Raw genomic sequence first — 112,484 nt, 5'->3', positions numbered from 1 at the left:
TATCCGCCATGAAGACCGTCGCCGCCGCCCTCGCCGCCCTGACCCTGGCCGCCGCCGCCCCGGCCCTCGCCGCCGACCCGTCCAGCTTGACCCTGACCTTCGAGACCGGCGCGTCGACCGGTGCCGTTATGGTCGCCCTGTATGACAGCGAGGCGGCCTGGTCGGACGGAGCTCCGGTGCGCAGGGCCCGCCTGGACGTCGCCGCCGGACAGCAGACCGCGACGTTCGAGGGCCTGCCCGCCGGCGATTACGGCATGAAGGCGTTTCATGACGTCAACGGCGACGGCACGATGAACACCAACCCGTTCGGCATGCCGCTCGAACCCTATGCCTTCTCCAACAATGCGGTCGGCAACATGGGACCGGCGCGCTGGGACCAGGCCAAGGTCACCGTTTCGGGCACCGTCACCCAGAGCATTGTCATTCGCTAGGCGGCCGATCGCTCGCCGCGCGGCGACTCACTGCTTGAGGCCGCGCCGAAACCCCTTCCGTCAGGAGAACCACCTCATGCACACGTCCCGCCGCAACTTCCTCATGGGTGCCGCCGCCCTGTCCGCCGCCGTGATCACACCCGAGACCGTCCGGGCGATGGCGGCCCAGGAGGCCGCCGCTGACTGGGCCCTGGCCACTGCTGACCTTGAGGCCGACGTCGCGCCCCGGGCCATGCGGCTGATCCATGGTCGCGCCCCGGCGGATCTGACCGGGACCCTGTTCCGCAACGGTCCGGCCAAATTCCGTCGGCCTGGCGGCTCGGCGACCCACTGGTTCGACGGCGATGGCCTGATGCGCGCCTTCCGCATCAACGATGGGCAGGTGACGCTTGACGCCCGTTTCGCCGATACGCCCAAGCGACGGCACGAGAGCGCCATCGGTGCCGTTGTCACGGCAGGCTTCGGCACCGCCGGCGACGACCGTGCGCGGGTCGGCTCGATCGAGGATGCCAATGCCGCCAACACCGCGGTCATGCTGGCCGGCGACGAAGTCTGGGCTCTGTGGGAGGGCGGGGCACCGCTGGCCATGGCGGCGTCGGACCTGTCGACCAAGCGGTTTGTCACCCTGCGCGACGACCTCAAGGGCATGCCGTTCCAGGCGCACCCCCGCTATGACCCTGACGGCACGATCTGGAACATCGGCCTGAACGGGGACAAGGCGGTGGTCTGGCACCTCAACGCCGACCGCAGCCTGAACACGGCGGACATCATCGACCTGCCGCGCGCCAGCTATATGCATGACTTCACTGCCACGGCTCGCCACCTGATCCTGGTGCTGCAGCCCTGGGTCTTCGATCACAGCGGCATGCCCTATGCCTCGCAGTTCGCCTGGAAGCCGGAGATGGGCACCCAGGTGCTGGTCATCGACAAGGCCGACCTGTCACGCCGCCGGATCTATGAGCTGCCGACCTTCAGCTATTTCCATCTGGGCGACGCCTGGGAAGACGCTTCGGGGACGATCCGATTCGACGTCGCCGCCGGCAAGGATGTGGCCTTCGCCATCGACGGGGCCCGGGTGATGGTTGAACAGCGCGGGACCGTCCCGGGTGAGCCGGCCGTTCTGGCCCTGATCACCCTGCGGACTGATGGCGGTGCCGACATGGTTTCGTCGGGTGTGACCGCCGAATTTCCCCGAAGCGACCCCCGGCGTGCGGGTCAGTCGCGTCGTCTGACCGCCCACGTCGCCGGTGAGACCGCCGACCGACCGCTGGCCACCGGTCTGGCCGTTCACGACTGGGAGACGGGGCGTTCGGACGCCTTCGACTTCGGCGACCGGGTCGTCGCCGAGGAGGCGGTGTACGTGCCCAAACCCGGGCGATCGGGCGAAGCTGAAGCTTGGTTGATCGCGCCGTCGATCAATCTGGCCGAGGGGGTGACCGAACTGCACGCCTTTGACGCCGCGCACGTGGCGGACGGCCCGGTCGCCAGCTGGCGGGCGGACGTGGCCCTGCCGGCCGGGTTCCACGGGATCTGGGCTGGATGAGCCTAATACCAGCCGGCCTGGCGCAGCCCGGGGGCGTAGCGGCGGCTGACCGGGGCGGTCAGGTCGCCGTCCAGGGTCAACAGGGCCCGGCCGTCGCCGCGGCTGACGTCGCGCACCGCGTCGCGCGCCACCCACCAGCTGCGGTGGGTGCGGGCCCCCTCAAGGCCTTCCAGCTCGGCCAGGGCATCCGACAGCCGCATCAGGATCAGGTCGGAGCCGCGATCGGTATGGACGCGCAGATAGTGGTCCTCGGCCTGGACCGCGATCAGGGTGGCCCCGCGCAGGCGGGGTGGCAGCCGGTCGGGAAAGCGGGCCGGAGGGGCACCGGGGGGGGCGGCGTGGGTGGCGAGCGGCCGGGCCCGGTCGAGGAAGACGTTGAGCAAGGTCATGGTCGCGGTCACCACGGCCACCGGCAGCAGGAATTCGGGCAACAGGTCCAGGCCGTAGAGGCCCTGGCCGAACGCCGGACCGGTCAGGGCCCAGACCACCACCGTCAGCGGTGCGGCGATGGCGACGGTCAGAACCACGGCCGTGAGCCAGGGCTGTCGTTCGGCGTCCAGCAGCCGGGCGATCCAGACCGAGCACAGATGGCCCCATATGCCGCCACCGATCATCAGCGGGATCCAGTAGGCGAGGCGATTCAGTATCGGGTTCTGACCGAGATTGAAGGCCCCACTGATGGCGAGGAAGGCCCCGGCTACCACGGCCACGACCAGCATCCGGATGACGGACGGGCGTTCGGGGGGAGGCTCGGTTCGGCTCATCTGTTTTTCCCGGGGCACGGTCTCGCCTTGAAACCATGAATCGGCACGCCGCAGAAGCGGCGGCAGGCCCGGATCAGCCGGGCGGGGAGTCCGGGCGCGCGCCGCAGACGGCGCGGAACCCGGCCGCGGCGAAGCGCACCATATAGTCGCAGGCACTTTCCAGATCGCCGGAGCGGCACAGGCCGCCCGACAGCCGGTCCAGCCGCCCGGTCTCGCCCAGCGTCAGCGTCAGCGCGCCCGACAGGTTGTGATAGGCCCAGTAGAGGTCGACTTCGGGTGCATCCGGAACGATCTGCTTGATCAGTTCGATCAGTCGCCGCGCCGCCGGATCGAAATAGCGCGTCATGATCTCGCCGCCGAAGGCCGGGTTGGCATTGGTCTGGGCCACCAGCGCGGAATAGTGTTTCCAGCCCGGCCCGCCCTTCAGCGACCAGGCGAACGGCGGGCGCAGGAAGGCTTCAAACAGTCCTTCGAAGGTCATGCCGTCCGGTCCCGCCTCCTGCGCATAGCGATTGATGGCATCGACCCGTTCACTGTTCCAGATTTCGGCGCGGCGCAGGAAGACCGCGTCGAACAGGGCGCGTTTGGCCCCGAAATAATAATGGACCAGGGCGGTGTCGACGCCGGCCTCGCGCGCCACTTCGCGGATAGTGACGCCATAGAAGCCGTGTTTCGAAAACAGGTCCTCGGCCGCATCAAGGATCGACTCGCGCGCCACGCCGGCACCGGCGGACCGGGCCTTGGACGGGCGTCCGCGGCGTGCGGGGGCACCCGCGGCACGGGCGGCCGGGACCTCGGGCGCGGCTTCGGAAACGGGTTCGGGGGCGTTGGGCCTGATCATGGCGACAAGCTAGGCCGCCGGGCGGGTCCTGTGCAACGGCGCCACAGGCTGCCGATTTGGCGCGGGGGAACCGTCACTGTGTTTGACAGGGCGGGGAAACTGGATAGGTTCCGTGAAAATCATTGAACGCTGAATAAAAGCGTCAACGGGCTGGAACACAACAATTGGGGTACCAAATGAACAGATACGTAAAAACCGCCTTGCTGGCGGGTGCCGCGCTGAGCGCACTGTCCACCGCGGCCATGGCCCAGGACACCGGCGCGATGGCGACCGGACCGCAGGCGTCGATGATCGATGACGTCATCGTCACCGCCCGTCGCCGCGACGAGCAGCTGAAGGACGTCCCGGTCGCCGTCACCGCCCTGGGGGCCGAGCGCCTTGAGGAAACCGGTGCTTCCGACATCACGGCCCTGCAGCAGCAGACCCCGAACGCCACGGTTCAGGCCGCGCGCGGTTCCAACTCGACCCTGATCTCCTTCGTCCGTGGCGTCGGCCAGCAGGATCCGCTGTGGGGCTTCGAGCCCGGCGTCGGCCTCTATATCGACGACGTCTATGTGGCCCGCCCCCAGGGCGCGGTTCTGGACATCTTCGACATCCAGCGCATCGAGGTCCTGCGTGGACCCCAGGGCTCGCTCTACGGTCGCAACACCATCGGCGGCGCGATCAAATATGTGACCTCGCGCCTGTCGATCGAGCCGGAAGCCACTGTGCGCGGCACCTACGGCAGCTACAACCAGATGGACTTCCTGGCGTCCGCCAGCATTCCGGTCAGTGACAACCTTCGCATCGGCGGCGCGTTCGCCAGCTATAACCGCGACGGCTATGGCCAGAACCTCAACACCGGTGCCGAGTCCTACGACAAGGACGTTCTCGCCGCCCGTGTGAGCGCCGAGTTCCAGCCCAACGACAACAGCTTCTTCCGTCTGGCCTATGATCGGACCGTGGACAAATCCAACCCGCGTCACGGTCACCGTGAAGTGGCCGGCACCGGTGTCGGTGCGGGCGTCACGCCCAACGTCTATGACACCTATGCCGGTGTCGGCGACAATAACTCGGTCATTACCGAGGGTGTGTCCCTGACCGGCGAATTCTATCTCAATGACAATCTGACGTTCAAATCGATCAGCGCCTATCGCAGCGGCGAAACCGACACGGTCATCGATTTCGACAACACCCCGGCCCCGACGCTGGATATCCCGGCGGTCTACGGCGACCATCAGTTCACGCAGGAGTTCCAGCTCCAGTTCGAGGGTGACCGCGTCCAGGGCGTGGTCGGTGCCTACTATCTGAACGCCAAGGCCTCGGGTGCCTTCGACACCATCCTCGGTAATTTCGGCTTTGTCATCGGTACCGGCGGCTTCGTCGAGACCGAAAGCTTCTCGCTGTATTCCGACGTCAACGGGGACCTGACCGACCGACTGCATTTGTCGATCGGCCTGCGCTACACCCAGGACAGCAAGACCGGCGACGTGTTCCGCGCCAACTATCTGGGGGCTACCCGCAGCCCGCTGCTGGGTGGCACCGCACGCGCCCCGTTCCAGGTGCGCACCGACTATACCAACAGCCGGGACTTCACGGACATCTCGCCGCGTTTCGCCCTGTCGTATGATTTCAGCGACCGGATCACCGGCTACGCCTCGTTCTCGACCGGCTTCAAGTCGGGCGGCTTCGACATGCGCGGCGACGCCAACGTGACGCCGAACACCGTTAACGGCTATGAGCCCGAGACGGTCGACGCCTATGAGATCGGGCTGAAGGGCTCGGCCTTCAATCGCCGCCTGTCGTTCAGTTCGGCCCTCTTCTACAACGAGTACCAGGACCAGCAGGTCACCACCCAGGTGCCGGCCGGTACGCCGCTCGGGTCCGCCATCGCCAGCTTTGTCGACAACGTCGGCTCCTCGACCATCTCGGGTGCCGAGTTCGAGGGCACGCTGCATATCCTCGACTCGTTGACGGCAAATTTCGCCGTCGGTTACCTGAACGCCGAGTTTGACGAGTTCCAGCGCTTCAACCTGGGCACCGGCCTGTACGAGAACATCGCCGATCAGGTGGTGCTGCAGAACGCGCCGAAATACACGGGCTATTTCGGCCTGACCTGGCGCGGCCAGATGGCCGGAGGGGCGCTCGCCATCACCCCGTCCATCAGCTACCGCGACGACTACAGCCAGTTCGAGTTCCCGAACCCGATCCTCGACCAGGAGGCCTATTCGCTGGTCGACCTGTCGGTGGTCTGGACCGCCCCGAACGACAAGCTGACGGTCGGCGTGTACGGCAAGAACCTGACCGACGAAGAATACCGCATCGGGGGCTACAACTTCCCGGGTGCGGCGGTCTTCAACGACTCGGTCATCGGCTACTACGGCCCGCCGCGGACCGTCTCGGCCATGCTGCAGGTCAAGTTCTGATCCGCACAGACGCCTGAAGCCTGACCCCCAGGGGTCGAAAGGGGCGGCGGTTCTCCGGGGCCGCCGCCCTTTTTCTTTTGCAGGCGCGGATCGCGCCGCTACGGTCCTGCCGGGGATCACGTTGAGGGGAATGCAATGAGCCAGTCCGATATCGGCACCACGCCGCCGAAGGTCTCGCGCTATCGCTATCTGGTGCTGACCCTGCTGGTCATCGTCTACACCTTCAACTTCCTCGACCGGCAGATCCTCGGCATCCTCAAGGATTCGATCCAGGTCGAACTGGACCTGACCGACACCCAGGTCGGGGTGATGGGCGGCATCGCCTTCGCCGCCCTCTATTCGCTGCTGGGGATTCCGATCGCCTGGCTGGCCGACCGCACCAGCCGCTCGTGGATCATGACCTCGGCCCTGACCGTGTGGAGCGGGTTCACCGTCGCCTGCGGCTACGCCGGTTCCTTCTGGGGCCTGTTCGCCATGCGTATGGGTGTCGGTGTCGGTGAGGCCGGCGGTGTGGCCCCGGCCTATTCGCTGATTTCGGATTATTTCCCGCCCAAGCAGCGCGCCCGCGCCCTCGCCGTGTTCTCGTTCGGCATTCCTCTGGGCATGGCCATGGGCATCCTGCTCGGCGGCCTGATCGCCGCCAACATCAACTGGCGCACGGCCTTCATCGTCGTCGGCATTGCCGGCCTGATCCTGGCCCCGATCTTCAAACTGGTGGTCAAGGATCCGGAACGCGGCGGTCTCGATCGGGCCGCCGGCGTGCCGCGCCCCGCCGTTGCCCCCAAGGCCCCCGCTTTCAGTGTGGTGCTGAAGACCGTTCTGCCCAAGCCGACCTTCTGGCTGCTGGCTTTCGGCGCGGCCTCGTCCTCGGTGTGCGGCTATGGCGTGGCTTTCTGGCTGCCGACCTTCTTCCAGCGCAGCCTCAATCTGACCCTGACCGAGACCTCGCTCTACTACAGCGCCATCACCCTGGTCGGCGGGGTCATCGGTATCGGTCTCGGGGGCTTTCTGGCCGACAAGTTCGGCGGCAAGTCGAAGCGGGCCTATCCGCTGGTGCCGGCCATCGCCTTCGTCATCGCCCTGCCCTTCTTCTACCTGTCGCTGAACGCGCCCAGTCTGGCGCTGGCCTTTCCGTTGTTCCTGATCCCGACGGCCCTGAACCTGGCCTGGTTGGGCCCGATCGTCACAGCGGTGCAGCACATCGCCCCGGCCTCGATGCGCTCGACGGCGTCGGCCCTGTTCCTGCTGATCAACAATCTGGTCGGTATCGCCCTGGGCACCTATTATTTCGGCTTCGTCTCCGATCTGCTGAAGCCGCAGTTCGGCGATGAATCGATCCGCTGGGCCATCTATTCAGGCGGGGCCTTCTATGTGGTGGCCGCCACCCTGCTGTTCCTGGCCTCGCGTTCAATCAAGCGCGACTGGGTCGACTAGAGCGAAATCGGTCTGGACGCGATCGCGTCCAGACTCAGATTTCGCTCCAGAACTATGCTGGAGCCTGATTCACGGCATCGGCGGAATCGCGCAGCGATTCCTCCTCAACCGATCAGGCTCTAGGGAGAAGGTTGCACCTGCGAAGGCTGGCTGCCTATAAGCGCAGCACTTCCTCCCCAGCGTTTCGGCGGTGCCTCCCATGAATATCCACGAATACCAGGCCAAGCAGGTCCTCAAGGGCTTCGGGGCCCCCGTCGCCGCAGGCGTGGCCGTCACCTCCGTCGACCAGGTCGAGGCCGCGGCGCGGTCGCTGCCCGGGCCGCTGTATGTGGTGAAGTCGCAGATCCACGCCGGTGGACGCGGCAAGGGCAAGTTCAAGGAACTGGGCCCCGACGCCAAGGGCGGCGTGCGCCTGGCCTTTTCGGTCGAGGAGGCCGTGTCCCACGCGAAGGAGATGCTGGGCAACACCCTGGTTACCGCCCAGACCGGCGACGCCGGCAAACAGGTCAACCGCCTCTATATCGAGGACGGGGCCGACATCGACCGCGAACTGTATTGCTCGCTGCTGGTCGATCGCCAGTACGGCCGCATCGCCTTCGTCGTCTCGACCGAGGGCGGCATGGACATCGAGGCCGTCGCCCATGATACGCCCGACAAGATCCAGACCATCGTCATCGACCCGGCCACCGGCGTCACCAACGCGGATGTCGCCAAGCTGAACACCGCCCTGGCCCTGACCGGCGACGCGGCCGCCGACGGCAAGACCCTGTTCCCGATCCTCTACAAGGCCTTCGTCGACACCGACATGGCCATGCTGGAGATCAATCCGCTGATCGTGATGAAGGACGGCCACCTGCGGGTGCTGGACGCCAAGGTCAGCTTCGACGGCAACGCCCTGTTCCGCCACCCCGACATCGTCGCCCTGCGCGACGAGAGCGAGGAAGACGCCAAGGAGATCGAGGCCTCCAAGCATGACCTGGCCTATGTGGCGCTCGACGGCGACATCGGCTGCATGGTCAACGGGGCCGGTCTGGCCATGGCGACGATGGACATCATCAAGCTGTACGGGAAAGAGCCCGCCAATTTCCTCGACGTCGGCGGCGGGGCCAACAAGGAGAAGGTCACCGCGGCCTTCAAGATCATCACCGCCGATCCCAACGTGAAGGGCATCCTCGTCAACATCTTCGGCGGCATCATGAAATGTGACGTCATCGCGGAGGGCGTGGTCGCGGCGGTCAAGGAAGTGGGCCTGAAGGTGCCGCTGGTCGTGCGCCTCGAAGGCACCAATGTCGCCCAGGGCAAGAAGATCCTCAACGAGTCCGGCCTGGCCATCACTGCGGCCGACGACCTCGACGACGCCGCCCAGAAGATCGTCGCGGCGGTCGGCTGAACGCCGTCTCCGTCTCCGCCCTGCTGACTGACCTATTCAGAGATCGATAGACCCATGTCCATCCTCGTCGACAAAAACACCAAGATCATCGTCCAGGGCCTGACCGGCAAGACCGGCGGCTTCCACACCGAACAGGCGCTGGCCTATCACGGCACCCAGATGCTGGGCGGCGTGCACCCGACCAAGGGTGGCCAGACCTGGGCCGGCTCGCACGGAGAGACCCTGCCGATCTACGCCACGGTCGCCGAGGCGAAAGCGGCCACCGGGGCCGACGCCTCGGTCATATATGTGCCGCCGTCGGGGGCCGCCGCCGCCATCATCGAGGCCATCGAGGCCGAGATCCCCTTCATCACCTGCATCACCGAGGGCATCCCGGTGCTGGACATGGTGCGGGTCAAGCGCCGCCTCGAGGGCTCGAAGTCGCGCCTGCTGGGTCCCAACTGCCCCGGCATCATGACGCCGGACGAGTGCAAGATCGGCATCATGCCCGGCTCCATCTTCAAGAAGGGCAATGTCGGCATCGTCTCGCGCTCGGGCACATTGACCTATGAGGCGGTGTTCCAGACGACGAACGAGGGTCTGGGCCAGACCACGGCGGTCGGCATCGGTGGCGACCCGGTCAAGGGCACAGAGTTCATCGATGTGCTGGAACTGTTCCTGGCCGACCCCGAGACCACCTCGATCGTCATGATCGGTGAAATCGGTGGCGGGGCCGAGGAAGAGGCCGCGCAATTCCTGATCGATGAGGCCAGGAAGGGCCGCAAGAAGCCGATGGTCGGTTTCATCGCCGGCGTCACCGCGCCCAAGGGCCGGACCATGGGCCACGCCGGGGCCGTCGTTGCGGGCGGCAAGGGTGATGCAGAATCCAAGATCGCCGCCATGCAGCAGGCCGGGATCACCGTCTCGCCGTCGCCCGCGCGTCTGGGCACGACCCTGGTCGAGGTGCTCAAGGGCTAGAATCGGAAGCGTCCCGCTCGCCGCGCGGGCGCTTTTTTCTGTCGTCCGGGGCAAAATTCGCCTTTTCGCCCCGCTTCGGTCATGACCCATGAGGAAACACCGCCTATATGACAGGCGGCCCCTTCACGCAGACGTGTGCGTGAGGGCGAAAAGGATGACGGAAAAAAATGGCGGACGATGCCGGTCGGCTGAATCAGGTCTTTGCCGAGACCAGCTTTCTGTACGGGTCGAACGCCGCCTTCATTGAGGATCTGCACGCGCAGTGGGCCAATGATCCCGCGTCTGTATCGGGCGAATGGCGCGCCTTTTTCGACCAGCTGCGTGACAGCGCCGCAACGGTAAAGGCCGCGGCCGGTGCCGGGGCCTGGGGTCGCGACCGCGCGACCGAAGCGACCGAGGAGACCGGCGTGTTCGACGGGCGCTGGCCGACGCCGCGCCCCGTACCGGGCAAGGCGGCCGCTGCCGGGAAACCCGCCGCCGCGCCTGCCGCCACCGCCGACGAGATCCGCGCCGCCGCGCATGATTCGATCCGCGTGCTGATGCTGATCCGCAGCTATCGGGTGCGCGGCCATCTGCACGCCCGGCTGGACCCGCTGGGAATCGAACAGCCGATCGACAATCCCGAGCTGACCCCCGAATTCTACGGCTTCAGCGAGGCCGACCTCGACCGACCGATCTATCTGGACGGCGTGCTGGGACTGGAAACGGCCACCATCCGCGAGGTCATGGAGATTCTGGACCGCACCTACTGCGGCACCATCGGCATCCAGTATATGCATATCGCCGAACCGGAGGAGAAGTCCTGGCTGCAGGCGCGCATCGAGGGGCCGGACAAGTTCGAGCAGAACGCCTTCACCCGCGAGGGCAAGCTGGCGATCCTGAACAAGCTGATCGAGGCCGAGGGTTTCGAGCGCTTCCTGCACAAACGCTTCCCCGGCACCAAGCGTTTCGGCCTTGACGGCGGCGAGGCCATGGTTCCGGCCATGGAGCAGATCATCAAGCGCGGCGGGGCCCTGGGTGTCGACGAAATGGTGTTCGGCATGGCCCACCGTGGCCGCCTGAACATGCTCGCGGCCGTGATGGCCAAGCCCTACAGGGCCATCTTCCACGAGTTCCAGGGCGGCTCCAGCGTGCCCAGCGACATTGAGGGCTCGGGCGACGTCAAATACCATATGGGTGCCAGTTCGAACCGCGAGTTCGACGGCAATCACGTCCACCTGTCGCTGACCGCCAACCCGTCGCACCTGGAGATCGTCAACCCGGTGGTGCTGGGCAAGGCCCGCGCCAAACAGGCGTTCGACATCCGCGCCGCCAACGCCGGCAAGCCCGAGGCCGAATGGGCGCTGGACCGCTCCAAGGTCATGCCTGTGCTGATCCACGGTGACGCCGCCTTCGCCGGTCAGGGCGTGGTGGCCGAATGCTTCGCCCTGATGGGACTGAAGGGTTACCGCACCGGCGGGACCATGCATTTCGTGGTCAACAACCAGATCGGCTTTACCACCAGCCCGCGCAACAGCCGCAGTTCGCCCTATCCGTCGGACGTGGCCCTGATGGTTCAGGCCCCGATTTTCCACGTCAACGGCGATGATCCGGAATCCGTGGTCTTCGCCGCCAAGGTGGCGACCGAATTCCGCCAGAAATTCCACAAGGATGTGGTGGTGGACATGTTCTGCTACCGCCGCTTCGGCCACAACGAGGGCGACGATCCGACCTTCACCCAGCCGCTGATGTACGCCAAGATCAAGGCCCAGCCTTCGACGCGGGAAATCTACTCCAGGCGTCTGGTCGCCGAAGGGGTGATCGACGAGGCCGGGGTCGACGCCGCCATCGCCGAGTTCGACGCATTCCTCGACGCCCAGTTCGAAGCCGGCAAGACGTTCGAGGCCGACAAGGCCGACTGGATGGACGGCCAGTGGCAGGGCATCGGCCTGCCCGAGGGTGATGAGCGTCGCGGCAAGACCGATGTGCCGCTCGAGACCCTGATCGACCTCGGTACCCGCCTGACCACGGTCCCCAACCGGATCGACATCCACAAGACGCTGAAGCGGGTCATGGACGGTCGCCGCGAGGCCATCACCACCGGCGAGAACATCGACTGGTCCACGGCCGAGAGCCTGGCCTTCGCCACCCTGCTGGACGAGGGCTTCCCGGTCCGCCTGTCGGGCCAGGATTCGGTGCGCGGCACCTTTAGCCAGCGCCATTCGGGGGTCATCGACCAGACCACCGAGGAACGCTACATCCCGCTCAACAATCTGGGCGAGGGCCAGGCCGAGTTCGAGGGCATTGATTCCGCCCTGTCGGAGGAGGCGGTGCTGGGATTCGAATACGGCTATGCCGTCACCGACCCCAACACCATGGTGATGTGGGAGGCCCAGTTCGGCGACTTCGTCAACGGGGCCCAGGTTCTGATCGACCAGTTCATCTCGTCCGGCGAGCGCAAATGGCTGCGCATGTGCGGCCTGACCATGCTGTTGCCGCACGGCTACGAAGGTCAGGGCCCGGAACACTCCTCCGCCCGTCTGGAGCGCTTCCTGCAGCAGTGCGCCGAGGACAATATGCAGGTCGCCAACTGCACCACCCCGGCCAACTATTTCCACATCCTGCGCCGGCAGATGCACCGGCATTTCCGCAAGCCGCTGATCCTGATGACGCCCAAGAGCCTGCTGCGCCACAAGAAGGCGGTCTCGACCCTGGCTGACATGGCCGAGGGCAGCTCGTTCCACCGGGTGCTGCACGACGACGCCGAGCGCCGTCCTGACGTGGCCGGCATTACCCTCAAGGCGGACAAGGACATCCGCCGCGTCGTGCTGTGCTCGGGCAAGGTCTATTACGACCTGCTGGAGTCGCGCGAGGTGCGGGCCAAGGCTGGTGAACCGGTCGACGACGTCTATCTGATGCGGCTGGAGCAGTTCTATCCGTGGCCGCTGAAGTCGCTGATGACGGAACTGGTGCGCTTCCCCAAGGCCGAGCTGGTCTGGTGCCAGGAAGAGCCCAAGAACATGGGCGGCTGGACCTTTGTCGATCCGTGGCTTGAACTGACGCTGGAGAAGCTCGACCTTGCGTCGACGCGCGCCCGTTACGTCGGTCGTCCGGCCTCCGCCTCCACGGCGTCGGGTCTGATGAGCCGGCACCTGAAAGAACTCGAAACCTTCCTGAACGACGCCTTCGCCGCCTGATCGCGACGGACCAAGACAAGAAATCTGGATACCTCATGGCCGACATTCTGACCCCCGCCCTCGGTGAATCCGTTGCCGAGGCCACCATCGCCAAATGGAGCAAGAAGGCCGGCGATGCCGTCAAGAAGGACGAGATGCTGGTCGAGCTCGAGACCGACAAGGTCTCGCTCGAGGTCGTGTCGCCCGCCGATGGTGTTCTGGCCGAGATCAAGGCCGCCGAGGGGGACACCGTCGTCCCCGGCACCGTGCTGGGCGTGGTGACCGAGGGGGCGTCTGCCGCAGCCCCCGCCGCCGAGGCCCCGAAAGCCGCCGCCCCCAAGGCGGAAGCCAAGGCCGCCGCGCCTGCGGCCCCTGCCCCGGCCGCCGCGCCCGCCGCTGCCCCGGCCGCCGCGCCCGCCGCTGCCCCGGCCGCGTCCGGGTCCGTGACCATCGCCGTGCCGACCATGGGCGAGAGCGTCGCCGAGGGCTCGATCGGTACCTGGCATCGCAAGAGCGGTGATGCGGTCAAGAAGGACGAGCTGCTGGTCGAGATCGAGACCGACAAGGTCGCCGTCGAGATCGTGGCCCCCGCCGACGGCGTGCTGGAGATCGTCGAGGCCGAAGGGGCCACGGTCACTCCGGGTCAGGCCATCGGCCGGATCTCGGGTTCCGGTGCCGGTGCCGCGTCGGCCCCCGCCGCTGCTGCCGCCACCCCGTCCGCCAAGGCCGGTGCCAGCGACATTCCGCTGTCGCCGTCGGTGCAGCGCATCGTCGCCGAGAACAACCTCGATCCCAAGGCCATCCAGGGCTCGGGCAAGGACGGTCGCATCCTCAAGGGGGATGCCCTCGAGGCCGCCGCCACCCCGACTCCGGCTCCCGCCGCTGCGGCTCCGCCGCAGGCCTCTGTCGCCGCCTCGGCCCCGCGCGCCGACCAGCCGCGCGAGAACCGGGTCAAGATGACCCGGCTGCGCCAGACCATCGCCCGCCGCCTCAAGGAATCGCAGAACACCGCCGCTCAGCTGACCACCTTCAACGAGGTCGACATGACCGCGGTCATGGCCCTGCGCAGCCAGTACAAGGAGGCGTTCGAGAAGCGCCACGGCGTCAAGCTGGGCTTCATGAGCTTCTTCACCAAGGCCATCGTCGCGGCCCTGCAGGAGATGCCGGCGGTCAATGCCGAGATCGACGGCACTGACATCGTCTACAAGAACCACTATGACATCGGCGTCGCCGTCGGCACCGAAAAGGGTCTGGTCGTGCCCGTGCTGCGCGATGCCGATCAACTGTCGCTGGCGGGCATCGAGAAGGGCATCGCCGCCCTGGGCAAGGCCGCCCGCGACGGCGACCTGACCCTGGACCAGCTGCAGGGCGGCACCTTCACCATCACCAACGGCGGCACCTATGGCTCGCTGATGTCGACGCCGATCCTGAATGCGCCGCAGTCGGGCATCCTGGGTATGCACAACATCGTCCAGCGCCCGATGGCCATCAACGGCGAGGTTGTGATCCGGCCGATGATGTACCTGGCGCTCAGCTACGATCACCGCATCGTCGACGGCAAGGACGCGGTGACCTTCCTCGTACGGGTCAAGGATCTGCTGGAAGACCCGGCACGCGCGCTGCTGGACCTGTAGGGGCGGGGCGATGATCGAGATCGCCCGTTTCGCTGACGTCTATGAGGCCGAGATCGCCGCGGCCCGTCTGCGGGCGGATGGATTCACGCCGACGCTGGGCGGTGCCGAACACGCCAAGGCGGACCCGCTGATCCTGCAGGCGCTGGGGTGGATCCGGCTGTCCGTACCGGACAAGGAGGCCATCCTGGCGAAGGCGCGGCTGGCGGTACTGCGCAGCGGATCCGAGGCGATCGCGGTGGACGCAGAGGCCGGATCTAACGAGACCCCCGACCGCACCCTGCCGGCCAGGCTGACGCTCGGCGCGGCCGTGTTGGCGTTGGTGGCGCTGCTGGCCGGTCGCTAGGGTTTGAGCTCGCCCAGCACCTCATCGGTGTCCTGACCCAGGGCCGGGGGCGGGCGGTCATAGATGACCGGCGTCTTTGACATCCGGATCGGCGAGGCCACGGTGCGGACCGGGCCGTCGAGGTCGGCGCGGGCCTGTTCGACCACCAGACCGCGATGCACCGCCTGGGGCTCGGCGAAGACCTGATCGACGGTATTGACCGGGCCGCAGGGCACGCCGCCCGTCTCGAGCGCCGCCATCAGGTCCGCCATGCTCAGGGCCGCGGTCAGGGCCGAGACCTCGGCCGACAGGACGGCGCGGTGTTCGATGCGCAGGGCGTTGGTCAGGAAGCGCGGGTCGGCCCCCAGTTCCGGAGCGCCCAGGGCCTTGCCGAGGGCGCGGAACTGGCCGTCATTGCCGACGGCGATCACCACCATGCCGTCGGTGCAGGGAAACGGCTGGTAGGGGGCCAGGTTGGGGTGGGCGTTGCCCATCCGGGTCGGGACCTTGCCCGAGACGAAGAAATTGGTCGCCTGATTGGCCAGCATCGCCGCCTGGACGTCGAACAGGGCGATGTCGATGTGCTGGCCTTCGCCGGTCGCCCGGGCGTGCAGCAGGGCGGCGAGGATGGCGTTGGAGGCGTACAGGCCGGTGAACAGGTCGGCCACGGCGACCCCGACCTTCATCGGCTCGGCCCCCGGTGCGCCGTCGGCCTGGCCGGTGACACTCATCAGTCCGCCCATGGCCTGGATCATATAGTCATAGCCGGCGCGGTGGGCGTCGGGCCCGTCCTGGCCGAAGCCGGTGATCGAGCAATAGACCAGCCGGGGATTGAGCGCCGTCAGGGCCGCGTGGTCGAGGCCGTATTTCTTCAGGCCGCCGGTCTTGAAATTCTCGACCACCACGTCGCAGGTTTTTGCCAGTTCGCGGATCGTGGCGGCCCCCTCGGGCGTGGCGATGTCGACGGTGACCGACTTCTTGCCGCGGTTGGTGCACAGGAAATAGGCCGCGTCGCCCGGCGTGCCGTCGGCCTTCGTCGTGAAGGGCGGACCCCAGGCGCGGGTGTCGTCGCCGACGCCGGGCCGTTCGATCTTGATCACCTCGGCCCCAAGATCGGCCAGGGTCTGGGTCGCCCACGGCCCGGCCAGTACCCGCGAAAGATCGAGCACACGCACACCGGACAGGGGGCCTGGGGTCTGGGTCATGGCAATCGTCGGTCCCGCTGCCTGGGTCCGCGCGCCCAGGCCCCATCGCATAACGCGGCCGGGTCGGCGCGCCAATCCCGCAGGGGCGGCGGCGGGCCCATCACCCTGTCGACCGGACAGGAAAAAGGGCGGCGGACCGAAGTCCGCCGCCCCCTTCAGTGTGTCGTTCCGAATGGATCAGAACGGACGGTAGTTGACGCTCAGGAAGAAGCGGCGACCGAACAGATCGAAATTGTCGGCCGAGGTGCCGCCCAGCCAGCGAGCCGGCTCGGCGTCGAACGCGTTCACGACGCCGGCGCGGAGGGTGACATTGTCACGAGCCTGCCAGCGGACCGAGAAGTCGTGCTGCGAGAAGTCGCCGGTCTGGCTGTAACGAAGGTCCTCATAGCGATCGAGGTTGGCGGTCAGGTTGTTGAGGTCGTCGATCTCCTGACTCGCTTGCCAGTCCCACTTCCACGTGAAGGCCAGGTCGGGCGTCGGCGACCAGTTGACCGTCGACAGGAAGCGAACGCGCGGCATGCCGACGGTGTCCGCGAAGATGCTGGCATCGGTCGGATCGGCGATGTTGACGTAGTCGTTCTGCTCGATCAGCCAGTTACCCCGGAGAGCGTGGCTGAACTTGCCCCAGTCCATGCCGAACCATGACGGCAGGTCGAAGCCGTAGCTCGCCGTGAAGTCGACACCCTTGGCCGTCAACGACGCATAGTTGCGCGAAGACTGGATGAAGCTGGTGACCAGGAAGTTTGACGTGCTTCGCGTCTGGGTCAGGCAGATCGGGGTATTGACCTGATCGCCGCTGACGCACTGGTTGGCGGCTGTCTGGGCCGAAACCGAGGCGATCGCGTCGTTGATCTCGATGTCATAGTAATCGAGGATGATCGCCAGGTTGGGCAGCAGATAGTCCGGTGTCCAGACAGCCCCGAAGGTGAAGCTCTCCGAGGTTTCCGGCTTCAGGAGGGGATTGCCCCCGGCCAGGCCGGATACCGAGCCGCTGCCGTAGTTGGGCAGGTAGGAGTTGGGGTCCGCCGTAGTGTTGAACACCAGGTTGGGGAGGCCGGCGGCGACGGCCAATGTTCCGCAGTTGGCGATGCGATTGGTACGGATCTGCGGATCGGCCAGGTTGTTGATGACTGTGGCGCTGCAGGGATCGCTGAAGCCGTTGGCGAAGGTCTGTCCCAGCGGATCGTTGGTTTCACCGAGGTTCGGCACGCGGATGGCGGTGGCAGTGCTGGCGCGGAACATCAGCTGATCCACCGGACGCCACTGGGCCAGGACGCTGTAGGTGTCCTGCTTGCCGACGTGCGAATAGTCAGAGTGACGATACGCCCCGCTGATTTCCGCCGAACGACCGAGCCAGCTGTCGACGAACAGCGGAACGCGCAGTTCGGCGAAAATGTCGTTGGTGTCGTAGCTGGCCTCAGCGAAGTCGCCGCCGCCGTTCAGGAACAGGAAACGCCCGGCGGTGTCGGCGTCACGGCCCACGCCGCTGGTGATTTCCTTGCGGTACTCATAACCGATCGAGGCCCCGATCGGACCGGCACCCCAGAAGTCCCACAGATCGCCGGAGGCGAAGGTCAGGAAGTCGTGCTGCTTGTTCTGGTCGGTGACCGTGATGGCCGCCGACAGATAGTCCAGGGCCTCGGGGCTGAAGCCACCGGCACCGAAGACGCGGATCGGCACGCATTTGTTGATGACGTCGCCCTGGCGCGAATAGGTGGTGGTGACGCCGCTGGCGGTAACGTTCGCATTCGGCACAGCCGTGCCTTGGGCTTGCAGCAGCTGGACCCGGCAAACGATTTCGCCGGCCCGGCCGTTGACCACGCCCAGGGTGTCGACGACGGCGTCGGCGGCAGCCTGGTAGCGGACGACGTCGACCGCCTGTTCGCGGTTCGAGTTGTTCATCTCGCCGTAGGTGTAGGCCGCTTCCCAGTTGACATCACGGAAGAAGCCGATGTCGCCGGCTTCACCCCGGGCACCGATGACGTAGCGCTGCAGGTCGCGATTGTTCAGCTGGTTGCGGACTGGACCGTACAGCTTGTGCTGGGCACGGGGGTCGGCGACGTTGCTGGTGATCACGCCGGCCGAGTTGTAGATGTCGCGACGGTTGGCCAGGATGGCGTCACGGACGTTGGCCGGCAGATAGGCGTTGTCCACGCCGATCTCGAACGCGGTGGTGCCGGTGATGGCCCCGACCGATCCGGGCGTGAAGGCTTTGATGTTCATGTCTTGGAACACGCGCTGGCCGGCGTCGTAGGTTTCTTCCTCGACGTATTTGACTTCACCGAACAGGTTGATGGAGTCGGTCAGGTCGTAGTTGAAGCCCGATTGGAAGCGCCAGTTGGTCGATTCCGGCAGGCGGCTGGACTGGCCCTGCTCGGTGTTCTGAACCTGGCCGAGGCCGCCGTTGCTGGCGTTGCGCGTGAAGCCTGCACCCTGGCGGATCGGGCCGAACACGACGGCCTGCGATGCACCGGTGTCGGTGTACAGGAAGCCGTTGTCGAGACGGTTGGCCGGGGCCAGCGAGAAGCAGTTGGACGAGAAGGTGGTCGCCGAGCAGGTGCCGAACGGGACGTCCGGGTCGCTGGCCGGGCTCGGCTGGACGCCGGTGGACAGGATGGTCACGCCACCGAAATTGGTGCCGCGGATGTAGGTGCGGACGTCACGCAGCAGGATCAGGTCCGGCACGCCGTCGTTGGGCGCGCTGGACGGATCGACGTCGTTGCTGATCAGGCCCCACGACTCACGGCGCCAGTCGACGTCGCTGTCCAGCACTTCGTCGTTGCGCTGGTATTCGCCGGACACATAGTAGTTCAGGCGACCGTCGAGCAGGTTCTGGCCCCACAGCACCGACAGGCGCTCGCCGAGTTGACCGTCCTGGTTGATCTCGGCCACCGAGGCGTCGATTTCCAGACCGTCGAAATCGGTCTTCAGGATGAAGTTGACCACGCCCGAAACGGCGTCGGCACCGTAAACGGCGGCGGCACCACCGGTGATGATCTCGGTGCTGGCGACCAGCAGGCGCGGGATGGTGTCGACGTCAACCGACAGGGTGCCGGGGCTGGAGCCGACATGGCGACGACCGTCGACCAGGGTCAGGGTGCGCACCGAACCGAGGGCGCGCAGGCTGAGCAGCGACAGGCCGCCGTCGTTCAGGTTCGAACCGGTGGTGTCTTCCGGCACAACCGAGGTCGACAGGGCCGGGATGTCGGCGAGGAAGTCGATGACGTTGACTTCACCCGACTGGAGGACTTCCTCCTGGCTGATCTGGATCAGCGGAGTCGGCGAATTGGTCGGGTCGCGGCGGATACGCGATCCGGTGATGATGACGTCATCTATGCTATCCGGGCTGGCGCTCTGGGCCATGACCATTGTCGGCGCAGCGCCGATGAAGGCGGCGGCGGACAGGCCTGCGAGCAACGAACTGCTCAGCAACAGTGATTTTGTATTTCTCATCTTCCCCTCGGCGACGCCCAATGCGTCCGTTCGCAAAATCCTATGCGAACGACGCCTAATAAGATTTACGGGCCGGATCGCAACAATCTTGCTGAATAGTTTAGCCCCATCCACCATTTTGACAGAATTGTGCAGCATTTTCGCCACTGCCGGACTCATCATGTCCGGAGGTTTTTCCGTGAAACAGGTGAAGTGTTCCGTGAAACGCTCGATTACAATTCGCTATACTGCGAGCGTGACGCAAAACTACTTAAAAGGGACATCCCTCGCCGACGTCATGTCGCCGATTGCACCGTCCGGGTTGACGTCGGGTAAGGCTGTCGTTGATATCGTGACGCTTTGGTATTTCAGATGGCGCTGGTGTGGCGTCGGGACGGGACCCGGCAGCGAGGTCCGAATCCCGAAGGTCGCTGAAACCTGAGGTGGCGTGGTTCGGAGCCCGGCTATGTTTCCAAAAGTTTCATCGACCCGGCCGGGCGCGCCGCGAGGCGCGGCCCCTACCCGACTCCGCCGTTTTGGCCTAAACCGCCGCCCTATCCCCGGAGGGAGCCGTCACCAGGGCGTGGCGGACCGTCAGACCCCTCTCGTTTCGTTCAGGAAGGCACCCGATATGGCCGATGGCTCCACCGCTTCGCACAAGACCTTTCGCTGGGATGATCCGCTGGACCTGTCCGGGCGGCTGACCGACGACGAGCGGATGATCCAGGACGCGGCGCGGTCCTATGCCCGCGAGAAATTGCTGCCGCGCGTGGTCGAGGCCTTCCGCGACGAGACCTTCGACCGGGCCATCATGAGCGAGATGGGCCAGATGGGCTTTCTCGGGGCCATGCTGCCGGAACAGTACGGTGGATCCAGCGTCAGTCATGTCGCCTATGGCCTGATCGCGCGCGAGATCGAGGCGGTCGACAGCGGCTATCGCTCGGCCATGAGCGTGCAGTCGTCGCTGGCCATGTATCCGATCTACGCTTTCGGCTCGGAAGAACAGAAGGTGCGCTTCCTGCCGAAGATGGCCGCCGGAGAGATGATCGGCTGTTTCGGCCTGACCGAGGCGGACGGTGGCTCCGACCCGGCCGCGATGAAGACGAAGGCGGTCAAGGTCGATGGCGGCTATCGCCTGAACGGCTCCAAATACTGGATCACCAACAGCCCGATCAGCGACCTGGCCATCGTCTGGGCCAAGCTGGATGACGTGATCCGCGGCTTCATCGTCGAGCGCGGCATGGACGGTTTCACCACCGACAAGATCGGCGACAAGCTGAGCCTGCGCGCCTCGATCACCGGCGACATCGGCCTCAATGACGTGCTGGTGCCGGAAGAGAATCTGCTGCCGGATGCCAAGGGTTTGCGCGGCCCGTTCAGCTGCCTGAACAAGGCCCGCTACGGCATCGCCTGGGGCGCGATGGGCGCCGCCGAAGCCTGTTTCCACCTGACCCGCGACTATGTCGGCGAGCGCATGCTGTTCGGTCGACCGCTGTCGTCGCGCCAGCTGGTGCAGAAGAAGCTGGCCGATATGCAGACCGACATCTTTCTCGGCTTCGAGGGGGCGCTGGCGCTCGGACGGTTGCTGGACCAGGGAGCGTGGGTGCCCGAAGCCATCTCGATGATGAAGCGCAACAACTGCGGCAAGGCCCTGGATATCGCCCGCGTCGCCCGCGACATGCACGGCGGGGCCGGCATCACCGGCGAGATGCATGTGATGCGCCACGCCATGAACCTGGAGACGGTCAACACCTATGAGGGGGCCCATGACGTTCATGCCCTGATCCTGGGTCGGGCCATCACCGGCGAGAGCGCCTTCTAGCGCCGTTCAGGGACACGGGCCCGCAACTGGGGCATCGTCACGGCGCGTATCCCGCGCTAGGGTCGGGTCGATCACAGGGGGCGATGATGCAGCGTGTCAAATTCCGGGATGAGAGTCGGTCGGGGCTGACGGTGTCCACCGGCCGGGCCGTGGTTCTTGCGGCTGTCCTGGGGCTGCTGGCCGGTCTGCCGGCCCAGGCCCAGACCGCCTACCAGCCCGCGCCCGCCCAGGCCCGGGCGGCGACGATCACTCCCATCCCCTTCGACACGCGCCGCGGTGTGTTCAGCTTTGCCTCGGAGCTGGAGCGCTCCCTGCCGGCCGTGGTCCAGGTCACCACCCAGGGCCGGTCCGAAGGACCGCGTTCGGACGACAACGAGCCCCAGCCGATGGCGACCGGGTCCGGTGTCATCCTCGACGCCGCCGCGGGCATCATCGTCACCAACAACCATGTGGTCGAAGGCGGCAACAAATTCACCGTCGATCTGCTGGACGGCCGGCTGGTCGACGCCACCCTGATCGGGACCGACAAGGCCACCGACCTGGCTGTGCTGCGCATCGAGCTGAGCGGCCTGACCCAGGTCGCGGTGGCCGATTCCGACGCCCTGCGCAGCGGCGACCTGGCCTTTGCCGTCGGCTATCCGCTGGGTCTCGACCAGACCCTGACCATGGGTGTGATCTCGGGGCTCGGACGCTCGGGCATGGGCGACGCGGTCGAGGACTATATCCAGACCGACGCTGCGGTGAATTCCGGCAATTCCGGCGGTCCGCTGCTGGACAGCCTGGGCCGGTTGATCGGCATCAACACCTCGATCCTGTCGGGCGGTGGCGGCGGCAATGACGGCATCGCCTTTGCCGTTCCCAGCCGCATCATGCTGCATGTGGTCGGCCAGCTGCGCGAGTTCGGCGAGGTTCGTCGCGGCAGCACCGGGGCTATCTTCGGCTCGCTCAATGCCGAGCGGGCCCGGACCCTGGGGCTGAATATCGTGCGCGGAGCCGTCGTCGACGATGTCGCCCCCGGCTCTCCGGCGGAAGCCGCGGGGCTGCAGCGCAACGACATCATTACCCGGATCCAGAACCGCCCGGTCGCCAACGCCGGATCGGTCCGGGCCACGATCGGCATCGCTGCGCCCGGCGCGCAGCTGCCGCTGGTCTACCTGCGCGCCGGGCGTGAGCTCACGACGTCGCTGCAGGTCCAGGTGGCCGGTCCCGATCCGGTCATGCTCGGCACCACCGAGGTTCAGGCCTATGGGGCCAGCTTCCGCAATCTGAAGCCGGCCGACGGCGTGACCCAGGACGGTGTGCTGGTCACGGCGGTCGAGGGGGGCTCGACGGCGGCCATGCAGCAACTTCGGGCCGGCGATGTGGTCACGGCGGTGAACGCTATGGCGGTGGGCGATATCCGGTCCCTGGCCGCGGCGCTGTCGGCCGTGACGAACGGGCTGAACCTGACGGTGCTGCGCGACGGACGAACCGAGACGGTCGCCCTGATCGGCTGAGTCCCAGCCTGGAGTCCGGACAGCAAAACGCCCGCTCTGCCGGAGGGGGGGAGGGTGGCTGAGCGGGCGTCTCGCTTTAGGAAGCATCGGCCCGTCGAAGCCCTTGATGGAGAAATCCAGGGGGGCTGGGGGGGCTGTTCAGGATCCGGGACCACTCCGAACTCCGACAGGCCGATGAAACATGTTTCGCCGCCCAAACAGGCGCGCGCTGGACCGAAAGGGGGCGATTTCGTGTCGGGTGCGAATTTGTCACCGAAAGCGGTGCAGTTAGGTGGTCCCGGGCTGGTGTTTCCGGCCCGGCCACCTAATCTGGTGGGCGATGAACGATGAGTCCGCCAGTGGCGGCAGCCGGGCCTCCGGCACCGCCCCCGTCTTCTTCGACCGGCCCGAGCTGGACCTGATCCTGCGGGTCTATGGCCGGATGGTCGCCGCCGGCGAGTGGCGCGACTATGCGATGGTCGGCCATGGCGACGTGGCCGAGTTCGCCGCCTTCCGTCGCTCGGGCGACGCCCCCGCCTGCCGCATTGAGAAACGCCCGGCCCTGCGCCTGAAACAGGGTCAGTGGGCCGTGATCGGCGAGGGCGGTCTGGTGCTGAAGCGCGGGCGTGACCTGGCCCAGGTGCTGCGCGTCTTCGACAGCCGCCGCTTCGCCGTCGTCAAATAGAAAAAGGGCCCCGGCGTTTCCACCGGGACCTCGTTTCATCTGTCGCTCTGCATCGAGCTAGTTGCGGCTGCCGCCCATGAACATCAGCAGGAACTGGAACAGGTTGACGAAATTGATGAACAGGCTGAGGGCCCCGTAGCCGGTGGCCACACCCATCGCCGCTTCGTTCCCGCCCAGCTGGTAGTAGGTCATCTTCAGGCGCTGGGTGTCATAGGCGATCAGGCCCGAGAAGATCAGCACGCCCAGCCCGGAGATGACCAGGGCCATCACGCCGGACTGCAGGAACATGTTGACCACCATGGCGATGACCAGACCGATCACGCCCATGATCAGGAAGGTGCCCATGCCGGACATGTCCTTCTTGGTCGTGTAGCCGAACAGGCTGAGCCCGCCAAAGGCCGCCGCGGTGACGAAGAAGGTCGTGGCGATCGAGGTGCCCGTATAGATCAGGAACAGCACACCCATGCCCGCGCCGATGGTGGAGACCACGGCCCAGTACAGCAGGTTCACCCCGCCGGCGGTCGGGTTCTTCATGAAGAACATCGACCCGAACAGCATCACCAGCGGCGAGAACTGCACGATCATGCCCAGCATGGTCAGGCCGATGCGGCCGTCAGCGGCCCGCTGGAACAGGAGGGCCTGCACCTCGGGCACATTACCGGTGATGTAGGCCAGCACCCCGGCCACCACGAGGCCGAGCGCCAGCTTGTTGTAGACGCCCAGCATGAAGCTGCGCAGGCCGGTGTCGATGGCCATGTCGGCCGTTGCGGGTGCGGCTCTCGAAAAACCGCCTCTGAAATCGCTCATCGCGAACCGTCTCCAAATCGGGGCCGGGTCAAACCTCCGGCGTTGGCAGGAATATCGGCATCGTGACCCTCAGATGCAAGAGATTCCGGGCTTCCGACCGCGACGGATGATCGCTACCAAAGGCGAATGATCCGTCTGTTCGCCGCCCTGCCGATCCCGTTCGATGTCGCCGAGACCCTGGCGCGGCGACAGGCCGGCCTGCCCGGCGCGCGCTGGCGGCCGGTCGAGGCCCTGCATGTGACCCTGGCCTTCTATGGTGACATCGATGAACGGCGGGCTGACGATCTGGTCGCCGAACTGGGCCGGGCGGCCAGCGGCGGGCCGTTCGAGATCACCCTGAAGGGGGTCGGGGCCTTCGGCGAGGTGCATCGTCGCCAGACCCTGTGGGCCGGGGTCGAACCGAGCGAACGGCTGACCGCACTGGCCGGTCGCTGCCGCGCGGCGGCCCAGCGCGCCGGTATCACGATGGAGCACCGCGCCTACCGGCCGCACGTCACCCTGGCCTATCTGAAGCCGCACGCCGACCCGGCGCGGATCGCGGCCTGGATGGCGGATCATAATCTGCTGCATTCGCCGCCGATCCGCATCGACCGCTTTGGCCTGTGGTCCAGCGTCCTGTCGGACAGCGGCAGCCACTACACCCTCGAACAGGAGTTTCCGCTGTGACCAGCTCTGCCCCCGGCCCGACCCTCGAAACCACCCGGCTGATCCTGCGCCCGACGGCCGAGGCCGACTTCGAGCGCTGGTGCGACTTCATGGCCGACGAGGACACGGCGCGCTTCATCGGCGGCGTCCAGGCCCCGTCCCAGGTGTGGCGGTCGATGATGGCCATGGCCGGGGCCTGGACCCTGACCGGCGTGGCGATGTTCTCGGTGATCGAGAAGTCCAGCGGTCGCTGGATCGGCCGCATCGGTCCGTGGCAGCCGCACGGCTGGCCCGGCACCGAGGTCGGCTGGAGCCTGCACCGCGATGCCGCTGGTCACGGTTATGCGCTGGAGGCCGCCGCCGCGGCCGTGGACTATGCCTTCGACCATCTGGGCTGGAGCGATGTGATCCACTGTATCGCCCCGGACAACGGGCCCTCGATCCGTCTGGCCGAGCGGTTGGGATCGCGCAATCGCGGGCCGGGCCAGCTGCCGGCCCCGTTCGAGGAGGCCGCGATCGACCTGTGGGGCCAGACCCGCGACGAATGGCGCGACAACCGTCGGCGCATCCTCGCTAAGGGCTGAGGCAACCGAAAGCCGGTCCCGGCCGTATCTGTCGGGACCCAAGCCCCAGGAGCCCCGCATGTCCTCAACCCGTGCCACGACCTTCGCCCTTGTGATGCCCGCCGTGGCGGCCGCGCTGGCCCTGACCGCCGGCCCGGCCGCGGCCCAGTCGCGCGACGTCGATCTGGACCGGTTCGACGGCCGCTGGTTCGAGATCGCCCGCAATCCCAACGACGTGCAGAAGGACTGCCGCCGGGCCCAGATCGATTTTACGGCCCAGTCGCGCGCCGATCGCTATGGTCTGCTGGTCACCTGCACCCGCCGCGCCGACGGCGGGGTCGAGACCCTGCGCGCCAATGCCCGGGTGACCGACACGGCCACCAATGCCAAATTCCGTTTCACCCTGACCGGCCTGCTCAGCTTCGGCGGCCTGGCGGGACAGAACTACTGGGTCTGGGACCATGCGCCCGACTACAGCTGGGTGATCATGGGCCTGCCCGACAAGTCGGGCTGGTGGATCTGGAACCGCAGTCAGTCCCCCTCCGAGGCGAGCCGCAACCGGATCGTGGCGCGCGCCGCGGCCCTCGGCTTCAACACGGCCAATGCGGTGCATACCGGTCGCTGAGGCGCACCCTTGCCCCGTGAACGCAAGGCGAACATAGTGGGTTGATGGCCGCCGCCCTGCTTGAAATCGACCTCGTCTTCAGCCGCCCCGAGACCACCCTGGCGGTGACGCGCGGGGCGGCGCGGCTGTTGCGCCACATGGGCTATGCGCCGCTGCTGGAGGTCGGCCTGCCCAATGGGCGGCGTGCTGACGTCATGGCCCTGGGCCGGCGCGGCGACATCATCATCTGTGAGGTCAAGTCGGGGCTGGACGACTATCGCGTTGACCGTAAATGGGGCGAATACGGCCCGTTCTGCGACGCCTTCTTCTTCGCCGTGACGCCTGAGTTTCCCGAGGGCGTCCTGCCGGATGAACCCGGCCTGATCGTTGCCGACGGCTTCGGCGGGGCGGTGGTACGTGAGGCCCCGTCGAGTCCCCTGGCCCCGGCCCGCCGCAAGGCCCTGACCATCGCTTTCGCCCGGCTGGGGGCGCTGCGGACGTTGCGGGAAGAGGCTGCCCTCCAGTCAGCGGGCCTCAAGTAGCGCGAAGCGCGATAGGCCTCATGAAGAGCAAGCTGAACGCGTCAGCGTTCAGCGCGGTGCCCGCTTCGCCAAAATCCGCTGCAGGGTCCGGCGGTGCATGCCGAGGCGGCGGGCGGTCTCCGAGACATTGTGTTCGCACAGTTCATAAACGCGCTGGATATGCTCCCAGCGCACCCGGTCGGCGCTCATCGGATTGTCCGGCGGTTCGGCCGTCTCGCCGGCGGCCATCAGGGCCTTGACCACATCGTCGGCGTCGGCGGGCTTCTGCAGATAGTCGACGGCCCCGGCCTTGACCGCGGCCACGGCCGTGGCGATGGCCCCGTAGCCGGTCAGCATGACGATGCGGGCGTCCTCGCGCTGTTCGCGGATGGCCTCGACGATCTTCAATCCGTTGCCGTCGTCCAGCCGCATGTCCAGCACCGCGAAGGCCGGGACCGAGCTTCGCAGCGCCTCGCGAGCCTCGGCCACCGAGGCGGCGGTGGTGACGATGAAGCCGCGGCTCTCCAGCGCCCGGCCCATCCGGGTCCGCAGGGCCTGGTCGTCATCCAGCAACAACAACGTCTTGTCGGGGGCGGCGGCGATCCGGGCTTCGAGGTTGGGCATCAGTGTTCTCCTAGGATCAACTTGGGCGTGGCGCGCCTGTGGTCAAGGTGTCGCGTGAACCGGCCGGCATTTCCAGCGCCGGGCGCGGCCAGCGAATGGTGACCCTGGCCCCCTTGGGCTGACCCTTTTCGCCGTCACCGGTGCCGACGGTGACCGTGCCGCCCGTCCGCTCCAGCAGAGTCCGGGCGATGAAAAAGCCCAGGCCCATGCCGCCCTGGCTGGGTGAGATTTCGGGGGCCGGCACGACCTTCTTGCCCTTGCGGCCCTTGCGACCCGGCAGGGCCGGGCGGGCGGCGGCGGCGATCTGGGCGGCCAGGGCCTGGCGCGCCTTGCCCTGGGGGCGGCTGGTCACATAGGGCTCGCCCAGACGTGGCAGGATCTCGCCGGCAAAGCCAGGGCCGTCGTCGACCACCTCGATGGTGATCGTGTCCACCTCGACCCGGGCCTGGACCCGTACCCGGTGGTTGGCGAAATCGGCGGCGTTCTCGACCAGGGCCGACAGGCCGTGAATGACCTCGGGCATGCGCTGGACCTGGGGCGCGGGTTCGCCCGGCAGGGTTTGCACCGCGACGGTGAAGGCCAGATCAAAGCCGCGGTGGGGCTCGACCACCTCTTCCAGCAGGGCGTCCAGCCCGACGTCGGCATACAGGGCATCGCCCGCCTCGGGCTGTTGCGACAACTTCGTCAGAATGCCGCGGCAGCGCTCGGCCTGTTGCACGATCAGGGCCGCATCCTCGGCCGCGTCCCCGTCGGGGGGCGAGGCCCGCAGCAGTTCACGCGCCACCACCTGGATGGTGGCCAGCGGCGTACCCAGTTCATGCGCCGCCGCCGCCGCCAGCCCGCCGAGCGCGGCCAGTCGCTGTTCGCGCTGCAGCACATCCTGGGTCGTGGCCAGGGCCAGTTCCAGCTTCTCGGCCTCGGTGGCGACCCGCCAGGCATAGGTGGCGGTGAAGACCACGCCGGTGATCAGGGCCAGGGCGGTGCCGAGACGATAGAGGGGCGGCAGGCTCAGCTCGGTCCCGGCCTCCCACGGCAGGGGCAGGGCCCAGAAGAACAGGCCGATCGTCGCCAGCAGCACCAGCAGGCCCAGCAAAATGGCCTGGCGCGCCGGCAGGGAGGCGGCTGAGACCGTCACCGGGGCCACCAGCAGCAGGCAGAACGGGTTCTCCAGCCCGCCGGTCAGGGCCAGCAGGGCGGTCAGCTGCAGAATGTCGAAGCCCAGATGGGCGGCGGTGGCGCTGCCGTCGCTGAAGCGGCCGTCGGTCGGCTTCAGCCGGGACGTGGCCCACAGGTTCATGGCCACGCTGGCCCCGATCACCGCCAGGCACGGCCACAGGGGCAGGTCGAAATGCAGGAAGGCGGTGGCCACCAGAATGGTGGCGCTCTGGCCCGCGATGGCCAGCCAGCGCAGGATGACCAGGGTCCGCAGCGACAGGCCACGGCTGCGCCGCGACAGGTTGCGCCAGCCGGCGAAACGGCTGGTCGCGTGCGACGATGCAGGGTCTTGGGTCGAGCTCACCCCTCTTCTATAGACGGACCGAACCCGAAGTGGGTGAATTCCCTAGGAGTCCGGATGCCCCGTCGTTCTGTCCTGCTGTTCGGTGGCCTCGTCCTCGTCGCCGCCGTCGTGCTGGCTATCACCACCATGGTCGTGGTCAGTGGCCGCGACAGCGCCGCCTCGGGCAGCCAGCCCGTGACCTCGACCGGTCAGCCCAGCGTCGGCGGCCCGTTCACCCTGGTCGACCAGAACGGCCGTTCTGTCGACCAGACGATGCTGGACGGCAAATGGACCCTGGTCTTTTTCGGCTTCACCTGGTGCCCGGACTACTGCCCCACCACCCTGGCGGCGCTGAACGCGACCAAGGCACAACTGGGCGACCGGGCCGACAATCTGCAGATCGTCTTCATCAGCGTCGATCCGGCGCGCGATACCCCGGCGGTGCTGAAGGACTATCTGTCCAGCGACGGCTTTCCCGAGGGCGTTATCGGCCTGACCGGCAGCCCAGCCCAGATCCGGGCGGCGGCCGACGCCTACCGCGCCTATTACCAGAAGGCCGGTGAGGGTGAGGGCTATACGATGGACCACTCCCTGACCGTCTATCTGATGGGCCCCGACGGCAAATTCCGCAGTGCCCTGGCCGGCGACCTCAGCCCCGAGCGATCGGCCGAGGTCATCCGGCGGGCGATGGACCGGGGCTAGCCCTGGTCGCTCAGCTGCCGCGGGTCAGGGCGATCTGAAGCTCGAGCCGCTTCAGCTCGCGCATCACCCGGTTGGCCTGGATGGCGGGCAGCAGCGCGGTCTTCAGCACGGTGGCCACCAGCACCAGCACGGCGGCGGGCAGGCCCCAGTGCAGGGCCGACAGGGTGTCGTCGGCCTGGAAAAAGCGCCAGCCGGCCCACGCTCCCGCCACGAACATCACGGTCTGGGTCACCATCAGCACGGCATTGACCCAGCCCATGCTGCCGCCGAAGATGCCGAGCGCCTGGTTGAAATAGCCGGGCTCGCGCGCGGTCTCGCGGAACAGGGTCTGATTCTCGCCCTCGAGGGCCTCGTCGATCATCCGGTCGATATCCTGCATCACAGGTCTCCTTCCAGTGCCGCGCGCAGTTTGCGTCGGGCATGCATGAGGCGGGTCTTTACCGTGCCCGCCGGCACGTTCAGGGCGATCGCCGTCTCGGCGATGCTCAGATCCTCAAGGTGGAACAGGGCGACAGCGGCGCGCTGTTCCGGGGGCAGGGCCGCCAGGGCCCGGGACAGGGCCGGGGTGGCGACGGTGTCGCTGCCGTCGCCCGCCCCGGTGTCCGGAACGGTCTCGACGGTCACGGCCGCGACCAGGGCCCGCCCGCGCTGTCGCTGGCCGATCCGTCGGGCACAGCGGCGTGACACGATCTGATAGGCCCAGGCGGCGAAGGCCTGCTCGTCGCGCAACCGGCCCAGACTGCGCACGATCTCGATCCAGCCGTCCTGGGCCGCCTCGCGGGCCAGTTCGACGTCGCCGGTCAGTCGCCAGGCATGGGCCAGCAACTGCCCCTGCCAGCGCCGGGCCAGCAGGCCGAAGGCCTTGCGGTCGCCGGTGCGTGCGGCCGCCACCAGATAGTCGTCAAACAGCTGTGCCCTGGTCCGGATCATCGTCCCGGTGTCCCTCCGTTGCCATAGAGGTGCCCTCATCCCGCCGGCCGGTTCAATGGGATCCGCTCCTTCGTGCCGGGGCTCCGGGGATCACGCGAAATTTGATAACCCTTTTGCAGCGCCATGCGTTGTATGGTGCAGTGCCGCATGCGTCGCGGAGTCGACCCCAGGATTTCATGCTCTATTCCCTCCACGAGCTCGCCTATCACTCGGCCTCACCGTTCCGGATCGGGGCCCAGATGGCCCGGCAGTTCTGGAATTCGCCGCTCAACCCGGCTTCGGACACAGCTGTCGGCCGTACCGCCTTCGCTTCGGCCGAGCTGTTCGAGGGCCTGACGCGCCGCTACGGCAAGCCGGCCTGGGGGCTGGAGACCATCACGATCGACGACCACAAGGTCCGCACCACCGAACAGGTGGTCTGGTCGTCGCCCTGGTGCCGGCTGGTTCGGTTCGCCCGCCACATCGGTGACGTCAAACGGGCCGGCAAGCCCGCCGCCGCCCCGGCGGTGCTGATTGTCGCCCCGCTGTCCGGCCACTATGCCACCCTGTTGCGCGGCACGGTCGAGGGCTTCCTGCAGGACCACGACGTCTATGTGACCGACTGGGTGAATGCGCGGCAGGTGCCGATGCTGGAAGGCCGGTTCGACTTCTTCGACTACATCGACCACGTCCGCGAGATGCTGGCTGTGATCGGCCCGCGTGCCCACGTCGTTGGCGTCTGCCAGCCCGGACCGCCGGTGCTGGCCGCCTGCGCCATGATGGCCGAGGACAATGACCCCAACCGGCCCGCCTCAATGACCTTCATGGGCTCGCCGATCGACGCCCGCCTGTCGCCGACGGTGACCAACCAACTGGCCGAGGCCAAGCCCTTCGCCTGGTTCAAGTCGAACATGGTCCACACCGTGCCCTGGCCCTATCCGGGCTTTGGCCGGCGCGTCTATCCGGGCTTCGTCCAGCTGTTCAGCTTCATGTCGATGAACGAGGACAAGCACGTCGACGCCCACCGCCAGTATTTCTCACATCTGGTCAACGGCGACGGCGACGAGACCACCCGGCACGAGGAATTCTACGACGAATACCTGTCGGTGCTGGACCTGACCGAGGAATTCTATCTCCAGACCATCGACATCGTCTTCCAGCAGCATCTGCTGCCGCGTGGCCTGCTGGAGCATCGCGGCCGCAAGGTCGACCTGACCAAGATCACCGATATCGGCCTGATGACGGTCGAGGGCGAGAAGGACGACATCTCCGGCGTCGGCCAGACGCAGGCGGCGCATGGCCTGACCCCGAATATCGCCGACGATCGCCGTGTCCTCTATGTTCAACCGGACGTCGGCCACTATGGTGTGTTCAACGGTCGCCGCTTCCGGGACGAGATCTATCCCCGGGTGCGCGACTTCATCAGCGCCAACGAGACCCTCTGTGCAGTACCGGAACGGGCAAAGACTGCCGCTTGACGGCGAGGGCCTGGCGCTGCGCCTGTCGGTCAATTCCCGTGCCCGGCGCATCTCGATCCGCATCGACGCGCGGGCCGGGGAAGCCGTGGCCGTGGCTCCCAGCGAGCGTCGTCTGGCCGATGCCGTGGCCTTTGCCCGCACCCGCAACGACTGGATCCTCGAACGGCTGACCGCCCGTCCCGCCGGCCTGCCGCTGCAGCCGGGCGGCACGGTGTCCCTGTCGGGGAATCAGATGCGGCTGGTGGCCGGGGGCGGGGCCGGGGCGGCCCGCCTGTCGACCGACGCGACCGGCCCGATCATCATCTCCGGCGGTGAGGGCGAGGCCTTTTCCCGCCGCGTCCAGAACCTGCTGAAGCGTGAGGCCCGCAAGGCCCTGATCGCCCGCACTGACATCCATCTGCGCGCCCTGGGTCAGAAGCCGGTCCAGGTCTCGATCGCGGACGGCCGCTCGCGCTGGGGCTCATGCAGCCCGCACAACCGCACCATCCGCTATTCCTGGCGCGTGGTGATGGCCCCGCCGGCGGTGCTCGACTATCTGGCGGCCCATGAGGTGGCCCATCTGGTCCACGCCAACCACAGCCCGGCCTATTGGGCGGTGGTGCATGACCTGATCGGCGACCCGTCACCGCACCGGCGCTGGCTGCGCGACCATGGCGCGACCCTGCACGCGGTCGGCCGTTAAGGCTGGGCCTCGGCCTGTTTCGGATACTGAGTGCCCCAGTCGCGCAGAGCTTCCATCACCGTGCGTAGACGCCGGCCCTTGTCGGTCAGGCTGTATTCGACCCGCGGCGGCACCACGGCGAAGACCTCGCGATGCACGATGCCGTCGGTTTCCAGTTCACGCAGCTGTTTGGTCAGGCTGCGCTGGGTCACGCCGCCCAGCCGCCGCGCCAGTTCGTTGAAGCGCAGGGTCCCGTCCAGCAGGTGATACAGGATCAGCCCCTTCCACTTGCCGGAGATCTGCTCCAGTGCCGCCTCGACCGGGCAGCCGTCGCTGCAGTCATAGCGTTCGAAGCGCGTGCCGGTCGTATCCAGGTTAGTGGTATCCATTGCGTACCTATAGGCAGGAATGGTGCGTACTTGCGCCAATCACCCTGTCCGGACATATGCCTGTGCTGACACGGGCTGTCAAAGGTGTGGCAGCCCCTGAACCGAGGAGTCCTTCAATGGCCAAGACGATCCTGATCACCGGCGCGACCGACGGCATCGGCCTGGAGACGGCCCGGCTGCTGGCGGCGGCCGGTCACACCGTCCTGCTGCACGGCCGCAGCGCGACCAAGCTGGCCACCGTTGAGGCGACCCTCGCCGCCCTGCCGGGTGCCGGACGGGTCGAGAGCTTTCTCGCCGACCTGGCGCGTCTCGACGAGGTTGACGCCCTGGCCGACGCCGTGACCGCACGGCACCCGCGACTGGATGTGCTGATCAACAATGCCGGTGTGTTCAGGACGCCGGACCCGCTGACGGCGGACGGGATGGACGTGCGCTTCGTGGTCAACACCCTGGCCCCGTACCGACTGACGCAACGGCTGCTGCGGTTGCTGGGTCCCGACGGACGGATCGTCAACCTGTCGTCGGCGGCCCAGGCCCCCGTCGATATCGCGGCCCTGACCGGCGGGGCGACGCTGGATCCCGGGGCTGCCTATGCCCAGAGCAAGCTGGCCCTGACCATGTGGACGCAGCATCTGGCCCAGTCCCTCGGAGCGGATGGTCCGGTCGTCGTCGCCGTCAATCCTGGCTCGCTGCTGGCCAGCAAGATGGTGCGCGAGGGCTATGGCATCCCCGGCAAGGATATCGGCATCGGTGCCGACATTCTGGTGAGGGCGGCTCTGAGCGACGAATTCGCCACCGCCTCCGGCCAGTATTTCGACAATGACTCCGGTCGCTTCGCCGACCCCCATCGTGACGCGCTGGACCCGCTCAAGGTCGCGGCCGTCGTCGGCGCGATCGAGACCTGTCTCACCGCCGCCCGCTCCAATTCCTGATCTCCTGGCGACAGCGCCGACCCAAACTTCAGACAAGGACACCACCATGAAAGCCGTCGGCTACAGAAGCCCCGGTCCGCTCGACCGCGATGACGCCCTGATCGATTTCGAGATGGAGACCCCGGTCCCGACCGGTCACGATCTTCTGGTCCGCATCCAGGCCGTCTCGGTCAATCCGGTCGACTACAAAGTCCGCATCGGCCGCCCGGCCGAGGGCGACACCCCGGCGGTGCTGGGCTGGGACGCGGTCGGCGAGGTCGTCGCGGTGGGTGACCAGGCCACCACCTTCAAGCCGGGCGACGTGGTCTGGTACGCCGGCGCCATCAACCGCCCCGGCACCAATGCCGAATTCCATCTGGTCGACGAGCGTATCGTCGGGCGCAAACCGGCCTCTGTGTCGGCCGCCGCGGCCGCCGCCCTGCCGCTGACCAGCCTGACCGCCCACGAGATGCTGTTCGACCGCCTGCGCGTGACCGAGCCGGTTCCCGGCGCGACCCCGGCCATCCTGATCATCGGCGGCTCCGGCGGCGTCGGTTCGATCGCCATCCAGCTGCTGCGGGCCCTGACCGACCTGACCGTGATCGCCACCGCCTCGCGACCCGAGACCCAGGCCTGGGTGCGCGAGCTGGGGGCCCATCATGTGATCGACCACAGCCAGCCCCTGCCGCCGCAGATCGAGACCCTGGGCATCGGTCAGCCGGGCTTCGTCTTCTCGACCAATCGCACCGACTTTTACGTCGGCCAGATTACGGAGCTAATTGCGCCGCAGGGCCGGTTCGGCCTGATCGACGATCCCGAGAGCTTCGACATCATGCCGTTCAAGGCCAAGTCGCTGTCGGTGCACTGGGAGCTGATGTTCACCCGCTCGCTGTTCAACACGGTGGATATCGGCCGTCAGGGCGAGATTCTGAATGCGGTCGCCGACCTGGTCGACGCCGGCGAGATCCGCTCGACCGCGACCGAGACCCTGGGGACGATCAACGCCGCCAATCTGAAACGGGCTCATGCCGCACTCGAAACCGGCAAGGCGCGCGGCAAGCTGGTGCTGGAAGGCTTCTGATCCGACCGGGGCCGGTCGACCCCTAGAAGAACAGCGGCTCGGCCTTGCGTTCCGGTGGCGGGGTCGGTTCGGGGCGTTGGGCCGGGGGCTCGTCGCGACGCTGGGCCGGCTGGGGCGCGGTCGGGCGCACCACCGGCTGGGTCGGGGCCGGACGCGCCGGGGCCTCGATCGGTGCCGGTGTTTCGGCGGTCATCGGCAGGTCGTCGCCGAACAGGTCACCGACCGAACTGATCAGGTCCTGCACCGGATTGGTCGCCTGCCAGCCTTCAGGCATCGGCGGACCGTTGGGGATGGGCATCACGTTCAGGCGCGGCAGGGCCGCCTCCATAAAGCCTTTCCAGATGGCAGCCGGAGCCGCGCCGCCGGTGACGCCGCGCATCGGGGTGGCGTCGTCCTTGCCGACCCAGACGGCGGTGACGAAGCCGCCGGTGTAGCCGACGAACCACGCGTCCTTGTAGTCCGAGGTGGTGCCGGTCTTGCCGGCGATGTCCTGTCCGGCGATGGCGGCCGAGCGACCGGTGCCGCCGGTGACCACGCCGCGCAGCATCTGGTTCATATAGTAGAGCGGCGGATTGTTGATCACCTGCAGGGCCCGACCCTCGCGGGCCGCGCGCTGATAGATGACCCGACCCTGGGGGGTGCGAATGCGGCTGATGCCATAGGCGGTGGCGCGCTGGCCGCCGTTGGCGAAGGCGTCGAACGCCTGGGCCATTTCGATCGGCGAGACCTCGACCGCGCCCAGCGCCATGGCCGGTTCCAGGCCGATCCGGGTGGTGATGCCCAGCCGGTGGGCGACCCGGGCCACATTGTCCCGGCCGATCTGGTCGGCGATGCCCGCAGCGATCGTATTGGTCGACTGGGCCACGGCGTTGGCCACCGTCGTCTCGCCGATGAATCGGCCGGAATAGTTGCGAGGCGACCAATTGCCGATGCGCACGGCTTCGTCGACGACGCGGGACTCGGGCGTGTAGCCGGCCTCCATCGCCGCCAGATAGACAAACGGCTTCCATGCCGAACCGGCCTGACGACGGGCGTCGACGGCCCGGTTAAACTGGCTGTCGGCATAGGAGGCCCCGCCGATCATGGCCCGAACCCGGCCGTCACCGTCGAGGGCGACGAGCGCGGCCTGCTCGACTCCGCGCGAGGCGTCGCGGTTGAGGATGCGTCGCACATTGCGTTCGGCCGCGGTCTGCAGCGTCAGGTCCAGCGTGGTTTCGACGATCATGTCCTCGGTCGGTTCACCGACCAGGCCGCGGATTTGTTTGTCGAGCCAGTCGATGAAATACTGGGCATGCTGGGTCGCCAGGGTACGCGACACGCGGACAGGCTCCAGCACCGCGGCGGCGCGTTGTTCGGGGGTGATGACCCCGGTGCTCTCCATCTCGTTGAGCACCACAGTGGCGCGGGCGGCGGCGCGTTCGCCTTCGGACACCGGCGAATACCGCGACGGGGCCTTCAGCAGACCCGCCAGAAGGGCGGCCTCGCCGACCGTCAGCTTCGTTGCGCTCTTGTCGAAATAGCGTTGGGAGGCGGCTTCGATGCCATAGGCCCCGGCACCGAAATAGACGCGGTTCAGATAGAGGGCGAGAATCTCTTTCTTGCTGAATTTCAGCTCCAGCCAGACGGCCAGCATCAGTTCCTGGACCTTGCGCTTCAGGTTCTGGTCCGGCGTCAGGAACAGGTTCTTGGCCAGCTGCTGGGTCAGGGTCGAGCCGCCCTGGACCACGCGCCCGGCGCGCATGTTGGCGGCCATGGCCCGCGACATGCCGATCGGATCGAAACCCGGGTGCATGTAGAAGCGGCGGTCCTCAATGGCGACGAAGGCAGCCGGAACATAGTCAGGCAGGGCCTCGAGATCGGCCGGCGGGGCCTGCTGGGTGCCGCGCACCGCGATCAGGGCCCCGTTGCGATCCAGATAGGTGATCGAGGGCTGGCGGTCGATGTCGTACAGGGTCGAGGTGTCGGGCAGATCGCGCGCGAACACGGCGAAGAAGACCAGCAGGAAGATGGCTCCCCAGATGGCCAGCACCATACCCCAGTACAACAGGCGTTGCAGCGGCGTGCGCCCCGCGCCACCACCCTTGCCGGGACCGAACCCGAACCGACGCCCAGATCCTGGACCCGCCATGAACACCCTCTCGCCAGCCGCCGTTCGGTCCTAGACCATTCGACGCAACACGCAAACGCCCCCGCGTCCGTCAGCTGACGGTGACGGGGCAATCCGCCGAAACCATGACCTTGGCGGCGATCATTCTAAAATTGCGTTCACTTGTGGGGCGAACCGGGCGAGCGGGTTCAGCGGGGTGACCGCGTCGCCCGGGGGTGATGCAGATCAGCCGGACCCCGAAGGTTCGGAGCCCGGCTATCCGCGGCGGCCTATTGCAGGAAGGCTTCAACCGCGGCGGCGAAGCGTTCGGGCTGGTCCAGCATGATGAAATGGCCGCTGTCGTCGATCCGCTTCAGCGTGGCCCCCGGCAGACCGGTGAAGGCGACGGCATAGATGCCGTCGACGATCTCGGGCGTCATCCGGGGATCGTTGAACTTGACGTACAACACCTCGGTCGGGGCGGTGATCCGGCCCAGTTCCGGGCCCAGGTCGGTGACGATCAGCTCGCGGAAGGCGGCGGCCGAGACCTTGCGGTCGGAGGCGTTGCTGTCCGCCAGTGGGCCGGCACGCTGGCTCTCGGTCATGATCATGCCGTTGACCGTCGATTCCAGCTGCGCCCGGTAGGCGTCTTCAGGACCATTGGCCATGCTGGCATAGATCTGGTCGGCAACCGGGGTCACGGACTCCGGGGTGGCCCCGGGTGCGCCGAACATCGCCCCCATGAAGGGGACCATGTCCACGACCATCAGCTTGCCGACCAGCTCCGGATGGCGCGCGGCCAGCATCATGGCGATGGTTCCGCCCATCGAATGGCCGATCACAGCGGGCCGCTCCAGTCCCTGTTCGCGAATGTAGCGGGCCAGCTCCTCGGCGACCGGGGCCGAGACCGGCCCCTCGGCATTGTCCTCTGCCGCAGCCCCGGCGAAGCCCTGGATATGCAGGCGGTGGACCCGGTAGTGGCCGCCGAGGGCATCGACCGTGCCCTGCCAGACCTCCGGCGAGGAGCTCAGGCCCGGGATCAGGATCACGTCCGGTCCAGCGCCATCGACGCGCACATGGAACCGTCCGGACTCGAAATCAGCGTGGTGGTGGCCGTGTTCGGCCGGAACCGCCGCAGAGTGGCCGGCCCCATGGGTTTGGGCCAGCGCATCGGGGGCTGACAGGACGAGGCAGGCGGAGGCGAGAAGGACGGTGCGGATCATGATGGTTTCCCTGACTGAGACAGGATGGTGCCCTATATGCTTTGACATGTAAAGTGCTTTGTTGAAATCTGGCCCGTCCCCCTCTCGGCGGCGGCGGTGCAGCTTGATACACAGGGGTATGAAGACATCAGCCGCCGACCCGGTCCAGCCCCGCGACACCGCCAAGGTCCCGCCGTCGGCTTTCGGCACCGGCTTTGTCCGCGACGCCTGGTATTTCGTCGCCCTGTCCCGCGACGTGGCCCCCGCCGACCTGGCGCGCCACATGTTGATGGGCGAGCCGGTGCTGGTCGGCCGCACCCGCGCCGGTCAGGTCTATGCGCTGCGCGACATCTGCCCGCACCGCGCCGCGCCGCTGTCGGCGGGGAAGCTGGTCGAGCATCCGGGCGAGGGCGAGACGATTCAGTGCTGCTACCATGGCTGGCGCTTCCGCCCGGACGGGGTCTGCGCCGCCATCCCCTCGCTGGTCGAGGACCAGCCCTATGAGGCCGACCGTATCCGCGTGCGGTCCTATCCGGTGCGTGAGAGCCAGGGGATGGTGTTCGTGTGGATGGCGGCCGACCCGCGCGCCGCGGCCGAGCCGGACCACGAACCGCCGCTCTTTCCCGGTGTCGTCGGTGGCGGGGCGAAACTGGTCGAGTGGATGGATTTTGAGGCCCATATCGACCACGCGGTGGTCGGGTTGATGGATCCGGCGCACGGCCCCTATGTGCATCAGCAATGGTGGTGGCGCTCGACGCATTCGATGCATGAGAAGGCCAAGGCCTTCGAGCCGCGCGACCAGGGATTTGCCATGGTACGGCACGCCCCGTCCTCGAACAGTCGCGCCTATCGCATCCTCGGCGGGGCTCCGGCGACCGAGATCACCTTCCGCCTGCCCGGCTATCGTTGGGAACATATCCAGGTGGGCACCCGACAGGTGCTGGCCCTGACCTGTCTGACGCCGCTCGACGACAGCCGCACCCGCATCACCCAGATCTTCTGGTCCGACCACTGGGTCTTCGCCCTGGCCCGGCCGTTCCTGCGTCTGGGCGTGCGCGCCTTCCTGCAGCAGGACGGCGGCATGGTGAACCTGCAGAACGAGGGCCTGCGCTACGACCCGGCCCTGCTCTGGATCGACGATGCCGACAAACAGGCTAAATGGTACCAGCAGCTGAAACGCGAATGGACCAAGAGCCGGGCCGAGGGCCGCCCCTTCGTCAATCCGGTCAAACCGGCCGTCCTGCGCTGGAAGAGCTGACCGGCCCCGGTCGGCCTACTGCTTGATCAGCACACCGGCGAGGATCAGGTCCAGCTGCTTGCCCGCGTGGGTCGTCAGCTGTTCCAGGGTCCAGCCGTCATAGGCGGCGCGGCGGAAATTCGACAGGAAGGCGTCCCACACCAGCTCGCTGACGAGGCGGACGTCGGTGTCCTGCTTCAGCTCGCCGCCACCGATGCCCGACTGCAGCACGTCGCTGATGACCATCACCAGACCCTTGACGGCGACGCGGGTGCGCAGCTCGGCGGCCTGGGGCTGGAACCACGACCGGGCCACGACGGCCTGCACCAGCGGCAGCTGGTCCAGCGACGCATGATAGCCGGCGCTGAGCGCACCCAGCAGGCGTCCGCGCAGCGGGGCGTCGGCGACGACGCCACCCTTCAGGATGTCGGTCATCCGGGCCATGTCCTGACCCAGCACCGCCTCGAACAGTTCGGCCTTGTCCTGGAAATTGGCGAAGACGGCCCCGGTCGACATGCCGGCACCCTTGGCGATGTCGCGGATCGTGGCCGCGTCATAGCCGCGCTCGGCAAACAGGGTCCGGGCGGCGTCGAGGACCTTCTGCCTCGTGCGCACCTTGGCCGCCTGGCGCCGGTTCAGGCGCGGCTGGGTCATGTCGGCTTCAGCGGCGGGGGAATGATCGGGGTTACTCATGGACTTGAAAACTCGACTGGGAAGGGGGCGCGGTCCGGGGAGAGGCGCGGGTCGGCAACGGAAACGGACGCTCGGGCGCAGATGAGGGAAGCCTCGGCCCTGCGACGAGCGGAGCCGGGGCTTTCATCACGGAACGATGACCAAATTGGGGTAGCTTGGCTACGATCAAGGGGTTAGCGGCTGCGACATCTTGGCGTTCGTCGACGGTCGGCCCATAGTCGCCCCGAATTCACAGGGTGGGGATCGGTGTGGCCAAAGTGATCAGGGCGACTGGATATCTGAAGAAGCTGCTGACGGGGGACGAGCGGGTGCTGTTTGTGGCCCGTCGACACTGGCTGGTGCGGATCTTCAAGACCTTCTGGTGGGCGCTGACCTTCGTGCTGATGGTCGCCGGGGCGGCGTATGTGTATACCCGGTCGCCTGCGGACGATCTGCGCTGGGCGTGGATTGCGGGCGCCGCCCTGGTCCCGCTCGGCGGCTGGATCTGGGAACATCTGGTCTGGAGAAACCAGATGTATGTCATGACCGACTGGCGCGTCCTGCAGATGGACGGCGTGCTGGCCAAGACGGTGGCCGATACCATGCTGGAAAAGCTCAACGACGTTAAGACCGAGCAGTCCCTGCTCGGCCGCATCTTCAACTATGGCGACATCCTTATCCTGACCGCCAGCGAGCAGGGCGCGAACACGTTCAAGACCATCGCCGGGCCGCTGCGCTTCAAGCGGACCATGCTGGAGGCCAAGGAGGCGTTGGAGGAGCAGAGGGACGCCGGCCACGGTGGCTGACCGATCAGCCGTCGGGACGCAGTGAGCCGGTGCGCGTCGCCGTCCGCAGGGCCCGGGCCGGTCGCCGCGCGACGCCCTCGGGCATGGCCTCCTGGAATACGGCCCGGAATTTGGCCCGCCGCTCGTGGATCGAGGCCAGCACCAGCCCCATCGGCACGCCCAGATCGACCAGGGTGTTCTCGGCCAGTTGCAGACTGGCCTCGGTCGTCTCGGGCACCGCGTCGGTGACCCCCAGCCGGTACAGCCGCACCGCGTGGCGGTCGTCGCGGGCCCGGGCGACCAGCACCAGATCCTTGCGCAGGGCCCGGGCCGCGATCACCACCTCGTCGACCTTGCCGGGCGCGTCCATGGTCACCACCAGCGCTCGCATCTCGTCGATGCCGCAGCGGGCCAGCAGGTCCTGACGACCGGCGTCGCCGTAATAGACATCGAAACCGTCGCGCCGGCCGGTGGCCACCGTGGCCGGATCGGCGTCCACCGCGACGAAGGCCTGACCGTGCTCGGTCAGCATCTCGCCGACCAGCCGTCCGACCCGGCCGAATCCGACGATCAGCACCTGCCCCTGGGCCTGCGGAGCTTCCAGCGCCTCCGGCGGCAGCATGGCCGGGGCCATCCGGATCGCCTCCCTGAGGAATTTCTGACCCAGCATGGCCATCAGCGGCACGGTGAAGATACTGATCGTCGCCGCCAGCATCAGGGTGCGGGCAAAGGCCGGATCGACCACGCCCTCGGCCATGCCGGTGCCCAGGATAACGAAGGCGAACTCGCCCGCCGGCCCCAGCACCAGCGCGGTCTCGATCGCCGTGCGCGCGCCCAGCCCCCATTTCCGCGCCAGGCCGAAGATGATGCCCGCCTTCAGGGCGATCAGACCGGCGGCCAGGGCGAACACCCCGATCGGGTTGGCGGCGATCGCGTCCAGGTCCAGCGAAATGCCGACCCCGACGAAGAACACCCCGAGCAACAGCCCCTTGAACGGTTCGATCGAGACCTCGATCTCGCGCCGGAATTCGGTCTCGGCCAGCAGCAGGCCGGCGATCAGCGCGCCCAGGCTCATCGACAGTCCCGCGGCCTGGGCCGCGACCCCGGCCCCGACCACGACCAGCAGACAGGTGGCGATGAACATCTCCTGGCCCTGGCCGCGGCCGCGGGCCCGCGCCACTGACCGGAACATCGGCCGCAGCACCAGCCGCCCCAGCAACACCAGCATGGCCAGGCCGACGGCGGCCGGGATCAAGGTGAACAGGGCCGAACCCAGCAGGGCCGGGCTCAGGTCGCCGCCGCTCTGGCCCAGGGCGGCCAGGACGGTGATGGTGATCAGGATCGGGGCCACAGACAGGTCCTGGGCCAGCAACACCGAGAAGGTGGCGCGGCCCGCCAGGGCCTTGAGCCGTCCGCGTTCGGCCATCACCGGCATGACCACGGCGGTCGAGGATAGGGCCAGGCCCATACCCAGCACCGCCGCCGACACCAGGGTCTGACCCATGACCATGAACACGGCCGACAGGGCCACGGTGCAGACCACGACCTGTGACAGGCCGAAGCCGAACACCAGCCGCCGCATCGCCTTGAGCCGCTCCCACGACAGCTCCAGACCGATCATGAACAGCAGGAAGGAGACGCCCAGCTCGGCCAGTTGCCGGATCTGGGTCGGGTCGCTGATGGTCAGCCAGGTCAGCCAGCGCGCGTCGACGGCCAGACGTCCCAGCCCGTCGGGCCCCAGCAGCACCCCGGCCGCCAGAAAGCCCAGCACCGGGCTGATCTTGAATCGATTGAACAGGGGCACGACCACACCGGCCGCAGCCAGGAAGACCACCAGATCCTTGTATTCGCCGCCACCGTGGCCTGGCGTCATGGGTTCGTTCCGTCGTGCGTGTTTCGGGCTATTGCGCCATTGTCGCGCGGAACGCAGGCCCATGGCGAGCCGAACCGGCGTCTTCATGACAAAATTTTTAGACTGCGCTGGCCGTGCGCAGCGTAGAGTCGCCGACGACCTGTTCCATTGCGACCTGAAGACAAGGACGTCTCATGAAAAAATTGCTGATCGGTGCCGCTGTCGGTGCCCTGCTTCTGCCCGCCTCCGCGGCCCTGGCCTCCGACGATCACGGCCATGCCTGCGTCGATGAGGCCTGCACGGTCCTCGCCCTGTTCGGCGACGCCGAAGGGGCCACGGGCTACCAGGGTACCGAAGCCCCCAGCTACGGCACCTGGGGTTTCGGCCTCGACGGACGTGACACTTCGGTCGCCCCGGGTGAGAGCTTCTTCCGCTACGCCAACGGCACGGCCCTCGAAGGACTCGAGATTCCGTCCGACCGCACCCGCTACGGCTCGTTCGACCTGCTGCGTGAACTGTCGGACAACCGGATGAAGGCGATGATCGCCGGCCTGGTGTCCCGCACCGACCTGGCCCCCGGCTCGGACGAGCTGAAGATCGCCGACCTGTACCGCAGCTATATGGACGAGACCCGGATCGAGGCGCTGGACGATCAGCCGCTGCAGCCCTACCTCGCCGCCATTCGCGCCGCCGACACCCACGACAAGATCGCCGCCTACATGGGCGCGACCCAGGGCCTGCCGGGCGGGTCCATGTTCGGGACCGGCATCTCCATCGACCAGAAACACCCCGACCGTTACGTCACCTCGGTCGGCCAGTCGGGCTTGGGCCTGCCCAACCGAGACTACTATCTGGACGCCCGCTACGCCGACAAACTGGTCCTGTACCGGGCCTATGTCGAACGCATGCTGACCATGATCGGCTGGGACGATCCGGCCGCCAGTGCCGATGCGATCGTCGCCATGGAAACGCAGATCGCCGAGGCGCACTGGACCCCGATCGAGAACCGCAACCGCGACAAGACCTACAACGAATACACCCCGGCCGCGCTGATCGCCGACGCGCCCGGCTTCGACTGGACCGGCTATTTCAGTGCCGCCGGACTGGGCAGTATCGATCGCATGATCGTGCGTCAGAACACGGCCGTGCCGAAGATCGCCGCCATCTTCGCGGCGGCACCGGTCGAGACCCTGCAGGCCTGGCAGGCCTTCCACACGACCGATGATTCCGCCGCGCGCCTGTCGCGCCGGTTCGCGGATGCCGAATGGGAGTTCAACTCGCGCGACCTGTCGGGTCAGCCCGAGCAGCGCAGCCGTGACAAGCGTGGCATCAGCTTCGCTGAACGCACCCTGGGCGAGGCCGTCGGCCGCCAGTATGTGGCCGACTATTTCCCGGCCGCGTCCAAGGCCCAGATGGAAGAACTGGTCGCCAACCTGCGCATCGCCCTCAGCCATCGCATCGACCACCTGAGCTGGATGGGTCCGGAAACCCGGGCCGCGGCCCAGGAGAAGCTGGCCAAATTCACGGTCAAGATCGGCTATCCGAACAAATGGCGTGACTATTCGGCGCTTGAGGTTCGCGCCGACGACCTGTTCGGCAACACCGAGCGCGCCGGCACCTTCAACTGGCAGTACCAGCTGAACCGGATGAACGGCCCGGTCGACAAGGACGAGTGGGGCATGACCCCGCAGACCGTGAACGCCTATTACAACTCGGCCAACAACGAGATCGTCTTCCCGGCCGCCATCCTGCAGCCGCCCTTCTTCGATCCGACTGCCGATCCGGCCGTCAACTACGGCGGCATCGGCGGCGTCATCGGCCACGAGATCGGCCACGGCTTCGACGACCAGGGCTCCAAGTCCGATGGCGACGGCGTGCTGCGCAACTGGTGGACCGACGCGGACAAGACCAATTTTGAGGCCCTGACCACCCGTCTCGGTGCCCAATACGACACCTATGAGCCGCTGCCCGGCTATCATGTGCAGGGCGGCCTCACGATGGGCGAAAACATCGGCGACGCTGCCGGCGTGGCGGTCGGTCTCGAGGCCTATCACCTGTCGCTGAACGGCCAGCCGGCCCCGGTGCTGGACGGCACCACCGGCGATCAACGCTTCTTCTACGGCTGGGCCCAGGTCTGGCAGCAGAAGATCCGTGACGAAGCCCTCAAGCAGCAGGTCGCCACCGATCCGCACAGCCCGGCCGAGTTCCGGGTCATCGGCCCGCTGCGTAACCTCGACGCCTGGTACGACGCCTTCGACGTCGGTCCGGACTCGAAATACTATCTGGCCCCCGAAGACCGGGTCCGCATCTGGTAGGTCTGTTCAGGATCGAAACCAAAGGGGCCGCAGCATTTGCTGCGGCCCCTTTTTTTTGTTCGGTGACGGCCGCGGCGGCGACAGCACGCCGCGCATGAAAAAGCCCGCTGCGGGGGATACATCGCAACGGGCTCTTTCTCGCTCTTTGACGAGCGGACGTTTCCTCCCCGAAACGCCTCCAAGTGGCTGCTGCGTCGAAACGCTGCGCCTCTCGAGTACGTCAGAATGACGGCAGCGGCGGCCCAAAGTCAATCAGCCACACGTTACAGGGGTGGAAAACCCTGACTTATCAATGATAAGTCACGGTCTTGTGCACGGGTCTCAGGTCGCGGCAGCCAGGATGCCGCGGACCGTCGCCACCAGGTCAGCGCGCGCCACCACCGACTGGCCGGGGCGCGCGGCCTTCCACGCCTCGTTGTCGGCCACACCGGCGGCCAGGGCCCGTCCGGCGTCGAGGTCCTTGATCGTCACCTGCCCCGCCGCGATCTCGTCGCCGCCCAGCATGATGGCGGCGGGCGACCCGCGCCGGTCGGCGTACTTCATCTGCGCCTTCATACCGGCCCGGCCGAGATAGAGTTCGGCGGCGATGCCGGCGTTGCGCAACTCGGCCACCGCCTCGAGATAATGACCCATGTCGGCCTCTGAGAAGACGATGACCACGACCGGACCACGCACGGCCTCGCCGGTCGAGTGTCCGGCGGCGCGCAGGGCCGAGGCCAGACGCGACACCCCGAACGAGAAGCCGGTGGCCGGCAGGGACTGGCCGGTGAAGCGGGCGACCAAATCGTCGTAGCGACCGCCGCCGCCGATCGAGCCGTAGCGAACGGCCCGGCCCTTGTCGTCGGTGGTCTCCAGCAGCAGCTCGGCCTCGAACACGGCCCCGGTATAGTATTCCAGCCCGCGCACGATGGTCGGGTCGAACCGCACCGCCGCCTCGCCGACCTTCATCGCCCCCAGGGCCCGGTCGATGGCCGCCAGCTCAGCCAGGGCGGCCTCGCCGATCTCGCCCAGACCGTCCAGACGCGACACGGCGTCCAGGGTGGCGGCCCGGCCCAGACTGTCGTCCGCGACCGCGCCGAGGAAGCCCTCGAGGGTGGTGATGACCGACGTCGGCAGCTGCGCGCCCTTGGTATAGTCGCCGGACTCGTCGAGCCGGCCCTCGCCCAGCAGGGCGGCCACGCCCTCCCAGCCCAGCCGGTCGAATTTGTCGATGGCGCGCAGGGCCGTCAGCTTCTGTCCGGCGTCGGTGATGCCGCCGGCGGCGAACAGGCCATCGAACAGCTTGCGGTTGGAGACGCGGATCACCGCCTGCTCCGGCTTCAGTCCGGCCGCCTGCAGGCCTTCGACGGCCATGGCGATGATCTCGGCGTCGGCCTCGGGCCGGTCCGAGCCCACAGTATCGGCGTCGCACTGGACGAATTCGCGGAACCGGCCCGGACCCGGCTTCTCGTTGCGCCACACCGGCCCGAAGGCATAGCGGCGGAACGGCTTGGGCAGGGTCTCCCAGCCCTGGGCCGCGAACCGGGCCAGCGGTGCCGTTAGATCATAGCGCAGCGCCATCCACTGTTCGTCGTCGTCCTGCAGGGCAAAGACGCCTTCGTTCGGACGGTCGGCGTCGGGCAGGAATTTGCCTAAGGCGTCAGCGTATTCGAACGCCCCGGTTTCCAGCGGCTCGAAGCCCCAGCGCTCATAGACCTCGGACACCCGGGCCACGAGGCGGCGCTCGGCCACCAGGTCGGGGCCGCGACGGTCGGCGAATCCGCGCGGGTTGCGGGCTTCGGGGCGGGGGGGCGTGGTGGCGTCAGTCATGGCGCGCGCTTACGCCATCGGCCCCGGCGGAGCAACGCCGCCGACCCGGTCTCAGGCCGCGGACCGCAGGATCGGTATCCACCGGCCATAGCTGAGGCAGCGCCACAGCCACTCCAGCGGCCCCATACGGAAGCGGGCCAGCCACAGCGGCGACCAGATCAGCTGGGCCAGCCACACGGCCCCGACCACGGCCCACAGGGCCCCGGGCCCCATGGTGCCGTACCACAGCGGTCCCCACGGCATGGAAAACAGGCTGACCATGATCAGAGTCTGGGTCAGGTAGTTGGTGAAGGCCATCTGTCCCACCGGCACCAGCACGGCCGTCAACGCCTTGAGCCCGAACCGGCTCATCAGGATCAGCAGGCTGGCATAGCCCAGGGTGATCAGGGTGGCGGCACCGGCAGCGGCCGTGGCCAGCCCCACGACCGGCAGGGTGCCGCCGGTCACCTTGAGCCCCTCGGCATAGCCGAGCAGGGCCAGGTTGGCGGCGCCGATCAGCGTCATCAGCACGTACAGCCAGACCGGGGCCCGTCCGCTCAGATAGCCGGACTTGAACAGGCCCAGGCCGATCATCATCAGCGGCACCGAGACCGGAATCAGGAACAGGCTGGCGCCCTGGGCCATAATCCAGGCCTGGAGGTTCTGAAGCAGGGCCGCGCCATAGCCGCTGCGTACCTGCTCGACGACGGCTATGATCTCGGCCGGACTGAGTTGCGGCCCGCCCGCGGTGGCCTTGGCGGCGAAGTCGGGGCCCAAGGCCGACATCAGCACCGGGGCCAGCAGCCCCGTACCGATCGCCAGGACGGTCCAGACGGCGGTGATGCCGCCGCCGACCCACAGCAGCCGCCCGGCCGACCACGAGCGCACCAGCATCATCAGCAGGCCGCAATAGGCATAGTGCAGCAGGATGTCGCCGTACCAGAAGGCCAGGCCGTGGATCAGGCCGATCAGTCCCAGCCAGAACAACCGCCGCCGCAGTAGCCCGCCGCGGGCCGCATTGTCGCGCTCGCCGCCGACGAGGAAGACCGATACCCCGAACAGCATGGTGAACAGGGTGCGGAACTTGTCCTGGAAGAAGACGGCGGTGACCCAGTCCCCGGTCACATTGGCCGTGGTCATGGCCCACGGCCGGGTCTCTTCGGACAGCGCGATCGCGAACGGCCAGGCGAAGGTCAGGGCATTGACCGCCAGGATGCCGAGGATGGCCCAGCCGCGCAGCATGTCCAGATTGAAGATCCGGTCGCCTGGCGCGACCGGGGTCAGCACGGAATCGTGCCGGTCGCCGGGCGCGGCGTCGGCGTCGCTTGTGGTCATGTCGGATCCCCCCGGTTCAGGGGTCAGCATGACCACCCGCGCTCGCGGGGGCAAGGTCAGTCGCGGGCAGGCCTAGAGTTCGCCGTCGACGCGCGCGTCCATCACGCCTAGCCGGTCGCGCACGTGCGGCCGGTGTTCGAAGGCGACGAAGGCCACGCACAGCCCGGCCCACAGCGCATAGCTGACCCCGACCAGCACCGCGACCGGCAGGCCCATCACGCCATAGATCAGCAGGCTGGTTTCGGTGGCACCGGCAGCCTGGCTGATGTCGCCGGCCTCGAACCAGCCGTAGACCGACACGCCCAGCGCCAGCAGGCCCTGCAGCGCCGCGGCCAGCAGGCCGCCGTAGAAGATGAAGCGCCAGACCACGCCCAGCCGGGTGGCCGGCCGGCCGCTGGCCCGGCGTTCGCGCGCCAGCAGCGACAGGCCGCCGGGCACGGCCAGCAGGCCGATGATCAGCACGATCAATCGCCAGTCGAGGTCGCCGGCGGGCGGCCAGTGCTGCGGCGGCCAGACCAGCAGGGTCACTATCAGCGGCGGCCAGGCGGCGGCCAGCGCCACGGCGGCCATGATCCGGCCCGGGGACTTGTGCCAGGCGACCGGTTCCTGCCCGGGCAGGTCGGCCGGGGTTTCAAAGCGACGCATCACCGCGTCGGCACCGGAACGTCACCGGCATAGTCATAGAAGCCGCGGCCGGACTTCTTGCCCAGCCAGCCGGCCTCGACGTATTTCACCAGCAGCGGGCAGGGCCGGTATTTGCTGTCGGCCAGACCCTCGTACAGCACGTTCATGATGGCCAGGACCACGTCCAGCCCCATGAAGTCGGCCAGCTCCAGCGGCCCCATCGGATGGTTGGCGCCCAGCTTCAGCGCCGTATCGATCGAGGCCACGTTCCCGACGCCCTCGTACAGGGTGTAGATCGCCTCATTGATCATCGGCACCAGCACGCGGTTGACGATGAAGGCCGGGAAGTCCTCGGCATTGGTGGTGGTCTTGCCCAGGCTTTCGGCGAAGGTCACGGCGACGCCATAGGTCTCGGCCGAGGTGGCGATGCCGCGGATGATCTCGACCAGCTTCATCACCGGGGCCGGCTTCATGAAATGCAGGCCGATGAAGCGTTCGGGCCGGTCGGTGGCCGCAGCCAGCCGGGTGATCGAGATCGACGAGGTGTTGGAGGCCAGCAGCGTGTGCGCGGCCAGATGCGGCGTCAGCTCGGCAAACAGCGCCTTCTTGACCGCCTCGTCCTCGACCGCGGCCTCTATCACCAGATCGGCGGCCCCCGCCTCGGCCAGGCCGGCGGCAACGCGGATCCGGCCCAGCACGGCGTCGGCCTCGGCCTGGGGGCACAGCTCGCGCTCGACCAGCCGCGCCAGACTGCCGGCGATCGAGGCCAGGGCCCTGGGCGGACGGTCGGCCGCGGCATCGTACAGCCGCACCTCATAGCCGCCCGCGGCGACGGCCTGGGCGATGCCGGCACCCATCTGTCCGGTCCCGATAATGGCGACTGTGCGGATTGTGGTCATGAATGAAGGAGGTCTGTTGGCAAGCGGGAGGGAAGGGGGAGCGGCAGCTTAAGAGCCTGTGCCCCCGGTGCAAGCCCGCGGGCGGTCGCAGCCTAGCCGAGCGTTCTGATCAGCGGGCCGGCCAGGGTCTGGTAGAACAGGATCCGGCCGAAATTGAGCAGCAGCAGCACCACGATCGGCGTGATGTCCATGCCGCCCAGCGGCGGAATGATGCGACGGAACGGGGCCAGCATCGGCGAGGTCACGGAGTCGAGGAAGGAGGCCAGCTGGTTCACGAACCGGTTGCGATGATTGATCACGTCGAAGGCGAACAGCCAGCTCAGGATGGCGGAGGCGATGATCATCCAGATCAGCAGTGTGACGATCGTACCGACCAGCCAGACGATGGCAGTGCCCATGAACCCTATCTCCGTATGATGTTCCGGCCTGCTTCTAGCCCGGCAGGCGCAGAACGCCAACGGTTCCCGGCATTACCGGGCCCCGGTTGACACTGACCGAGCGCGCCGCCTATGTCCCGCGCTCGCCTGTCCCGGATCGGGGCCGTAGCTCAGTTGGTAGAGCGCGTCGTTCGCAATGACGAGGTCAGGGGTTCGACTCCCCTCGGCTCCACCAGGCACCTTCGCCCCGGCCGCTCTCCGCGGCTCCGGTCGCGCGATTTTTACCTGTCCCCGTCATGCCACAGCTCCGGATAAGGGTGGCTACAAGCTTGACCGTCGCCCGCCACAGTGGGAAACCTGCGTTATGGGGGCTTCGCCGGTTACCGGCGAATGGAGGGAGTGACCATGAAGACGATCGTCTGCGCACTGGCCCTGGCGGCCACGATGGCTGTACCGGGCGCGGCCCTGGCCCAGAACCCCGGTCTGGCCAGCAACTACGGCGAGGTTTCCCTGCGGGTGGGCTTTACCCCGGATCCCTATCGCGTCTCGATGGCGGCCGGGGGCAACATCGACGCCTATGCCGACACGCCACTGCCGGTGAGCTGTGTCGGCAACATCACCGACGCGCCGGATTTCGAGGTCACCTATACGGCCGGCAGTCTGCCGCTGGTGTTCCGGACCGTGTCCTCGCGGGACACCACCCTGATCATCAACGGTCCCGACGGCAGCTGGTCGTGCGATGACGACAGCTTCGGCGACGGCGATGCCGAGGTCCGCTTCAACCGGCCGCAGAGCGGTACCTATGACATCTGGGTCGGCACCTATGGCGGCGGCACGGCCCCCGCGACCCTGCTGATCACCGAAACCCCCTGATCCCGGGCTGACCGGACCATCACAAGGCACCGCCCCGGGGTTCGCTCCGGGGCGGTGTCGTTTCGACCTACTGGTCTTCCTCAAAGCGCAGCGCCACCAGTTCGCCCAGGGCGGTCACCGCGGCGGCGGCGTCGGGTCCGGTGGCCGCGATCTCGATGGCCGAGCCGATGCCCGCGCCCAGCATCAGCAGCCCCATGATCGACAGGGCGTTGACCGTCACCCCCTCGCGGGTGACCCGGATATCGGCGTCGAAGGTCGAGGCCAGTTTGACGAATTTGGCCGAGGCCCGGGCGTGCAGGCCGCGGGCGTTACAGATATCGACGGTGGCTTCGGCCTTGTTCGGGACGGAGGCGCTCATTTCTCGCCTGACAGGACCCACGAGGCGACCGAGATGTATTTGCGCCCGGCGTCCTGGGCGTGGGCCACACAGGCCTCCAGCGGCTCGCGGCCGCGGACACTGGCCAGCTTGATCAGCATCGGCAGGTTCAACCCGGCGATGACCTCGGCCTGGGTCTCGGCCATCACCGATATGGCCAGGTTCGAAGGCGTGCCGCCGAACATGTCGGTCAGCAGGATCACCCCGTCGCCGTCGTCGACGGCGCGGCAGGCGTCGACGATGTCACGACGCCGCCGCTCCATGTCGTCGTCCGGCCCGATGCAGATGGCCGCGACTCCGCGTTGCGGGCCAACCACATGCTCCATGGCCGAGAGAAATTCAGACGCCAGCCCGCCGTGGGTGACGATCACCAGCCCGATCATGAAGGCTTCACCAAGTCATCGCCCCCGCGTCATCCGCCGCGTCGGGACATGCCCGAGCGGACTGCAAGCCGCGCGAGATAGCCCAATCCCGCCGATGATTAAAGCTCGGCCGTCGCTGCGGTGATAAATTCAACCGCTGAGGCGTGCCGGGCGATCACCTTCAAACGGGGCAGATCGAGGCCTGCGACCGGGATCCGGTCGGGCCCGGGCAGCCGCTCCGGCGGCTGGTCCACACAGTCGACGGCCAGCACCAGCCGCGCTAGGCCGAGATGCGGAGCCGACACGATGCCGAGGCCGCGGACCTCAATCCGGCCGGCGATCTGGACCGGGGCCGTGGCGTACAGCGCCCCGGCCGAGGCGAACACATGGCTGTAGTCGTCGGCCACCAGCCGCCAGCCCCGGCCGATCAGACGCAGGGCCAGGTCGCTCTTGCCGGACCCGGACGGGCCGCTGATCAACACCCCGATCCAGCCGGTCGCCGGGATCCAGCGTGCCACCGTGGTGGCATGGGTCGGCGGCGGGCTCATGCCTGGCGGCCCGCCACCGGCAGGGTGACCTCGAACCGGGCCCCCAGCACCGTACCGTCCGGATCCGTCCGGTTTTCGGCCCTGACCGTGCCGCCGTGGGCCTCGACGATCTGGCGCACAATCGACAGGCCCAGGCCCGAGTTGGAGCCGAAGGCGGTGCCCTTGGGTCGGGACGTATAGAAGCGCTCGAACACGGTCTCCAGATTGTCGGGCGGGATGCCGGGGCCGTCATCCTCGACCCGGACCACCAGCGGTCGCTGCGGATCGGCACCATCCCGCACCAGACTGACGCGGACCTCGCCATCAGCCGGGCTGAACGAGCGGGCATTGTCGATCAGATTGCGGAACACCTGGCCCATCGAGCCGTCGCGACCGTTCACCAGGACAGACCCGGGCTCGGCGGTCAGTCGCACCGGGACCTCGCCCGGCTTCAGATTGCCCGAATAGACGCTGATGATATCCGTCAGCAGGGTCGCGACGTCGACCGGTCGCGGCCGGTCGCGCGACAGTTCGGCGTCGAGGCGCGAGGCGTTGGAAATATCGGTGATCAACCGGTCCAGCCGCCGCACGTCCTGTTGCAGCAGGGTGGTCAGTTTCTCGCGCTGGGCCTCGGTCTTGACCAGAGGCAGCGTCTCCAGCGCCGAGCGGATCGAGGTCAGCGGATTCTTGATCTCATGCGAAACGTCGGCCGCGAACCGTTCGATCGCATCCATCCGGTCCGACAGGGTCTCGGTCATGGTCTCCAGCGATCGCGCCAGATCGCCGATCTCGTCCTTGCGGCCCTCCAGATCAGGCAGGGAAATGGCGCGCGCCCTTTGCAGCCGCACCTCGTCCGCTGCAGCGGACAACCGCATCACCGGTCGCGCCACGAACAGATGCATCAGCAGCGAGCCCAGCAGGTTCACGGCCAGGGCCACCAGCGCGAACGGCATGAGCGCCCGGCGCTGCGCCGCCAGGATCTGGTCGACGTCGCCGGCCTCCAGGGTCAGGACTCCCAGCACCTGTCGCACATGGCGCACGGGGATCGAGACCGAGATGACGCGGTGGCCGTCCTCGGCCCGACGCAGGCCCGCCTGGGAGCCGCCGTCGAGCGCCTTGGCGACCTCGGCGGCGAGGTCGGCATTGGCGCGCGCCAGGTTGCTGGCGTCCCGGGCCTTGGCGCGGGTCAGATCGGGCGGCGTGGTGCCGGCGGGCCGCGCGGGCGGCAGCGGCTGGCCCGGGATCGCCTCGGTCACGACATAGCTGTCAGCGATCGGCCGCAGGGCCAGGCCGGGCAGGCTGTCGGCCACCGCCAGCCCGTCGATGTCGAAGACCCGCACCCGCTGGCCCGGGGGAATGAAATTATCGCGCAGCCAGAACGACACCTCGATCTCGTTGAGCGACGGCAGCGGCTCGCCCTCGGTGATCCCCAACCGACCCAGCACGCTGGACAGGATTTCGGCCTGGGCCAACAGGGACTCCTGCTTGGCCTCGACCAGACCGCGCTTCCATTCGTTCAGGGCCAGGGCTCCGCCGAACAGGATCAACAGGCTGAGCAGATTGAGCGCCAGAATCAGCGCGCCGAGCCGCGACCCGCCGAAACGGATCAGGCGGCGACGCAGCCGGTCGGCCTTTCCGGGGGCGGCCTTCCCGGCGACGGAGTCGCCGGGCGGGCCGTTCCGGTCAGCTTTCGCGATAGCGGTAACCGACGCCATACAGGGTCTCGATCGCGTCGAACTCGGGATCGACGACCCGGAATTTCTTGCGCATCCGCTTGACGTGGCTGTCGATGGTGCGGTCGTCGACATAGACCTGATCGTCGTAGGCGGCGTCCATCAGGTTGTCGCGGCTCTTCACGAAACCGGGCCGCTGGGCCAGGGCCTGCAGCAGCAGGAATTCGGTGACGGTCAGCTTGACCGGCTTACCTTCCCAGGTGCTTTCGTGACGGGCCGGATCCATGGTCAGCTTGCCACGACGGATCGCCTTGGACGAGTTCTCCAGCGACGGCTCGGCCTCCTGACCGTCGGCCCCGGTCCGGCGCAGCAGCGCCTTGACCCGTTCCAGCAACAGACGCTGACTGAACGGCTTGTGGATGTAGTCGTCGGCGCCGAGGTTGAAGCCCAGGATCTCGTCGATCTCCTCGTCCTTCGAGGTCAGCATGATAACGGGAATCTGCGATGTCTGACGCAGGCGGCGCAGAACCTCCATGCCGTCCATGCGCGGCATTTTCACATCGAGGATCACCAGGTCCGGCGGATCGGACTCCAGCGCCTCGAGGCCGGCGGCCCCGTCGTGGTAGGCCGTGATCTTGTGGCCGTGGCTTTCCAGCGCCAGGGACACAGAGGCGACGATGTTCTCGTCGTCGTCGACCAGGGTGATGTTCGCCAATGGGCTCTCCTCAATGCGCGGCCTGCGGGTCGCGATGGTCGCGGCCTGATCTCAGGAACGCACAACAAGCGTAACCGTTCTCCGAAATCACGGTGACAATACGGCCCCGGGCTCCGCGCCGCCAGTCGTCTCATTGCAACGCCCCCTTAAAGCCTTTGTGGGACGATCAGGGCTGTTCCCAGTGTGAGTACCTGATGGCCGGCTCCATTCACTACGAAATCTATATCCGCAAAACCGCCCCCGCCCCCTGGTCGCTGTTGATGGCGACCGAGGACCGGGCCAAGGCGATCGAGACGGCCGAGGACCTGCTTTCGGACCGCCGGGCCGCGGCCGTGCGGGTCACCAAGGAGATGCTCGACCCCGATACGATGGAGTTCTCCAGCGTCACCCTGCTGACCCGCGGCGCGCCCGAGGTGAAGCAGAAACGGGTGGTTGCCGCCTCGGAGGCGGGCCCGCGATGCAACGGTCCGGAGGACCTCTACAGCCCCTATGCCCGCGAGATCATCGGCCGGGTACTCGAGGACTGGCTGGGCCGCCAGGGGGTTACCGCCTTCGAACTGCTGCACCGCCCCGACCTGGCCGAGCGGCTGGAATCCGGCGGCACCGAACTCCAGCATGCCATCCAGAAGGTCGCCATTCCCGAGAGCCAGGCCGTGGGCCAGCCGCTGCATGACCTGCTGCGCCACTACCAGCGTCTCAGCGATCAGACGATCGCCCGCCTGGTGGCCGCCGGTCGTCGCAACCTGTTCCCCGATCTCGAATCCCATTCCCTGGCCGACATCGCCCATCGTGTCTCGGCCTCGCCCGAGCGGGGGCTGATCATGGGCGGGGTCATCTCCCGGGCCCTGACGGACATCCGCGGCGGACGACTGCGTCTCGACCGGTTGATGGATCTGGCCGAACGGGCCCCGATGGAGGGTTCGCCCCGGGCCCTGGTCATGGTCGCCATCGAACAGGTGCTGTGCGAGACCGTCGCCGTACGCAGCAATCTGGCCGACATCCTCGGCCCGGCGCTGGATCAGGGGGCCACGCTGGCCGCCGTGGTCCATATGGTCGCCCCGCGCGAGATCGCCGCCCTGATCGCCCATGACGCGCGCTTGGCCCTGCATGTCCCGCCGGTGTCCGGTCCCGCGGCCCGGCTCGGCGCGCGGCTCGAGGCCGATGAGTTCCCGCTGCTGGCCGCGGCCCTGTCGCGAATGGTGGTGCGCGAGCTGGAGCTGCCGCGCCGCCTGCGCCCCAATGACGCGCCCGGCGAGATCGAGATTCTGCGGACGCTGGCCATGTCCCTGACCGCTGCGGCCGGGCGTCTGTTGACGCTGGAGGAGGTGCAGAGCGCCTTCGTCGAACGCTCCAAGAGCCTGGTCATCGCCGATTTCGTCGCCGCCTATATCCAGGACTGCGAGACGATCCTGTGCGAGGCCGAACATCTGGTCCGGCTGTGCGAGAACGTTACCGGTTCGGCCAACAAGCGGGCCGCGGCGCGCTGGCTGGCGGCCTGCGTCGGCTCGCTGCGCTTCGAGTCCGAGATGCGCGCCCCGGGCATGACGCCGGCCCAGAAGCTGGCGACGCTGGCGCGGCTGCAGCGCTCGGTGCGCGGGGCCTTGCTGAACGAACGCGATACCGAGGTCATCGGCGGCACCATCGGCACGATCGGCGGCATGGTCGAGTCCCAGGCCAAATTGGCACTCCAGCTGGCCAGGGCCCCGGCCCCGATCCATCAGAAGCTGACCCTGCTGCTGCGTCTGGCCACCGGCGAGACCGCGCCGCTGGGTCCCGCAGCCGAGCGCGCCAGGGTCGAGGCCCTGCGCCTGCTGCGGGCCCCGGAGTCGCGCGCCACCCTGGCCGCCGATCCCGTCGCCCTGGCCCCGTTGCGCACCCTGATGCAGGCTGCGGGACTGGCGGGTCAGGCCGCCGCCTAGCAGACCTGTCCGGCAGCCCAGCCCGACGACCAGGCCCACTGGAAATTATAGCCGCCCAGCCAGCCGGTGATGTCGACCGCCTCGCCGATCACATACAGGCCGGGCACGGTCTTCGCGGCCATGGTCTGCTGGTCCAGCTGGTCGGTGGCCACCCCGCCCAGGGTGACCTCGGCCGTGCGATAGCCCTCGGACCCGACCGGCTTGACCGTCCAGGCGTTGACCGCCGCGTCCAGCCGCATCAGCGCCTTGCCCCCGACCTCGGCCAGTTTCCCCGCCACCTGCCCCCGCTCGCACAGGCTCTCGGCCAGCCGCCGCGGCACGATATGTCCCAGCGCCGTATGCACCGCCGCCTTGCCGCCGTTCTCCTCGCGCGCCGCCTTCAGCCGGGCCAGCACATCGACGCCCGGGGCCATGCTGAGCGTGATCGCCTCGCCCTCGCGCCAGTAGGAGCTGATCTGCAAAATCGCCGGCCCCGACAGCCCCCGGTGGGTGAACAGCATGGCTTCCTTGAATGTGGGCCTATCGCGCTTCGCGCTACTTGAGGCCATGACGTTGGGCCTACCGCGTTCCGCGCTACTTGAGGCCGGATTGGCACCGGGCGTGTTGGAAGCGGGTTCGGGGTTGTTCCTGACCACCACGTCCACCGCCACGCCCGCCAGCGGCAGCAGGGTCTCCAGCAGGCCGGTCTCGAAGGTCAGGGGCACCAGGGCGGGGCGCGTCTCCGTCACCCGCAGGCCGAACGCCCGCGCGGTGTCATAGGCCCAGCCGGTGGCCCCCATCTTGGGGATCGAGCGGCCGCCGCTGGCCAGCACCAGCGAACGCGCCGTCACCGCCGTGCCGTCCGACAGCACCGCCGCAAACCCGTCCCCGGCCCGCGCGACCGAGGCCACCCCGGTGCCCGTGCGCAGCTCCACCCCGGCCTCAGCCATGGCGTCGGTCAGCATGCGGATGATCTGTTTGGCGCTGTCATCACAGAACAGCTGGCCCAGCGTCTTCTCGTGCCAAGCGATGCCCGCCTGATCGACGCGCTTGATGAAGTCATGCTGCGAAAACCGCTTCAGCGCCGAGGTGGCGAAGCGCGGGTTCTCACCGAGGAAATTGGCCGGCCCGGTACCCAGGTTGGTGAAATTACAGCGCCCCCCGCCCGAGATGCGGATCTTCTCGCCCGGGGCCCGCGCATGGTCGACCACCAGCACCCGCCGCCCGCGCCGCCCCGCCTCGATCGCGCACATCATCCCGGCCGCCCCGGCCCCGACGATCAGGGTGTCATAGGTCTCTTTGCTCATCGCCGTCGTCTAGCAGGGCGGCGCGCCCCCCGCGAGCCGTGACCCCCCGGGTCTCCTCCCCGTTCCGTGGGTCGGGGGCCGCGGCCCGACAGGACGGGGCGCAAGCGGCTCGGCCCACCCACGGTTTTGCCGATTTCGTCGCCGGGGATGTAGCATTCTGAACCAAAGCACGAGGTGCGGCGTTGGGCGGGTGCGCCTGACTTGGCCGCGGAGCGGGGTAACGATGGCAGATGCGCCTGACATGAGTGTTGTTTCTGCCGGTGAGTCCGCTTGACCCGGCCACCGTCTGACGGCGACAGCCTGGCCCTGCTGGCCGAGGAATCGCCCGCCATGCTGTGGCGCGGCGACAGCCAGGGCCGCTGCGTGTTTCTGAGCCGGGCGATGCGCGAATTCTGGGACCTGCAACCCGAGGATTGTGGCGTCTTCGACTGGGCCACCAGCCTGCTGGCCGAGGACCACGAGGCGGTCTTTGGCCCGTTCGCCGCCGGCATGGCCTCCGCCGAGGCGTTCCGGTGCGAGGGGCGCTACCGGCGCGCGGACGGGGAGGTGCGGGTGCTGCGGACCCGGGCCCAGCCGTATCACGACGCCGACGGGGCCTTCGCCGGCATGGTCGGGGTCAATGAGGACATTACCGAACTCAGGGCCGCCGAGCGCGAACTGTCGGCCCGCAACCATCAGCTGGACGAGAGTCTGGGCCGGTTGCGTTCGACCGCCGAGCGGTTCGTGCTGGCGACCAACATCTCGGGCCTGTCGATGTCCGAGCATGACGAGACGCTGAAATACGTCTGGGCCCACAACCTGCCGCCCGAATGCATGGGCCGGTCGCCGGCGGAGTTCGTCGGGGCCCAGATCGGCGAACCGATCGAGGCCCTGCTGCGCCGCACCCTCGACACCGGTCAGCCGCAGGTCGAGGAGATGTCCTTCCTGGTCGGCGAGCGGCGCATGTGGTGCGACATCCAGGCCGCCCCCTCGGTCCTGCCCGACGGGCGGCGCGGCGTGGTCGCCAGCGCCCTCGACGTCACCGCGCGCAAGCTGAACGAGACCAAGCTGGAGGTGCTGGCCCAGGAGCTGGGCCACCGGGTCAAGAACGTCTTCGCCGTGGTCCAGGCCATCGTGCGCCAGTCGGCGCGGGCGACGCCGGTGCCGGACGGCTTCGTCACCGCCATCGAGGCCCGTCTCGCCGCCCTGGCCGCCGCCCAGGATGCGCTACTGGCGATGTCCGACGACCGCTTTTCCCTGCATGACCTGCTGGCCCGGCAGCTGTCGCATCTGCAGGGCGTCGACCTGTCGGGGCCCGAGGTGCTGCTGCCCGGCAAGGTCGCCCCCTATCTGTCGCTGGCCGTGCATGAGCTGGGCACCAATGCCCTCAAGCACGGCAGTCTGGGGGTTGCGGGCGGCCGCGTCACGGTGCGCTGGGAGCCGGTCGCCGCCGACCGGGTGCGGCTGTCCTGGCAGGAGCGTGGTGGCCCCGCCGCCGTCGCCCCGCCCGTGACGACCCCGGACCGCAAGGGCGGCTTCGGATCGCTGTTGCTGACCCGGGTGTTCGAAGGTGCCACCGGCGGCGAGGTCGACATGCAGTTCGGCACCGACGGCCTGCACTGGACCGCGACCATCCCGACCACCGTCGAATTGCGACTCTGAGCGTCAGCGCAAACACCCGCCGCCCCGCACCCCCCAGTCCAGCACCGAAATCCTCGGTCCCTCGCCGCGCGGGCCCAGCAGCAGGTCGCTGACCCCCCAGACCAGGGCGTCGGCGCGGTCGAGGTCATAGCGCCCCTCGTCCTCGCCGCCGAAGGCCATCAGCTCCTCCTCCAGCGCCGCGAACCGCCCCCGGTGCCGCACCCGCCCCTGTTCGTACAGGGCCGCGACCGGCTCGGCCCGGGCCCGTTTGCCGCGCGACGCCCGCACCGCGCGAAAGCCGACGCCGCCGTCCTCACAGCCTGCCGCCTTCAGCACCGCCCGCACCATGTCGCCGCCCTGGTTGACCTCGGCCACCACGGTCGTGGCCCCGAATTCGCGCGCCGCCGCCACCGCCCGCCGGGCCCAGCCCGCCGGCGACAGCCCCGCCGCCGACCGGTCCGCCAGCACATGGGCTCGCGTCACCCCGTCAGGGTCCTGCGCCCGCGCCACCACGACGATGCCGCAGGCGTTGCCGGTCGCGGTGGTCGTCGGATCCACCGCCACCACCACTTTTTCATAGGGGCTATCGCGCTTCGCGCTACTTGAGCCCGGGGGTGCGCCATCGGGGGTCTGGGGGCTCAAGCAGGCCGAAGGCCGGTAGCCCCCAGGAAGATATGCGGCCGAGAGCATTGCTGACGTGAACATCGCCCCCTCCGCCTCCACCACCAAGCCTTCCAGCTCCTGCGCGGCCCGTCGCGTGCCTCCGTACAGCGCCGTCAGCCCCTCGAGGAATCCCGCCGACAGATGGGCCGCGTTCTCCGCCGTCCCCGCATGGGTTCCCACGCACGACGCCTCCGCTCGCAACGCCCGCAGAGCCCTTGTCGGCCGCGGCGTGGTGGTGACGACCAGCCTCGGCGTCTCCCCGATCCTGAACCCCATCCTGAGCAGCGCCAGCGTCTCTTCCCCCCGCGGCCAGGCACAGAATTCGTCGGCCCAGGCGGCGGCGAACTGCGGGCCGCGCAGGCTGTCGGGGTCCTCGGCCGAGAAGACGAAGGCCTCGGCCCCGCCGGGAAACACCAGCCGCCGCCGCGACGGCTCATAGCGCGGCCAGGCCCGCCCCGCGCGCCACCGCCCCAGGCTCATCAGCCCCGACGGCCCGCCGATCATCACCTCGCGCACATCGTGCAGGGTCGGCCCGATCAGGGCCAGCCGCCCCCCGGCCCCCAGCGCCTCGGCCCGCTCGGCCAGCCAGCTGGCCCCCGCCAGCGTCTTGCCCGCCCCGCGCCCGCCCAGAAACAGCCAGGTCGCCCAGCCCCCGTCCGGCGGCCGCTGCGCCGCCCGCAACACCACCGGCGGCCCCCAATCGGCCGCATCGTCAGCCCCATCCCCGCTCTCACCCGGGTCCCCACCCCCGGGGGTTCGGGGGCTCATGTAGGCCGAAGGCCGATAGCCCCCGGCAAGAGAGAAAGACCCTTTCAGCCGACGCGTCGCCCGCACGCTCTGGGTGAGGGCCAGAAAATCCGGCAGCCGCCCTTCGGCCGCTGCCAGTTTGGCCTGTTCCAGCGCCCTTGCCTCCGACCCGTCCAGATCGTCGGGATCAAAGGCGAACCCCCGCGCCTCGGTCACCGCCGGCGCGGGCGTGACCGGCGGCGGCTGCACCCAGCGATACACCGCCCCCGGCCGGTCCATCTTGCGCCAGCCCCGGTTGCGCGCCTGGACGCGCACGGCGGATTCACTGACCCCATGCTCGCGCGCCAGCGCCGCCGCCGTCTCCCCGCCGACATAGCGTTCCAGCAGCGCGATCCACACTGCATCCGCCAGCTTCGGCTGCCCCGGTCGCCCCGTCCCCATGGAAGAGAGCCTAACCCAGCCCCCAACCTCGCCAGACCGAATCCCGCAAACCCAATGCTGGCGTGAAAAACAGCGCGGGTTTTATCTTTTTACCTCGCACCCCGAAAACTCCCGGGACAGCCCCGGAGCGCGCGGCGAAGCCGCCAGGCCGCGTCGGGTCGACAGGGCGGAGCCCTGTGACCGCGGCCCACCAACAGAGTCTCCTCCCCATTCCATGGGGAGGAGACGGGGGTGCGCCATCCCTGTGCGCAAACGGAACAAATCCAGAACATCTCCTTGCCTCCCGCCGCACACACTGCGCATCCTCCCCCCGGGGTCGGTCCCACAGTTGCGGAAGTTTTCAGATGTCAGACCCCGACCCCGCCACCCGTTTGCTCGAGGCCCTGCGCGGCCTGGACCTGACCAGCGCCGACGGCCGCGCCGGCCTGGGCACCCTTTTGGCCGAGATCGAACGCGCCGCCCCCGACGCCATCCTGCAAAAGGCGGCGGGCATCGATCTCAGGAGGATGGGGTGGGGGATGCATCAGGAGCCTCCGTCCCCGTGAAGGATCATTGAACGCCTTCCACACGCAGACGCGAAACAACTCTAGCGATAAGCAAAGCTTGCTGATATCCGGGTGCACTCTAAGCGGGCGGTTACCTCCGCCGAAGTTTCAACGTGCGAGGACATGTCCGTGGCTTCTGACGAGCAGCCAGAGTCATCCCAGCCGGACGAAATCATTTCGCTTGAGGTGAAAGAAGAACTGTCGGCGTGGCTCGCGAACCCGGACCATGATGGACAAGTCGTCAAGACCTCTCTCCGGCCGAGCGACAGGGTTATCGCGCGGGTCACAGACGGCATCTACAGACAACCAGCTTCAGCGCTTCGGGAGCTTATCTCAAACGCTTGGGACGCAGACGCAAAAAACGTCACCATCCTGACGGATGCTCCGCGCTTCTCGCGCATATATGTGCGGGACGACGGTTTGGGCATGTCGCACCAAACACTGACCCGTCTACTGAAGAGTATCGGTGGCAGCGCCAAACGGCGGGAGATCGGCCAAGAACTGGGGGTTACCCACGCCGATGATGTCGAGCTCACCCCGGGCGGTCGCAAGATTATCGGCAAGATCGGCATTGGCCTGTTTTCCGTCAGCCAACTTGCCAAAAAGTTCGAAATTATCACCAAGGTCGCTGGCGCGGACTATCGACTGGTCGCCGAGATCCGGCTGAACCAATTTGATGATGATGCAGAAGGCGAGGGAGACGACGAGCACTTCTTGGCCGGCGAGGTGTTCATCCGTCGAGAGCACAGCGACGACATCGCTGCCCATGGCACCGACATCATCTTAAATGACATCAAACCGCGTGTTCGGGACATCCTAAGAAGTGCGGACCGCTGGGATGCGGTGCACGAGCGGGACGAGGCTCTCCGCAGTGGGGATATCGAAACCTATGCCAGTTTAACGGTCGAACGGCCGCGCTTCCATTCTGGTTACACGGGACCGGTTCAAGACGGGGGAATTAGTGTCTTGGTTGAAGAGCCGAGATTGCCTTGGACTGCCAATGTCCCCCCAGACCAGCGCATGGTCAAACTTATTGAAGCCGTTGAAGGGGAGTTCAGCCGACTTGCACGTCCCGACCTAGCGAATACGCTCGATACATACTTGGAGATGATTTGGAGTTTGGGCCTGTCGGCGTCAGTCCCCTACGTCGACTGTCATCCGTTCGATCTGGTTGGCGGCCCTGACATCCAGTTCTTCTGGTTGGCTGGCTCCAGAGGCAAGGGTGCTGAGCTAAACGTGGCTGATGGGGAGATGGTCCGCGACGCGGTCCGCCGACAAGTAAAAGGCGCGCCAGAACTGGTCGAGGGGCGTGATCCGGTAGGTGGATTTGACGTCAACATCGACGGATTGTCATTGCGTCGGCCGATTCGCTTCGATCACCGTCAAAGTGAGGCCCGAGGACTCGCCCATTCAGTCATGTTTTTGGGCAGGTTCGAACCAGATTTGACCCAGGTAACCAGCCGCCAACGGGGAGGTGACCTTAATCTGGAAGGCTATCTATTCTGGACTGGCCGCATAATTCCAAAAGAAAATAATGGCGTTCTTGTTCGGATTAGAGGGGCGAGCGGCGCTCTCTTTGATCCTACCTTTTTCAAATACCAGGTATCGGAACAGACTCGGCTTCGCCAGATTACATCCGAGATCTTCGTCCAGAGCGGACTCGATCCAGCGCTGAACATCGACCGTGAATCCTTTAATTTCTCTCACCCTCATGTGCAGATGCTCACGCTCTGGCTTCACAGTGGGCTCAAGCAGCTAACAAATCGGCTAAAGGATCTCGCACAGCGGAACCGCCAGAGCCGACGCGCACAAGAGTCGGTCCAAGCCGCGAGCGCGGTGGCTGCTAAAGGACGAGAAGTCTGGCACGCGAAGCGTGGAGACGCCCCGGTTCCGTCGGTCCAGTTCACAATCAATCAAGACGAAGCTCAAAAATATAGAGAGCAGGGCTCGATCGTCTTCAGCCCGTCGGTCGTCAGCTCCGCTCCGACAACGAAAGGCGGCTCATCCGCAAATGCTCTCGCCGAAGCACTAATAACAGTTCTGACCGCCTACGGAGTTTTCGAAGATCGCACATATGAGGAGCAGCAAGCGCTCGTCGAGGCGATTCTGAGTGTCTTCGCGGCGGAGTCGCTCTGATGCTTATTGACCCTGGCCTGCCGCCGGACGAGCAGGACGATATCTCGGCCAAGGTCTATGGCGACGGGCAGGAGTTGCCACCGCCGTCAGCCTTGACCAAGAAGAGCTCCTTTGCTCCTTGGCATCACCCGATCAAACAGATCGTTCGCGATTATCAATGGGGGGACGCTGCTGTCCGGCTGCTTTCACAGTCCCGCGCCGCTGAACGGCGCGACGTGCTCCGTTACTTTACATTGCCCGGCGCAGACCTTTTGGACGTTCGACAACTGGCGACTGCCATCGAGAATTTTGGCAGCCAAATCGAGTATTTTGGATTCAACACCGGCTGGACACCTGACGCCGCAGACCAGACCGATGGCTCTGGGGCCTATCTATCGGCCGAGTCCGCACTTCGACAAGCCGGGCGCATCACCGACAACTCGGTGGTCTGGCCGGACAGTCTGGAAGATATCGCCCAACCCAATTCGACAGCGGCGGATCGACTAGCCCAGCAGTCTGTATTTGATATCGTAAACATCGATGCGTGCGATCACTTGGGTTACAAGAGCCCCGGCAGGCACCAAACGCTCTTCGATGCTATGGAGAGCCTGCTCGCCCATCAGTTGCGCGCTACCGAGCCTTGGCTTCTCTTTCTCACTACTCGAGCGGACCCAAAACTCCTCGGGGGCCCATCGGTCAAGTTGATGGCTGCGATTCAAAAGAACTTGGACGCTCACCCGGATGGGTTCGGGGACGCGTTGGCCGATTGCTTGGGCGTCAACAAGGCGGTGCTTATTTCGGAGCTGAACGCAGTGTGGGGCTCCACAGACGAGCGATTTCTAAAATTGTTTGTCCTCGCGCTCGGAAAGCACCTGCTACACTTCTATTTTGGGCAAGTGAACTTCAAGATGACGGTCGAGCTCGTCAGCGCCTTTGCCTACAGGGTCCACGGCTCAGAGCCTGACATGGTTTCAGTCGCGTTCCGTATTACTCCGGGCGGCCTTCGAATTCACCCTCCAGCCGCCAGGCCAATGGTCGCGTTGCATGATATCGAGCTAGTGCACGCCCAATCAATAGCGGCCAAAGCTAAGGAGATGTGGAATCTAGAAACCGGCATTCAGCAACCACAAGTGGCGACGGATGCCGTGAGCGGGACCGCCCGTCTTCTCGAGCAGGCAAACTATGACTTGGAAGCGTGGAGGCTCTGGCTTCAAAATCACGCAACCCGCCCGATGACGGTCTGACTAAGCGGCGCGATCCAGTTGTTCAGCGTAGAGCAGGCTCTTCACACCATTCGCGACAGCCTTCGCTAACGGTGGAGGAACCGCTTCGCTCACTTGGTCTATCTGGGAAGACAGGTTGCCGATGAGCTCATACTCGGGCGGAAAACCTTGCAAGAGCATCGCTTCGTAAACACTTAGCCGTCGCTTCCCATCGGGATGTACATGGACCTCGCGGTGGCCGTAGGCGACCGTGATACTTGGCTTTTCCCAATACAGCGTTTTAAAGCTTCGGCCGGCTACGCCTGGCGTTACGCCACCCTTGCGACTGAATTTCGGAGACCTCGGTGTCATGCACCAGTGATTCGGATGATGGGCATTGAGCGCCGCGCTTCTGGAGAAGAAGGAGGGTTCAGGAAGATCACCGATCGCATCCTTGACCGTGAGCGTGGCCCCCCGATCAAGGGAGAGCGTCGAAAGTTCGAGATCGGAAAACCGCTTTCCATCGATGCCGATCAGGAACAGGCGCGGCCGCCTCTGAGCAACACCGTAATCGACTGCATTTAACAGCAGACGCATGTGTTTGAAGCCTGCGTCCGTCAGGACCTTTTCAACGGCTTCAAGCTTGGAGACGTGCTTCTGTTTCACCAACCCAACGACGTTCTCCATGACGAAAAAGTCTAGTGGAGATCGGGAGTGTAAGGCCGCAACTAGGTTGGCAAAAGCCATCGGCAGCTTGATCCGGTCATCATCGCTGCGCTGATTGACGTTTGCTTGGCTAAAGCTTTGACAGGGCGGCCCACCGACAACCGCAGTCGGATGGAAAACCGAGCCATAGAGAGTGTCTATATCTTCGCAAGTCGCTCGCGAGAGATCGAACGTCTGAGCAACGCCCTTTTCAGGGCGGTTGTGGTTATATGAGGCAACGCTATCGGCCTTCTTGTCCAAGGCGAGTCCGATTTGGAAGCCCGCGTCTTCGAAGCCGCAATCGAGGCCTCCAGCTCCGCAAAACAGACTCAGTAGCACCCGCCACCTCCGATCGAACTGCGCTGAAGCGGTCACTCCCGATAAGGAAGAACGCGCAACTTGGCGGAAGCCGTCTTAAAGATTGCCTGATGCACTGCGCCGACTCAAGACACGATCACCAGTGCGTACTCTTGGCTGCGTCCTGAAAAGCTTGGGGCTCAATGCGCGTCATCCCAGTTCCCCGCCGCCCGCGCATCGACCACCAGCGGCACCGACAGAGCCACAGCCGGGTCCCCCGCCCCCTCCATCACCCGCTTGATCACGGCGATGGCGGCCTCCGCCACCCCCTCCGGGGCCTCGAAGATCAGTTCGTCGTGCACCTGCAGCAGCATCTTCACCTCTGACCCCGAACCGGGCCCGAACCCCGCCTCGACCAACGCCCCCGGCATCCGCATCATGGCGCGGCGGATGATGTCGGCGGCCGCCCCCTGGATGGGGGCGTTGATGGCGGCGCGTTCGCCGAACTGGCGCTCGGCCCCCGATTTGGAATGGATGGCGGGAATGTGGATGCGGCGGCCGAACACGGTCGAGACGTAGCCGGCCTCGCGCACCTCGGCCTTGATCGCCTCCATATAGTCGCGGATGCCGGGGAAACGCTCGAAATAGGTCTTGATATAGGCCCCGGCCTCTTCCCTCGGAATGTTCAGCTGCGCCGCCAGGCCAAAGGCGCTGATGCCATAGACGATGCCGAAATTGATCGCCTTGGCGCGGCGGCGCGTCTCGGCCGGCATGCCCTCGACCGGCACGCCGAACATCTCGCTGGCGGTGGCGGCGTGAATATCCAGGCCCGCCTTGAACGCCCGTTTCAGCTCGGGAATGTCGCCGATATGGGCCAGCAGCCGCAGCTCGATCTGGCTGTAGTCGGCGGATATCAGCACATGGCCCGGCGCGGCGATGAAGGCCTGACGGATCTGGCGGCCGATGCCGGTGCGGATCGGAATATTCTGCAGATTGGGGTCGGAACTGGCCAGCCGCCCGGTGCTGGCCGCGGCCAGCTGATAGCTGGTGTGGACCCGGTCGGTGCCGGGGTCCAGCGCCGCGCTCAGCGCATCGGTATAGGTGCCCTTCAGCTTGGCCAGCTGGCGCCATTCCAGCAGCACGCGCGGCAGTTCGTGGGAGAGGGCCAGCTCGTCCAGCACGGCGGCGTCGGTGGCCCACTGGCCCCCGGCCGTCTTCTTGCCGCCGGGCAGGGCCATCTCCCCGAACAGGATCTCGCCCAGCTGTTTGGGGCTGGCGACATTGAACGGCCGCCCGGCCAGGGTGTGGGCCTGGGCCTCCAGCTCGACCATCTTCAGCCCGAACTCATGGCTCAGCCGTTTCAGACGCGCCGGATCGACGCGGATGCCGTGCAGCTCCATCTGCGCCAGCACCGCCGGCATGCCGCGCTCCAGCGTCTGATAGACGGTCATCAGCCCGGCGGGGGCCAGGCGCGGATACAGGATGTGGAACAGCCGCAGCGTCACATCCGCGTCCTCGGCCGCATAGGCGGTGGCCGGTTCCAGCGGCACATGGGTAAACGAGATCTGGGCCTTGCCGGTGCCGCACACCGATTTGAACGGGATCGGCTCATGCCCCAGGTGCAGGCGCGACAGCTCGTCCATGCCGTGGCCGTGCAGCCCGCCCTCCAGCACGTATGAGATCAGCATGGTGTCGGCGATCGGCCCGACGCGCACGCCGTGGCGCGCCATCACCGCCAGGTCGTATTTGATGTTCTGGCCGACCTTCAGCACCGCCGGGTCTTCCAGCAACGGTTTCAGCCGGGCGAGGGCTTCGGCGGCGTCGATCTGTTGCAACGGCGCGCGGGTGTCGGTGGTGTCGCCGAAATCCAGCCCCCCGGCCCCGGCCATCTCGGGATGGGCGTGGCTGATCGGGATGTAGCAGGCCTGGTTGGGCCCGACCGCCAGCGACAGGCCGCACAGCCCGGCATGGGTGGCCGACAGGGCGTCGGTCTCGGTGTCGAAGCCGATGATCCCGGCGTCCGAGGCTTTGGCGATCCAGGCGTCCAGCTGCTCCAGCGTCTGCACGCAGTCATAGGCGGTGGTGTCGATGCTCTGGGCCGCGACGTCGGCACTGACCGGCTGCGGGCCGTGGCGGGGGCTGGCGACGGGGGCCGAGAGGGTTCCAGAGGCGCCCGCCAGCGACGACTTGGGCTGGAAGGCCGAGCCGTCATGGGCGCTGGCCTTGCCGTCGCCGACGCGGCGCGACAGGCTGCGGAACTCCATCAGCTCCAGAAACGCCGACAGGGTGGCCGGGTCGGGGTCGCGCACCGCGAATTCCTCGACCGGGGCGGGCAGGGGCAGGTCGCACACCAGGGTGACCAGGTCGCGGCTCATGCGGATCTGGTCGGCGAATTCGATCAGGGTCTCGCGCCGCTTGTTCTGTTTCACCTCCGACGCCCGCGCCAGCAGGCTGTCCAGATCGCCGTATTCCAGGATCAGCTGGGCCGCCGTCTTGACCCCGATGCCGGGCGCGCCGGGAATATTGTCCGAGGTGTCGCCGATCAGGGCCTGCACATCGACGACCCGGTCGGGCGTGACCCCGAATTTGTCGAACACCGCGTCCTCTTCCAGCCGCCGGTCCTTCATTGGGTCGTACATCACCACCCCGCCCCCGATCAGCTGCATCAGGTCCTTGTCAGAACTGACGATGACCGCCTCACCCCCCGCCTCCCGCGCCCGACAGGCATAGGTCGCAATCAGATCGTCGGCCTCGTATCCGGGCAGCTCGACGCAATGCACCCCGAACGCCGCCGTCGCCTCTCGCACCAGCGCGAACTGCGGCACCAGATCCTCCGGCGCCGGCGGCCGATGCGCCTTGTAGGCCGGGAACATCTCGCTCCGGAACGTCCGCTCCGAATGATCGAACACCGCCACCAGATGCGTCGGCCCGTCCCGCCCCTTCATGTCCTGCAACAGCTTCCACAGCATGTTGCAGTACCCCTGCACCGCCCCCACCGGCACCCCGTCCGACTTGCGCGTCAGGGGCGGCAGGGCGTGATAGGCGCGGAAGATGTAGGCCGAGGCGTCGATCAGCCACAGGCGCATCGGGGCAGCGGTCGGGGAGTCGGATTCGGTGTCGCTCATGGCGCGACCATAGGCGTCGCGTACGGCGACGTCATCGGCTTCGACGCCCCTTCAGGTCCGGATCGTGCGGTTCAGAATTGGCGCCAGCTGTCGCCGACATCGCGTTCGCCCGGCTCGACGCTCTGCTGGCCCCAGGCGACGATCATCAACAGCCGGTGGCTGCGGATACGGAACTCGCCGGTCATCGGCGCGACGGTGCCCAGCGGCGAGCCGTTCTCCGGATCGTAGAGAAAGCCCGAGAACTCAGCCACGCCGACGCGGTCGCGCCGGCTGTAGACCGACAGTTCAGGCAGGGCGACGACATTGAGACCGCCGTTGATCGGGATACGCATCTCGGGAAGGCCGAACACGCGTCGCATCTGCTCCAGCGACAGGGCCCCGGCGCGCAGTTCCAGCACCGCGTCGGCCTGGGCCTTGTCCGGGCTCAGGGCATAGCCGGCGCTGGACAGGGCACCGCGCACGGCGCTGACCGCATAGGCAGCGCTTTCCGCGCGGAAATAGGTGTCGTCGACGAAGACTTTCGCGCCCACCGGAATCGGCAGGACCAGGCCCTCGGCCGCCCTGTCCGCGGCGCGGGCGACCAGCAGTTGTTCCGTCGCGCTGCGCGCCGGCGCGGTCTCGACCGTCGAGGCGCAGCCGGTCACCAGGGCGGCCGTGGCAAGCGCCGCCGTCAGGACTCGCAGGCTCAACCTACCAGGTTCCGGTATTGGGCATGGACAGCCAGGGTTCGACCGGGGTCAGGGGTGAACCCTCCTGCAGCAGTTCGATCGAAATGCCGTCCGGCGAGCGGATGAAGGCCATGCGGCCGTCGCGGGGCGGGCGGTTGATGACCACGCCGCCGTCCATCAGCCTCTGACAGGCGGCGTGGATGTCCGTGACCTTGTAGGCGAGGTGGCCGAAATTGCGCCCGCCGTCGTAGGTTTCAGGATCCCAGTTCCAGGTCAGCTCCAGCTCGGGTGCGTGGTCGGCGGCCGAGCGTTCAGCGTCAGCGGGTGCCGCCAGGAACACCAGGGTGAACCGGCCGGCCTCATGCTCCGTTCGCCGGACCTCGGTCAGACCCAGCAGGTCGCCGTAAAAATGCAGGGCGGCGTCGAGGTCGGCGACCCGGACCATGGTGTGCAGAAAGCGCATCCTGACCCGACCGGCTCAGTGGGCTTCGGGCGGACGGGCAGCCGGATCGAGATATTCATTCTCGGGCAGGGGATGGGCCGACAGCACGAAGCGGCGGTCGCAATAGCCGCATTCAACGAAATTCTCGTCGCCCATATCCATATAGACCAGCGGATGACCCAGGGCCCCACCGCCGCCGTCACAGGCGACACGCTTGGCGGTGACCACAATCTGTTCGGGTGGCGGGATGATCGCAGTGATATGGCGCGGGGGCATTTTCGGCTCGTGACCTTGGCGGAGAGGATCGCCGCGCATACCTATGCGTCACGCCGACAGGCGTCAATTTATTGGTAGCCGGCCGCGCTTCGCGCTGATCAGGGCTGCGAGACATGGACCGTTGATGACCGAATCCGAAGCCCTGCCCGTCAACGCCATCGAGGTTCACGGTCTTGAGAAGACCTACGCCGGCACGCGCAAATCGCCGCCCAAGACGGCCTTGCGGGGCGTCGATCTGGTCATCCCCCGTGGATCGATGTTCGGTTTGCTGGGGCCCAACGGCGCGGGCAAGTCGACTCTGATCAACATCCTCGCCGGGGTGGTCAACAAGACCGGCGGCACGGCCGCTGTCTGGGGGCGGGACCTCGACCGCGACCCTCGCGACGCCCGTGCGGCGCTCGGGGTGGTGCCACAGGAGATTGTCGCCGACGTCTTCTTCACCCCGCGCGAGGCGCTGGAGGTGCAGGCCGGCTTCTATGGCGTACCGGCGAATGAGCGCCGCTCGGACGAACTGCTGGCGGCGCTGGGCCTGTCGGACAAGGCCCATGCTTATGTTCGTGCCCTGTCGGGCGGCATGAAGCGACGACTGATGGTAGCCAAGGCCCTGGTGCACAATCCGCCGGTGTTGATCCTCGACGAACCCACGGCCGGGGTCGATGTCGAACTGCGACGGCAGTTGTGGGAATACGTCCGGCACATCAACGCCGAGGGCGTCACCATCCTGCTGACCACCCACTATCTGGAGGAGGCCCAGGAACTCTGCGACACCATTGCCATCATGAACCGGGGCAAGGTCGTGGCCTGCGAGCCGACCCCGCAACTGTTGCGGCGACTGGATACCCGCAACGTCATCGTCACACCCGAAACGGCGCAGACTCCACCACCGGAACTGAAGGGGTTTGACGTCGCGGCCCGGCCGAACGGGGCCTTTGCCGTCACCTATCGCAAGGGAAAGTCTTCGGTCGAACAGGTGCTGGCGGCGGTGCGTGCGGCCGGGATCACCATCGCCGACATCACCACCGAGGACCCGGACCTGGAAGACGTCTTCCTGGCCCTGACCTACGGCGATGCGGACCAGGTCAGTCCGACCAAGGACTAGCCCCATGCGGACCGTCGGCCGGATCAGGCCACCATCACCGTGCCGATGAGCAGATGGGCTCCACGCCGGCCGAGGGTGGAGTCGGTCACGGCCTGAAGTCGCGTGACCATGCGTTCGACGTCGGGTGGCGCGCCGGGCAGCATGGCGCTGGCGATCTGCTGGACGACCGTATTGTAGGCGGCGCGCAGCCGGGGCCCGGATTGCTCCGCACGGGTGCGCAGCCCGGCGTCGGGGACATCGACTCCGGTCTCGACCGTCAGAACCCCGCGTCGACCGTTCGGTCGCATAATCGTGGCGGTGACCGTCGGAAAGCGAATGAAGCTGGAGGTCGAACTGCTCCCGCTCTCGCTGCGGGCAAGGGCAGGGGCGGCCGCCGTCGAGGCAGCGGTGAGGGTCAGGGCGGTGAGGCCGAGAAGTGCGCGACGATCCATCCGGTCAGAGTAGGGCCGGCCACTTAAGGTCCGGTTACGCTCGGGCCGCCGCTGTAACGCCGCCCGCCTCCATGGCACGCAGGTCCAGCAGGGCGAACAGGGCAGCGTCCTCGTCCTGTTCCGGATTGGGTGTGGTCAGCAGCTTACCGCCGACGAAAATCGAATTGGCCCCGGCGAGGAAGCACAGTGCCTGCATCTCGGGGCTCATCGTCTCGCGTCCCGCCGACAGCCGCACCATGGCCTTGGGGCAGACCAATCGTGCCACCGCGACGGTGCGGACGAATTCGATCGGGTCGATCTGCCCTTCTTCCAGCATCCGCTCGCCCAGCGGCGTGCCGGTGACCGGCACCAGCGCATTGACCGGCAGGCTGTCGGGATGTGCGGGCAGGGTGGCCAGGGCGTGCAGCAGGCTGGCGCGGTCACGCCGTGCTTCGCCCATGCCGACGATGCCGCCGCAGCAGGTGCTCATGCCCGCATCGCGGACGTGCTTCAGCGTGTCCAGCCGGTCCTGGTAGGTCCGGGTGGTGACGACCTGGGCGTAATACTCCGGGCCGGTGTCCAGGTTGTGATTATAGAAGTCGAGTCCCGCGTCCTTGAGCTGACGTGCCTGATCGGCGGTCAGCATGCCCAGTGTGGCGCAGGTCTCCAGCCCCAGCGCCTTTACCCCCGCGATCATGGTCGCCAGCTTGGGTGTGTCGCGGTCTTTCAGTTCGCGCCAGGCCGCGCCCATGCAGAAGCGGCTGGCACCGCCCGCCCTGGCCGCCATGGCCTCGGCCAGCACCGCGGTGGCGTCCATCAGCTTTTCGGCTTTCAGTCCGGTGTCGAAGCTGGCTGACTGGCTGCAATAGCCACAGTTTTCGGCGCAACCGCCGGTCTTGATCGACAGCAACTGACTCTTTTGCACTTCTGATGGATCGAACCACGCCCGGTGCACGGTGGCAGCCTCAAACACCAGTTCCATGAACGGCCGGGCGAACAGGGCCTCAACCTCGTTGAGGGTCCAGTCATGGCGCGGCTGGGCGAAGTTGCGGGCGGCGGGGCGGTTCATTGCGATGTCATCGGCCATGGGTGCTGACTAGCGGCTCGCCGCTGACGCGCCAAGCGCCGGAATTCGAAATCCGGACGTGATCGTCCGCCGCATCATATAAGGATATCCTTATATGAGCATTGCTCCCTGCGGCCCGTCGGGCTATAGGGCGCGGCAATCCCCCCTAATTGGCGAAAGAGCGTTTCCGCATGACCGACTACATCGTCCGCGACATTTCCCTGGCTGACTACGGCAACAAGGAAATCTCCATCGCCGAAACCGAAATGCCCGGGCTGATGGCCCTGCGCGACGAATTCGGTACCAGCAAGCCGCTGAAGGGGGCCCGCATCGCTGGCAGCCTGCACATGACCATCCAGACCGCCGTGCTGATCCAGACGCTGGAAGCCCTCGGCGCCGAGGTCCGCTGGGCTTCGTGCAACATCTTTTCGACCCAGGACCACGCCGCGGCCGCCATTGCCGCCTCGGGCACGCCGGTGTTCGCCACCAAGGGCGAGACCCTCGAGGAGTACTGGGACTACGCCCACAAGATCTTCGAATGGGCCGACGGCGGCTACCCGAACCTGATCCTCGACGACGGCGGCGACGCCACCCTGCTGTGCGTGCTCGGCCCCAAGGCCGAGAAGGACATCTCGGTGCTCGACAATCCCGAGAACGAGGAAGAGGAAGCCCTCTATGCCGTGATGAAGCGCTACATCAGGGAAAAGCCGGGCTTCTATTCGGCCATCCGCGACGCCATCGGCGGCGTCTCCGAAGAAACCACCACCGGCGTGCACCGCCTGTACCAGATGGCCGAAAAGGGCGAGCTGCCGTTCCCCGCCATCAACGTCAACGACAGCGTCACCAAGTCCAAGTTCGATAACCTCTACGGCTGCCGTGAAAGCCTGGTCGACGCCATCCGTCGCGGCACCGACGTGATGCTTTCGGGCAAGGTCGCCGTGGTCTGCGGCTATGGCGACGTCGGCAAGGGCTCGGCCGCGTCGCTGCGCAACGGCGGCGCGCGGGTCATCGTTACCGAGATCGACCCGATCTGCGCCCTGCAGGCGGCGATGGAAGGCTATGACGTCCAGACCCTGGATGACGTCTGCGACAAGGCCGACATCTTCGTCACCGCCACCGGCAACAAGGATGTGATCACCGTCGATCACATGCGCCGGATGCGTAACAACGCCATCGTCTGCAACATCGGGCATTTCGATTCCGAGATTCAGGTCGCCGGCCTGAAGAATTTCAAATGGGACGAGATCAAGCCCCAGGTCGACCACATCGAATTCCCGGGCGGCAACAAGATCATCCTGCTGTCGCAGGGGCGTCTGGTGAACCTCGGCAATGCGACCGGTCACCCGTCGTTCGTGATGTCGGCCTCGTTCACCAACCAGACGCTGGCGCAGATCGAACTGTGGACCAACAAGGCCAAATACGAGAACCAAGTCTATGTCCTGCCCAAACACCTCGACGAGAAGGTCGCCATGCTGCACCTGGCCAAGCTGGGCGCGAAGCTGACGACCCTGTCGAAGGAACAGGCCGCCTATATCTCGGTCCCGACCGAGGGGCCGTTCAAGCCGGATCACTACCGCTACTAGATCCCGTTCCACCCGGTCAGGGTGGAGGGCGAATTGGCAAGGGCCGGCGGGAAACCGCCGGCCCGTTTCCTTTTGTGGGGTGGCTTCGGTGGCCCGGATCCGGCGAGGCCTCAGGCGGCGGCGGGGTTGACGCCGATGGTCTCACCATATCCGAGCAGGCCGATCTCGAAATCCATCAGGATATCAATGAGTTCTCCCACGTCTGCTGGGGCCCGTCCCGGCGCGAACCGGTAGCGCCAGAAGCTGACGATGTGCTGGAGCGCACCGAGCTGTTCCCCGAGGCGGCTGAACATTGACGGAGCCTCGATCAGGAAGTCCCTGAACACGCCCGACTGGCCTTCAATGGACAGGCCGGCGAAGGCATTGTCATAGACCTCGATCGTGACCCGAACCTCCTCGCAGGTGCGCAGGATTCGGCCACGCAGCAGCTCGCGCGTTCGCGACAGATAGTCCTTGAGAGCCGGTTCGATCCGGCCGCGGGGGACCATGTTCGCGACCTCGTCCGATACGGCGCTGATCTCCGCAGTCAGGGTTGTCAGGACCCATTTGTAATAGAGGAAACCCTTCCAGCAGAAGATGCCCTCCTGGTAATCGTCCGGTGCCAGTCGCAGGGTGACGCGCAACGCTTCCATATGTTCGCCGGGTTCGCCGGACAGGATCTTGCCGGCCAGGGTCTGGACGGACCCCGGCATGAACTCGAGGTCGCCGACGCTGAGACTGACGAGGGGCTGGATCTCGCTTTCGACGAAGGTGGACATCTGGTCGAGGTCCGACTCGCTGATCGCGAAATAGCAGGCGGCTGGTTCGATGCCGTTGCGGCGTAGCCGTTCGCGCAACAGGAACGGATCCAGCGAGGGCAACTGATCGAGGACGCTCAGGGTCTCGACGTCCGGATGGTCCGGTGTCAGACCGAAGCCTTCCTTAACGATCCGATCGAAGCCGAGCTGATTGATAAAGGTGTAGCGGCCGCCCGCCTTCAGCTCTTCCGCATCGATCGGCAGGATGATCTTTGTCGCCACGTGCCGCCGCCCGACGAAACAGTCCAGCTCGTCCCGGCGCAACCGGTGTTTGAGGATCATGGCGCGGTTCAGGCTCATGGACTCGAACAGGGGCTGTTCGGCCCAGGCGCGCGTGTGGCCGTGATCGTTCGCCACCTTGAGCAGGTTGAGCAACCGCGCGGTCGACGCCGAATGGCGCAGATTGTCCAGATTGCGAATAGTTCTGTCGGTCATCCCGGTCCTCGCCACGACTTATGGCCTGAAATGGTGACCAATCGCTTAGCCCGGCGGCAAAAACTTGCATCGCACCGTTGCGGCACCCGGTCGCGGCACGCGCCGACTGGTCTCCCACTGCGCAGCGGACTAGAACAGAGCCATGCAAAACGTCTTTACCGTTCTGATCCTGCTGGCCGTGGCCGCGGTGACCGTCACACTGGGCTTCGGGATCTATTCGCTCTTCCGGGGCGGGGACTATGCCCGCTCCAATTCGAACAAGCTGATGCGGCTGCGCATCGTGCTTCAGGCCGTCGCCGTCACCCTGCTGATGGCCGGCCTGTGGTGGAAGACATCACACGGCGGCTGAAGCCCCGAGGAAGAGCCAATGGTCGTTCTGAACAAAATCTACACCCGTACCGGCGATGACGGATCCACGCGGCTGGCCTCGGGGGAGCCGGTGTCCAAGTCCTGCGCGCGGGTCTCGGCCTATGGCGCGGTCGACGAGTTGAATGCCGTCATCGGTGTCGCCCGGCTGCATTCCGGCCAGAATGACCGGATCGACGCGATGCTGGGTCGTATCCAGAACGAACTGTTCGATCTGGGCGCGGACCTGTCCACGCCGCATGAGCCGCCGCCGAAATGGGAGGCGCTGCGCATCCTCGACAGCCAGGTCGAGCGGATCGAGTCCGAGATCGACTGGATGAATGACTGTCTCAAGCCTCTGGACAGCTTCATTCTCTCCGGTGGCGCGCCCCTGTCGGCGCATCTGCATCTGGCCCGTACCGTCTGCCGACGGGCCGAACGCGAGACGGTGCGTCTGGTCGAGTCCGGTGAGACCGTGACCCCGGCGGCGGCCCGCTATCTGAACCGGCTGTCGGACCATCTGTTCGTCGCGGCCCGACGGGCCAACGCCAATGGCGGCGGTGACGTCCTGTGGAAGCCCGGCGCGACCCGCTAGCGACCCTGTGAGGCTGCGAGCCGGGCGCGCTGGACATCAGCGTCGGCGTCGCGGGCGCGTTTCTGGGCGGCGATCTCGTCCTCGATCCGCACCAGTTCACGGTTCTTTTCGGCCGATGCCGCGGCCCGCTCGCCGGGATTGGGTCGACCCGTGATCTCGGCGATCGAGATCGGTTGGGCGCAGATGCGGCCTTCGTCGGCCCACCACTGTCCGCGGGCCTCACAGCGTTCGCCCGGCTCAGCCCATAGCGCCTGATAGGCGAAAGCTCCGGCCACCAGTACGCCGAACAGGCTCAGGAACAGGGCGCTCAGCCGTTTCATCGTCAACAGGCGTTTCATCGCGTTTTCCGGCGTGTTTCAGGACAGGTCACCACGGCGACTTGACCCGACGTTACATTGACAGGCCCTTCTGGCCGTTCCATTCCGTGCCGCAACATTCCGGCGCTTGTATGGGTAGGCTCATGAAGGTTCTCGTCCCTGTCAAAAGGGTGATCGACTATAACGTCAAGGCTCGAGTGAAGTCGGACCAGACCGGCGTCGATCTGGCCAACGTCAAGATGAGCATGAACCCGTTCGACGAAATCGCCGTCGAGGAGGCCGTACGTCTGCGCGACGGCAAGGACCATCATGCCGCCGGCACCGCTACCGAGATCGTCGTGGTCTCGATCGGCGTGACCCAGGCCCAGGAAACCATCCGCACCGCCCTGGCCATGGGGGCCGACCGCGGCATCCTGATCCAGTCCGACGCCGATCTTGAGCCCCTCGCTGTCGCCAAGCTGCTCAAGGCGGTGGTCGACGAGGAGAAGCCGGACCTGGTTCTGCTGGGCAAACAGTCGATCGACGGAGACAACAATGCCGTAGGCCAGATGCTGGCGGCCCTGCTGGACTGGCCCCAGGCCACCTTCGCCGGCAAGATCGTCATCGCTGACGGCAAGGCCACGGTGACCCGCGAGGTCGACGGCGGCCTGCAGACCCTGGCGGCCCCGCTGCCGGCGGTGGTGACGGTGGACCTGCGGCTGAACACGCCGCGTTATGCCTCCCTGCCCAACATCATGAAGGCCAAGAAGAAGGAGATCGCCATGAAGGCGGTCGCCGACTACGGCATTGACGTCGCGCCGCGTCTCAAGGTCCTGAAGGTCACCGAGCCGCCCAAACGCTCGGCCGGTATCATCGTGGCGGACGCCGCCGAACTGGTTTCCAAGCTCAAGACCGCGGGGGTCCTGTAATGGCCGTTCTCGTCATTGCCGACCGCGACGGGGACACCGTCCGCGACACCACCCACAAGACCGTGACGGCGGCCCTGGCCCTGTCCGGCGACGTCGATGTCCTGGTCCTCGGCGACGGCTCCAAGGCCGCCGCCGGTGCCGCCGCGAAGATCAAGGGCGTGCGCAAGGTTCTGCAGGCTGAAAGCCCCGCCCTGGGTCACCAACTGGCCGAGGCCGTCGCCGCGACCGTGGTGGCCATGGCCGGGGGCTATGACGCGATCCTGTCGCCGGCCACCACCGACGGCAAGAATTTCATGCCCCGTATCGCCGCCGCCCTCGACGTCGCGCCGATCTCGGACATCATCGAGGTGGTCTCGGCCGATACCTTCGTGCGCCCGATCTACGCCGGCAACGCGCTGGAGACGATCCAGTCCTCGGACGGCAAGAAGGTCATCACCGTGCGCCCGACCGCCTTCAACGCGGCGGAAGAGGGGGGGGCGGCCGCGGTCGAGGCTGCCAAGGTCGTCGACGCCGGTCGCAGCGCCGGCTTCGTCTCGGAAGAGATGGTCAAGTCCGACCGTCCCGAACTGGGCGCGGCCAAGATCGTCGTATCCGGTGGGCGGGCCCTGGGTTCGGCCGAGGAGTTCCACGCCGTGATGGATCCGCTGGCAGACAAGCTGGGTGCTGCCGTCGGGGCCTCGCGCGCTGCCGTCGACGCCGGCTATGCGCCCAACGACTATCAGGTCGGCCAGACCGGCAAGGTCGTGGCTCCGGGCCTGTACATCGCCATCGGCATCTCCGGCGCGATCCAGCATCTGGCCGGGATGAAGGACTCCAAGATCATCGTCGCCATCAACAAGGATCCCGACGCCCCGATCTTCCAGGTCGCTGATTTCGGCATCGTCGCCGACTACAAGGTGGCCATCCCGGAACTGATGACGGCGCTGGGCTGATACGAAGGCCGGGTGGAGCGGAATGTCCGACTCCGCCCGCCTCGCTGTCCGCCTGACCCCCGGTGCCGCCGCCGACCGCATCGACGGCTGGGATGTCGACGCCGAAGGGCGCGCTGTTCTGAAGGTCCGTGTGCGCGCCCGCCCGGTCGAGGGCGAGGCCAATGCCGCCCTGCTGAAATTGCTCGCTAAAAGCCTCGGCGTACCGAAATCTGCGGTGACGCTGCAGCGTGGCGGCCAGTCGCGGCTCAAGATGATTCACATCGACGGCCTCGATGACGGACAGGTACGGGCCAACCTTACGGGTTTGTAATGAATCCCACTTTGACGTTCCCGCGGGGAGGGGGTCCAATCCCGTCATCACACATCGCCGGGGCGGCGATGGTTGGGTCTCTGGGGAGAATTCGATGACCGTCAATCGCCTGCGGGGCACCAGCCTCGCTGTCCTCGCCTGCGTTCTGGCCGGCGGCCTGTCGCTGGGGGCCTGCGCCACCACAGGAGCGGCCGGAACCACCGACACGCCGGCCGCGTCCAGCGCCGACAACGGCCGGACCCTGGCCCGCGGCCTCGACGCGGCCGCCAATCCTGACCCCTTCCCCTCGACCTATGCGGCGATGCCGCGCGAGAACATGGCCATCGTCGGCGGCACGGTCCTGACCGGGGCCGGCACGAAATTCGACAATGGCGTGGTCATCGTCACCGACGGGCGGGTCACCGCGGTCGGCGACGCCGCGACCCCCGTGCCGGCGGGCTTTCGTGTCGTTGATGCCCGCGGCCGCTATGTCACCCCCGGGGTGATCGACACCCACAGCCACCTCGGCGTCTATCCCTCGCCCGGCGTGCAGGGCATGAGCGACGGCAACGAAGCCACCAATCCCAACACCGCCCAGGTCTGGGCCGAACACTCGATCTGGCCCCAGGACCCCGGCTTCAACACCGCTCGCGCGGGTGGCGTGACCACGCTGCAGATCCTGCCCGGATCGGCCAATCTGTTCGGCGGTCGCGGGGTCACCGTTCGCAATGTGCCGTCGATCACCATGCAGGGCATGAAGATGCCCGGCGCGCCCTACGGGCTGAAAATGGCCTGTGGCGAGAACCCGTCGCGGGTCTACGGCAGCCGCAACCAGTCGCCGGCCACCGGCATGGGCAATGTCGCCGGCTATCGCGCCGCCTTCATCGCCGCCCGCGAATACAAGGCCAAATGGGACAAGTGGCGCGATGACGGCGAGGGTTCGCCGCCGACCCGCAATCTCCAGCTCGAAACCCTGGTCGGGGTGCTGGACGGCACGATCCTGATCCAGAACCACTGCTACCGCGCGGACGAGATGGCGGTGATGATCGATATCTCCAAGGAGTTCGGCTACCAGATCACCGCCTTCCACCACGCCATCGAGGCCTACAAGATCGCGCCGATGCTGGCCCGCGAGGGCATCTGCGCCGACATGTGGACCGGCTGGTGGGGCTTCAAGATGGAGGCGCTCGATGCGGTTGAGGCCAATGCCGCCCTGGTCGATGCCCCCGAGGGCTCCTGTGCCATCATCCACTCCGATGACGCCCAGCTGACCCAGCGCCTCAACCAGGAGGCCGCGGCCGCCCTGGCGGCCGGTCGCCGTATCGGTATGACCATCCCCGAGGAGCGGGCGATCAGCTGGATCACCCTGAACCCGGCCCGGTCGCTGGGTATCGCCGACCAGACCGGATCGCTCGAGGCCGGCAAGCGCGCCGACGTGGTGATCTGGAGCGCCGATCCCTTCAGCATCTACGCCCGCGCCGATCAGGTCTTCATCGACGGGGCCCTGACGTTCGATCGCATGAACCCGGCCTATCAGCCGGTGTCCGACTTCGAACTGGGTCAGCCCGGTTACGACCTCAGTGCCGCCAACGTCCGTGAAGGAGCCCGCTGATGCGTCTCACCAGCTTCATTCTCGGCGCCGCCGCGGCCCTGACCCTGTCGACGCCCTCTCTCGCGCAGGAACTGACCGCCATCACCGGCGGCCGGGTCCTGACCGGCACTTCAGTGATCGAGAACGGCACCGTCGTCCTGCGTGATGGCCGGATCGTCTCGGTCGGCACCAGCGCGGCCCCATCCGGGGCCCGGATCATCGATGCGCGTGGCAAGATCGTCACCCCCGGCTTCGTCGCCGTCGACAGCGGCCTGGGCGGTTCCGAAGTGTCCTCGGTCCGCGGCTCGAACGACCTGTCCAGCAGCGCCAACAGCGTCAGCGCTGCGTTCGACGTCTCCTACGGTCTCGATCCCTGGTCCTTCACCCTGCCGGTCGCCCGGCTCGGCGGTGTGACCCGCGCCATCGTCACCCCCAGTCATGCCGGTGGCGGCGGGGGTGGTCACGCCCATGACGACAGCGACTTCGCCGGCGTCGGTTCGGCCGGCCTGCAGTCGCCCAGCCTGTTCGCCGGCCAGGCGGCCGTCATTCACCTGGCCGAGGGTACCGATATTCTGGTCAAGCCGCGGGTAGCCATGGTCGCTCCGTTCGGCGAAGCCGGAGCCGGCATCGCGGGTGGGGCGCGCGGAGCCCAGTTCACCCAGTTCAAGGAAACCCTGGCCGAGGTCCGGCTGTTCGCGCGCAACCGGTCGGCCTATGACCGCGCCGGCCTGCGCGACCTCAGCCTGTCGCGGGCCGATCTCGAGGCGCTGATCCCGGTCGCCAACGGCACGATGCCGCTGATCGTCACCGTCCATCGCGCGGCCGACATCCAGCAGGTCCTGCGTCTGGGCCGCGAGGAGGGGGTCAAGCTGATCCTCGACGGGGCCGAGGAGGGCTGGCTGGTCGCCGATCAGATCGCCGCCGCCGGCGTGCCGGTTCTGCTCAATCCGATCGCCAACCTGCCGAGCAGTTTCGAAATGCGCGCGGCCCGGATGGAGAACGCCGCCGCCCTCCAGGCTGCCGGGGTTGTCATCGCCATCAAGGGCAATGAGGGCTCGACCCACCGCGCGCGCGATATTCGCTACAACGCGGGCAACGCCGTCTCGCACGGCCTGTCCTATGAGGCCGCGATCGCGGCCATCACCGTCAACCCGGCGCGGATTTTCGGCATGGCCGGCCAGTTCGGTGAGCTGAAAGCCGGGGCTGCGGCCGATGTGGTGATCTGGTCCGGTGACCCGCTGGAACCCCTCAGCCAGGCCGAGGCCGTCTATATCGGCGGCGAGGCCCAGTCGATGACCAGCCGCCAGTTCCTGCTGCGCGACCGCTATCGTAACGGCGGGGTTCAGGCCAACGGGATGCCACCGGCCTACGGACAGTGATACAGGGCGGGGCATGACCCCGCCCGCCACACCTGCCACCCGCCTGTTCATCGACGCCGACGCCTGTCCGGTGAAGGATGAGGTGTATCGCGTGGCCGAACGCTACGGCCTGCAGGTCTTCGTCGTCTCCAACGGCTGGATCAACACCCGCCGCGCGCCGTGGATCGAACAGGTGGTGGTCGATGCGGGTCCGGACATCGCCGACGACTGGATCGCCGAACGCGCTGTGACGGGCGACATCGTCATCACCTCGGACATCCCGCTGGCCGACCGCTGCCTGAAGGCCGGCGCCCAGGCGATGAAGCCCAATGGCCAGCCCTTCACCCCCGACTCGATCGGCTCGGCCCTGGCTGGACGTCTGGTCGGTGAGCATATGCGCTCCATGGGCCTGCCGACCTCGGGCCCGCCCCCCTTCGGCCCGAAGGACAGGTCCGCCTTCCTGCAGGCGCTGGACACGGCGGTGGTCCGGGCGCGACGGAGCGTGCCGTGAGCATTGTCATTCCCGAGGATGAGCTGGAGTTTCGTTTCTATCGCGCCGGCGGACCGGGCGGTCAGAACGTCAACAAGGTCTCGACCTCGGTGCAGATGCGGTTCGACGCGCGCAACTCGCCGTCCCTGACCGAACCGGTGCGGGCACGGTTGATGAAACTGGCCGGCAGCCGGCTGACCCTCGATGGCGTCATCCTGATCAATGCCGTGCGTTTCCGCTCACAGGAACGCAATCGCGCCGACGCCATCGCCCGGCTGCAGGAAATGGTGGACACGGCCGCGGTGGCCCCGGTCTATCGCGTGCCGACGCGGCCGACCCGGGCCTCGAAGGAAAGGCGACTGGTCGGCAAGGCCAAACGCTCGGGCATCAAATCGGCGCGCGGACGACCCGACACCTCGGATTAGTCCGGACCGCGCCGGCCCTGACCTTGACCCCGACCCGGACCCCGCCCCTCGCCGCGCTGCAATGCGGTTTCGGGAAGTTCGCTCATGAGCAGACGGCCGTCGTGGTCGCTGTCCAGCAAGCGGAACCAGCGATCCGCCGTCGCGTGCCATTCGTCCCGGGTAACCTTCTGATCGAAATTGGTATCGGCCGATTTGACCGGCTGGGGCACGTTGAGCAATCCGGCCATCGCGAGGCGTGATACGGCACCCCCGCCGTCCCCGCCGTCCCGGCGGCCCTGTCCCCTCTGGCCACCCTGCCGGCCACCACCACCGCGCTGCGGCCGCTCCTGATCTCCGGCCAGGGCCAGTCCATGGACCGGGGGCAGCGATCCTGAACGCTCGGGATTGCGCCGGTCCGCACCGCCGGGCCGGCGACCGCCCTGCAGGGCCAGGGTCACCTCCTGCTCGTACTGCATGATTTCACCGAGACTCAGGACCTGGTCGCCGTCCCGGTCCAGCCGGAGGAACCAGCGATCACCGTCGACGGTGAACTCGGTCGGGGTCAATATGTCGTTGTGGTCACTGTCCGCGCCGGTGAACCAGGCCGTGACCGGATAGGGCTCGCTGGGGCCGGACGTGAAAGGTTCGCCGAACGGACTGACAAAGACCTGGGGGCCGGCCGGGTGCGGGGGGGCCTCCGGCGCGGTGGCGCAGGCTGGAACCAGCATCAGCAGGCCAAGGCCCGCGATCGACATACGCATCTAGCTTCTCCGGTGGGCCCCCACCCGCCGAAGCTTCAACGCTGGACGGTGCCTATTCCGTCGGGGCTGGTCGGAACAGCAGGGCCCCGATCTTGCCGTCGTCGTTGAAGCCGATCATCCATTCCGTTTCCGCATTGGCGAACAACACGCTGAACAGATCGGCCCCGTCGCGCTTGCCGACGAAGGTCACGGCCTGCACCGCACCGAAACTCTGGATCAGCGGGGTGACCTGGTCGGCCTGGGCGGTGATCGCGGTGATCAGGTCATCGGACAGGTTGGAGGTGTCGATGTCGCCGGCGGCGGCACCGGCGATGAAATCGCGCAGGGCGTCCTCGGAGCGCTCATCGGCCATGGTCTGAACGATCGGGGGCGCGGCGGGCGCAGCCGGAACGGCGATCGTCCGGTCGAAGCTGTTGGGCAGGGTGGCAGCGGCCGGTCCGGTCTGGGCCAGGGCGGCGGCGGAGCTGAGCAGCAGGGCCAGGCCGGCGAGCAGGGCGGTCTTCATGGGCGATACTCCGGAGTGAGGATCAGAGAATGGTCTGCCAAAGCGACAGAACAAGGGCACCGATGCCCGTGGAAAGAGCCAGAACCACCCCGGCCACGATCCACGGCGAGGTGACGGACTGCACTACGACCGGGGCCGGTTCAGGCGGCCGCTGAGCCCATTGTGACAGGGCCCTCAAGGTCGACAGGACCTCGTCCACGGTCTCGCGGATCTGGGCCTGGGGTCCCAGTTCGCGCCGGATCCAGCGTTCGACCACCGGCTGGGACGCTGCCCACAGATCGTGGTCCGGGTTCAGCCGCCGGGCCACGCCCTCGACCGAAACCATGGTCTTCTGCAGCAGGATCAGTTCGGGCCGCAGATGCATGTCGAACAGGGCGGTGATCTCGAACAGCTGACCCAGTAGCCGGCCCATCGACACCTGGCTGGCCTGTTTGCCGATGACGGGCTCGCCGACGGCGCGCAGGGCCTGGGCGAAAGCCTCGACCGAATGGTGCGGCGGCACATAGCCGGCCTCGAAATGGACCCGGGCGATGCGCTCGTAGTCGCGGCTCAGGAAGCCCCACAGGATCTCGGCCAGATAGCGTCGCTCGGACGGTCCGAGGCGACCGATGATGCCGAAATCGACAGCCACCACCTCGGCCGGGGCGCGGGCGAACAGATTGCCCTCGTGCAGGTCGGCGTGAAAGGTCCCGTGGTCCAGCGCCTGGCTCAGGAAGGCGCGCACGATGTTGTCGGCCAGGGCATTGCGGTCCAGCCCCGGCTGATCGGCGGCGGCCGGATCGGTCATCGCTATGCCGACGGCCCACTCCAGCGTCAGCACGCGCTTGCCGACCCCCTCCCAGACCACAGCCGGGGCCGTCATATGGCTGCCACCCTCGGCCAGACCGGCGTCCATGATGTCCTTCAGTTCCGAGGCGGCGGCCGCCTCCAGTCGCATGTCCAGCTCCAGCTGCAGCGCGCGGGCGATGGTTTCGACGAAGGCGCGCGGTTCCAGCCGGCGCGACAGGGGCACGAACCGGTCGGCCAGCCGCGCCGCCAGCCGCATCGAGTCCAGTCCTTTGGCCACCCGTCGCTCGACCCCGGGGCGCAGCACCTTGACCGCCACCTTGCGGCCGTCGGCCAGCCAGGCCGGATGGGCCTGGGCCAGGGAGGCGGCCCCGATCGCGTCGCCGAAATCCGTGAACAAACTGTCCAGCGGTCGGCCCAGCGAGCGCTCCACCTCGGTGCGGGCCTCGGCCGTGGGGAAGGGCTCCAGCCGGTCCTTGAGTCGGCCCAGGTCGGTGGCGAACTCGGTGCCGAAGATGTCGGCCCGCGTGGCCATGACCTGGCCCAGTTTGATCGCCACCGGGCCGAGGTGTTCAAACGCATGGGCCAGACGCTGGCCGGGGCGGCCCACACGGCCTTCGCGGCGGGCGAACAGATGGATCAGGGCGGCGAGCGGGCGGGCCCAGCCGGGCAACTGTCCGGTGATCTCGCGCGGGCTCAATGCGTCGTAGCGCGCCAGCACGCCCAGCCAGCCGATCAGCCGCCAGCTCGCGCCCAGCGGGTCGCGCACGGGAAGGGCGGTGGGCGGCGTCGGGGCCGTTCGGTAGCGGGCCGTGCCGGTCAGATCGCCCACCCGTGGTGGATGGCCGCGATGCCGCCGGACAGGTTGGTCACCGTCACCCGACTGAAGCCGGCGGCCTCGATCATCGCCTTGAAGGTCTTCTGGTCGGGGAAGCGGCGGATGCTCTCGACCAGATATTGATAGCTGTCGCGGTCGCCGGCGATCCAGCCGCCGATGCGCGGAATGGCCTTGAACGACCAGGCGTCATAGACCGATCGCACCGGTGCCGTGGTCGGGCGCGAGAACTCCAGGCACAGGAACCGTCCGCCGGGCTTCAGCACGCGTCGCGCTTCGGCCAGGGCCTGGGGGATGTCGGCGACATTGCGGATGCCGAAGCTGATCGAATAGGCGTCGACCGAGGCGTCCGGCAGCGGCAGGGCCATGGCGTCGCCGACCGTCCACGACATCTCCGGTTCGCCGCCCTTGTCGACCCCGGCCATGATCATCTCGGCATTGTAGTCCAGCACGATGATCGAGGCGTCCTCGCCGCCGCGCCGCTGCTGGGCTGCGCGCGCCATCTTCGCATAGCGCCGGGCCATGTCGCCGGTACCGCCGGCGACATCGAGGATGGTCTCGCCCGGGCGCGGGTTCAGCTTGGCCGCGGCCGCGTCCTTCCACAGCCGGTGGACGCCGCCGCTCATGACGTCGTTCATCAGGTCATAGCTGGAGGCGACGCTGTCGAATACGCCGCGCACCATGCGCACCTTTTCGGTCGCGTCGACGTCGCGAAACCCGAAGGATGAGGTCTTGCCGGATGCTGTGGCGGGGTCGGTCATGCGCGCGGTTTAGCCGTTTGCAACGACGCCGTCACCGGGCCTCGTGGTCGCGGTTGCATCGGGGCCGGTCCGGCCCGGCAAGCGCTTGTGGCGACGGGACGGGCGGGATACGGCAGAGGGGCAAAGAGGAGACGGATAATGGCGCTTCAGGCCCTTGACCTTACGGAAGCCCTGGCCGGCCTGCCGGGCTGGACCGCCGCCCCCGGCGATCGCCCGGCCATCGCGCGGGCCCTGAAATTTGACGATTTCAACGCCGCCTTCGCCTTCATGACCGCGGTGGCCCTGCTGGCCGAGAAGATGGATCACCATCCGGAATGGTCCAATGTCTATAACCGGGTCCAAATCCTGCTGACCACCCATGACGCCGGCGGTGTCACCGACAACGATATCCGCATGGCCCGGTTCATCGATGCGACCGCTGACCGCCTGGGAGGGCAATGAGATGACCACGACAGGGCGGGGCCGGGTCGCGGGCAAACGGGCCCTGATCACCGGCGCGGCCGGCGGGCTGGGCGCGGCCATGGCCTGGATGCTGGCGCGTGAGGGGGCAAGGGTCGCCCTGACCGACGTCAATCTGGCCGGGGTCGAGGCCCTCGCCACCGCTATCAATGCCGAGGTGCCGGATTCGGCCTTCGCCTTCGCCCATGACGTGACCAGCGAGGCCGACTGGATCGCCATAGTCGAGTCCGCCGTCGCCGCCATGGGCGGGCTGTCGATCCTGGTCAATAACGCCGGCATCGGTGGCGAGCTGCACTACGCCGAGAGTGACACGCTGGAGAACTGGCACCGGGTCCAGGCCGTCAATGTCGACAGCGTCATGCTGGGCTGCAAACACGCCATGGCCCATCTGCGCGCCGCGGCCCCGGCCTCGATCATCAATATCTCGTCGGTGGCGGGTCTGGCCGCCGCTCCGGGGATGGGGGCCTATAACGCCACCAAGGCGGCGGTGTGGATGTACACCAAGACCGTGGCGCTCGAGGCCGCGAAACAGGACTGGAACGTGCGCTGCAACTCGGTGCATCCGGTCTTCATCAAGACCCCGATCCTCGATCCCTTCATCGCCATGGCCGGCGGTGACGAGACCACCGCCCACCAGAAACTGGCCCGCGGCATCCCGATGAAGCGGATCGGCGAGCCCGACGACGTGGCGTACTGCGTGCTCTATCTGGCCTCAGACGAGAGTAAATTCGTCACCGGGGCCGAGTTCAAGATCGACGGCGGCATGCTGGCCCAGTGAGCCCTGACCGTCTCCTCCCCATCGGAGATGGGGAGGGGGACCGCGAAGCGGTGGAGGGGGCTGTCCGAGTCGCCGCCCCCAGCCCCTCCGTCACGGCGCGTAGTCGCGCCGCGCCACCTCCCCATTCGCTTCGCAAACAGGGAGGAGACTCGTCAGTCGACCAAATCCACCGGCAGGATCTGGCTGCTAAGCAGGGTCTCCATCGCCGCCCAGTGATCCGGCCCCTGACGTTCGACCCAGGCCTGGACCGTGTCGCGGCCGAGGCCGTAGTTGATGATGTAGCTGCGATAGGTCTCGATGAAGCGCAGCCGCTGGGCCGCCTTGTCCGGGGTCGTCAGCGAATATTTGGCCAGCCGGGCGATGGTCGCATCTCGGTCGACCCGGCCGGACAGGAAGTCGTCGGCGATGGTATATTCCGCCCGCGCCAGCCGTCGCATCAGGGTCCCCAGCCGGGCCTTCTGCGGGAAATCGGCGTCCGTAATGCCGGCCAGCGGGGCCAGCACTTCCGCCTCGTACCGCATGCTCTCGTCGCCGGGAAAGGCCAGGTCGATGCCGTAGTTGGCGCTGCCTTCGGCCACGAACGACATGGGGCTGAACAGCGGATAGACGCTCATCTCGACCCAGCCGCGCCGGGTTACAAAGGTCCGCTCCAGCAGGGCGTTGTAGACGTGGTGGCCCGGATAGCCCTCGTGGCAGCCCAGATCGATGGCCCGCTCGGTATGGATCGGGAAGTCGGCATTGATCTCGATGCGGCTGGCGGCGTCGCCGAGATAATAATTGTAGCCTGACCACGGCTTGTCGCCGACGAAGCTGAGGGTGAAACGCTCATTGGCCGGCAGGGCGATATGGGCGGCGGTGCGGGTCCGGCATTCGGCGATGGCGGCGCTGATCACCGGTTCCAGCCGGTTTTTCGGAATGACGAAATCCGCCTTGAACGCCGTGACCCGGTCGGTCAGCGCGCCCGGGCCGGGCACCAGGGCGTCGATCTCGGCCAGCACCGGATCATAGGTCGACAGGGGTTTCAGTTCCGGACGAATGCCGAACAGAGCCTCGGCCTCGTCGGCGAAGCTCATGGTCTCGCCGGACAGCATACGCAGCCGCGCCGCGGCCGCCGACACATGGGCCAGCAGATATTTGCGGCGCTGCACCGTCGCCGCATCAGCGCCAGCCATGGGGACGGCGTTCAACCGGGCCGTCAGCGTCGCGGCTCCGTCGGCGAGGGCCGGGATCTCGCGAGGGTTGGCCTTGGCTGCCGCCTGCCATTCCGGCGGGCCGTAATAGGCGTCGACATAGCCGGGCTCGCGCTCGCCGATCTCGAGGATCAGGGCCACATAGTCGGCGGCGATCCGGTCGAGATTGTCGGCCGGAGCCGGAACCGGCGCAGTGGCGCAGGCGCCCAGCAGCATCAGGAATGACAGGGCCAGGACACGCATCGGCAGAACTCCGCAACAGGACAGGCCCACGCTAGAGCGAAATCGCTCCGGACGCGACCGGGTCCGCGCAAGGGGGATTGAGGCCGTCCCCGTCCTGCGCTAAGCACCGCCCTCCGCCGCCGTGCGGCCGGATGCACCCGTAGCTCAGCTGGATAGAGTACTGCCCTCCGAAGGCAGGGGTCACAGGTTCGAATCCTGTCGGGTGCGCCATTTTTCTTCTCGTCATTTTGTCGCGCTCCGTCTCGACCGCCTCCTGAATCAAGGGCGAGAACATTCGGGTCGTTATGGTCGCCGAAGTGCTGATTTCAGCCGGCATCAGATAGATGGCAGAACCGCTGGATCCGTTCTGGTCCAAAGTGCATCTATGGACTCCCGCCGCAACCTGTGGCGGTATACCAACGTTCGATCCCGGAGGAGGCCATGTTTCTAGCCTGGCTCAGCGTGGCTCTGTTCATGATCCCGGCGACGCAGGATGCGCAGCTGTCGCCAACCGCCGAAACCCGGTTGGTCGTTTCCGGTGCCGATGCCGGTGTCGATGATGCTGCGTCCAGGCAGCTACAGAATGAATTGGGCGTCCTTTCGGTGGACCAGACCTCGGTCGGACCGCAGATTTGGACGCTGCCGGATGATCGTGTGCAGGAGGCCTTCACTGCGCTCCAGGCGTCTGGGACCGTTGACGCCGTCGACTACGCCGGCGACGACTATCGTACGCTGTTCATAGACGTCGCCGAGACCTTCCTGAACCCAATAGAGCACGCGCAGCTCGAGACCATTAAAACGTGGCCCGGCGTCGAGGAGGTCCGCGTCCAGCGCACGCGGCGCGACGGCCTGTCAGCCAGCGTTCTCAGACAGGGCTTCGGCCGGATCGACGGGATGGCGGCGGAGGGTGCCTTCTTGCTTGATCTGCCAGGAAGACCCCGGTTCCTCGCCAAGGGCGCGGCGGTCGACACTGCAAGTGGCGCGATGCGTTGGCGCGGGGACGTCACGTCCCCTGACCCCCTCATCGCTCCGGGGCAGACCGGCGACGCCTTCCTCACGTTGAATGAGGGGATTGAAGGGTCTGTTGTAGTCGGTGAAGATCTCTTTCTCTTCTCCCCGCTGGGCGAGCGTGGCGTACAGACGGTAGCTCACTTCAAGGTGGCGAATCTGCCTCGGGATCACGCCGCCGGCAGTTCCGGGGGCATTGTCCCGGGGGAAGGCGCGCCTTTCGTTGAGTTGGGAGCGGCCCTGCCCGACCAACCTCCCATCATCTCGGTAGGTATTGTCTGGACGGCGGCCGCCGAGACCGAGGCCCGCAAATGGGGCCGCCACATCAGCGACGTGATCCAGAGCACCATCGACCAGACGAATTACGGTCTTGAGCGCAGCGGCGCTACGTTCCGGCTCGAGCTTGTCGGCAGCCGGGCGATTTCCGGAAGCGAGAGCGGCAACTTCCAGACCGACGCACTGGCGCTGGCAAACCGGAGCGACCGCCGTTGGGATGACGTTCATGCATGGAGAGATCAGACCAGGTCCGACGTGGTCATTCTCGTCCGGAGTTCGATAGCGGACCACTGCGGAGAGGCCGTCGCCATTAACGCCGACGAGGGCCAGGCCTTCGCGGTAGTGTCCTACTTCTGCACTATCGCAACTCACACCATTCCCCACGAGATCGGTCATCTCCTTGGGGGTCGGCATATCCGGGACAATACGACCACGACAACGCCCGCCTATGCGCGAGGCTACCTGAACGGCGAGGATTGGCGGACCATTATGGTGGAGGATGGACTCTGCAATTGTGGTCGGATCAACCACTGGGCCAATCCGAACGTCCGCTACCAGGGGGTGGCGACCGGTGTGGCCAATCAAAACCATGACCTGCGGGTGATGAACGCCAATGCTGCGCGCGTCGCCGCCTATCGTTGAAGGGAATCGTAATGTTCACGCAACTCACCAGGGCGGCATTCGCGGGGACGGTTTTATTGGCCGCCGCCTGCACGGCCCTGCCCGGCGGTGCCCGGATCGATCCCTCCGTTGTGCCGGCCGGTTCGGTTGCGTTCGATGGCCTGCTGGAGGCCGACAGCGGCCCGAGGACCGAGGGGTCGACCCGCTACATCTACATGGTCCACGGCATGGGCAACACCTCCCGCGACTACTCCAAACACCTGTTCGAGAGAATGGTCGACCAGGGCTACAACCGCACCGGGGGACAGGACTGGGTTCGCGCGAAGCTGTCGACGCCGCTGATCGTCGAGAGCGAGGCGACGCAATGCAGGGGGGTGACGGCCCCTCCCTGCCGCTACGAAAGTTTCGGAGAGTTCCGCACCGACGCCTTTTCCAAGGGCCGTCAGCGCGTCGTCGTCTACTCCTACTACTGGCATGCGGATCTCGATCTGATCCAGGCACCGTTCATGGCTGCGGATATTGCGGAGGGACAGGACCGCTCCCTGCTCATCAGAGGCATCAAGGAGAATACCATAGTCATGGGCTTCAGCGACGCCGCTGCCTACCTGGGGCCAGCCAACAGACTGGTGCGCGAAGGTCTGGCGGTCGGGCTGTGCGCCATGCTGCGGGAAGCGGCGGGTCGCCCCGCCCGGACGCAGAATGGCGCAGTCGCTTGCGATCTCACGACCCTGACGACGGACGATGCCCAACGGTTCGGCCAGGCCGAATTCGGCTTCGTGACCATGAGTCTGGGCAGCCGCATGCTCTTCGACACCTTGGCGGATCATGCCGCAGCCTCCGATCCGGTACTCCCTGCCTTGGCCCGTCGGACCCGCTATTTCTATATGTTGGCCAACCAGTTGCCACTACTCGGTCTGGGCGGCGTGCAGGTAACCGAGGCACCGACGACGGGACCCAACGCCGACGGCGGTGCAGGCCTGCCGTCTTTCGGACCGCCGCCCAGGCCCCGCGGCTTCCTGGCCTATATGGCCGATGTAAGAGGCGCTGCGGGAGTCACCAGCGACGCCTCAGGCCCACCCCCGGTGACCGACTCCCTGGACGTGGTTGCCTTTCATGACCCGGAGGACCTGCTTGGCTTCAGGGCCGGAGCGGGCTTTGCGGACCTGAGGCCGTCAGTCCGGTTTATTGAGGTCTGGAACCGCAATGCCCCGGTCTATCTGGGCCTGGTCGCAGATCCTCGAAAAGCCCATGCGACGGAACTGGAACATGATACCTCGGCCCGGCTGATTCTGTGCGGAGCCCGCGCCGACGCGAACGGCCGGCTGACTCCTCTAACCTGCCGCTGAAGTGAGGGGCGACCCGGCGGGCCCTCTACGTCGCACACATCTCGACCACGCGCCGGGTCGCGGCCCGGCACCGGTGTACAGGTCGGAGGAAGGGCGACGCGGCTCGCTGGTTTTTGTCCCCGAAAGTCGCCGTGCGGCGTTTCAGCGGGCCTGCATGTCGAGAAAGGCCACGAATTTCGCATTGGGGTGCAGCAGGGCGACGACGTCCCGGATGACCTTCATCCCGTTGGCACCATTGGTGAAGACGACGATGCCCGTGTGCGTTTCCGGCACATAGAACCCCAGGGTGCGTTCACCCCAGTCGCCGCCGCCGTGCTGGATGATGGTCTCGTCGGGATAGCGGGTCACGACCCAACCCAGACCGAACCCCAGGGCGTCGGGGCAGGCCTCCGGTGCCAGGCGCTCGGGTCCACAGGCCTGACCGGTCTGGTCATCGTCCACCGTCACGCGCCGGATGGCCAGCGCAGGCGTGATGCCCTGCCGATCCATGACGCTGATCAGAAACCGGGCATAGTCGGCCGCGGTCGAGCGGACGTTGTCCGCGGCGGACCATTCTGGGTCGACGTCGGGCGCACGCCAGCTGCCGTCGGGACCTTTTGAGCTGGAGGCCCGATCGCTGACGGCACCGCCGCCCGTGAAACGCGTGTCGACCATTCCGGCGGGGCCGAACACCATGTCATTGGCCAGGCTTTCCCAGTCCTGGCCGGTGCGGCGCTCGGCGAAGCGGGCGACATAGTCGTAGCCCTCACCCGAATAGGAGGTGCGTGTGCCGGGATCGGCCTGGAACACCAGGTGGTCTTCGGTCTCATAGCGCCAGTTCGGAAAGCCGGACTGGTGGCGCAGCGCCATCGCCGCGGTCAGCTGGAGTCGTCGCGGGTCGTCGGCGATGTCGGGGTCGGTCCAGTAGGCGGCCATGGGTTCATCGAGGGACAGGCGTCCGGCAGCGGTCAGCCGAAGGACCGTTTCAGCGACGATCGGCTTGGTCATCGAGGCAATATTGTACAGGGTGTCCGGGGTTGCCGGCTGGCCCGGGGCCCGTTCGCCATAGGCCACGCTCCAGGCGAGTCGCCCGTCCACGATATAGGCGACCGACACGCTCGGAACGTCATAAAGACGAAGCCATTCGGGGGCCCGGGCGTCCAGTTCGCGTTTGAGCGGTTGCGACGCTGCAATCTCCGGGGCGGGCCGGGCCGGTTCCGGCACGGCCGCGCAGCCGGTCATCAGGATGGCCGCAAGCATCAGGCTGAATGTCGACGATCGACGCATCATTTGGGATCCCCCTTGTCCGGGGGTGAGGCCGGTCGCGTGTCGTTTGGATGCAGCATTGCGGTAATTTAATCACCCGCGTCGGCCCCTCCGGTACCGGGCGATCCGGTGGTTTGCCCCTTGTGCTGCCGACCGGACTGCCGAAAACTCCTCCGATGACGATGTTTGCCAACCTGTCCGGTCGGGACCAGTGGAATCGACGAGGACTCGGGCTTTTCCTGGCGCTCTCGGCGCTGGCTCTGGCCCTGTCCCTCAGGCTGGTTCCCGGAGCCGGCGACCGGGTCTGGTTGCTGCCGCTGATCGTGCTGGCCCTGGTCCCCGCTGCCTTGCCGGGGCGCGGCCGCGTACTGGCCGGCATGGGGCTGTCGATCCTGGCCGCCTGGCTGATCCTGCCCGTCACCGGCGGGGTCGAGGGCATGGTCACCGCCCTGCTTCTTGCCGCTACCGCCCTGCTGCTCGGCGGGATTGCCGAGGAAACGCGGGGCGCACCGGCCGCCCGGCTTGCAGAGCGACTGGATCGGCGCTGGCGCGCCAATGCCACGGGGGAAATGACCGCGATTTTTGCCCACGAACTGACCCAGCCCCTGACGGCGGCCACGGCCTATCTCCAGGCTGGTCAGACGGAACTCAAGCGCTCAGGCGCAACCGTTCCGACATTCGAGCTCGCCCGGGCCCAATTGCTGCGGGCTGGGCAGGTTATCGGCGAGTTGCGGGGGCGGCTGATCCCGAAGGCGGGCGCACATCGGCCCGAGCGGGTATCGCAATTGATCGGAGCCCTCAGGCCGATCATCAACACCTTGGGGGCTGCGGCCGGCGTGTCCGTTATCATCCGGGTCGACGCGCGCGATGACCGGGTGCTGGCCGACGGTATCCAGATTCAGCAGGCGATGCTAAACTTGGTCCGCAACGCCATCACATCTGTCGCTGGACGGAGTGAGCGGACGGTAATCATCAGGGGACGATCCATTTTCATTGACCAATATGAGATCGCTGTTGAGGACACGGGCCCCGGGATCACACCGGAAGCGTGGAATCTGACGCTGCATCCCGCGATGAGCAAGGCCCTCGACGGTCACGGGTTCGGTCTGCCGGCGACCCGGACTATTCTCAGGAACCATCGCAGCGATCTGGCAGTTCGCCCCTCCCCATCAGGCGGAGCCGACGTCTATTTCAGCCTGGCGCGGGTCGCCGAAAGCGGAGCGCAGGCATGATGCCATCTGTCTTTGTCATTGACGACGACGACGCCGTCCGCGACTCGCTGACCGTCCTGTTTCGCGGTGAGAGCCTGCAGGTGCGAGGCTTCGCCAACGGTGCCGACTTCTTCGACCGCCTGCCCGATGATGCCATGGCCTGTGTCGTCACCGACCTGCGCATGCCCGGAATCGATGGCAGCGAACTGATCCGCCGGGTGATGGCGTTACGCGGCGCGGCCTGGCCGGTTGTTGTCGTCACCGGCCATGCCGACGTCCCGGTCGCCGTGCGGCTGATGAAGGCCGGGGTGGTCGATTTCATCGAGAAGCCGGTCGATCCGGTCCAGCTGGTCGCCACCGTCAAGGCCTGCCTGCGCCGCCTCCTCGACGTCGACGCCGAACGGCAGTCTCGCGCCGCGACCCTCGAGCGGCTGGACCGCCTGACCCGGCGCGAAAGTCAGGTCTTCGACGGCCTGATCCGCGGCCAGTCGAACAAGGAGATCGCCCAGGATCTGGCGATCAGTCCGCGCACGGTCGAGGTGTTCAGGGCCAAGATCATGGTCAAGACCGAGGCCGACAGCCTGTCCGCCCTGGTGCGCATGGGTCTTCAGGTCGAGGCCGAAGCGGGCGAGCGCCGATTGGGGACCTGACGCCGGCCGCGCCCGGTCGTCAGACCGGTTGCAACCGCTTGACCGCATAGGTGTGCTGGGTGCCGTTGGCCGTCAGCATCGAGACATATTCCCCCAGCACAAACGTCTCCTCGCCCAGACGGAAGCCGGTTACGTCGTCGGCGTCGCCCGGATCGAGGTCCAGCACCCAGCGATCATCGGCTGTGTGGCGCAGGCGGCCGGTCGCCACCGTTGCGTCATCGACGAAGCGGCGCACATGGCTGCGGTCCGGCTCGGCCTTCAGCGCCGCCGGGTCCAGTCGGCCGTCGGCATCCAGCGGGGCGACCAGGTCATAGCCCGTGCTGGCATTGCCCCGGGGATGATCGGGCTCGCGGGCCAGTTCGAGACGGATGTGCTGGAAGGTGGACATGGGCGGCTCCTTTTCGGGGATCAGTGGCTGAGCAGAAGGCAGACGGGACTGTGTTCGAGCAGGGTCCGGGTCACCCCGCCCAACGCCCATTCGCGCAGCCGGGCGTGGCCGTAGCCGCCGGCGACAATCAGGCCCGCCGACGTCTCGGCGGCGAACTCCAGAATCGCCTCGCCACAGGTCGCTCCACCCCGGGCGCGCACCGCGCAGTCGGCAGCGATCCCGTGCCGCTCCAGCCACGCCACCACGTCTTTCAGACGCGCCATGACTGCGTCAGTGGCCTCGCCGTCACAAATTTCCAGCACATGGGCGGTGCCGGTCTGGCGCAGCATCGGCACGGCGGCGGCCACAGCGCGCCGGGCCTCGCTACTGTCGGACCAGGCGATCACTGTCGGCCAGTCCACCGGCGTGCGCGGCGCGGCCGGCGGCACCACCAGTACCGGCCGACCGGCGGCCATCAGCACATCCGCCGGGTCGGGGCCGTAGAACGGGGCCCGTTCATCGCGCCGCCCCAGGATCAGCAGATCGGCCGCCCGCGACTGCTCGATCATCAGCTCGGCCGGAAAACCAATACGGCCGCGCCATTCGGCTCCCGCGATCCGCTCGTCGCTGATCTCGCGAAAGCGGGCCTCGGCGCGCGTCACATTACGCTCGGCCAGATCACGGTACAGGGTCAGGGCCTCGCCCATCATGGCCCCGCCCAGATAGGGATCCCCCATTGGCGGTGGCACCGGTGCGCTGCCCGACACACCGATCAGGTGCGCGTCGAAGGCCTTTGCGAGGTCGCAGGCCAGGGTGATGCGCGTGTCACTGTCCAGACCTTCGTCGGCATAGACCATCAGGCTCTTGTAGCTCATGGCGGACCTCTCGTTCGCCGACACCAGACCCGGTCGCCGACGGCGTGGCATTGATCGGGATCAATGTCCTCAACAATCCGGCATGAGACAAATGATCCCAGTGAGGGAATTGTTCATGTCACCATTGAAATTCATCGGCTTGGTCCTGCTGGCCGGCTGCACCACCGCTCCGGTACCGATCACGGAGTCTGCGGCGGCCGGTCCGGCCGCGTCGGTCGCCATGATGGATTCGCCGATGGGCGGCTCCGTCGTCCGGGGCGCAGCCCTGGTTCGGTCGAGATGTGCCGCCTGTCATGCCGTCGGCCCGGCTGGTGACAGTCCGCTGGCCATGGCCCCGCCCTTTCGCGAACTGAGCCGCCGCTATCCGGTCAGCAGCCTGCAGGAATCCCTGGCTGAAGGTCTGGTAACGGCCCATCCGGAGATGCCCGAGTTCACCTTCGAGCCCCCGCAGATCCGCGACCTGATCGCCTATCTGGAAAGTCTCGAAGGCGTCGGACCCAGCGCCCGATAGGCCGATGTTCCGGATCAAAAGGCCCGCCTGGGCAGCGCCCGCACCGATCGAATTCCAGCGTTCAGAACACCTGGTGCAGAACCGTCGCGCCAGAGGCCAGCACCAGCGCGGTGGTGTGCAGGGGCGCGTCCAGCGGGCGAACCAGACTCAAGCTGTCGCAGTCCTGAATCTCGGCCACGCGCAGCACCTCCGCAATCAGGGCATCCGCGACGATCGCCGGATCCAGCAGGTCAAAACTGATCAGCCGGTCGATCTGCAGGCTGGGCCGTCCGGCGAATTTCGGGGCGATGGCATAGAGCAGCAGGCCGCGCAGACGGTCCGCCCGGTCGTGGGCGATCAGGATACCGCCGGTGGCCTCGTCGGCCTCGATCCTCTGCCGGGCCATGACCCGCCAGTCGTCCTGCGACAACTCGGCATAGCCCAGCCGGACCAGGACAAAGGCCTCGTCGATGTCGCTGGCGGCAAGATGTCGAACGGTTACAACGGCCATTCCGCCTATTCGGGGGTTTTGCGCCGGGTCCGCCTTGATCTCGGTCAAAGGGTTCCGTTGCCGTTTCACGGGATCACGCCTAGATTGGGCGTTACGGCCAGGACGGATCCATGCTCGAACTAAAAACCCTTCCGACCGACTGCTCCAAACGCCGCAACAGCAATGCCTGTGATACCTGCGGCGCGCGTGCACTCAGTGTCTGCGACAGTGTCGATGATGGTGATCTCGGCCGACTCGACGCCATGGCCGAACATATGTCCTTCGCCGCAGGCGACGTTCTGATCCGTGAGGGCGATCCGGCCGGGCACGTCTTCAACATCACCTCGGGCTCGGTGCGGGTCTACAAACTGCTGGCCGACGGCCGGCGTCAGATTACCGGCTTCCTGTTCACCGGCGACTTCCTCGGTCTGGCGACCGGCGACACCTATGTCTTTTCGGCCGAGGCAGTCGAACCGGCCGGCGCCTGTCGCTTCCGCAAGACCGAATACCGGGCCCTGATCCGCGACTGCCCGACGCTGGAGACCACCCTGTTCGACCGGGCCAATCACGAATTGGCGGCGGCCCAGAGCCAGATGCTGCTGCTGGGGCGAAAGACGGCGCTGGAACGGATCGCCAGCTTCCTGCTGGACCTGCCCTCACATGACCCGACCCGGACCATCCCGCCGGGCCATGTCCATCTGCCCATGACCCGGGCCGAGATCGCCGACTATCTGGGGCTGACCATCGAGACCGTCAGCCGGGTCCTGACCCGGCTCAAGACGCAGGGGGTGATCCGCCTGATCTCCCTGTCCGAGTTGCGTGTTGAACAGCCCGAGGTCCTGCGCGATCTCGCCGACGGCGTCGGCTAACCCTCAGGCGGCGACGCATGCCGGGGCCCGGGCCATGACCAGACGACCGTCCATCCTCAAGCCTGTGACCGCCAGCACCTGATCGCACAGGGCCACCGGGGCCGGGCGGTGACTGACCAGGATCAAGCCTTGGCCCGTCGTCTTCAGCCACTGGTCCAGCCCCAGCAGCACCCGGGCCTCGGTCGCCGCGTCCAGGCCCTCGGTCGGCTCGTCCAGCACCAGCCAGGCCGCCGGCCGCAGACAGGCGCGTGCCAGTCCCAGACGCCGCCGCTCACCGCCCGATAGCCGTTCGCCATTGTCGCCCAGCGGCGTGTCCAGACCGGCGGGCATGGCCCGGACACGGTCGGCCAGATCCGCCGTCTCAAGCGCCGCCCACAGGTCCGCCTCGGTCGCATTGACCCGGGCCAGACCCAGATTGTCGCGCACCGTCCCGGCCAGCAGCCGCACGTCCTGGGCCGCATAGGCAAAGCGCGCCCGCACGGCCCCGACATCGGCTACGGCCAGATCGACTCCGCCCAGCGACAGCTCGCCGACGACTGGCGCACGCAGGGCCATCAGCCGCTCGATCAGCGTGGTCTTGCCCGCGCCGGACGGGCCGGTGACCGCCAGTCGCGCCCCGGCGGCCAGGGTCAGGTCCAGCCCGCTCAGGGTGATGGCGTCCCCCGCCGGGACCGTTCCCGTTTCCGGAACCGGGTCGTCCATCAGGTCGCCGAGCCGCTCGACGGCCTCCGCGGCGGCCCCGCTCTGGCGGAAGCTGGCCACCAGGGCCCCGGCCGCCTCGATCCCCGTCACCGCGGCCAGCGCCGCCAGCACGATCAAGGGTAGGGGGGTTGCCCGCGACAGCACCACCACCCCGACCACGGTGGCCCCGGTCACGGCGTTCTGCCAGGCAGTCATCCATCCCGCAGCGGCAGCGGCGTCGATGGTGCGCCGATCCAGCGTTCGGGCCTCGGCGGCGATCTGCTCCACTGCCCAGGACTCCAGCCCGTAGGCCCTCAGCTCCGGCGCGGCGGCCTGCAGGGCCGAGAACCGGTCCTTGAACCGCCCCGTTGCGATCTGGACGCGACGACCGGCTGGGTCGGCGGCGCGACGTCCGATCAGCAGTGCACCCAGCACCGCCAGCACCGTTCCGGCCGCGACAATGGCCGCAGCGGCCGGTCCCGCCAGTCCCGCCAGGGCGATGGCGACAACCCCGCCCGTGCCGGCCGCCCACGGCGTACTCAGGCGCACGAACAGGGTCTGGACCGCATCGACGTCCTGGATCATCCGGGCCGATGCCTCTCCGCTGGACAGGGACCGGGCCCGTGCCGGAGGGGCCGCGGCCAGACCGTCGAACAGGGCCGGTCGCAACCGGGCCAGAGCCTTCAGCGCCGCCGCATGGCCGGCGACCCGCTCGATGTAGCGGGCCCCGGTGCGGGCGATGGCCAGAAAGCGAATGGCGGCGCTGGGCAGCAGATAGTTGAACGCCCCGATGGCTGCGCCCCCGGCGCCCCCGGCCAGGGCCGCGCCGGTGATGAACCAGCCGGACAGCCCCAGCAGCAGTACCGAGGCTGCGGTGACCACTGCCCCGGCGGCGGCGGCCAGCGCCAGACGCCCGCCCTGCTGGCGGCGCTGTTCGCGGATCATCTGCCGGAAACGGGTGGTACCGGTCACAGCCGCACCACCACGTCAGCCATAGCCTCGACCGCCGCCGAATGGGTGGCGATCAGGGTCGTGCGCCCGCGCGCCGCGGCGCGAATGACCGGCAGCAGGGCGATCTTGGACGCCGCGTCCAGATTGGCGGTCGGCTCGTCCAGCAACAGGATCGGCGCGGGTTTCAGCAGGGCGCGGGCCAGGCCCAGCCGTCGCCGCTCGCCGCCCGACAGACCGCCGCCACGTTCGTCGAGAACCCGATCCAGGTCGCCGTCCAGCCCGGCCAGGGTCGCGACGGCCTGCAGGCTCTCACGCGAGGCCCCGCGTGCGGCCAGGGCGATATTGTCGCCCAGCGTGCCGGGCACCACGACCGGGGCCTGACTGGCCCAGCCGACCCGGTCGGTGAAACTGCCCGCCTGCGACAGGGCCACACCGTCCGCCTCGACCTCGCCCCCTGCCAGCGGGGCCAGGCCCAGCAACAGGTGCAGCAGGCTGCTCTTGCCCGAGCCACTGGGCCCGACCAGGGCGACGATCGCCCCCGCCGGCACATCCAGATCGAAGTCGTGCACCGGGCTGACGCCGTCGTCATAGGTGATGGTCACGCCCCGGAAACGCAGGGCGGGGGCCGGGGCGGTCGCCGTGACCGGGACCCGGCGGGCGCGGGCCGGGGCCGGGGCCGGCGGCATGGCCTCGACCAGCGACGCTGCCGCGGCTTCGGCCGCCTGACGTTCGTGATAGGCTGCGGCCAGCCGCCGCATCGGCGCATAGACCTCCGGGGCCATGGCCAGGACGAAGAAGGCACGCGGCAGGGTCAGGCTTTCGGGCACCGGAAACGGCAGCAGGTGCAGCAGGTTGAACCCGCAGTAGACGGCCAACAGCGCCACCGACAGGGCTGAGAAGAACTCCAGAACCCCTGACGACAGGAAGGCGATCTTCAGCACCCGGCCGGTGCGGGTCTCCAGTTCGTCGGCGGCGCGGGCAATCTCGCGGCTGGTGCGCGCTTCGGCCTGGAAGCTTAGCAGCGTCGGCAGGGCCCGGACCCGATCGAGAAACAGGCCCGACAGCCGCTCCAGCGCCAGGAACTGCCGTCGGCTCTCCGCCGCCGCCGCGGTCCCGGTCAGGATCATGCCGAACGCGAACGGGATCAGGGTCAGCGTCAGGATACCGGCCGCCACCGGACTGGCCACCGCACACAGGGCAATGATCAGCACCGGGGATACGGCCGCAGCCAGCCGGGCCGGAGCGAAGCGGGCATAGTAGCCGTCCAGCGCCTCGACTCCGTCGACCACGGCGGTCATCGAATCGCCCGACGGGCGACGGCCGGCAAACAGCTGGGTCAGCAGGTCGCCGCGTACACGCCGCTTGACCATGGCCGCCCCCTGGCCCGCCGTCAGGACCGCCGCTTGTGCGACCAGTCCGCGCAGGGCGAGGCTGACACCCGCCAAGGCCAGACCCGGCAGGGCGGCCGTCGGCGACTGCTGGAGCGCCCCGATGGCCATGGCCAGACCCAGCGCAAACCCCGTTGCCGGCAGGATATCGGCGATTACCAGGCCCGCAGCCAGACCGTTCAGGCGTCGCCACGGCCGGGCGATGTCCGCCAGCCAGCGCTTGGGTTCGACGGTCGGGTTTACATCAACGGTGCTCATCGGCTGTCGCTAGGGGCCCGTGTCAGTGTAAACTTTGATCAGGATCAAGGTTCAGACCTAAAGCCCCCCCTAGACGGGGCGTCAACCGGTCGCCCGAACCGGCGCTCAGGAGACCTGCCCATGATTGACCTTGCGGTCGTCGATCTGTCCCGTCTGCAGTTCGCCCTGACGGCGCTCTACCATTTCCTGTTCGTGCCCCTGACGCTGGGCCTGTCCTTCATGCTGGTGATCATGGAGAGCATCTATGTGATGACGCGCCGGCCGATCTGGCGGACCATCACCCGCTTCTGGGGCGTGCTGTTCGGGATCAATTTCGCCCTCGGCGTGGCCACCGGTATCACCATGGAATTCCAGTTCGGCATGAACTGGGCGTACTACTCGCACTATGTCGGCGACATCTTCGGGGCCCCGCTGGCGATTGAGGGTCTGATGGCCTTCTTCCTCGAGGCCACCTTCGTTGGACTGATGTTCTTCGGCTGGGACAAGCTGAGTCGGGTCGGCCACCTGTTCGTCACCTTTCTGGTCGCCCTCGGCACCAATCTCTCGGCCCTGTGGATCCTGATCGCCAACGGCTGGATGCAGAATCCGGTGGGTGCCACCTTCAATCCGGACACCATGCGGATGGAGGTCACGGACTTCATGACCGTGCTGTTCAACCCGGTGGCCCAGGCCAAATTCGTCCACACCGTCAGCGCCGGCTATGTCATCGCCGCGGTCTTCGTGCTGGGCGTTTCAGCTTTCTACATGCTCAAGGGCCGCCATATCGGCTTTGCCAAACGCTCGATGACCGTGGCCGCCGCCTTCGGCCTGGCCGCCTCCCTGTCCGTGGTCGTGCTCGGCGATGAGAGCGGCTACGCCCTGACCGATAACCAGAAAATGAAACTGGCCGCGCTCGAGGCCATGTGGGAGACCGAGCCTGCCCCGGCCGGCCTGACCGCCTTCGGCATTCCCAGCCTCAAGGATCACAAGACCCATTTCGAGGTCAAAATTCCCTATGTTCTCGGCCTGATCTCGACCCGCAGCATCGACAAGCCGGTCGTGGGTATCCTCGAATTGGTCGCCACGGCCGAGACCCGGATCGAGCGTGGTGTCCTCGCCTATGACGCGGTCGAGCGGATCAAGGCCGATCCGTCCGACATGACCGCCCGCGCCGATTTCGAAATCCACCGCAACGATCTCGGCTATGCCCTGCTGTTGAAACGCTTTGTCGCCGATCCACGCCAGGCCACGCCGGAGCAAGTGGTCCAGGCCGCCTGGAGCACCGTGCCCAATGTGCCGCTGATGTTCTGGGCCTTCCGCATCATGGCCGGCATCGGCTTCCTGATGATCGGCCTGTTCGCCACCGCCTTCGTGCTGTGCACCCTGCGCAAGCACGAGACCCGGTGGTTCCTGTGGCTGGCCGTTCTGGCCCTGCCGCTGCCGTGGATCTCGACCGAACTGGGCTGGATCCTGGCCGAGGTCGGGCGTCAGCCCTGGGCCGTTGAGGGTGTCCTGCCCACCTTCCTCGGGGCCTCCAGCCTCAGCGTCTCGCAGCTGTGGGGGACGATCATCGGCTTCACCGTCCTGTATGCAGCGCTGGCGGTGGTCGAGGTCGGGTTGATCCTGCACGCGATCAAGAAGGGGCCTTTCGCTGAACAGGAGGCCTTTGCCGAAACCGACCCCCCGACCCCCACACCCGCGCCCGCCGTCGCCTGACCGTCGATCTTCAGGATACCGAACATGGAACTTCCCATCGACTATGCCACCCTCCGCCTGATCTGGTGGGGACTGCTGGGCGTGCTACTGATCGCCTTCGCCCTGACCGACGGTTTTGACCTGGGAGTCGGGGCCCTGCTGCCCTTTATCGCCAAAACCGACGACGAGCGTCGCATGGTCATCAACACCATCGGTGCCACCTGGGAAGGCAACCAGGTCTGGTTCGTGCTCGCCGGTGGGTCCATCTTCGCGGCCTGGCCCTTCGTCTATGCGGTCAGTTTCTCAAGTTTCTATATGGCCATGTTTCTGGTGCTGGCGGCCCTGATCCTGCGACCGGTGGCGTTCAAATACCGGTCCAAGCGACCCGCCAAGGCCTGGCGCAGCTTCTGGGACTGGGCTCTGTTCGTCGGCGGCTTCGTGCCGGCCCTGGTATTCGGCGTCGCTGTCGGCAACGTCATGATCGGGGCTGATTTCCGCCTCGACAGCGATCTGCGCAGTTTCTACGAGGGCTCGCTGCTGGGTCTGTTCACGCCGTTCAGCCTGCTGTGCGGTCTTCTGTCGGTGGCCATGCTGGTGTTGCACGGCGCGGCCTGGCTGGGCCTCAAGTCCGAGCGCGGTCCGGTCGCGGCCCGGGCCCGGACCTTCGGCACTGTCGCCGGCCTGTTGAGTATCGCCCTGTTCATCGCCGGCGGCCTGTTCGTGGCCTATGGCGATCTGGGCTTCCGCATCGTCGGGGCCGCCGATCCGTCAGGTGTGTCCAATCCGCTGCGCACCGCCGTGGTGGCCGCTCCCGGGGCCTGGCTCGACAACTACGGTCGCTATCCGTGGATGATCGCCGCGCCGGTGATGGGGCTGGTCGGGGTGGTTGCGGCTCTGCTCGGCCTTTGGCGTCGATCCGAACCCCTGACCTTCGGGGGGTCGGCCGTGTCGGTGATCGGCATCATCTCCACCGTCGGCCTGTCGATGTTCCCGTTCATCCTGCCCAGCACGATCGACCCGGCGTCCAGCCTGACGGTGTGGAATTCATCCTCCACCCATCTGACCCTGTTCATCATGCTGGGGGTGACCGTCGTCTTCCTGCCGTTGATCCTGATCTACACCTCCTGGGTCTACAAGGTGCTGTGGGGCCGGAGCAGCGTCGCCGAATTCAAGACCAATCCCGACCTGTACTGACCGAGCCGAGGACCTGATCTGATGTGGTATTTTGCCTGGATTCTCGGCCTCGGCCTCGCCGTCGCCTTCGGCATTCTGAACGGCGTCTGGCATGAGTTCCGCCTGTTCGATGAAGGTGACCTGGGGCGGTCCGAGCCGGAGCCCGTAGTACCGGAAGAGCCAGATGCACCCGGGGCCTGACCGGCCCTCACCGTCAGACGGAGGACGCACGCATGACGACCGACATCACCCCCATCCACGGCGGGGCCGTGGCGGCGATCGTCGCCCTGATGGATTCCCAGCGGCTGCTGACGCTCGGGGTCAACCGCCCCGACGGCTGGCCGCAGGTGACCACGGTTGGCTACGTCAATGACGGTCTGAATATCTATATGACCGTCGCCCGTGACAGCCAGAAACTGGCCAATATCCTGGCCGACCCGCGCGTCTCCATCGCCATCCGCTCCGAGGCTGGCCAGGGCGACGCCGTTGGCCTGTCGCTGGCGGGGCCGGCCACCGAGGTGCGGGACCCGGCCCTGATCGAAGGCATCAACCGCCTGGTCGCTGCCCGCTATCCCGATGTGAACGTCTATTGCCCCAGCGGTGACTCGGTCGCTGTCATTCACGTGGCCCCGCTGATCATCGCCCCGGTCGCCGTGGCCGACGGCCGCAGTCGTCCGACGATCTTCGAGGTCAGCGGGGGTATCGGCGACGTCGCCGGCCCGGACGGGGTGTCGCGTCTGTTCTAGAGTGAAGCCGGCTGAGTTGGACGACATCCAACCCGGCTCAGATTTCGCTCCAGCTTGAATTGGGGCCATTTTCTGGATTCAGGTCGATTCGACCTGAAACAAAAATGGTCTGGCGGTCGGTCCGCTGGGTGGCGCGACCGACGCTGATATGGATCGAGGCTGTCGAGGCCCTTGTCTCTGTTGCCATCCGGAAACCGTCCCATGACCGACAACCCGTCCAACACCGCCCAGCAGGCGTCGCCCTCCTACCGGCTTCCGGCGCTGGATACGGATTTCCTGCTCAGTGACCCGATGCGCGCGGTCCGGTTCCAGCTGGAGTTCGCCAAGGCCGATCTGGCGCTGCGGGCCTGGGGCGTGCGCTCGACCGTGGTGGTGTTCGGCAGCGCCCGGGTGCGCGAGGATGGGTCGCCCGATCACGCCCGCTGGTATACCGAGGCGCGCCGCTTCGGCACCCTGGCCTCGCAGCGTGGGGGCGCCCTGTGCGACGGCGGTGAGGTGCGCGACAACGTTATCGCCACGGGCGGCGGCCCGGGGATCATGGAGGCCGCAAACCGGGGTGCATCCGAGGCGGGGGCCCCGTCGATCGGCTTCAACATCACCCTGCCGCACGAGCAGGAACCCAACGCCTGGTCGACGCCGGACCTGACCTTCCGTTTCCACTATTTCGCGATGCGCAAGATGCATCTGGCCATGCGGGCCAAGGCGCTGGTGGTGTTTCCGGGCGGCTTTGGCACGCTCGATGAACTGTTCGAGATTCTCACCCTGAGGCAGACGGACAAATCGCCGCCGATCCCGGTGGTGATGGTCGACGAAGCCCACTGGCGGTCCGTCATCGACTTCGAAATGTTGCTTGCCAAGGGTCTGATCGGGAAGTCGGACCTGAAGCTGTTCTGCATGGCCGATACCGCCGAAGAGGCGTGGCGGTGTCTGCTGGATTGCGGTCTTGAGCTGCACCCCTCGCCGACCCGGGCCCCGACGCCCTGAGAACGGGCGTCGGGCCCAACTGGCGGTTGCCTAGAGGTTGAGCAGGGCCGGATCGCCGCCCTGGGCCGCGATATTGACGCTGATCGCCTGTTCCGAGGCGTAGCGGATCAGGCTGTTGGGTCCGCCGGCCTTGGGGCCGGTGCCCGACAGGCCCTCGCCGCCGAACGGCTGGACCCCGACCACGGCCCCGGTGATGCTGCGGTTCACATAGACATTGCCCGCCGGTACCAGCCGGACCACATCATCGGCAAAGGCCTCGATGCGGCTGTGCACGCCCAGCGTAAGGCCGAAGCCACGCCCGGCCAGCTTGCCCGCGACCGTCACCAGATCCTCGGGATCGTAACGATAGATGTGCAGGATCGGGCCGAACACCTCGGCCTCGAGGAAGTCGGGTGTCGGGATCTCGGCGATGGTCGGGGCGAAATATTCGCCGGTGCCGTGGCCGCAGTTGGCGCTTTCGGCGAACCCGGCCCGGGCCAGCACCTTGGCTTCCTTTTCCAGCCGCACCAGATGGGCCTCCAGCATCTCGCGCGATTCGGCGTCGATGACCGGGCCGATGTCGGTGGCCGGGTCGGCCGGGTCGCCGACCACCAGGGTCGCCAGCGCGCCCTTCAGCCCCTCGATCAGTCCCTTGGCCGAGTCCTTGGGCACATAGAGGATGCGCAGGGCGGAACAGCGCTGACCGGCGCTGCCGAAGGCCGAGTTGATCACATCGTCCAGCACCTGTTCGCGCAGGGCGGTGGTGTCGACGAACATCGCGTTCAAGCCGCCGGTTTCGGCGATGAAGGGGATGATGGCCCCGGGCCGGTTGGCCAGGGCGATGTTGATGGCGCGGGCGGTGTTGGTGCCGCCGGTAAAGGCGATCCCGTCGATGCCCGGATGGTTGACCAGCGCCGCGCCAACGGTCTCGCCACGACCCGGGACCAAGGCGATCAGCTCGGGCTGCAGCCCGGCCTTGAGGAACAGGCGCACGGCCTCGGCAGCGACCAGCGGCGTCTGCTCGGCCGGCTTGGCCAGCACCGCATTGCCGGCCGCCAGGGCGGCGGCGATCTGGCCGGTGAAGATGGCCAGCGGGAAATTCCACGGGCTGATGCAGGCGAACACGCCGCGCCCGTGCAGCATCAGCTGGTTGGTCTCGCCGACCGGCCCGGTCAGGACGTCAGGTCCGGCGAACTGGGTCTCGGCCAGCATGGCGTAATAGCGGCAGAAGTCAGCGGCCTCGCGCACCTCGGCGACGCCGTCGTTCAGCGTCTTCCCGGCCTCGCGCGACAGCAGGGCGACGAACCGGTCCATGTCGGCCTCGAGAGCGTCGGCCATGTTGCGCAGCACGATGGCCCGCGCCGCCCCGCCGGCCCGGTCCCAGACGATATGGGCGCGCGCGCCCAGTTCGATGGCCTGGTGGATCTCGGTGTCGGTGGCCTCGGACACATAGCCGAGCACGCTGTTGCAGTCCGATGGGCTGATCACGTCGGTCGGATTTTCACCGGCGCGCAACACGCCGCTGATGATCGGGCCGGAGTTGAGCTTCTCGCGGTCGATCAGCTCCAGGGCCACGGCGTGGCGTTCGCGTTCGTCGACCTGGGAATAGTCGCGGCCGAGGGAGTTCAGACGATTTCCGTACATATGCTGGGGGACCGGAATTTTGGGGTGAGGACCGGGCTGGGCTTCCAGCTCGGCAACGGGATCGAAGGCGACGTGAGTGGCCGGCACCCGCTCGTCGAGCAGGGCGTGTACGAACGAGGAGTTGGCGCCGTTCTCGAGCAGACGCCGCACCAGATAGGGCAGCAGCTCCTCATGACCGCCGACCGGCGCATAGGCGCGGATCGACATGTCCTCGACCTCCCAGACCGCCTCGGCCGCGTCGTACAGGGGCTCGCCCATGCCGTGCAGCCGCTGGAATTCGATCTTGACGTCGGCGGCCTTGGCCATCCGGTGGATGGCCGCCAGCGACACGGCGTTGTGGGTGGCGAACTGGCCGTACAGGTGTGGTGCGGCGTCGATCAGCGCCCGCGCGCAGACCAGATAGTTGACGTCGGTAGCGACCTTGGTCGTGAACACCGGATAGTCGGGGCGACCGGCGATCTGGGCCCGTTTGATCTCGGTATCCCAATAGGCCCCCTTGACCAGCCGGACCATGATCCGGCGACCCGATTGCCTGGCCAGGGCGGTGACCCGGGCGATGACCTCGGGCGCGCGCTTCTGATAGGCCTGCACGGCCAGACCCAGGCCCTTCCACTCACCCAGCTCGGGGTCGTTGGCCAGCCGGTCCAGCAGCTTCAGCGACAGGGCCAGCCGGTCGGCTTCCTCGGCGTCCATGCAGAAATTGATGTCGTATTTGGCCGCGATCAGGGCCAGCCGCTTCACCCGCGGATACAGCTCGTCCCAGACCCGGGTTTCCTGGGTCGCCTCATAGCGTGGGCACAGGGCCGACAGTTTGACCGACACGCCGTGGCCGGTCTGCGGTCCGCGCATGCTGTCGGTATCGCGTCGCACCTGGCCGACGGCCTCAATGGCGTCAGAATATACCTTCTCATAGCGAACCGCGTCCTCGCTGGTGCGGGCCCCTTCGCCCAGCATGTCGAAACTGCACAGCCAGCCTTCGCGGGCCGAGCGCTTCAGCGCGCCCTTGATGGTGCGGCCGACGACGAACTGCTCGCCCATCATCCGCACTGCCGCGGCCACGGCCTGGCGGATCACCGGCTCGCCGATCCGGCCCGCCACCCGGCGCAGGAAGCTGGGCAGGTCGCGCTTGGCGTCCTCGTCGACCTCGACCAGCTTGCCGGTCAGCATCAACCCCCAGGTCGAGGCGTTGACGAACAGGCTTTCGGACTGGCCCAGATGCTTGGTCCAGTCGGCCGAGCGAATCTTCTCCGAGATCAGCCGGTCGCGTGTCTCCTCGTCGGGAATGCGCAGCAGGGCCTCGGCCATACACATCAGGGCCAGACCCTCGCGGGTGCCCAGCGAGAACTCCTGCAGGAAGCTTTCGATCACGCCCTGGCGCTGGTTGTCCTTGCGAGCCCGCTCGACCAGTTCGACGGCCTCGGCCGCCACCGATTCGCGCTCGGCTGGCGTCAGCGGCACCTGGGCCAGCAATTCGGCCACGACCTCATGCTCGTCACGGAACTTGCCGCGATCAATCTCGTCCCAATGGGCGAGGCTCGAGGGCAAAAACGCGGCAGCCGTCATGCAAACAGAATCCAGTTTTCGGGGCCAGGTCGGTGGACCCTGCCGGTTATGAGGGGCCTATTGAGCCCGTATGGCAAAATTCGTTCAGTCCCGGCTACCATCTTCCAACGGGCGGGACAAAGCCCCTTCCACGACCTAATGAAGCGGACCCCAAATCACACAGAGTCGTGACGTCATGACCGATCCCGTCGCCGCCCAGTTCCGCCCCGAAGGCCAGCCGGTCGGCCGTGTCATCGCCATGCCCGCCGACACCAATCCCGAAGGCGACATCTTCGGCGGCTGGCTGCTGGCCCATATGGATCTGTGTGGCGCGACGCCGGCGTTCGAACGGGCCCAGGGCCGCTGTGCCACCATCGCCGTCGATGGCATGGTCTTTCTGCAGCCGGTTTCGGTCGGCGACGAGGTCAGCATCTATGCCCGGGTGGTCCACACCGGCCGCACCTCGGTCCGGGTCAAGGTCGAGGCGTGGAAACGCACCCGGGGCCAGCATCTGGCCGAGTCGGTTCGCGTCACCGACGGGGTCTTCACCTATGTGGCCATCGGGGCGGACCGCAAACCCCGACTTCTCCCGGCCGAGAGCTGACGCGCGGACTTCGGCCGACAGGCGTGAAATCTTGACCTTTGGCCCCGCGCCACCTACCTGCAGACCATGGCCATTCGTCGCATCCTGACCGTCGATAACGCTGCCGATACGGCAGTGCTCAAGCAGATCTCCGCCCCTGTGGTCGAGGTCGACGATGATGTGCGCGCGCTGATGGATGACATGCTCGAGACCATGTACGCCGCGCCCGGCATCGGCCTGGCCGCCGTCCAGGTCGGCGACGTCCGTCGCGTCATCGTCATGGACCTGAACGACCGGGTGCTGGACGGCGAGGACGTCGCCCCCGAGCCGGTTGAGGGCGAGGCCGAGGATCAGTCGCGTCGCAACCCGCGCTATTTCGTCAATCCCGAGATCCTGTGGGCCTCGGACGAGATTTATGCCTACGAAGAGGGTTGCCTGTCGGTGCCCGAATATTTCGACGAGGTCGAACGCCCCGGCAAGGTGCGGCTCCGCTACCTCGACTATAACGGCAAGACCGTCGAGGAAGAGGTCGAGGGCCTCTACGCCGTCTGTATCCAGCACGAAATGGATCACCTCGAAGGTGTGCTGTTCATCGATCACCTGTCGCGCCTGAAGCGCGAACGGGCCGTGGCCAAGGTCAAGAAACTGGCCCGGATGGCCGCCTGATGGCCCGGCGCGGCGGAAAATCCCGGATCATTGATCCCGCCGGGCGCCGGCGTCTGACCCGGTCCGAGAAGGTCGGCATCGGTAGTGTCGTGACCCTCGTCGGGGTCGGGGTGCTGGGTATGGTCGCCGGCCTGCTGCTGGACCGGATGCTCAATTTCGACTCTGCCCTGGACGTCGGTGGCGAGTGGGATGAGGGCGGCGGCGTCGACACACGCTGGCAGTAGGCCGCAACCCCGGCTAAAGGGCGGGTCATGCGCCTCGCCTTCATGGGTACCCCCGAATTCGCCGTGCCGTCCCTGGCCGAGATCATTGCCTCCGGCCATGAGGTCGTGGGCGTCTGGTCACAGCCGCCCCGTCCCCGGGGTCGCGGTCAGAAATTGACCCCGTCGCCGGTCCAGGCCTTTGCCGAGATCATGGGCCTGCCGGTGTTCACCCCGGAGTCGATGAAGTCGCCCGAAGCGATCGCCGCCTTCCAGGCCCTCGACCTCGATGCCGCCTGCGTCGTCGCCTATGGCCAGATCCTCAAACCTGAAGTGCTCGACGCCCCGCGGTTGGGCTGTTTCAACCTGCACGGCTCCCTGCTGCCGCGCTGGCGCGGGGCCGCCCCGGTCCAGCGCGCCATCATGGCCGGTGACGTCGAGACCGGCGTGCAGATCATGCGCATGTCCGAAGGTCTCGACGAGGGCGACATCCTGTTGTCCGAGACCCTGGCCATCCGGTCCGACGATACCGCCGCCACCCTGTCCGAGCGTATGGCCACGGTCGGGGCCGGCCTGTGGCCGCGCGCCTTGGGGGCCATCGATCGCGGCGGGGTCACCACGCCCCAGTCCGGCGAACCGACCTATGCGAAGAAGATCACACCCGCCGAGGCCCGGATCGACTGGTCGCGCCCGGCCGCCGCCGTCGACGCCCACATCCGCGGCCTGTCACCCTTTCCCGGGGCCTGGTTCCTCGCCCCCGGTCCTGACGGGCCGGTGCGGGTCAAGGTGCTGATGTCGGCCCCGGCGACCGGGGAGGGGACGCCCGGTACCGTGATCGACGACGGCCTGACCGTGGCCTGTGCCGACGGCGCGGTCCGACTGCTGCGGGTTCAGCGCGAGGGCAGGGCGGCCCAGGCCCCCGACGAATTCCTGCGTGGCTTCGCCCTGCCGGCCGGCAGCGTGCTGTCGCCCTCGGACAGCGAGCGCTAGGGAAGCCAGAATGCCCCGCTACCG

At 67.1% G+C, this 112,484-nt stretch carries 107 protein-coding genes, 2 tRNA genes and 1 pseudogene (1 of these 110 running past the window's edge); 63 read left to right on the top strand and 47 right to left on the bottom strand.

Annotated features, from left to right (window positions below):
- Positions 1-8 precede the first annotated feature (8 nt).
- Positions 9-431, top strand: a complete 423-nt coding sequence (locus tag AAC067_RS14925) for a DUF2141 domain-containing protein (protein WP_339933644.1) — start codon at positions 9-11, stop codon at positions 429-431.
- 76 nt (positions 432-507) lie between these two features.
- Positions 508-1,974 carry a carotenoid oxygenase family protein gene (locus AAC067_RS14920; RefSeq protein WP_339933643.1) on the top strand — a complete coding sequence of 489 codons (1,467 nt, stop codon included), beginning with the start codon at positions 508-510 and terminating at the stop codon, positions 1,972-1,974.
- Positions 1,975-1,976: 2 nt separating this feature from the next.
- Here the strand turns inward: AAC067_RS14920 and AAC067_RS14915 are convergent, their stop codons facing one another.
- Positions 1,977-2,738, bottom strand: coding sequence for a LytTR family DNA-binding domain-containing protein (locus AAC067_RS14915; RefSeq protein ID WP_339933642.1), 762 nt, complete (start codon positions 2,736-2,738; stop codon positions 1,977-1,979).
- 73 nt (positions 2,739-2,811) lie between these two features.
- Positions 2,812-3,579 carry a TetR/AcrR family transcriptional regulator gene (locus AAC067_RS14910; protein ID WP_339933641.1) on the bottom strand — a complete coding sequence of 256 codons (768 nt, stop codon included), beginning with the start codon at positions 3,577-3,579 and terminating at the stop codon, positions 2,812-2,814.
- Between the two features lie 176 nt (positions 3,580-3,755).
- On the opposite strand from AAC067_RS14910, the gene AAC067_RS14905 reads away from it, so the two are divergent.
- From AAC067_RS14905 to AAC067_RS14870, 8 genes and pseudogenes are all read left to right on the top strand, one after another.
- The gene (locus AAC067_RS14905; protein WP_339933640.1) at positions 3,756-5,984 is read left to right on the top strand and encodes a TonB-dependent receptor; all 2,229 of its coding nucleotides are present in this window, start codon (positions 3,756-3,758) and stop codon (positions 5,982-5,984) included.
- A 135-nt stretch (positions 5,985-6,119) separates the two neighbouring features.
- On the top strand, positions 6,120-7,418 hold the full coding sequence (locus tag AAC067_RS14900) for an MFS transporter (protein ID WP_339933639.1): 1,299 nt from the start codon (positions 6,120-6,122) through the stop codon (positions 7,416-7,418).
- A gap of 199 nt (positions 7,419-7,617) precedes the next feature.
- On the top strand, positions 7,618-8,808 hold the full coding sequence (sucC, locus tag AAC067_RS14895) for an ADP-forming succinate--CoA ligase subunit beta (RefSeq protein ID WP_339933638.1): 1,191 nt from the start codon (positions 7,618-7,620) through the stop codon (positions 8,806-8,808).
- Positions 8,809-8,862: 54 nt separating this feature from the next.
- On the top strand, positions 8,863-9,765 hold the full coding sequence (gene sucD / locus AAC067_RS14890) for a succinate--CoA ligase subunit alpha (RefSeq protein ID WP_339933637.1): 903 nt from the start codon (positions 8,863-8,865) through the stop codon (positions 9,763-9,765).
- A 167-nt stretch (positions 9,766-9,932) separates the two neighbouring features.
- Positions 9,933-12,941, top strand: a complete 3,009-nt coding sequence (locus tag AAC067_RS14885) for a 2-oxoglutarate dehydrogenase E1 component (RefSeq protein ID WP_339933636.1) — start codon at positions 9,933-9,935, stop codon at positions 12,939-12,941.
- Positions 12,942-12,976: 35 nt separating this feature from the next.
- Positions 12,977-13,339 (top strand): annotated as a pseudogene (locus tag AAC067_RS14880) (biotin/lipoyl-containing protein); the annotation flags it as partial.
- 24 nt (positions 13,340-13,363) lie between these two features.
- Positions 13,364-14,554 carry a 2-oxoglutarate dehydrogenase complex dihydrolipoyllysine-residue succinyltransferase gene (odhB, locus tag AAC067_RS14875; protein ID WP_339933683.1) on the top strand — a complete coding sequence of 397 codons (1,191 nt, stop codon included), beginning with the start codon at positions 13,364-13,366 and terminating at the stop codon, positions 14,552-14,554.
- Between the two features lie 10 nt (positions 14,555-14,564).
- Entirely contained in the window at positions 14,565-14,897 is a 333-nt protein-coding gene (locus AAC067_RS14870; RefSeq protein ID WP_339933635.1) for a hypothetical protein, read from the top strand.
- Here AAC067_RS14870 and AAC067_RS14865 read toward each other — a convergent pair.
- Complete coding sequence (locus AAC067_RS14865; RefSeq protein WP_339933634.1) at positions 14,894-16,081, bottom strand: CaiB/BaiF CoA-transferase family protein; 1,188 nt, start codon at positions 16,079-16,081, stop codon at positions 14,894-14,896. The genes AAC067_RS14870 and AAC067_RS14865 overlap by 4 nt on opposite strands.
- A 177-nt stretch (positions 16,082-16,258) precedes the next feature.
- Entirely contained in the window at positions 16,259-19,444 is a 3,186-nt protein-coding gene (locus AAC067_RS14860; RefSeq protein WP_339933633.1) for a TonB-dependent receptor, read from the bottom strand.
- On the opposite strand from AAC067_RS14860, the gene AAC067_RS14855 reads away from it, so the two are divergent.
- From AAC067_RS14855 to AAC067_RS14840, 4 genes are all read left to right on the top strand, one after another.
- Positions 19,443-19,955: a hypothetical protein gene (locus AAC067_RS14855; protein ID WP_339933632.1), complete on the top strand. Its 513-nt coding sequence runs from the start codon at positions 19,443-19,445 to the stop codon at positions 19,953-19,955. The genes AAC067_RS14860 and AAC067_RS14855 overlap by 2 nt on opposite strands.
- A gap of 189 nt (positions 19,956-20,144) precedes the next feature.
- Positions 20,145-21,335 carry an acyl-CoA dehydrogenase gene (locus AAC067_RS14850; protein ID WP_339933631.1) on the top strand — a complete coding sequence of 397 codons (1,191 nt, stop codon included), beginning with the start codon at positions 20,145-20,147 and terminating at the stop codon, positions 21,333-21,335.
- A gap of 83 nt (positions 21,336-21,418) precedes the next feature.
- Positions 21,419-22,831, top strand: a complete 1,413-nt coding sequence (locus AAC067_RS14845; RefSeq protein ID WP_339933630.1) for a trypsin-like peptidase domain-containing protein — start codon at positions 21,419-21,421, stop codon at positions 22,829-22,831.
- Between the two features lie 319 nt (positions 22,832-23,150).
- Positions 23,151-23,495: a DUF2794 domain-containing protein gene (locus AAC067_RS14840; protein ID WP_339933629.1), complete on the top strand. Its 345-nt coding sequence runs from the start codon at positions 23,151-23,153 to the stop codon at positions 23,493-23,495.
- A 57-nt stretch (positions 23,496-23,552) separates the two neighbouring features.
- Here AAC067_RS14840 and AAC067_RS14835 read toward each other — a convergent pair whose 3' ends face one another.
- Positions 23,553-24,302, bottom strand: a complete 750-nt coding sequence (locus AAC067_RS14835; protein ID WP_339933628.1) for a Bax inhibitor-1/YccA family protein — start codon at positions 24,300-24,302, stop codon at positions 23,553-23,555.
- Between the two features lie 126 nt (positions 24,303-24,428).
- On the opposite strand from AAC067_RS14835, the gene thpR reads away from it, so the two are divergent.
- From thpR to mmcB, 4 genes are read left to right on the top strand one after another with little or no spacing between them, the layout of a single operon-like run.
- Positions 24,429-24,968, top strand: coding sequence for an RNA 2',3'-cyclic phosphodiesterase (gene thpR / locus AAC067_RS14830; protein ID WP_339933627.1), 540 nt, complete (start codon positions 24,429-24,431; stop codon positions 24,966-24,968).
- On the top strand, positions 24,965-25,531 hold the full coding sequence (locus AAC067_RS14825) for a GNAT family N-acetyltransferase (protein ID WP_339933626.1): 567 nt from the start codon (positions 24,965-24,967) through the stop codon (positions 25,529-25,531). The genes thpR and AAC067_RS14825 overlap by 4 nt, the downstream gene beginning before the upstream one ends.
- Before the next feature lie 58 nt (positions 25,532-25,589).
- A complete protein-coding gene (locus AAC067_RS14820) occupies positions 25,590-26,135 on the top strand; it encodes a lipocalin family protein (protein WP_339933625.1) in 546 nt (181 codons plus the stop codon).
- A 44-nt stretch (positions 26,136-26,179) separates the two neighbouring features.
- Entirely contained in the window at positions 26,180-26,656 is a 477-nt protein-coding gene (gene mmcB, locus AAC067_RS14815; protein WP_339933624.1) for a DNA repair putative endonuclease MmcB, read from the top strand.
- Positions 26,657-26,704: 48 nt separating this feature from the next.
- Here the strand turns inward: mmcB and AAC067_RS14810 are convergent, their stop codons facing one another.
- On the bottom strand, positions 26,705-27,259 hold the full coding sequence (locus AAC067_RS14810; protein ID WP_339933623.1) for an ActR/PrrA/RegA family redox response regulator transcription factor: 555 nt from the start codon (positions 27,257-27,259) through the stop codon (positions 26,705-26,707).
- A gap of 16 nt (positions 27,260-27,275) precedes the next feature.
- Positions 27,276-28,778, bottom strand: coding sequence for an ActS/PrrB/RegB family redox-sensitive histidine kinase (locus AAC067_RS14805; RefSeq protein ID WP_339933622.1), 1,503 nt, complete (start codon positions 28,776-28,778; stop codon positions 27,276-27,278).
- A 54-nt stretch (positions 28,779-28,832) separates the two neighbouring features.
- Here AAC067_RS14805 and AAC067_RS14800 point away from each other — a divergent pair, with 54 nt between their 5' ends.
- Positions 28,833-29,459, top strand: a complete 627-nt coding sequence (locus tag AAC067_RS14800; protein WP_339933621.1) for an SCO family protein — start codon at positions 28,833-28,835, stop codon at positions 29,457-29,459.
- Positions 29,460-29,469: 10 nt separating this feature from the next.
- Here the strand turns inward: AAC067_RS14800 and AAC067_RS14795 are convergent, their stop codons facing one another.
- Together AAC067_RS14795 and AAC067_RS14790 are read right to left on the bottom strand one after the other, a co-directional pair.
- Positions 29,470-29,838 carry a DUF6768 family protein gene (locus tag AAC067_RS14795; protein WP_339933620.1) on the bottom strand — a complete coding sequence of 123 codons (369 nt, stop codon included), beginning with the start codon at positions 29,836-29,838 and terminating at the stop codon, positions 29,470-29,472.
- The gene (locus AAC067_RS14790) at positions 29,838-30,389 is read right to left on the bottom strand and encodes an RNA polymerase sigma factor (protein WP_339933619.1); all 552 of its coding nucleotides are present in this window, start codon (positions 30,387-30,389) and stop codon (positions 29,838-29,840) included. Before AAC067_RS14790 ends, AAC067_RS14795 begins: the two co-directional genes overlap by 1 nt.
- Before the next feature lie 176 nt (positions 30,390-30,565).
- On the opposite strand from AAC067_RS14790, the gene phaZ reads away from it, so the two are divergent.
- Together phaZ and AAC067_RS14780 are read left to right on the top strand one after the other, a co-directional pair.
- Positions 30,566-31,846, top strand: coding sequence for a polyhydroxyalkanoate depolymerase (gene phaZ / locus AAC067_RS14785; protein ID WP_339933618.1), 1,281 nt, complete (start codon positions 30,566-30,568; stop codon positions 31,844-31,846).
- Positions 31,812-32,528, top strand: a complete 717-nt coding sequence (locus tag AAC067_RS14780; RefSeq protein WP_339933617.1) for a SprT family zinc-dependent metalloprotease — start codon at positions 31,812-31,814, stop codon at positions 32,526-32,528. Before phaZ ends, AAC067_RS14780 begins: the two co-directional genes overlap by 35 nt.
- Here the strand turns inward: AAC067_RS14780 and AAC067_RS14775 are convergent.
- Positions 32,525-32,896: a helix-turn-helix domain-containing protein gene (locus AAC067_RS14775; protein ID WP_339933616.1), complete on the bottom strand. Its 372-nt coding sequence runs from the start codon at positions 32,894-32,896 to the stop codon at positions 32,525-32,527. The genes AAC067_RS14780 and AAC067_RS14775 overlap by 4 nt on opposite strands.
- A gap of 116 nt (positions 32,897-33,012) precedes the next feature.
- Here AAC067_RS14775 and AAC067_RS14770 point away from each other — a divergent pair, with 116 nt between their 5' ends.
- Together AAC067_RS14770 and AAC067_RS14765 are read left to right on the top strand one after the other, a co-directional pair.
- Complete coding sequence (locus AAC067_RS14770; RefSeq protein WP_339933615.1) at positions 33,013-33,828, top strand: SDR family NAD(P)-dependent oxidoreductase; 816 nt, start codon at positions 33,013-33,015, stop codon at positions 33,826-33,828.
- A gap of 46 nt (positions 33,829-33,874) precedes the next feature.
- Positions 33,875-34,888 (top strand): zinc-binding alcohol dehydrogenase family protein, encoded by a 1,014-nt coding sequence (locus tag AAC067_RS14765; protein ID WP_339933614.1) that lies wholly within the window; start codon positions 33,875-33,877, stop codon positions 34,886-34,888.
- Positions 34,889-34,910: 22 nt separating this feature from the next.
- On the opposite strand, the gene AAC067_RS14760 is transcribed toward AAC067_RS14765, so the two are convergent.
- Together AAC067_RS14760 and AAC067_RS14755 are read right to left on the bottom strand one after the other, a co-directional pair.
- Entirely contained in the window at positions 34,911-37,016 is a 2,106-nt protein-coding gene (locus AAC067_RS14760) for a PBP1A family penicillin-binding protein (RefSeq protein ID WP_339933613.1), read from the bottom strand.
- 248 nt (positions 37,017-37,264) lie between these two features.
- The gene (locus tag AAC067_RS14755; protein ID WP_339933612.1) at positions 37,265-38,197 is read right to left on the bottom strand and encodes an alpha/beta hydrolase; all 933 of its coding nucleotides are present in this window, start codon (positions 38,195-38,197) and stop codon (positions 37,265-37,267) included.
- A 118-nt stretch (positions 38,198-38,315) separates the two neighbouring features.
- On the opposite strand from AAC067_RS14755, the gene AAC067_RS14750 reads away from it, so the two are divergent.
- Positions 38,316-39,434: an aromatic ring-hydroxylating dioxygenase subunit alpha gene (locus AAC067_RS14750; protein WP_339933611.1), complete on the top strand. Its 1,119-nt coding sequence runs from the start codon at positions 38,316-38,318 to the stop codon at positions 39,432-39,434.
- Between the two features lie 15 nt (positions 39,435-39,449).
- Here AAC067_RS14750 and AAC067_RS14745 read toward each other — a convergent pair whose 3' ends face one another.
- Positions 39,450-40,106, bottom strand: a complete 657-nt coding sequence (locus AAC067_RS14745; protein WP_339933610.1) for a TetR/AcrR family transcriptional regulator — start codon at positions 40,104-40,106, stop codon at positions 39,450-39,452.
- Positions 40,107-40,354: 248 nt separating this feature from the next.
- Here AAC067_RS14745 and AAC067_RS14740 point away from each other — a divergent pair, with 248 nt between their 5' ends.
- The gene (locus AAC067_RS14740; RefSeq protein WP_339933609.1) at positions 40,355-40,891 is read left to right on the top strand and encodes a PH domain-containing protein; all 537 of its coding nucleotides are present in this window, start codon (positions 40,355-40,357) and stop codon (positions 40,889-40,891) included.
- Between the two features lie 4 nt (positions 40,892-40,895).
- Here the strand turns inward: AAC067_RS14740 and AAC067_RS14735 are convergent, their stop codons facing one another.
- Complete coding sequence (locus tag AAC067_RS14735; protein WP_339933608.1) at positions 40,896-42,743, bottom strand: cation:proton antiporter; 1,848 nt, start codon at positions 42,741-42,743, stop codon at positions 40,896-40,898.
- Positions 42,744-42,916: 173 nt separating this feature from the next.
- On the opposite strand from AAC067_RS14735, the gene AAC067_RS14730 reads away from it, so the two are divergent.
- A complete protein-coding gene (locus AAC067_RS14730) occupies positions 42,917-45,037 on the top strand; it encodes a M13-type metalloendopeptidase (protein WP_339933607.1) in 2,121 nt (706 codons plus the stop codon).
- Positions 45,038-45,358: 321 nt separating this feature from the next.
- Here the strand turns inward: AAC067_RS14730 and hisS are convergent, their stop codons facing one another.
- The 5 genes from hisS to AAC067_RS14705 all read right to left on the bottom strand — a co-directional run bounded on the left by hisS (position 45,359) and on the right by AAC067_RS14705 (position 50,081).
- On the bottom strand, positions 45,359-46,846 hold the full coding sequence (hisS, locus tag AAC067_RS14725; protein WP_339933606.1) for a histidine--tRNA ligase: 1,488 nt from the start codon (positions 46,844-46,846) through the stop codon (positions 45,359-45,361).
- A gap of 51 nt (positions 46,847-46,897) precedes the next feature.
- Entirely contained in the window at positions 46,898-48,160 is a 1,263-nt protein-coding gene (locus tag AAC067_RS14720) for a DUF418 domain-containing protein (RefSeq protein ID WP_339933605.1), read from the bottom strand.
- 72 nt (positions 48,161-48,232) lie between these two features.
- The gene (locus AAC067_RS14715; protein ID WP_339933604.1) at positions 48,233-48,805 is read right to left on the bottom strand and encodes a phthalate transporter; all 573 of its coding nucleotides are present in this window, start codon (positions 48,803-48,805) and stop codon (positions 48,233-48,235) included.
- On the bottom strand, positions 48,805-49,683 hold the full coding sequence (locus tag AAC067_RS14710) for a 3-hydroxybutyryl-CoA dehydrogenase (protein WP_339933603.1): 879 nt from the start codon (positions 49,681-49,683) through the stop codon (positions 48,805-48,807). Before AAC067_RS14710 ends, AAC067_RS14715 begins: the two co-directional genes overlap by 1 nt.
- 92 nt (positions 49,684-49,775) lie before the next feature.
- The gene (locus AAC067_RS14705; RefSeq protein ID WP_339933602.1) at positions 49,776-50,081 is read right to left on the bottom strand and encodes a YggT family protein; all 306 of its coding nucleotides are present in this window, start codon (positions 50,079-50,081) and stop codon (positions 49,776-49,778) included.
- Positions 50,082-50,219: 138 nt separating this feature from the next.
- Between AAC067_RS14705 and AAC067_RS14700 the strand changes: the two genes are divergently transcribed.
- Positions 50,220-50,295, top strand: a tRNA-Ala gene (locus AAC067_RS14700).
- 170 nt (positions 50,296-50,465) lie between these two features.
- Positions 50,466-50,933, top strand: coding sequence for a peptidase S1 (locus tag AAC067_RS14695; protein WP_339933601.1), 468 nt, complete (start codon positions 50,466-50,468; stop codon positions 50,931-50,933).
- 67 nt (positions 50,934-51,000) lie between these two features.
- Here the strand turns inward: AAC067_RS14695 and AAC067_RS14690 are convergent, their stop codons facing one another.
- From AAC067_RS14690 to AAC067_RS14670, 5 genes are all read right to left on the bottom strand, one after another.
- Positions 51,001-51,291, bottom strand: coding sequence for an HPr family phosphocarrier protein (locus AAC067_RS14690; RefSeq protein WP_339933600.1), 291 nt, complete (start codon positions 51,289-51,291; stop codon positions 51,001-51,003).
- A complete protein-coding gene (locus tag AAC067_RS14685) occupies positions 51,288-51,692 on the bottom strand; it encodes a PTS sugar transporter subunit IIA (protein ID WP_339933599.1) in 405 nt (134 codons plus the stop codon). The genes AAC067_RS14690 and AAC067_RS14685 overlap by 4 nt, the downstream gene beginning before the upstream one ends.
- A 98-nt stretch (positions 51,693-51,790) precedes the next feature.
- On the bottom strand, positions 51,791-52,219 hold the full coding sequence (locus AAC067_RS14680; RefSeq protein WP_339933598.1) for a serine kinase: 429 nt from the start codon (positions 52,217-52,219) through the stop codon (positions 51,791-51,793).
- A complete protein-coding gene (locus AAC067_RS14675; RefSeq protein ID WP_339933597.1) occupies positions 52,216-53,913 on the bottom strand; it encodes a HAMP domain-containing sensor histidine kinase in 1,698 nt (565 codons plus the stop codon). Before AAC067_RS14675 ends, AAC067_RS14680 begins: the two co-directional genes overlap by 4 nt.
- Positions 53,882-54,586 (bottom strand): response regulator transcription factor, encoded by a 705-nt coding sequence (locus AAC067_RS14670; RefSeq protein WP_339933596.1) that lies wholly within the window; start codon positions 54,584-54,586, stop codon positions 53,882-53,884. The genes AAC067_RS14675 and AAC067_RS14670 overlap by 32 nt, the downstream gene beginning before the upstream one ends.
- 194 nt (positions 54,587-54,780) lie before the next feature.
- On the opposite strand from AAC067_RS14670, the gene AAC067_RS14665 reads away from it, so the two are divergent.
- A complete protein-coding gene (locus AAC067_RS14665; protein WP_339933595.1) occupies positions 54,781-56,505 on the top strand; it encodes a hypothetical protein in 1,725 nt (574 codons plus the stop codon).
- Here the strand turns inward: AAC067_RS14665 and AAC067_RS14660 are convergent.
- The gene (locus AAC067_RS14660; RefSeq protein WP_339933594.1) at positions 56,502-57,791 is read right to left on the bottom strand and encodes an NAD(P)/FAD-dependent oxidoreductase; all 1,290 of its coding nucleotides are present in this window, start codon (positions 57,789-57,791) and stop codon (positions 56,502-56,504) included. The two genes, AAC067_RS14665 and AAC067_RS14660, sit on opposite strands and share 4 nt — an antisense overlap.
- Positions 57,792-58,061: 270 nt before the next feature.
- On the opposite strand from AAC067_RS14660, the gene AAC067_RS14655 reads away from it, so the two are divergent.
- Entirely contained in the window at positions 58,062-59,432 is a 1,371-nt protein-coding gene (locus tag AAC067_RS14655) for an HWE histidine kinase domain-containing protein (protein ID WP_339933593.1), read from the top strand.
- A 3-nt stretch (positions 59,433-59,435) separates the two neighbouring features.
- Here AAC067_RS14655 and AAC067_RS14650 read toward each other — a convergent pair whose 3' ends face one another.
- Positions 59,436-61,262, bottom strand: a complete 1,827-nt coding sequence (locus AAC067_RS14650) for a terminase family protein (protein WP_339933592.1) — start codon at positions 61,260-61,262, stop codon at positions 59,436-59,438.
- Positions 61,263-61,606: 344 nt separating this feature from the next.
- On the opposite strand from AAC067_RS14650, the gene AAC067_RS14645 reads away from it, so the two are divergent.
- The 3 genes from AAC067_RS14645 to AAC067_RS14635 all read left to right on the top strand — a co-directional run bounded on the left by AAC067_RS14645 (position 61,607) and on the right by AAC067_RS14635 (position 65,166).
- Positions 61,607-61,807 carry a hypothetical protein gene (locus tag AAC067_RS14645; protein WP_339933591.1) on the top strand — a complete coding sequence of 67 codons (201 nt, stop codon included), beginning with the start codon at positions 61,607-61,609 and terminating at the stop codon, positions 61,805-61,807.
- 129 nt (positions 61,808-61,936) lie between these two features.
- Positions 61,937-63,943 carry an ATP-binding protein gene (locus tag AAC067_RS14640; protein WP_339933590.1) on the top strand — a complete coding sequence of 669 codons (2,007 nt, stop codon included), beginning with the start codon at positions 61,937-61,939 and terminating at the stop codon, positions 63,941-63,943.
- A complete protein-coding gene (locus tag AAC067_RS14635) occupies positions 63,943-65,166 on the top strand; it encodes a hypothetical protein (protein WP_339933589.1) in 1,224 nt (407 codons plus the stop codon). The genes AAC067_RS14640 and AAC067_RS14635 overlap by 1 nt, the downstream gene beginning before the upstream one ends.
- Here the strand turns inward: AAC067_RS14635 and AAC067_RS14630 are convergent, their stop codons facing one another.
- From AAC067_RS14630 to AAC067_RS14610, 5 genes are all read right to left on the bottom strand, one after another.
- Positions 65,167-66,168 carry a DNA cytosine methyltransferase gene (locus tag AAC067_RS14630; RefSeq protein WP_339933588.1) on the bottom strand — a complete coding sequence of 334 codons (1,002 nt, stop codon included), beginning with the start codon at positions 66,166-66,168 and terminating at the stop codon, positions 65,167-65,169.
- Between the two features lie 158 nt (positions 66,169-66,326).
- Positions 66,327-69,251, bottom strand: a complete 2,925-nt coding sequence (gene polA, locus AAC067_RS14625) for a DNA polymerase I (RefSeq protein WP_339933587.1) — start codon at positions 69,249-69,251, stop codon at positions 66,327-66,329.
- 71 nt (positions 69,252-69,322) lie between these two features.
- Complete coding sequence (locus AAC067_RS14620) at positions 69,323-69,940, bottom strand: DUF6655 family protein (protein WP_339933586.1); 618 nt, start codon at positions 69,938-69,940, stop codon at positions 69,323-69,325.
- Position 69,941: 1 nt separating this feature from the next.
- A complete protein-coding gene (locus tag AAC067_RS14615; RefSeq protein ID WP_339933585.1) occupies positions 69,942-70,382 on the bottom strand; it encodes a VOC family protein in 441 nt (146 codons plus the stop codon).
- 15 nt (positions 70,383-70,397) lie between these two features.
- Positions 70,398-70,637 carry a zinc-finger domain-containing protein gene (locus AAC067_RS14610; RefSeq protein ID WP_339933584.1) on the bottom strand — a complete coding sequence of 80 codons (240 nt, stop codon included), beginning with the start codon at positions 70,635-70,637 and terminating at the stop codon, positions 70,398-70,400.
- Between the two features lie 124 nt (positions 70,638-70,761).
- Here AAC067_RS14610 and AAC067_RS14605 point away from each other — a divergent pair, with 124 nt between their 5' ends.
- The gene (locus AAC067_RS14605) at positions 70,762-71,736 is read left to right on the top strand and encodes an ABC transporter ATP-binding protein (protein ID WP_339933583.1); all 975 of its coding nucleotides are present in this window, start codon (positions 70,762-70,764) and stop codon (positions 71,734-71,736) included.
- Between the two features lie 23 nt (positions 71,737-71,759).
- Here the strand turns inward: AAC067_RS14605 and AAC067_RS14600 are convergent, their stop codons facing one another.
- Entirely contained in the window at positions 71,760-72,167 is a 408-nt protein-coding gene (locus AAC067_RS14600) for a Tat pathway signal protein (protein ID WP_339933582.1), read from the bottom strand.
- A 34-nt stretch (positions 72,168-72,201) separates the two neighbouring features.
- The gene (bioB, locus tag AAC067_RS14595) at positions 72,202-73,215 is read right to left on the bottom strand and encodes a biotin synthase BioB (RefSeq protein WP_339933581.1); all 1,014 of its coding nucleotides are present in this window, start codon (positions 73,213-73,215) and stop codon (positions 72,202-72,204) included.
- 188 nt (positions 73,216-73,403) lie between these two features.
- On the opposite strand from bioB, the gene ahcY reads away from it, so the two are divergent.
- Positions 73,404-74,795 carry an adenosylhomocysteinase gene (gene ahcY / locus AAC067_RS14590; RefSeq protein WP_339933580.1) on the top strand — a complete coding sequence of 464 codons (1,392 nt, stop codon included), beginning with the start codon at positions 73,404-73,406 and terminating at the stop codon, positions 74,793-74,795.
- 110 nt (positions 74,796-74,905) lie between these two features.
- Here ahcY and AAC067_RS14585 read toward each other — a convergent pair whose 3' ends face one another.
- Positions 74,906-76,027 carry a hypothetical protein gene (locus tag AAC067_RS14585; protein WP_339933579.1) on the bottom strand — a complete coding sequence of 374 codons (1,122 nt, stop codon included), beginning with the start codon at positions 76,025-76,027 and terminating at the stop codon, positions 74,906-74,908.
- 142 nt (positions 76,028-76,169) lie between these two features.
- Here AAC067_RS14585 and AAC067_RS14580 point away from each other — a divergent pair, with 142 nt between their 5' ends.
- Both AAC067_RS14580 and AAC067_RS14575 read left to right on the top strand, forming a co-directional pair.
- Complete coding sequence (locus AAC067_RS14580; RefSeq protein ID WP_339933578.1) at positions 76,170-76,376, top strand: twin transmembrane helix small protein; 207 nt, start codon at positions 76,170-76,172, stop codon at positions 76,374-76,376.
- A gap of 18 nt (positions 76,377-76,394) precedes the next feature.
- Positions 76,395-76,967, top strand: coding sequence for a cob(I)yrinic acid a,c-diamide adenosyltransferase (locus tag AAC067_RS14575; RefSeq protein WP_339933577.1), 573 nt, complete (start codon positions 76,395-76,397; stop codon positions 76,965-76,967).
- Here the strand turns inward: AAC067_RS14575 and AAC067_RS14570 are convergent.
- Positions 76,964-77,305 (bottom strand): hypothetical protein, encoded by a 342-nt coding sequence (locus tag AAC067_RS14570; RefSeq protein WP_339933576.1) that lies wholly within the window; start codon positions 77,303-77,305, stop codon positions 76,964-76,966. The genes AAC067_RS14575 and AAC067_RS14570 overlap by 4 nt on opposite strands.
- A gap of 122 nt (positions 77,306-77,427) precedes the next feature.
- Between AAC067_RS14570 and AAC067_RS14565 the strand changes: the two genes are divergently transcribed.
- From AAC067_RS14565 to arfB, 7 genes are all read left to right on the top strand, one after another.
- Complete coding sequence (locus AAC067_RS14565; protein WP_339933575.1) at positions 77,428-78,192, top strand: electron transfer flavoprotein subunit beta/FixA family protein; 765 nt, start codon at positions 77,428-77,430, stop codon at positions 78,190-78,192.
- Positions 78,192-79,124 (top strand): FAD-binding protein, encoded by a 933-nt coding sequence (locus AAC067_RS14560; protein WP_339933574.1) that lies wholly within the window; start codon positions 78,192-78,194, stop codon positions 79,122-79,124. The genes AAC067_RS14565 and AAC067_RS14560 overlap by 1 nt, the downstream gene beginning before the upstream one ends.
- Positions 79,125-79,146: 22 nt before the next feature.
- On the top strand, positions 79,147-79,434 hold the full coding sequence (locus tag AAC067_RS14555; protein WP_339933573.1) for a DUF167 family protein: 288 nt from the start codon (positions 79,147-79,149) through the stop codon (positions 79,432-79,434).
- Positions 79,435-79,528: 94 nt separating this feature from the next.
- Positions 79,529-81,025 (top strand): amidohydrolase, encoded by a 1,497-nt coding sequence (locus AAC067_RS14550; RefSeq protein WP_339933572.1) that lies wholly within the window; start codon positions 79,529-79,531, stop codon positions 81,023-81,025.
- Positions 81,025-82,383 (top strand): amidohydrolase family protein, encoded by a 1,359-nt coding sequence (locus tag AAC067_RS14545; RefSeq protein ID WP_339933571.1) that lies wholly within the window; start codon positions 81,025-81,027, stop codon positions 82,381-82,383. Before AAC067_RS14550 ends, AAC067_RS14545 begins: the two co-directional genes overlap by 1 nt.
- A 13-nt stretch (positions 82,384-82,396) precedes the next feature.
- Complete coding sequence (locus tag AAC067_RS14540) at positions 82,397-82,873, top strand: YaiI/YqxD family protein (RefSeq protein WP_339933570.1); 477 nt, start codon at positions 82,397-82,399, stop codon at positions 82,871-82,873.
- Positions 82,870-83,277, top strand: a complete 408-nt coding sequence (gene arfB / locus AAC067_RS14535) for an alternative ribosome rescue aminoacyl-tRNA hydrolase ArfB (RefSeq protein WP_339933569.1) — start codon at positions 82,870-82,872, stop codon at positions 83,275-83,277. The genes AAC067_RS14540 and arfB overlap by 4 nt, the downstream gene beginning before the upstream one ends.
- Here the strand turns inward: arfB and AAC067_RS14530 are convergent.
- The 4 genes from AAC067_RS14530 to AAC067_RS14515 are packed head-to-tail and all read right to left on the bottom strand — an operon-like array spanning position 83,274 to position 86,904.
- Complete coding sequence (locus AAC067_RS14530; RefSeq protein WP_339933568.1) at positions 83,274-84,017, bottom strand: hypothetical protein; 744 nt, start codon at positions 84,015-84,017, stop codon at positions 83,274-83,276. The genes arfB and AAC067_RS14530 overlap by 4 nt on opposite strands.
- A gap of 52 nt (positions 84,018-84,069) precedes the next feature.
- Complete coding sequence (locus AAC067_RS14525) at positions 84,070-84,522, bottom strand: hypothetical protein (protein ID WP_339933567.1); 453 nt, start codon at positions 84,520-84,522, stop codon at positions 84,070-84,072.
- Positions 84,523-84,544: 22 nt separating this feature from the next.
- Complete coding sequence (ubiB, locus tag AAC067_RS14520; protein ID WP_339933566.1) at positions 84,545-86,140, bottom strand: 2-polyprenylphenol 6-hydroxylase; 1,596 nt, start codon at positions 86,138-86,140, stop codon at positions 84,545-84,547.
- Positions 86,128-86,904, bottom strand: a complete 777-nt coding sequence (locus AAC067_RS14515; RefSeq protein WP_339933565.1) for a class I SAM-dependent methyltransferase — start codon at positions 86,902-86,904, stop codon at positions 86,128-86,130. The genes ubiB and AAC067_RS14515 overlap by 13 nt, the downstream gene beginning before the upstream one ends.
- 138 nt (positions 86,905-87,042) lie before the next feature.
- Here AAC067_RS14515 and AAC067_RS14510 point away from each other — a divergent pair, with 138 nt between their 5' ends.
- Positions 87,043-87,345, top strand: a complete 303-nt coding sequence (locus AAC067_RS14510) for a 4a-hydroxytetrahydrobiopterin dehydratase (RefSeq protein ID WP_339933564.1) — start codon at positions 87,043-87,045, stop codon at positions 87,343-87,345.
- A 1-nt stretch (position 87,346) separates the two neighbouring features.
- Positions 87,347-88,141 (top strand): SDR family oxidoreductase, encoded by a 795-nt coding sequence (locus AAC067_RS14505; protein WP_339933563.1) that lies wholly within the window; start codon positions 87,347-87,349, stop codon positions 88,139-88,141.
- A gap of 152 nt (positions 88,142-88,293) precedes the next feature.
- On the opposite strand, the gene AAC067_RS14500 is transcribed toward AAC067_RS14505, so the two are convergent.
- On the bottom strand, positions 88,294-89,574 hold the full coding sequence (locus tag AAC067_RS14500) for a hypothetical protein (protein ID WP_339933562.1): 1,281 nt from the start codon (positions 89,572-89,574) through the stop codon (positions 88,294-88,296).
- A gap of 133 nt (positions 89,575-89,707) precedes the next feature.
- On the opposite strand from AAC067_RS14500, the gene AAC067_RS14495 reads away from it, so the two are divergent.
- The 3 genes from AAC067_RS14495 to AAC067_RS14485 all read left to right on the top strand — a co-directional run bounded on the left by AAC067_RS14495 (position 89,708) and on the right by AAC067_RS14485 (position 92,804).
- Positions 89,708-89,784: transfer RNA gene (locus tag AAC067_RS14495), tRNA-Arg, on the top strand.
- A gap of 210 nt (positions 89,785-89,994) precedes the next feature.
- On the top strand, positions 89,995-91,479 hold the full coding sequence (locus AAC067_RS14490) for a M12 family metallo-peptidase (RefSeq protein WP_339933561.1): 1,485 nt from the start codon (positions 89,995-89,997) through the stop codon (positions 91,477-91,479).
- Positions 91,480-91,490: 11 nt separating this feature from the next.
- Entirely contained in the window at positions 91,491-92,804 is a 1,314-nt protein-coding gene (locus tag AAC067_RS14485) for a hypothetical protein (RefSeq protein WP_339933560.1), read from the top strand.
- A gap of 141 nt (positions 92,805-92,945) precedes the next feature.
- On the opposite strand, the gene AAC067_RS14480 is transcribed toward AAC067_RS14485, so the two are convergent.
- Positions 92,946-94,073 carry a serine hydrolase domain-containing protein gene (locus AAC067_RS14480; protein WP_339933559.1) on the bottom strand — a complete coding sequence of 376 codons (1,128 nt, stop codon included), beginning with the start codon at positions 94,071-94,073 and terminating at the stop codon, positions 92,946-92,948.
- A 152-nt stretch (positions 94,074-94,225) separates the two neighbouring features.
- On the opposite strand from AAC067_RS14480, the gene AAC067_RS14475 reads away from it, so the two are divergent.
- Both AAC067_RS14475 and AAC067_RS14470 read left to right on the top strand, forming a co-directional pair.
- Positions 94,226-95,281, top strand: a complete 1,056-nt coding sequence (locus tag AAC067_RS14475) for an ATP-binding protein (protein WP_339933558.1) — start codon at positions 94,226-94,228, stop codon at positions 95,279-95,281.
- Complete coding sequence (locus tag AAC067_RS14470; protein WP_339933557.1) at positions 95,278-95,910, top strand: response regulator; 633 nt, start codon at positions 95,278-95,280, stop codon at positions 95,908-95,910. The genes AAC067_RS14475 and AAC067_RS14470 overlap by 4 nt, the downstream gene beginning before the upstream one ends.
- A gap of 19 nt (positions 95,911-95,929) precedes the next feature.
- On the opposite strand, the gene AAC067_RS14465 is transcribed toward AAC067_RS14470, so the two are convergent.
- Complete coding sequence (locus tag AAC067_RS14465) at positions 95,930-96,298, bottom strand: hypothetical protein (protein ID WP_339933556.1); 369 nt, start codon at positions 96,296-96,298, stop codon at positions 95,930-95,932.
- Between the two features lie 20 nt (positions 96,299-96,318).
- A complete protein-coding gene (locus tag AAC067_RS14460) occupies positions 96,319-97,152 on the bottom strand; it encodes a universal stress protein (protein ID WP_339933555.1) in 834 nt (277 codons plus the stop codon).
- Between the two features lie 115 nt (positions 97,153-97,267).
- Here AAC067_RS14460 and AAC067_RS14455 point away from each other — a divergent pair, with 115 nt between their 5' ends.
- On the top strand, positions 97,268-97,663 hold the full coding sequence (locus tag AAC067_RS14455) for a cytochrome c (protein ID WP_339933554.1): 396 nt from the start codon (positions 97,268-97,270) through the stop codon (positions 97,661-97,663).
- Positions 97,664-97,724: 61 nt separating this feature from the next.
- Here the strand turns inward: AAC067_RS14455 and AAC067_RS14450 are convergent, their stop codons facing one another.
- Complete coding sequence (locus AAC067_RS14450) at positions 97,725-98,153, bottom strand: hypothetical protein (RefSeq protein WP_339933553.1); 429 nt, start codon at positions 98,151-98,153, stop codon at positions 97,725-97,727.
- Positions 98,154-98,263: 110 nt separating this feature from the next.
- On the opposite strand from AAC067_RS14450, the gene AAC067_RS14445 reads away from it, so the two are divergent.
- On the top strand, positions 98,264-99,001 hold the full coding sequence (locus tag AAC067_RS14445; protein WP_339933552.1) for a helix-turn-helix domain-containing protein: 738 nt from the start codon (positions 98,264-98,266) through the stop codon (positions 98,999-99,001).
- Positions 99,002-99,004: 3 nt separating this feature from the next.
- Here AAC067_RS14445 and AAC067_RS14440 read toward each other — a convergent pair whose 3' ends face one another.
- Complete coding sequence (locus AAC067_RS14440; protein WP_339933551.1) at positions 99,005-100,654, bottom strand: ATP-binding cassette domain-containing protein; 1,650 nt, start codon at positions 100,652-100,654, stop codon at positions 99,005-99,007.
- Complete coding sequence (gene cydD / locus AAC067_RS14435; RefSeq protein WP_339933550.1) at positions 100,651-102,279, bottom strand: thiol reductant ABC exporter subunit CydD; 1,629 nt, start codon at positions 102,277-102,279, stop codon at positions 100,651-100,653. The genes AAC067_RS14440 and cydD overlap by 4 nt, the downstream gene beginning before the upstream one ends.
- A gap of 123 nt (positions 102,280-102,402) precedes the next feature.
- Between cydD and AAC067_RS14430 the strand changes: the two genes are divergently transcribed.
- The 5 genes from AAC067_RS14430 (at position 102,403) to AAC067_RS14410 (ending at position 106,856) form a co-directional block, all read left to right on the top strand.
- Complete coding sequence (locus tag AAC067_RS14430; protein WP_339933682.1) at positions 102,403-103,974, top strand: cytochrome ubiquinol oxidase subunit I; 1,572 nt, start codon at positions 102,403-102,405, stop codon at positions 103,972-103,974.
- A gap of 24 nt (positions 103,975-103,998) precedes the next feature.
- On the top strand, positions 103,999-105,147 hold the full coding sequence (cydB, locus tag AAC067_RS14425; protein WP_339933549.1) for a cytochrome d ubiquinol oxidase subunit II: 1,149 nt from the start codon (positions 103,999-104,001) through the stop codon (positions 105,145-105,147).
- 21 nt (positions 105,148-105,168) lie between these two features.
- Positions 105,169-105,327, top strand: a complete 159-nt coding sequence (cydX, locus tag AAC067_RS14420) for a cytochrome bd-I oxidase subunit CydX (protein WP_339933548.1) — start codon at positions 105,169-105,171, stop codon at positions 105,325-105,327.
- Positions 105,328-105,359: 32 nt separating this feature from the next.
- The gene (locus tag AAC067_RS14415; protein WP_339933547.1) at positions 105,360-105,872 is read left to right on the top strand and encodes a pyridoxamine 5'-phosphate oxidase family protein; all 513 of its coding nucleotides are present in this window, start codon (positions 105,360-105,362) and stop codon (positions 105,870-105,872) included.
- A 201-nt stretch (positions 105,873-106,073) separates the two neighbouring features.
- Complete coding sequence (locus AAC067_RS14410) at positions 106,074-106,856, top strand: TIGR00730 family Rossman fold protein (RefSeq protein ID WP_339933546.1); 783 nt, start codon at positions 106,074-106,076, stop codon at positions 106,854-106,856.
- Between the two features lie 30 nt (positions 106,857-106,886).
- Here the strand turns inward: AAC067_RS14410 and putA are convergent, their stop codons facing one another.
- Positions 106,887-110,042, bottom strand: coding sequence for a bifunctional proline dehydrogenase/L-glutamate gamma-semialdehyde dehydrogenase PutA (putA, locus tag AAC067_RS14405; RefSeq protein ID WP_339933545.1), 3,156 nt, complete (start codon positions 110,040-110,042; stop codon positions 106,887-106,889).
- Positions 110,043-110,217: 175 nt separating this feature from the next.
- Between putA and AAC067_RS14400 the strand changes: the two genes are divergently transcribed.
- From AAC067_RS14400 to truA, 5 genes are all read left to right on the top strand, one after another.
- Positions 110,218-110,625: an acyl-CoA thioesterase gene (locus AAC067_RS14400; protein WP_339933544.1), complete on the top strand. Its 408-nt coding sequence runs from the start codon at positions 110,218-110,220 to the stop codon at positions 110,623-110,625.
- Positions 110,626-110,691: 66 nt separating this feature from the next.
- Positions 110,692-111,270 (top strand): peptide deformylase, encoded by a 579-nt coding sequence (gene def / locus AAC067_RS14395; RefSeq protein ID WP_339933543.1) that lies wholly within the window; start codon positions 110,692-110,694, stop codon positions 111,268-111,270.
- Positions 111,270-111,494 (top strand): hypothetical protein, encoded by a 225-nt coding sequence (locus AAC067_RS14390; RefSeq protein ID WP_339933542.1) that lies wholly within the window; start codon positions 111,270-111,272, stop codon positions 111,492-111,494. The genes def and AAC067_RS14390 overlap by 1 nt, the downstream gene beginning before the upstream one ends.
- 27 nt (positions 111,495-111,521) lie before the next feature.
- On the top strand, positions 111,522-112,460 hold the full coding sequence (fmt, locus tag AAC067_RS14385; protein WP_339933541.1) for a methionyl-tRNA formyltransferase: 939 nt from the start codon (positions 111,522-111,524) through the stop codon (positions 112,458-112,460).
- A gap of 10 nt (positions 112,461-112,470) precedes the next feature.
- Positions 112,471-112,484, top strand: the start of a protein-coding gene (gene truA / locus AAC067_RS14380; RefSeq protein ID WP_339933540.1) for a tRNA pseudouridine(38-40) synthase TruA. Its footprint extends 751 nt past the window's final position; 14 of the gene's 765 nt are visible here — the first part of the coding sequence; its start codon is at positions 112,471-112,473; its stop codon lies off the right edge, out of view.

The organism is uncultured Brevundimonas sp. (assembly GCF_963977465.1).
Classification (GTDB): Bacteria; Pseudomonadota; Alphaproteobacteria; order Caulobacterales; family Caulobacteraceae; genus Brevundimonas.
This window is presented reverse-complemented; position numbering and strand designations above follow the sequence as displayed.

Bases quoted from the DNA above. Each gene is read 5' to 3' on its own strand.
- AAC067_RS14925 (WP_339933644.1), top strand. From the start codon at position 9: ATGAAGACCGTCGCCGCCGCCCTCGCCGCCCTGACCCTGGCCGCCGCC.
- AAC067_RS14920 (WP_339933643.1), top strand. From the start codon at position 508: ATGCACACGTCCCGCCGCAACTTCCTCATGGGTGCCGCCGCCCTGTCC.
- AAC067_RS14915 (WP_339933642.1), bottom strand. From the start codon at position 2,738: ATGAGCCGAACCGAGCCTCCCCCCGAACGCCCGTCCGTCATCCGGATG.
- AAC067_RS14910 (WP_339933641.1), bottom strand. From the start codon at position 3,579: ATGATCAGGCCCAACGCCCCCGAACCCGTTTCCGAAGCCGCGCCCGAG.
- AAC067_RS14905 (WP_339933640.1), top strand. From the start codon at position 3,756: ATGAACAGATACGTAAAAACCGCCTTGCTGGCGGGTGCCGCGCTGAGC.
- AAC067_RS14900 (WP_339933639.1), top strand. From the start codon at position 6,120: ATGAGCCAGTCCGATATCGGCACCACGCCGCCGAAGGTCTCGCGCTAT.
- sucC (WP_339933638.1), top strand. From the start codon at position 7,618: ATGAATATCCACGAATACCAGGCCAAGCAGGTCCTCAAGGGCTTCGGG.
- sucD (WP_339933637.1), top strand. From the start codon at position 8,863: ATGTCCATCCTCGTCGACAAAAACACCAAGATCATCGTCCAGGGCCTG.
- AAC067_RS14885 (WP_339933636.1), top strand. From the start codon at position 9,933: ATGGCGGACGATGCCGGTCGGCTGAATCAGGTCTTTGCCGAGACCAGC.
- AAC067_RS14870 (WP_339933635.1), top strand. From the start codon at position 14,565: ATGATCGAGATCGCCCGTTTCGCTGACGTCTATGAGGCCGAGATCGCC.
- AAC067_RS14865 (WP_339933634.1), bottom strand. From the start codon at position 16,081: ATGACCCAGACCCCAGGCCCCCTGTCCGGTGTGCGTGTGCTCGATCTT.
- AAC067_RS14855 (WP_339933632.1), top strand. From the start codon at position 19,443: ATGACCATTGTCGGCGCAGCGCCGATGAAGGCGGCGGCGGACAGGCCT.
- AAC067_RS14860 (WP_339933633.1), bottom strand. From the start codon at position 19,444: ATGGCCCAGAGCGCCAGCCCGGATAGCATAGATGACGTCATCATCACC.
- AAC067_RS14850 (WP_339933631.1), top strand. From the start codon at position 20,145: ATGGCCGATGGCTCCACCGCTTCGCACAAGACCTTTCGCTGGGATGAT.
- AAC067_RS14845 (WP_339933630.1), top strand. From the start codon at position 21,419: ATGATGCAGCGTGTCAAATTCCGGGATGAGAGTCGGTCGGGGCTGACG.
- AAC067_RS14840 (WP_339933629.1), top strand. From the start codon at position 23,151: ATGAACGATGAGTCCGCCAGTGGCGGCAGCCGGGCCTCCGGCACCGCC.
- AAC067_RS14835 (WP_339933628.1), bottom strand. From the start codon at position 24,302: ATGAGCGATTTCAGAGGCGGTTTTTCGAGAGCCGCACCCGCAACGGCC.
- thpR (WP_339933627.1), top strand. From the start codon at position 24,429: ATGATCCGTCTGTTCGCCGCCCTGCCGATCCCGTTCGATGTCGCCGAG.
- AAC067_RS14820 (WP_339933625.1), top strand. From the start codon at position 25,590: ATGTCCTCAACCCGTGCCACGACCTTCGCCCTTGTGATGCCCGCCGTG.
- mmcB (WP_339933624.1), top strand. From the start codon at position 26,180: ATGGCCGCCGCCCTGCTTGAAATCGACCTCGTCTTCAGCCGCCCCGAG.
- AAC067_RS14810 (WP_339933623.1), bottom strand. From the start codon at position 27,259: ATGCCCAACCTCGAAGCCCGGATCGCCGCCGCCCCCGACAAGACGTTG.
- AAC067_RS14800 (WP_339933621.1), top strand. From the start codon at position 28,833: ATGCCCCGTCGTTCTGTCCTGCTGTTCGGTGGCCTCGTCCTCGTCGCC.
- AAC067_RS14795 (WP_339933620.1), bottom strand. From the start codon at position 29,838: ATGCAGGATATCGACCGGATGATCGACGAGGCCCTCGAGGGCGAGAAT.
- AAC067_RS14790 (WP_339933619.1), bottom strand. From the start codon at position 30,389: ATGATCCGGACCAGGGCACAGCTGTTTGACGACTATCTGGTGGCGGCC.
- phaZ (WP_339933618.1), top strand. From the start codon at position 30,566: ATGCTCTATTCCCTCCACGAGCTCGCCTATCACTCGGCCTCACCGTTC.
- AAC067_RS14775 (WP_339933616.1), bottom strand. From the start codon at position 32,896: ATGGATACCACTAACCTGGATACGACCGGCACGCGCTTCGAACGCTAT.
- AAC067_RS14770 (WP_339933615.1), top strand. From the start codon at position 33,013: ATGGCCAAGACGATCCTGATCACCGGCGCGACCGACGGCATCGGCCTG.
- AAC067_RS14765 (WP_339933614.1), top strand. From the start codon at position 33,875: ATGAAAGCCGTCGGCTACAGAAGCCCCGGTCCGCTCGACCGCGATGAC.
- AAC067_RS14760 (WP_339933613.1), bottom strand. From the start codon at position 37,016: ATGGCGGGTCCAGGATCTGGGCGTCGGTTCGGGTTCGGTCCCGGCAAG.
- AAC067_RS14755 (WP_339933612.1), bottom strand. From the start codon at position 38,197: ATGATCCGCACCGTCCTTCTCGCCTCCGCCTGCCTCGTCCTGTCAGCC.
- AAC067_RS14750 (WP_339933611.1), top strand. From the start codon at position 38,316: ATGAAGACATCAGCCGCCGACCCGGTCCAGCCCCGCGACACCGCCAAG.
- AAC067_RS14745 (WP_339933610.1), bottom strand. From the start codon at position 40,106: ATGAGTAACCCCGATCATTCCCCCGCCGCTGAAGCCGACATGACCCAG.
- AAC067_RS14735 (WP_339933608.1), bottom strand. From the start codon at position 42,743: ATGACGCCAGGCCACGGTGGCGGCGAATACAAGGATCTGGTGGTCTTC.
- AAC067_RS14730 (WP_339933607.1), top strand. From the start codon at position 42,917: ATGAAAAAATTGCTGATCGGTGCCGCTGTCGGTGCCCTGCTTCTGCCC.
- hisS (WP_339933606.1), bottom strand. From the start codon at position 46,846: ATGACTGACGCCACCACGCCCCCCCGCCCCGAAGCCCGCAACCCGCGC.
- AAC067_RS14720 (WP_339933605.1), bottom strand. From the start codon at position 48,160: ATGACCACAAGCGACGCCGACGCCGCGCCCGGCGACCGGCACGATTCC.
- AAC067_RS14715 (WP_339933604.1), bottom strand. From the start codon at position 48,805: ATGCGTCGCTTTGAAACCCCGGCCGACCTGCCCGGGCAGGAACCGGTC.
- AAC067_RS14710 (WP_339933603.1), bottom strand. From the start codon at position 49,683: ATGACCACAATCCGCACAGTCGCCATTATCGGGACCGGACAGATGGGT.
- AAC067_RS14705 (WP_339933602.1), bottom strand. From the start codon at position 50,081: ATGGGCACTGCCATCGTCTGGCTGGTCGGTACGATCGTCACACTGCTG.
- AAC067_RS14695 (WP_339933601.1), top strand. From the start codon at position 50,466: ATGAAGACGATCGTCTGCGCACTGGCCCTGGCGGCCACGATGGCTGTA.
- AAC067_RS14690 (WP_339933600.1), bottom strand. From the start codon at position 51,291: ATGAGCGCCTCCGTCCCGAACAAGGCCGAAGCCACCGTCGATATCTGT.
- AAC067_RS14685 (WP_339933599.1), bottom strand. From the start codon at position 51,692: ATGATCGGGCTGGTGATCGTCACCCACGGCGGGCTGGCGTCTGAATTT.
- AAC067_RS14680 (WP_339933598.1), bottom strand. From the start codon at position 52,219: ATGAGCCCGCCGCCGACCCATGCCACCACGGTGGCACGCTGGATCCCG.
- AAC067_RS14675 (WP_339933597.1), bottom strand. From the start codon at position 53,913: ATGGCGTCGGTTACCGCTATCGCGAAAGCTGACCGGAACGGCCCGCCC.
- AAC067_RS14665 (WP_339933595.1), top strand. From the start codon at position 54,781: ATGGCCGGCTCCATTCACTACGAAATCTATATCCGCAAAACCGCCCCC.
- AAC067_RS14660 (WP_339933594.1), bottom strand. From the start codon at position 57,791: ATGAGCAAAGAGACCTATGACACCCTGATCGTCGGGGCCGGGGCGGCC.
- AAC067_RS14650 (WP_339933592.1), bottom strand. From the start codon at position 61,262: ATGGGGACGGGGCGACCGGGGCAGCCGAAGCTGGCGGATGCAGTGTGG.
- AAC067_RS14645 (WP_339933591.1), top strand. From the start codon at position 61,607: ATGTCAGACCCCGACCCCGCCACCCGTTTGCTCGAGGCCCTGCGCGGC.
- AAC067_RS14635 (WP_339933589.1), top strand. From the start codon at position 63,943: ATGCTTATTGACCCTGGCCTGCCGCCGGACGAGCAGGACGATATCTCG.
- polA (WP_339933587.1), bottom strand. From the start codon at position 69,251: ATGAGCGACACCGAATCCGACTCCCCGACCGCTGCCCCGATGCGCCTG.
- AAC067_RS14615 (WP_339933585.1), bottom strand. From the start codon at position 70,382: ATGCGCTTTCTGCACACCATGGTCCGGGTCGCCGACCTCGACGCCGCC.
- AAC067_RS14610 (WP_339933584.1), bottom strand. From the start codon at position 70,637: ATGCCCCCGCGCCATATCACTGCGATCATCCCGCCACCCGAACAGATT.
- AAC067_RS14605 (WP_339933583.1), top strand. From the start codon at position 70,762: ATGACCGAATCCGAAGCCCTGCCCGTCAACGCCATCGAGGTTCACGGT.
- AAC067_RS14600 (WP_339933582.1), bottom strand. From the start codon at position 72,167: ATGGATCGTCGCGCACTTCTCGGCCTCACCGCCCTGACCCTCACCGCT.
- bioB (WP_339933581.1), bottom strand. From the start codon at position 73,215: ATGAACCGCCCCGCCGCCCGCAACTTCGCCCAGCCGCGCCATGACTGG.
- ahcY (WP_339933580.1), top strand. From the start codon at position 73,404: ATGACCGACTACATCGTCCGCGACATTTCCCTGGCTGACTACGGCAAC.
- AAC067_RS14585 (WP_339933579.1), bottom strand. From the start codon at position 76,027: ATGACCGACAGAACTATTCGCAATCTGGACAATCTGCGCCATTCGGCG.
- AAC067_RS14580 (WP_339933578.1), top strand. From the start codon at position 76,170: ATGCAAAACGTCTTTACCGTTCTGATCCTGCTGGCCGTGGCCGCGGTG.
- AAC067_RS14575 (WP_339933577.1), top strand. From the start codon at position 76,395: ATGGTCGTTCTGAACAAAATCTACACCCGTACCGGCGATGACGGATCC.
- AAC067_RS14570 (WP_339933576.1), bottom strand. From the start codon at position 77,305: ATGAAACGCCTGTTGACGATGAAACGGCTGAGCGCCCTGTTCCTGAGC.
- AAC067_RS14565 (WP_339933575.1), top strand. From the start codon at position 77,428: ATGAAGGTTCTCGTCCCTGTCAAAAGGGTGATCGACTATAACGTCAAG.
- AAC067_RS14560 (WP_339933574.1), top strand. From the start codon at position 78,192: ATGGCCGTTCTCGTCATTGCCGACCGCGACGGGGACACCGTCCGCGAC.
- AAC067_RS14555 (WP_339933573.1), top strand. From the start codon at position 79,147: ATGTCCGACTCCGCCCGCCTCGCTGTCCGCCTGACCCCCGGTGCCGCC.
- AAC067_RS14550 (WP_339933572.1), top strand. From the start codon at position 79,529: ATGACCGTCAATCGCCTGCGGGGCACCAGCCTCGCTGTCCTCGCCTGC.
- AAC067_RS14545 (WP_339933571.1), top strand. From the start codon at position 81,025: ATGCGTCTCACCAGCTTCATTCTCGGCGCCGCCGCGGCCCTGACCCTG.
- AAC067_RS14540 (WP_339933570.1), top strand. From the start codon at position 82,397: ATGACCCCGCCCGCCACACCTGCCACCCGCCTGTTCATCGACGCCGAC.
- AAC067_RS14530 (WP_339933568.1), bottom strand. From the start codon at position 84,017: ATGCGTATGTCGATCGCGGGCCTTGGCCTGCTGATGCTGGTTCCAGCC.
- AAC067_RS14525 (WP_339933567.1), bottom strand. From the start codon at position 84,522: ATGAAGACCGCCCTGCTCGCCGGCCTGGCCCTGCTGCTCAGCTCCGCC.
- AAC067_RS14515 (WP_339933565.1), bottom strand. From the start codon at position 86,904: ATGACCGACCCCGCCACAGCATCCGGCAAGACCTCATCCTTCGGGTTT.
- AAC067_RS14510 (WP_339933564.1), top strand. From the start codon at position 87,043: ATGGCGCTTCAGGCCCTTGACCTTACGGAAGCCCTGGCCGGCCTGCCG.
- AAC067_RS14505 (WP_339933563.1), top strand. From the start codon at position 87,347: ATGACCACGACAGGGCGGGGCCGGGTCGCGGGCAAACGGGCCCTGATC.
- AAC067_RS14500 (WP_339933562.1), bottom strand. From the start codon at position 89,574: ATGCGTGTCCTGGCCCTGTCATTCCTGATGCTGCTGGGCGCCTGCGCC.
- AAC067_RS14490 (WP_339933561.1), top strand. From the start codon at position 89,995: ATGTTTCTAGCCTGGCTCAGCGTGGCTCTGTTCATGATCCCGGCGACG.
- AAC067_RS14485 (WP_339933560.1), top strand. From the start codon at position 91,491: ATGTTCACGCAACTCACCAGGGCGGCATTCGCGGGGACGGTTTTATTG.
- AAC067_RS14480 (WP_339933559.1), bottom strand. From the start codon at position 94,073: ATGATGCGTCGATCGTCGACATTCAGCCTGATGCTTGCGGCCATCCTG.
- AAC067_RS14475 (WP_339933558.1), top strand. From the start codon at position 94,226: ATGACGATGTTTGCCAACCTGTCCGGTCGGGACCAGTGGAATCGACGA.
- AAC067_RS14470 (WP_339933557.1), top strand. From the start codon at position 95,278: ATGATGCCATCTGTCTTTGTCATTGACGACGACGACGCCGTCCGCGAC.
- AAC067_RS14465 (WP_339933556.1), bottom strand. From the start codon at position 96,298: ATGTCCACCTTCCAGCACATCCGTCTCGAACTGGCCCGCGAGCCCGAT.
- AAC067_RS14460 (WP_339933555.1), bottom strand. From the start codon at position 97,152: ATGAGCTACAAGAGCCTGATGGTCTATGCCGACGAAGGTCTGGACAGT.
- AAC067_RS14455 (WP_339933554.1), top strand. From the start codon at position 97,268: ATGTCACCATTGAAATTCATCGGCTTGGTCCTGCTGGCCGGCTGCACC.
- AAC067_RS14450 (WP_339933553.1), bottom strand. From the start codon at position 98,153: ATGGCCGTTGTAACCGTTCGACATCTTGCCGCCAGCGACATCGACGAG.
- AAC067_RS14445 (WP_339933552.1), top strand. From the start codon at position 98,264: ATGCTCGAACTAAAAACCCTTCCGACCGACTGCTCCAAACGCCGCAAC.
- cydD (WP_339933550.1), bottom strand. From the start codon at position 102,279: ATGAGCACCGTTGATGTAAACCCGACCGTCGAACCCAAGCGCTGGCTG.
- cydB (WP_339933549.1), top strand. From the start codon at position 103,999: ATGGAACTTCCCATCGACTATGCCACCCTCCGCCTGATCTGGTGGGGA.
- cydX (WP_339933548.1), top strand. From the start codon at position 105,169: ATGTGGTATTTTGCCTGGATTCTCGGCCTCGGCCTCGCCGTCGCCTTC.
- AAC067_RS14415 (WP_339933547.1), top strand. From the start codon at position 105,360: ATGACGACCGACATCACCCCCATCCACGGCGGGGCCGTGGCGGCGATC.
- AAC067_RS14410 (WP_339933546.1), top strand. From the start codon at position 106,074: ATGACCGACAACCCGTCCAACACCGCCCAGCAGGCGTCGCCCTCCTAC.
- putA (WP_339933545.1), bottom strand. From the start codon at position 110,042: ATGACGGCTGCCGCGTTTTTGCCCTCGAGCCTCGCCCATTGGGACGAG.
- AAC067_RS14400 (WP_339933544.1), top strand. From the start codon at position 110,218: ATGACCGATCCCGTCGCCGCCCAGTTCCGCCCCGAAGGCCAGCCGGTC.
- def (WP_339933543.1), top strand. From the start codon at position 110,692: ATGGCCATTCGTCGCATCCTGACCGTCGATAACGCTGCCGATACGGCA.
- AAC067_RS14390 (WP_339933542.1), top strand. From the start codon at position 111,270: ATGGCCCGGCGCGGCGGAAAATCCCGGATCATTGATCCCGCCGGGCGC.
- fmt (WP_339933541.1), top strand. From the start codon at position 111,522: ATGCGCCTCGCCTTCATGGGTACCCCCGAATTCGCCGTGCCGTCCCTG.